Origin of the sequence: Bradyrhizobium sp. USDA 326 (genome assembly GCF_049739485.1) — a bacterium.
Taxonomy (GTDB): Bacteria; Pseudomonadota; Alphaproteobacteria; order Rhizobiales; family Xanthobacteraceae; genus Bradyrhizobium.
The window spans coordinates 7221056-7330397 of sequence record NZ_JBMGQA010000001.1; the positions used below are offsets into that span (position 1 = coordinate 7221056).

Here is a 109342-nt window from a genome sequence, read left to right on the forward strand (position 1 = left end):
ACGCCTCCGGCGCGGGCTTGAAATTCGCCGGCCAGCTCGCGCGCGAACTTGGCGAAGCCGGTTTTGTCGTCATCTCGGGCCTCGCCCGCGGCGTCGATCAGGCCGCACATCGCGCAAGCGTTGAGAACGGCACGATCGCCGTGCTCGCGGGCGGCCATGATTGCATCTATCCGCCCGAGCATGGCGACCTGCTCGCCGCAATCCTCGACCACGCGGGTGCGGCGATCTCCGAGATGCCGCTCGGCCACGAGCCGCGCGCCCGCGACTTTCCACGCCGCAACCGGCTGATCTCGGGCGCCTCGCTCGGCGTCCTCGTGGTGGAAGCCGCGCACCGCTCGGGGTCGCTGATCACCGCGCGCATGGCGGCCGAACAGGGCCGCGAGGTGTTCGCGGTGCCCGGCTCGCCGCTCGATCCGCGTGCCGCCGGCGCCAACGACCTGATCAAGCAGGGCGCAACGCTCGTCACGGAAGCCGCCGACATCGTCAACGCGGTGCAGCCGATCATGGAACGGCCCCTGATGCACCCCGCAGGCGAGCCCGACGGCGAGCCGTTCGAGAGTGATCCGCAGAGCCATGACCGCGATCAGATCATCAACCTGCTCGGCCCAGCCCCCGTGACGATCGACGATCTCGTACGAATGTCCGGCGCCTCGCCCACAATCGTGCGCACGGTGCTGCTGGAGCTCGAGCTCGCCGGCCGGCTCGAGCGCCACGGCGGCGGATTGGTGTCGCTGCTCTAGTGTGTGCCTTCGATGTCGTTGACTGGAAAGGCGTCATTCCGGGCGTGAACTGTCGAGCCGCAACGCTAGTCTAACCCTCGTTGCGCGCATCGAACCGCGTGCGCGCGGCCGCGATCTGCTCCTGATGTTCGATCGCCCACTCCCCGAGCGCCTTCACCGGCTGCTGAAGACCGCGGCCGAGATCGGTCAGCTCATAGTCCACCCGCGGCGGGATGGTCGGGAAGATCGTGCGCGTGACGAGGCCGTCGCGCTCGAGACCGCGCAGCGTCAAAGTCAGCATCCGCTGCGAGATGCCGTTGATCATGCGCTTCAGCTCGTTGAAGCGCTTCGGCCCGTCGCTGAGCATCATGATCACGAACACGCTCCATTTGTCGCCGACACGGGACAGCACGGAGGCGACACCGCGGCAGTCCGCGTGGTTGCGATCCGGCATCGGATCGGGACTCTGATGTGGCCTTGGGTTTGGCCTCGGCGGAGCAGGCAAATCGGTGTTCTCAGGTTTCAAAGATGTGCCCATGGCTCAAAAAAGTGCGTTCTTGCGGGGATTTCAACAGTCACTCATGTAGCGCCGGTTACAAACCTATACCAGGGTGACCCCAAATGAAACTTCTCCATATCGACTCCAGCGTGCTCGGCCCCCACTCCGTCAGCCGGCAGGTTTCCGCCGCGATCGTCGACCGTCTCGGGCAGGCGACGTCGTCGCTTCAAGTCGTCTATCGCGACCTGACCCAGACCCCGCTTGCCCATCTCTCCGGCTCGCATCTCGCGGCAGCGCAAGGCGCCCCCGCACCGGCGGAGCTTGCGCCCGACCTTGCCGCAAGCGCGGCGGTGCTGGAGGAGTTCCTGAGCGCCGACGTCGTGGTCATCGGTGCACCCATGTACAACTTCACGATTCCGAGCCAGCTCAAGGCCTGGATCGACCGCATCCTGGTGGTGGGGAAGACTTTTAAATATGGCGCAGCCGGGCCCGAGGGGCTCGCCGGCGGCAAACGCGTGATCGTCGCGATCTCGCGCGGCGGCTATTACGGCGCCGGCTCGCCCGCCGCAGCGCTGGAGCACCTCGAAAGCTATCTGCGCGGCGTGTTCGGCTTCATCGGCGTCCGCAATGCCGAATTCATCATCGCCGACGGCATCCAGGTCGGACCGGATCACCGCGAGAAGGCGCTCGCGGGCGCGCTTCAAGCCGCCACCAGCCTGCGGGCGGCCTGACGCCGGGCCGAGATCGGCCGCCGCCAAAATACGCGGCGGCTGATGGCTGCACGATCTGCAGAGCTGGAACCAGACCCCCTAAATGCCCAGGATCACGGCAACAAGCGAGACGAACAGGCCCATGCCGCACAACAACGCGATGGCGACGAGCTCGGATGTGTCGGAGCGCCTGGCGGGAACGGAGGATCTTTCGGTGAAGATGCGCGGTGATGAAAGCGACGAGAAAAAGCTGGCTGCTTTCGGCATGCTAGACTCCCTATAGATATAATGAGTCTGCCCGTCCCTTAAGAGGGTCTTTGCAGCTTCCGCGAAGGTTCAACACCTCGCGCAAAGGTTCAGTCAATGCACCTGGCCGGACGTCGGAACCGACCGGCGCAACCGCATAGGCTGCGCCGGCCAGTTCGATTTGCGCCTGGTTTGATCAGCCGCGATAGATCGGCGCGCCGCTCGGGGAGGCCACCGCGCCGCCGTCGACGAAGATCTCCTGCCCCTGCACATGCGCGGAATCATCGGAAGCGAGGAACAGCACCGTCTTCGCGACGTGATCCGTTTCACCGATGTGGCCGAGCGGCGTCGATAGCGCGATCCGCTTCTCGAACGCCTTCTCGGCTTCGGGTGTCGCGGTCGCGGGCCCCCAGATCGGGGTGCGGATCGCGCCGGGCGCCACGACATTGACGCGGATTCCGCGCGGCGACAGCTCCGAGGCCATGATCCGCGCCATCGCCCGCACGCCGGCCTTTGCGGCACCGTAAGCGGAGTAACCGGGAATGCCGAGCACGGAGATCACCGAGCCGTTGAGGATGATCGAGGCATTGTCGTTGAGAAAAGGCAGCGCCGACTGCACGGTGAAGAACACGCCGGTCAGATTGGTGCTGATGACCTTCTCGAAGACTTCGGGCGTCGCCGAGCCCAGCGGCGTGCCGCCGGCGATGCCGGCATTGGCAAACACGATGTCGAATTTGCCGAACTTCTCCGCGCCCTGCTTGATGGCGGCTTCGGTCGCGGCGATGTCGGTGGCGTCGGCGGCGAGCGCGAGCGCGTTCGGCCCGAGTTCCTTCGCGGCAGCCTCCAGCGTCTGCTTGTTGCGCCCGGTGATCACTACCTTGGCGCCTTCGGCCGCAAACAGTTTTGCCGTCGCAAGCCCGATGCCGCTGTTGCCGCCCGTAATCAATGCCGTCTTGTCTTTCAGTCTCACGCTCGCCTCCTTAGTTGCATGATGAAACTAGATTGCCATCTAGAGCAAGCGGTTTTATGATGCAACCACACAAGCGCGTGATCGGCGCTGACGCCGTGCGAACGCGATAGGACAGACTGCGATGGTGAAACGAACCAGCTTCGAGGGCGATTCCTGCCCGATCGCACGCTCGCTGGAGGCGCTCGGCGACTGGTGGTCGCTGCTGATCATCCGCGAGGCGCTGTTCGGCGTCCGCCGCTTCGGCGAGTTTCAGAGCAGGCTCGGCATGGCCAAGAACATCCTGGCGGCGCGCCTGCGATCGCTGGTCGACCACGGCATTCTGGCAACCGCCCCCGCCTCCGACGGCAGCGCCTATCAGGAATATCTGCTGACGCCGAAGGGCCGCGGCACCTTTCCGATCCTGGTGGCACTGCGGCAATGGAGCGAGGAGTTCGACGATCACCCCGAGGAGATCGCGACCATCCTGGTCGATCGTGCGAGAGGCCGCCCGGTGAAGAAGCTGGAAATGCGCGCCGAGGACGGGCGCCTGCTCAGTCCCGCCGACACCACGCTGAAGCCGCGGCCGGCGCGACGGCGATCGGCGTGATTGCGGCGGCGAGCTGCCACCACACCTTCCGTGCGAGCGCAGCGAACTCTGGCTAGCATCCGACCAGAATAGCCCTGCGAACCGTTTTCTGGCGATTTTCGCGTTGGCGCCGGCCGAACTCGGCCTCGTAGTTCAGATCATAAACACAGCCGACCTTCATGGCGGCGAAATCTGCACTCCGCTCGATCGCGTAATGACCGGAAGGCTCCGTCTTGAGATGGACGCGGCCGGGCTCGGACCAGGCCTGATCGACGCCGCGATAGATCACCCGATCGGTCGAGCCGACGGTCGCAAACCACAGGATCAACCCTGCGATCAATGCCACCATGATCACGAGGCTACGAACATCGTTGCGGAGCCTATCCGCACGGCTTGAGAGATTGGACGCGTTCTTCACATTGGCTTTGTCGCCGGTCGAACGCGACAGTTCACGACAATCCACCTGGTCTTGTCACGAGAGCTTGCGCTTGGTCCGTAGCCGCAGATGCTCGTCGGCCTCGAGCTTGGTCATGCCGAGGAGATAATAGAGCACGTCGAGCTTGTGGCGCTCGGCGACCTTGCGCAATGCTCCGGTCTGCTCGGCGATGAAGGCCACCGCCTCGTCCGCGCCCCCCTCCCCTGGTTCCTCATGACGCGCGCCTCCACGCGCGCCTGATGCGGCGCGCCTCCGTTTCTTTGGCTTAGTTACCAAGACCCCACCCGAATCCATGGCCCCAGCGGCGACATTACGCCCACATCGACCGCAACTCCAAGGTGGTATTTTGCAACTTTTTCGATATGAAACTTTTCCCATCGAGGCGGCTTTCAACATCCCTCCATTTGACAGCGGAGGCCTCACCACCCATGTTCGGGTCGAAACGGCCGACCCGAGTCCTTTCGTTTTCGGCCCAAGATTTTCCCGTAAGTTACTGGAACTACATGAATATCGTCATCGTGGAGTCGCCGGCGAAAGCCAAGACGATCAACAAATATCTGGGCTCGTCCTATGAGGTTCTGGCCTCGTTCGGCCATGTCCGCGACCTGCCCGCGAAGAACGGCTCCGTCGATCCCGATGCCAATTTCAAGATGATCTGGGAGGTCGATCCCAAGGCAGCCGGCCGGCTCAACGAGATCGCCAGGTCCTTGAAGGGCGCCGACCGTCTGATTCTCGCCACCGACCCTGATCGCGAGGGCGAGGCCATCTCCTGGCACGTGCTGGAGGTGCTGAAGGAAAAGCGCGCGCTGAAGGACCAGAAAATCGAGCGGGTGGTGTTCAACGCCATCACCAAGCAGGCCGTCTCGGACGCAATGAAGCATCCGCGTCAGATCGACGGCGCGCTGGTCGACGCCTATATGGCGCGCCGGGCGCTCGATTACCTGGTCGGCTTCACTCTCTCTCCCGTGCTGTGGCGCAAGCTGCCGGGCGCCCGTTCGGCCGGCCGCGTGCAGTCGGTGGCGCTGCGTCTCGTCTGCGATCGCGAGCTCGAGATCGAGAAATTCGTGCCGCGCGAATACTGGTCGCTGATCGCAACCCTGCTGACGCCGCGCGGGGATGCGTTCGAGGCCCGCCTCGTCGGCGCCGACGGCAAGAAGATCCAGCGTCTCGACATCGGCACCGGCGCGGAAGCCGAAGACTTCAAGAAGGCGCTGGAGGCAGCCAGCTACACCGTGACCGCGGTCGATGCCAAGCCCGCTCGGCGCAATCCGCAAGCGCCCTTCACCACCTCGACGCTGCAGCAGGAAGCCAGCCGCAAATACGGCTTTGCGCCGGCGCACACCATGCGCATCGCCCAGCGCCTCTATGAAGGCATCGACATCGGCGGCGAGACCACCGGACTCATTACTTATATGCGTACCGACGGCGTGCAGATCGACCCGTCCGCGATCACCCAGGCGCGCAAGGTGATCGGCGAGGATTACGGCAACGCCTACGTGCCCGATGCGCCCCGTCAATACCAGGCCAAGGCCAAGAACGCCCAGGAAGCGCACGAGGCGATCCGACCGACCGACCTCTCCCGCCGCCCCGACAGCCTGAGCCGCAGGCTGGATGCCGATCAGGCGAAGCTCTACGAGTTGATCTGGAAGCGCACGATCGCGAGCCAGATGGAATCCGCCGAGCTCGAGCGCACCACCGTCGACATCACGGCAAAGGCCGGTTCCCGCACGCTGGAGCTGCGCGCCACCGGCCAGGTCGTCAAGTTCGACGGCTTCCTCGCGCTCTATCAGGAAGGCCGCGACGACGAGGAGGACGAGGATTCCCGCCGCCTCCCCGCGATGAGCCCGAACGACGCCCTGAAGCGGCAGAGCCTGTCCGTGACCCAGCATTTCACCGAGCCGCCGCCGCGCTTCTCGGAAGCATCCCTGGTCAAGCGCATGGAAGAGCTCGGCATCGGCCGGCCCTCGACCTATGCCTCGATCCTCCAGGTCCTGAAGGACCGCGGCTACGTCAAGCTGGAGAAGAAGCGCCTGCACGGCGAGGACAAGGGCCGCGTCGTGATCGCGTTCCTCGAAAGCTTCTTCAGCCGCTACGTCGAGTACGATTTTACGGCGGGCCTGGAGGAACAGCTCGACCGCATCTCCAACAACGAGATTTCCTGGCAGCAGGTGCTGAAGGACTTCTGGCGCGACTTCATCGGCGCCGTCGATGACATCAAGGATTTGCGCGTCGCGCAGGTGCTCGACGTGCTCGACGAGATGCTTGGGCCGCACATCTATCCGCCGCGCGCCGATGGCGGCGACGTCCGCCAGTGCCCGAACTGCGGCACCGGCCGGCTGAACCTGAAGGCCGGCAAGTTCGGCGCCTTCGTCGGCTGCTCGAACTATCCGGAGTGCCGCTACACCCGTCAGCTCGCCGCCGATGGTGAGGCGACCGCCGACCGTTCGCTGGGCCAGGATCCTGATACGGGTCGCGATGTCTGGGTCAAGGCCGGCCGCTTCGGCCCCTATATCCAGCTCGGTGAGCAGAAGGATTATGAGGAAGGCGAGAAGCCCAAGCGCGCCGGCATTCCGAAGGGCACCTCGCCCGGCGATGTCGACCTCGAGCTCGCGCTGAAACTGCTGTCGCTGCCGCGCGAGATCGGCAAGCATCCGGAAAGCGGTCTTCCGATCACCGCCGGCCTCGGCCGCTTCGGACCGTTCGTGAAGCACGACAAGACCTATGCCAGCCTGGAAGCCGGCGACGAGGTGTTCGACATCGGCCTCAACCGCGCGGTGACGTTGATCGCGGAAAAGGTCGCCAAGGGCCCGAGCCGCCGCTTCGGCGCCGATCCCGGCAAGGCGCTCGGCGATCATCCGACGCTCGGCACCGTCACCGTCAAGAGCGGCCGCTACGGCGCCTATGTCACGGCCGGCGGCGTCAATGCGACGATCCCGGCCGAATTCGAGAAGGATACGATCACCTTGCCGCAGGCGATCGCGCTGATCGACGAGCGCGCGGCCAAGGGCGGCGGCAAGGCCAAGACCACCAAGTCGGCGAAGAAAGCGGCGAAGCCAGCCAAGGCCAAGAAGACTGCAGAGAAAGCTGCGGACGGTGAAGACGCTGCGCCAAAACCGAAGAAGCCGGCCGCGAAGAAAGCCGCAGCCAAGACCAAATCCGAATCCACCAGCAAGGCGCGCGCCGCCGTGCCGTCGACCGCCAAGACGTCGCCGACCAAGGCCGCCGCCACCAAGAATCCTGCAAATACTCCGGCCAAGAAGAGTGCCGGCAAGAGTTAGAGGCTAAGTGAAACGCACGAATGACCGTGGCTTTCCCGACAGGAACGCCATCGTCGCCTTCATCAAGGCAAATCCGGGAAAGGTCGGAACTCGCGAAATTGCGCGCGAGTTCGGCCTGAAGAACGCCGATCGCGCCGAGCTCAGGCGCATGCTGCGCGAGCTCGCCGACGACGGCGTCATCAAGAAGAAGCGCCACAAGGTATCGGAGCCGGACGCGCTGCCGCCGACGCTGCTTGCCGACATCACCGGCCGCGACAGCGACGGCGAATTGATTGCCTCTCCCGCCGAGTGGGACGAGGTGGAGAGCGGCGAGCCGCCGAAGATCCTCATCGAGATGCCGCGCCGAGCCAAGCCGGGCACCTCGGCCGGAATCGGCGACCGCGCGCTGCTGCGCGTCGAGCGCAGCGATGATGATGAAGGCCCCGCCTGGCGCGGCCGCATCATCAAGGTCATCGGCAAGGCCAAGAGCCGCATCCTCGGCGTGTTTCGTGAGCTTCCCGAAGGCGGCGGACGGCTCGTCCCCGTCGACAAGAAGTTCGCCGACCGCGAGCTGAATATCGCCAAGACCGATGCGCAAGGCGCACAGGACGGCGACCTCGTCAGCGTCGACATCGTCCGCTCGCGCGGCTTCGGCCTCGCCTCCGGCCGCGTGAAGGAGAAGCTCGGCTCGGTCAAGTCGGAGAAGGCGATCAGCCTGATCGCGATCTATGCTCACGACATTCCGCTGCAATTCTCGTCCGCAGCCGAGCGCGAGGCGGAAGCCGCTGAGCCGGCGAACCTGAAGGGGCGCGAGGACTGGCGCGACGTCCCGCTCGTCACCATCGACCCGCCGGACGCAAAAGACCACGACGACGCGGTCCACGCGCAGCCCGATGACGATCCCAATAACAAAGGCGGTTTCATCGTCAACGTCGCCATTGCCGACGTCAGCTTCTATGTCCGCCCGGGCACGGCGCTCGATCGCGACGCGCTCGACCGCGGCAACTCGGTCTATTTCCCCGACCGCGTCGTGCCGATGCTGCCCGAGCGCATCTCCAACAATCTCTGCTCGCTGGTACCCGGCGAGCCGCGCGGCGCGCTCGCGGTACGGATGGTGCTCGGGCCCGACGGCCGCAAGCGATCGCACAGCTTCCACCGCATCCTGATGCGCTCGGCGGCCAAGCTCGCTTACGCGCAGGCGCAGGCCGCGATCGACGGAAGGCCGGATGACACCACCGGTCCCCTGCTCGACCCGATCCTGAAACCGCTTTATGCCGCCTATGCCTGCGCCAAGCGCGCCCGCGACGAACGCGATCCGCTCAATCTCGATCTGCCCGAGCGCAAGATCCTCTTGAAGAGCGACGGCACGGTCGATCGCGTCGTCGTGCCTGAGCGGCTCGACGCGCACAAGCTGATCGAGGAGTTCATGATCCTCGCCAACGTCGCCGCGGCGGAGATGCTGGAGAAGAAGTCTCTCCCACTGATCTATCGCGTGCATGACGAACCGACGCTCGAGAAGGTCCATGCGCTGAGCGAGTTTCTGGAGACGCTCGACGTTCCCTTCACGAAATCAGGCGCGCTGCGCCCGACGCTGTTCAACCGCGTGCTGGCCCAGCTCGAAGGCCATGACTATTATCCGCTGGTCAGCGAAGTCGTGCTGCGCGCCCAGGCGCAGGCCGAATATTCCTCCGAGAATTACGGCCATTTCGGCCTGAACCTGCGCCGCTATGCGCATTTCACCTCGCCGATCCGCCGCTATGCCGACCTCGTCGTGCACCGCGCGCTGGTCCGCGCGCTCGGCCTTGGCGAAGGCGCCCTGCCCGACAGCGAGACGCCGGAGACCTTAAGCGAAGTCGCCGCCCACATCTCGCTGACCGAGCGGCGCGCGATGAAGGCCGAGCGCGAGACCGTCGACCGCCTGATCGCCCATCATCTCGCTGATCGCATCGGCGCAAGTTTCCAGGGCCGCGTCTCCGGCGTCACGCGCGCCGGCCTTTTCGTCAAGCTGAGCGAGACCGGCGCCGACGGGCTGATCCCGATCCGATCCCTCGGCACGGAATATTTCAACTATGACGAGAGCCGACACGCGCTGGTCGGCACGCGCAGCGGCACCCTTTATCAGCTCGGCGACGTCGTTGACGTCCGTCTGATAGAAGCAGCACCGATCGCGGGCGCACTGCGCTTCGAATTGCTGTCGTCGCAGGCAGATGCCGCGCCGCGCGACCGCAGGCCGTTCCGCCCGCAGCGCAAATCGTCAAAGGCCCATCCCGGACGCAGCCCAGAGAAAAAACGCAAGCCGGAGAAGCAGAAATCTGCCAAGGGCAGGAAGGCCAAAGGAAAGAACAAGAGCAAAGGCAAGGGACAGAAGGGCAAGGCATGGTGACGATGAGCACGGCCCCAAAGATCTGGACGCGCGAGAGCGGCCTCGTCGAGAAGCGCGACGTCTGGACCGCGATGAGGCGCGGCTTTCGCGGCCGCTGCCCGCGCTGCGGCAAGGGAAAGCTGTTCCGCGCCTTCCTGAAGACGGCGGACAATTGCGCGACATGCGGCCTCGACTTCACGCCGCATCGCGCCGACGATCTGCCTGCCTATCTCGTCATCGTCATCGTCGGCCACATCGTGGTGCCGGCGGTTTTGTGGATCGAGACCAATTACACCACGCCGGTCTGGATCAGCTTCGCGGCCTATCTGCCCTTCACCTTCTCCGCCTCGCTCGCGCTGCTGCAGCCGGTGAAGGGAGCTGTGGTCGGCCTGCAATGGGCTCTGCGCATGCACGGGTTTGACGAGAACCCTCCGGATGGTATTCCGCCAGTGTAGCCAATAAGCAAGAAGCGGTTTGGGTGAGGACATGACGGATATTTCGCAGGCCGAGGAGAAGGCAAAAGTTCACGAGGCGAAGGAAGCCGACCATCACCCCTATTTCCGCCCGAGGGATGCGGCGACGCTGATCCTGGTCGATCGCAGCGGCGCCACCCCGAAAGTGCTGGTCGGCAAGCGCCACGACAAGGTCGTGTTCATGCCCGGAAAATTCGTCTTCCCGGGCGGCCGCGTCGACAAGGCCGACTATCGCGTGCCATGTGCTGCGCCGATCACCGCGGAGCTGGAGGCCAATCTCGCCAAGGGCAGTCCGAAGACCCCGGCCTCGCGCGCGAAATCGCTGGCGATTGCCGCGATCCGCGAAGCCTGTGAGGAGACCGGTCTCTGCCTCGGCCGCAAGGCCGAGGGCAAGGTGACGAGGCTCGACGGCGCCTGGAAGCCGTTCGCGGATGCGGGCCTGCTGCCCGATCCCTCCGGTCTGTTCCTGATCGCGCGCGCGATCACCCCGCCCGGCCGCGTCAAGCGTTTCGACACGCGTTTCTTCACGGCCGATGCGTCCGCGATCACCCATCGCGTCGAGGGCGTGATCCATGCCGATGCGGAGCTGGTCGAGCTGGTCTGGGTCGAGCTCGGCTCAAAACCGCTCGCGGATCTGCATCCGATGACGCGCAACGTGCTCAACGAGCTCGACACCCGCCTTGCCACCGGCCCGCTCCGCCACGACGCGCCGGTGCCCTTCTTCCATTTCTACGGCGGTAAGATGCAGAAGGATGTTTTGAGCTAGGCATCATTGCGCGGCTCTCTCCTCGTCATTCCGGGCTCACGCCAAGTGGCGCGCCCCGGAATGACGTGCTGAGAGATCTGAAAAAAACAAAATAATCTTCCCGCCCTCCCCAATGGCGGAGCTCCGCCGCGTCCCTATGTCTTTCCGAGCGTCACCAAAAACGGACACCGGGCGATGGCACAACGGCAACTCAAGCTTGGCGCGTTCATGCGCCCGATCAGCATCCACACCGGCGCTTGGCGCTATCCTGGGGCCTGGCCCGACGCCAATTTCAACTTCTCGCATATCAAGACGCTGATCCGGAAGCTCGAGGCCGGCAAGTTCGACGCCTTCTTCATGGCCGATCACTTGGCCGTACTGAACATGCCCACCAACGCGCTCAAGCGCAGCCACACCGTGACCTCGTTCGAGCCGTTCACGCTGCTGTCGGCGCTTTCGGCCGTCACCGAGCGGATCGGCCTGATCGCGACGGGCTCGACCACCTTCGACGAGCCCTATCACGTCGCCCGCCGCTTCGCCTCGCTCGACCATCTCAGCGGCGGGCGCGCGGGGTGGAATATCGTCACCACCTCGAACCCGGACGCGGCGCTGAATTTCGGCCTGGACGACCACATGGAGCACGCCGAGCGCTACAAGCGCGCCCGCGAATTCTATGACGTCGTCACCGGCCTGTGGGATTCCTTCGCCGACGATGCCTTCGTGCGCGACGTCGAGAGCGGTCTCTTCTTCGATCCCGCGAAGATGCATGTGCTCGACCACCACGGCAAATATCTGAAGGTGCGCGGCCCTCTCAACATCGCACGCCCCGTGCAGGGCTGGCCGGTGATCGTGCAGGCCGGCGCGTCTGAAGACGGCAAGCAGCTCGCGGCCGAGACCGCGGAAGCCGTGTTCACCGGCGGCGGCAGTCTCGCCGATGGACAAAGGCTCTATGCCGACATCAAGGGCCGCATGGAGAAAGCCGGCCGCGCCCCCGAGCACCTCAAGATCCTCCCCGGCGCCTTCGTCGTGGTGGGCGAGAGCGTCGATGAAGCCAAGGCGAAGCGCGCTTTGCTCGACAGCCGCGTGCACTACGACAGCGCCATCGCTTCGCTGTCCGTCATCCTCGGCACCGACGCCTCCGGCTTCGATCCGGATGGCCCCCTGCCCGACATTCCCGAGACCAACGCCAGCAAGAGCGGCCGCCAGCGCATGGTCGATCTCGCCGCGCGCGAGAAGCTCACCGTGCGCCAGCTCGCCCAGCGCGTCGGCGGCTATGGCGGGCTTTCGTTCGTCGGGACGCCCAAGACCATCGCCGACCAGATGGAGGAATGGCTGGTCGGGCGCGGCTCCGACGGCTTCAACATCATGTTCCCGTTCGTCCCTGCCGGACTGGACGATTTCGTCGACAAGGTGGTCCCGGAGCTGCAGAAGCGCGGAATTTTCCGCAAAGAGTACGAAGGGGCCACTTTGAGAGAGAATCTGGGCTTGCCGCGGCCGAAAAACCGGTTCTTCGAGGCCTGATCGGCCCGATTTGAGTGGTTTTTCGGGCCTAAATCCTTGACTTCCAGCCGTTTTTGGCTAGGTTGCCGGCCAACGCGGGCCGTCTGGCCGGCTCCAGATTCCCCAATTTTCTGAGGTTCAGAACATGGCCAAAGCGGTCACCATCAAGGTCAAGCTCGTGTCCTCGGCCGACACCGGCTTCTACTACGTCGCCAAGAAGAACTCGCGCACCATGACCGACAAGCTCGTCAAGAAGAAGTACGATCCGGTCGCGCGCAAGCACGTCGAATTCCGCGAAGCCAAGATCAAGTAAGATCGCGAGACATTGAAGACTTTGACGGGGCCCTCTGGGCCCCGTTTTCATTTGCTCCGCGACATGTCCGGGACGCGCTCCAGCGTGCAACGCTGCTGCGCGAAGCCGGGACCAAGAACGCAACACGGCCGACCGCGAAGACATGGGGCCCGGCTCTCGATCCCAACAGTCAACGAACATCAACGCCGGCTTGTGTGCGAGCGGCCCGCGCAACGACGCTAGACGCATTCATGGCGGCGTACCAGGCCGTATGGAAATGTGAGCTAGTGCACAGATTTTCGCTCGGAAGTATGTCAACCTGGCTAACAGGTTTGGCGATGGGATGAGAGCAACATTCATGGAAACCGTGAAACATTGTCGTCCCCAGTCCGCTGAATGGCCTCAGCCTGATGCGATCAGCGCGGGACAAGACTGAAGCAAGACTCCTCAAGTCTCTGTCGCAAAGCTGGGTCCGCCTCGCAAACCAGCTCGATCGGTACAGATCGTTTCGTTCGATGCGTGACAATCGGCCTACACGCGCAGCTGCACGATCCATTCTGCTCCAGGAAATCCGCGAGGGGATAGGCCGGAAGCGCCCGGCGCCAGACGTCGGAGATAACCGACGTCTAGCTCGAAGATAAGTCTGCTCGGCGACGCGCTCACCACCCAGCTGCTGATGACCGTTGCATCACCAAGTATGATCGGCAGGTCGGTTCCTGCCGGTGGATAATCGTGCAACCCGGAATTGGTCCTCAGCCACACTTTCGCTCCGGGCTCAAGTGTCCAATGCGTCGTATGGCCCGCCCGTTCCATGTCTTGGTCCCTGTGGCGAAGGGCGTGCTAGCGGTTTTGCGATGAGACGACTTGATGTCCGAGAAGTCCAGGAGGGATAGGTTGGGCATCGTCCCGCTAAACCTTCTCGGGAAGACCGAGCTGGCTGGAGGCGCTGCTTCCTGCCACGCAAGTGAGCAGGTTTCTGTGGCTCGTATCCCGGCAAACGTGATCGGTCGGTCTGGGTCAACCGAAGCTCTAGACTAGACGTTCGCTCTGGGTCCGATGCTTCCATTGAGGGAAGAGCGACCAGCGTCCGCTTTTACCTGCTAGAGCAGCCCTATGCGGCTTCCCGAACCCCTTTCCCTTCGGGCCAACAGCAGACCCATCGAAGCATCGGCGGACGACGGGGCAGAGCGGAATGCTCTGCCCGTACAAATTGGCCGCTACGGGGCAAGAAAGACTTTATTCAGGTCACACCTCGTCCTTCTGCGCCAGGAGAGATTGCTTCAACCGCGCTTGGCTCTCGATACGTAACCGGCGGTCACCTCATCTTTGTGGCTGGCAAACGCAGCCAGTACTTCGGTCTTCTCGCGCTTCGGAACCTTGGCGAAGTCAAGTGTCCGTCCGAGTTCAGCTGCAACCTCATCGAATTCCGCCGGAGAGATCCGCAAGGCCCGGTGCGCCTCCTCAAGGCCGAGGGGCGTCGTTCCCGGCCTCGTGGCTTTGAACTGGAACGGCCCACCCGAAATGTCACAGACCCAAAGCGTTCGCATGAACTTGAGGCCAGGCAAGCGCTTCAGATTTTTGGTGTGCCATTCCCTCAACTGCGGATTTTTGGACTTCTGACCAACAATGGGGTTCTTTACGACAGCGTCGCTGAAGTGATCCACGACCGCTGCAATGGCGAAGACGCCGCCAAGTCGTTCATACAGGCTTTGATCCCGAGTCGTTTGCTGGGTCTGCGCATGCGCTTGATTGGTTCCAGCCAAAGCCACGGGGGCCGTCAGCGCCAATCCTGCGACCACGCTTCTTCTGCTGATGGAAATCGAACGATCCCTTGCCAAGGGTCCCTCCTTGAATTGGTTTCGTGAGGCATTGCGGCCCAGCATCATCCCTTGCAAACGGCTGTCGCGCGCGCACTACCGCCCGGCGGCCTTATCGATGATTGCCGTGCTCCCATCGGATGGATCGGAATAGAAATGGTTCCCGTAAAATTTGGAGCTGGATGTAAACACATGCGCCGGCACGTCACTCCGAAATGTCCGTCTTGGTCAAAGACTGCCTACGGCTGCGTAGATACACCGTTCGGCTCACATCCTGAACGCGGATGTCCTGGGCTTGTGAGCGATGGGCAGCCCGTGGCCAAGTGTAGACAAGGCACTACTAGCGAACGAGTGCTTCACAGCGTAAGTTCCCAAGACCGGCCCTTGAGAGGCTGGCGTAATTTTCGGGAGGACGCCAAGATGTTGTGTAACCGCGCTATAGGATTATCGTTTGCCGTCATGCTGCTCAGTACGAGCTTTAGTACTGGGTACGCGAAGCCCCTCATGATCGTCGGGCTCGATGAGAAACTGCTGTGGGACGAGAGCGGCAAGCCCATTCTCTCCGCGTCCGGCAAGGATCAGGTTCTGATTGTCGATCTCGCCTCTCCTGAAACCCCCAAGATCATCGCTGCCCTGCCGCTCAAGAACTCGGTTGTCGGACCGCCCGTGAACGTTGCGATCGATCCCAGTGGAGCGGTGGCCCTGGTCGCCGACTCCGTCGATGTCATCAAGGACGGCGACTCGCTGAAACAGGTGCTTGACAACAAGATCTACGTCGTCGACCTGCAGTCCAGTCCGCCCAAGCTGGCCGCAACGCTTACTGGCGGGAAGCAGCCTTCCGGGCTCAGCTTCAGTCCAGATGGCAGGATGGCACTGGTCGCCAATCGCGGCGATAATTCGATCAGCGTCCTCTCCGTGAATGGCACAGACGTGAAGATCACGGACACCGTTGCGATGCCGGACAGTCCGTCGCACGTAACGTTCACCCCGGATGGCAAGCGAGCCCTGGTCGCCCGCTTCCCTGCTCACAAGATCTCCATGCTGGACATCGCGGGCGATAAGGTGACGTACAACAAGATCGACCTGCCGGCCGGCCAATGGCCCTACAATGTCGCGGCAGTACCAGGCGGGAAAGTCGCCCTGACCTCGGACAACGGCAACGCAGGTGCTTCCGATGGAAGTGTGGATACCACGAGCGTCATCGATTTGGAGGCCAACCCGCCGCGCATCATCGATCGCGTGGTGGTGGGCGACGGCCCCGAGGGACTTGCAATCAGCCCCAAGGGGGACGTCGCGGTTGCCGTGATTCTTCGCGGTTCGAACATGAAGAACGCATACTTCTACGAAAAGAACGGCAGCATTTCGGTGCTCAAGATCGATGGGAAGAAAGTGAGCAAGACCGAGGACATCGAGGTCGGCGGCTTGCCCGAGGCCGCAGTGTTCACGCCTGACGGCCAGTACCTCCTCGTCGGCAACTACCTGACACAGGACTTCTCGATCCTGAAGGTCGATGGCAATAACCTTACAGACACCGGCAAGCGCTTCCAGGTGCCCGGACATCCCGCCTCGGCCAGAATGGGACCGTAAAGGTCTTGGTCCATTCCACCATCCCTCAAGGCCCGCTTCACCGCGGGCCTTCACTGTTTCGTCGGCAACAACAAGTGGCTCGGCGGCAGCTTTAAGCTGGCTAGTTTGCGATCGAGCGAGCAGCTTCACATAGTGCGCCGGGCCTAACCCACGCACGATCTCTATTGCGAAACGCAGCCGGTCCATACATGTGGGTCAAAATGCGAAGAACTCAGGTTGAGTAAATCTGGTCCGCGCTGCCGCGATGAGCAGACCTCCGACCGATGAGGCGCAACTTCGCAGATGGGTCAAAGGCGGGACTCCTGCACCGCAGCAAAGCGGCGCTTCTACTCGATGACCTCATCAGCGCGGACGAGTAGTGAAGGTGGCACAGTGAGGCCGAGCATCTTGGCGGTCTTCATGTTGATTATCAGCTCGAATTTCGTCGGTTGCTCTACCGGTAGGTCGGCAGGCTTGGTGCCTTCGAGAATCCTATCGACGAGCCTGCCTGCACGGCGGAATAGATCGGCCGTATCTGCGCCGTAGACAGACAATCCGCCATTGGCATAGACCCGAAACAAGTAGTTTGCGGGTAGACGATGTTTCGCCGCGAGTGCGATTATTCGGGGAGCCTCGACATAGGTGAGGGGATCACCGAAATCAATTATAGCATCGGCGTTTTGGGCAGAAGCCGAAGCAAAGGCGATATCGAGTTCCTCGGCGGTGGCCGCTTCAACTGTCAGCAGCTCCATGCCGCGCCTGCGCGCCAGGTTGCGTATTTCTTCCACTAGGTAGATCATTGGATTCTTTGGATTGATTAAGACCGCAATTTTCGAGGCGCCGGGAACGAGCTCGCGAAGGATTTCGAGACGTTTTCCGAAGAAGTCCTCAGGGACGTTGGTGGTTATACCCGTTATGTTGCCATCCGGTCGCGATAGACTTTGCACGAGGCCGATGCGGACGGGATCGGCCACAGCCACGAATACAATCGGAATGGTGGTAGTTGCCGATTTCAGGGCCAGGGCCGCTGGTGGTCCTGCAGCGACCAGTACATCGGGATTGAGAGTCAGCAGGTCGGCGACTGAAGCTGGTAATTGATCGGGAGGATGAGAAAAGCGGACTTCGACAATTAGTTTTCCATCCACCCAGCCGCGGTGTCGCAGCCCATCAAGGAATACACGCTCGGCTTGATTAAGAGCCCGCCCGCTCCCATCACCTACAGCAAGAAAGCCGATGCGCCGAGGCTTCCTGTGCGCCCACAGACGCTGAGGCGAAACGAGCAACGCAGCAGTAACCGCTAGGAACCTCCGCCGCTTCATTCGATCCTCATCTGATGTTGAGGACGCCTTGGCGAGGGTATCACGTCCGAATGGTCGCACTCGATGCGGGCATAGGTCGCAGGTCCGCCTTGGGTCACGATCGGCCCATCACGACCAAACACCGGGACGTCCGCTGTAAGCTCCCAAGCTGACCAAAGCGACCAGCCGCCCTTGCTACGCCGTCCGCAACACCGGCGCCGGCGGTTGCGACGGGCGGATCAGCGCGAACGCGACCTGCACGATGCCGCCGGCGAGGCCGAGCGCGACGCCGATGCGCCAGGCCATGGTGTAGGAGCCGAGCGCATCGTAGAGCACCCCTCCCCCATAGGCGCCGAGAAAGCTGCCGATCTGGTGGCTCATGAAGGCGAGGCCCTGGATCATCGCCTGCCAGCGCAGGCCGAACATCTCGGCGACCGCGCCCGCGACCAGCGGGCCGACGCCCATCCACAAAAAGCCCATGATCGCGCCGAACAGCAGCGTCGAGAACGGCGTCGCCGGCAGCGTGAAGTACCAGGCGAGCGCCAGCGAGCGCAGGATGTAGATGCCGCCGAGCAGTGCCAGCTTGTTCCAGCGCTGGCCGGCCCAGCCGAAGAACAGCGAGCCCAGCACGTTGAAGCCGCCGATCATGCCAAGCGTCTGCGCGCTGAGCATGGGATCGAGGCCGCAGATCGCCAGATACGACGGCAGGTGCGTGGTGAGGAACACGAGCTGCATGCCGCAGACGAGATAGGCGCAGGTCATCACCACGAAGGAGGCATTGCCGAATGCGGTTCTCGCCGCTGCCGCCGCCGTGGCATCGTCGATCTCGTCGGCGGCCGGCTTCGGCAGCGGGATTCTGTCGACACGGCCGGCATACCAGGCGGCGGGTATCATCAGCACCGACATGACCACGAAGCCGGCAAGCCCGATGCGCCAGCCGAAACCCTCGTTGAGCATCTGCCCGATCGGCGCCGACAAGAGCGCGCCGAGCGAGCCCGCGCCGGAGACGATGCCGAGCACGGTGGAGCGCACCGTTTCCGGCACCGCGCGCGCCGCCACCGACATCGCGATCGCCGCCGCGGTGCAGGCCAGCGACGTCCCGATCAGCACGCCCGCTCCGATCATGATGCTGATGAGCCCGTTCGCGGTTGCCATCAGCGCGAGCCCCGCAATGTACATCAGCGCGCCCGCGATCATGATCGGGCGGAAGCCGTAGCGCGCGGTAAGCGCGCCGGCGGGTGGCTGGAGAAAGCCCCAGGCGAGGTTCTGCACGGCGAGCGCCAGCGTGAAATCCGAGATCGAGATGTGGATGTCGTGCGTCAGCGGCTGCATGAAGATGCCGAGGCTCTGCCGCAGCCCCATGCTCAGCGTCAGCATGATCGAGGCGCCGATCAGGATGGGCAATGTCGGACGCAGGACCTGCAGCAGAGGCATTTTCTTCTCCCTCGTCGGCACGGCGCAAATGCCGTCGTCTGCTTTTGCCGTTGATTTTGGGTACACAGACCTGTTTACATAGGCTATGGATGTCAGGTGCTGTCAAGCGAACAGGACGCGTGCTGCCGCATGGCTCCCCCGCCCAAACAACAGACGATGAAAGAGCGGATCCTCGAGACCGCCGACAAGCTGTTCTATCTACAGGGCATTCGCGCCGTCGGCGTGGACACCATCGCGGCCGAGATTGGCATCAGTAAGCGCACGCTCTACAACCACTTCCCCTCCAAGGACGCGCTGATCGCGGCCTATCTCGAGCGCCGCTTCGTATCTCAGCGTCCCTCCGACAAGCCGCCGGCCGAGCAGATTCTTGCGACCTTCGATTCGCTGGAGCGGCGGTTTGCGGCGAAAGATTTTCGCGGCTGCCCGTTCGTCAATGCCGTCGCCGAGCTGGGACCTGCGGACCGCGCCGTGAAGAAGATCGCGATCGCCTTCAAGGAAAGCCGCCGCATCTGGTTTCGCGAGCGGCTGAACGAGCTCGGCGTTGCGGACGCGGATGCGCTGGCGACGCAGCTCGTGCTGCTGGTCGACGGCGCCATCGCCCAGGACCTCGTGCGAGACGATCCCGAGATGGCGCGCGCCGCAAAGGAAGCGGCAAAGGTGCTGCTGCGCAATGCGAGCGTGGATATGGGGGGTGCTGCGGTGATGCAGCATAAGCGCGCGCCACAATGATCACTGTCGTCCCGGACAAGCGCAGCGAGGCGGAGCGCAGAGCCGGGACCCATCACCACAGGGAGAAGTTGGGCGAAGACTCGTGGTTGCCAGCTCACGCCATAACCGCTCCCTGGGGTTATGAGTCCCTGCGCTCCCAGGGACGACAGTGAGAATGTGGCGGAAGCGTCGACACCCAACTACACGTCAGGACCATTTCGCGACGCTACCAACATGCTCCTGTTTTGCCCGACAAGTCAAATCGCGCCGCCGACAGCGCAATCCTTTTGGCCACCCGCGTAACCCATTGATCCGACTAACGCCGGCTACTGTGCATGGGGTTGTTTTCGCAACTTTGTGCGGGCGGCTCACGCCGCCTGCGACACCACGCGATTGCGGCCGTCGTGCTTGGCGCGATACAGCGCAGTGTCGGCGCGCTTGAGAACTTCGGCAACCGCCTCGCCCTTTCGCTCCAGCGTGGTGAGGCCGATCGAGATCGTGACCTCGATCCGCTTGGTGCCCTTGTGGATCGCGAACGGCTCGCCCGCGATCGAGCGGCGCAGGCGCTCGGCGACCATGCCGGCGACGTGAAGATCGGTCTCCGGCATCACGATGACGAATTCCTCGCCTCCGTAGCGGCAGGCGAGATCGATGCCGCGGATCGACTTGCGCACGCGCACCGCGAACTCGCGCAGCACGTCGTCGCCGGCGTCATGGCCGTAATTGTCGTTGATCGACTTGAAGTAGTCGATGTCGAGGATCATCAGCGCCAGCGGCTTGCCGCGGAGCGAGGCCTGCTCGGCGAGGGTCGCGAGATGGCTCTCCATGTAGCGGCGATTGTGCAGGCCGGTGAGCGCGTCGGTGATCGCCATCTCGATCGAGTTCTGCACGTTGTCGCGCAGATGATCGGTGTAGCGGCGGCGGCGGATCTGGGTGCGGGCGCGGGCCAAGAGCTCGGTCTTGTCGATCGGACGCAGCAGATAGTCGTTGACGCCGATTTCGAGGCCGCGGAGCAGCCGCGTCGAGTTCTCGGGGTCCGCGATCGCCAGGATCGGCACATGCCGCGTGCGCTCCAGCGAGCGCGCCTGGCTGCATAGCCTGAGGCCGTCGAAATTGTTGAGGTCGAGCGAGACGATCAGGAGGTCGTAATTGCCCTCGGCGGCGTGGAACAGCGCCTCCGTCGGGTTCGGCTCGACGTCGACGGTGTGCTCGGCGGCGAGGATGGTCGCCAGCCGCTCGTAGGAGGACTCGCGGTCGTCGACCAGCAGGATGCGGCCGCCCTTGCCGGTGTCGGCCACGGCACTGCGCTCGGGCGCCTGCATGCCGATCTCGAGCGAGGTGATGGCGCGCATGCGCAGCTCGTCGGTCATCATCTTCAGCCGGGTCAGCGAGCGCACGCGCGCGATCAGCACGACGTCGGAGACGGGCTTGGTGAGGAAGTCGTCGGCGCCGGCTTCCAGGCCGCGGTTGCGGTCCGCCGGGCTGTCGAGCGCGGTGACCATCACGACCGGAATGTGGTGCGTGGCGGGATCGGTCTTGAGGCGGCGGCAGACTTCAAAGCCGTCCATGTCAGGCATCATGACGTCGAGCAGGATGATGTCGCATTCGGCGCGGCGGCTGATCGCCAGCGCCTCGGTGCCGTTCGAAGCGGTCATCACGTCGAAATATTCGGCGGACAGGCGGGCTTCGAGGAGTTTGACGTTGGCAGGAACGTCATCGACAACCAGGATACGCGCGGACACTTTGAACTCACTTCCTATCCGATAAAACGCCGGACCGTCTCAATGAATTTGCCGACCGAGATCGGCTTGGACAAATAGGCCTCGCAGCCGCCCTCGCGGATGCGCTCTTCGTCGCCCTTCATCGCGAATGCCGTGACCGCGACGATGGGAATGCTGCGCAGCTCCGGATCGTCCTTGATCCAGCGCGTCACCTCGAGCCCGGAGACCTGCGGCAACTGGATATCCATCAGCACGAGGTCGGGCCGCATCTTGCGAACGAGATCGAGCGCTTCGTAACCGTTGCTGGTGCCCGAAGTCTGATAGCCATGCGCTTCCAACAGGTCGCGGAAGAGCTTCATGTTGAGCTCGTTGTCTTCCACGATCAGGACGGTCTTAGCCATCCCGCCCTCCCGATTGGCACGAAGCCGGATACATGTGACGCCTCAGGCGCCGCTTCCCGGCGCTTCGAAAACTGGATTCAAACTAGCCTCAGATTCGCTCTAGTTTCGTTAAAGCCGAGGGGCCACTTTCTGCGATGTGGTTTCCACTTGCTTGCCCCGGATCGCAAGACTCAAGGCGGAGACTCGGGCATGATGCAAAGTAGACACCGAAAGTTAACGGAAAGGCAAACCGGGCCCGTGAAAAAGCCTGTTCACAACCCCCGCGAAGTCGCTGAAATCGTTGCGATTCAAGCGCTGTCCTTCGTCGCGAGCGAGCCCGAGCGGCTGGGCCTGTTCCTGGCCGAGACAGGTGTGGGCCCGGAGACCCTCCGGAACGCCGCCTCGGACCCGAATTTCCTCCTTAACGTGCTGGATTTCGTGCTGCGCGATGACGCCACCGTGAAGGCCTTCGCGAGCGCCTCGGAGCTGCATCCGACCAACGTTGCCGCAGCGCGGCAGGTCCTCGGGGATGCGCTCGGCGACCGCTCCTGGGAGCGCGACGTGCCGTGACCGCCCCCGACCCGGCCGGGCCCCGCTGCTTCTGCCGGGATTGTCTGGCCGATCTGGACATGGGCGTACGGCGCTGTTCCGCCTGCGGATCCCCCCGCCTCGTCCGCCACCGGGCCCTTGCAGGCCTGACCATCGCCCATATCGACTGCGACGCCTTCTACGCGACGGTCGAGAAGCGCGACAATCCTGACATCGCCGACAAGCCCGTCATCATCGGCGGCGGAAAACGCGGCGTGGTGTCGGCCGCCTGCTACATCGCCCGCACCTATGGCGTGCGCTCGGCGATGCCGATGTTCAAGGCGCTCGAGGCCTGCCCGCATGCGACCGTGATCCGCCCGGACATGGCCAAATACGTCCGCGTCGGCCGCGAGGTGCGCCAAGCCATGCAGGCGCTGACGCCGCTGGTCGAGCCGCTCTCGATCGACGAAGCCTTCCTCGATCTCTCCGGCACCGAACGGGTGCACGGCATGATCCCGGCAAAGGTGCTGGCGCGCTTTGCCCGCGACGTCGAGCGCGACATCGGCATCACCGTCTCGGTCGGCCTGTCCTGCAACAAGTTTTTGGCCAAGATCGCCTCCGACCTCGACAAGCCCCGCGGCTTTGCCGCGCTCCACCAGAAGGAAGCCCGATTGATGCTGGCGGAAAAGCCGGTCGGCTTCATCTTCGGCGTAGGGCCAGCGACGCAGGAGCGCCTCGTGCAGCGCGGCTTCCGCATCATCGCCGACCTGCAGAAGGCCGACGAGATCGAGATGATGCGGCAGTTTCCGAGCGACGGCCGCCGGCTGTGGCGGCTCGCGCGCGGCATCGACGACCGCCGCGTCGAGCCTGACCGCGGCGCCAAGACCATCTCCAGCGAAACCACCTTCGAGACCGACATCCGCGACTTCGCGACCCTGGAGAAGATCCTGTGGCGGCTGTGCGAGAAGACGTCGTCGCGCCTGAAAAGCAGCGAACTCGCCGGCTCGACCGTCACGCTGAAGCTGAAGACCGCCGACTTCCGCCAGCGCACCCGCTCGCAGTCGATCGCAGCGCCGACGCAGCTTGCCGCAAAGATTTTCTCGATCTGCCGCGAGATGCTGGCCAAGGAAATCGACGGCACCGCCTTCCGCCTTATGGGCGCCGGCGTCAGCGCGCTGCGCGAGGGCTCAGCGAGCGACGACACCGACATGCTCGACCGCCGCGCCGCCCACGCCGAACGTGCGGTGGACAGCCTGCGCAAGAAGTTCGGCAGCGCCGCGGTGATCCGCGGCATCGCCTATGACGGGCCGGAGAAGGCGCAGGAGTGATGACGGGTGAACGCGATCTCGACGCGCTGCTGGGCAACATGAAGCCGGAGATCCTGGACGGCATCTTCGTGTTTTGCACGCTTGCGCCGAACGCGGGTATTCCAGCCACCATCAGCCCGACGCTGACGTTCCGCGAACGCGAAGGAACAACGCTGGTGATACTGCAGGAGGAGGCTGAACGTGCCGGACTACGCCATGAATTTCCCTCGCGCCTGATCACCCTGACAGTTCGCTCCGCGCTCGATGCGGTGGGCTTTCTGGCGGCAATCACGGCGCGTCTGGCCGAAGCCGGCATCAGCGTGAACGCCGTGTCGGCCTTCTATCACGATCACCTGTTCGTGCCGGTGGACAAGGCCGACGAGGCGATGACGGTTCTGCAGGCGATGTCCAAGGCCACGTGAGCGTGGCAGGGATTCAGTCCGCGACTGCGACCGCCTCGATCTCGATCAGCCATTCCGGCGCGGCGAGCGCGGAGACGCCGACCAGCGTGGAGGCCGGCGGCTCCATGCCTTCGAAGAAAGCCGAGCGCGCCTTGCCGATGATGGGCCGCAGCTCCGGCTTGTAGTTCACGACGAAAGTCGTGATCTTGACGATGTTGGCGTAGGTCGCCCCCGCCGCCTTGAGCGCGTGGCCGAGATTCTGCATCACCTGCGTCGTCTGTGCGGCGATATCGCCCTCGCCGACGATACGTCCCTCCTCATCCACCGACACCTGGCCGGAAATGTAGATGGTGCGCGCACCGGAAGCAGTGACGACGTGGGAATAGGCCGGGTTGTGATGCAGGCCGCTGGGGCGGAGATGGTCGAGCTTCGGCATGGAGGCGCTCCCGGAGTTTGTGGTTGGGGCAGAGCGTAGCTGGAGAGCGAGCTGAGAGCCAGCCTGTCATTGCGAGGAGCGAAGCGACGAAGCAATCCAGAATCGTTCCGCGGCAGGACTTTGGATTGCTTCGCTGCGCTTGCAATGACGACAATGGAAGAGAATCTACAGAATAACTTCAACCGTCATTCCGGGGCGGTCCGCAAGACCGAACCCGGAATCTCGAGATTCCGGGTTCTCGCTGCGCAAGCCCCGGAACGACGGCTGAAGCTCAATTACAGGGCTTGCTGTCCTTCACGTCGAACTTGCCCATCGAACCCGAAATCACAAAATCGTTGTAATCGAGCACGAGCTGGCGCGAGACGCCGTTCTCGTAGAGCTCGAACGACATCGAATAGACCGGCGTCTGCTCGCCCTCTTTCTGCTGGATGTCGCGATCGAAATAGCTGACGGTGACGGGCCAGCGCTTCAACGACTTCATGTGCTCGTCCGAGGTCGATGGATCTGCCGAGGTGGCACGGTCGGCGGGGATCGGCTGGCCGATCACGGTCAGCGTGTTGTAGACTTTCTGGCCGTCGTCGGAGCCGTCATAGACGGAGAGCTCGAGCAGCGACTTGCCTTCTTTCGCGGCGGCGATAATGCGCTGGATCTGCTCGGTCGGAAACACGACCTTGCCGTCGAGGGTGAAGCTCTTTGGCGCCGGCAGCTTCAGCTTGACGTTGATATGGTCGCCGTCGCGCTCGGCCGAGCCGTCGACCCGGCCGGCATCCGCCTCGTTCATGCGCGTCTCGATCTTGAAGCGGTAGCTCTTGCCCGCGGCGTCCTCCCAGGAATTGGAGCGGAGGTCGCTGAGCGTAATCTTGCCCTCGCCGCTGTCGAGTTCGGAGACCTGACGGAATTCCGAGGTATAGCCCTCGCAAGCGTTCCCCGTGAAATTGTAGAGGATGCGGCCGCGGGCGCTGTTGACCGAATTGGAGCGCGATTTGACGAGGCTGAGGTCATAGAGCGCCTGATGCGCGAGAAACGGACCATTGGCGGCCAGCGCCCCGCCGCCGGGGCCAAAAGCGGCCGCCGCGAGCGCCATCACACCGAGCGAAGTCCGGAAAATGTGCACCATGTCTGTTCCCTGAGGAAAGCGCAGATTTGACATTTTACTGACCGTTCCATTGCGTCGCAACTGAGGCGGCTGTACGCAAAGTTGCCCCTTCGCGTTGGTCTGCCTCAACCAAATGCGCCCCCTTCCGGTTGCTTGCATGTGACGGCACGATGGGCGAAACAGGGCCAGCCCGGCCTTCAAACGGATGCGCCGGGGCGAATGATTTTGGACAACGAGGTCGGACATGGCGGGCACGGTCGAGCAGAAACTGGCGGAACAGGGCATCAAGCTGCACGAGGCCCCCACTCCTGTCGCCAACTACGTCCCGTTCGTGCGCACCGGCAATCTGCTGTTCGTCTCCGGCCAGGTCTGCTTCGACCCCGCCGGCAAGCTGATCGCCAAGGGCAAGCTCGGCGCCGGCGTCTCCATCGAAGAGGGTGCGGCGGCCGCGCGTGGCTGCGCGGTGAACCTGCTGGCCCAGGTCAAGGCGGCGCTCGGCGATCTCGACAAGGTCGTGCGGGTGGTGCGCCTCGGCGGCTTCATCAACTCCGCGCCGGACTTCCTCGACGGGCCGAAGGTGCTCAACGGCGCCTCCGACCTGATGGTCGCCGCCTTCGGTGACAAGGGCCGCCATGCCCGAACCACCGTTGGGGTCGCCTCGTTGCCCGCCGATGCGGCGGTCGAGGTCGAAGGCGTGTTCGAGGTCGCCTGACACGAATGCGTGCTCCGGATTGGCTGACAGCCCGGCCGGTCGCCCACCGCGGCCTGCATGACATTTCGCGCGGCATCGTCGAGAACATGCCGGGCGCGGTGCAGGCTGCGATTGCAGGCAATTTCTCCATCGAGGTCGACATCCAGCTGTCGTCCGACGGCGAGGCCATGGTGCATCACGATCACGCGCTGGGCCGCCTCACCGAGGCCACCGGGGACGTCATCTCGAAGACCGCGGCGGAGCTGAGGGCGGTCAAGTTCAGGGATACCGCCGAACGGATGATGTCGCTCAGCGACCTCTGCGCCATGGTGGCCGGCCGGGTGCCGCTGGTGATCGAGGTGAAGAGCCATTTTGGCGGCGACCGCAAGCTGGTGACGCGGATGGCCGAGGTGCTGGCGTCCTATGACGGCCCGGCGGTCGGCATGTCGTTCGATCCCGACCAGGTGCTGGCGCTGCGCCAATTGCTGCCCTCCCGTCCGCGCGGCATCGTCGCGCAACGGACCTATGAGGACGAGTACTGGGCCAAGCTCACCCGGGAGCAGCGCGACAGCATGCTCTACCTGCGCCACGGCTTCCAGACCCAGCCCCACTTCGTCGCCTTCAAGGTCGACCACCTCCCGGCCCCCGCACCCTGGATCGCCCGCAACGTGTTCGGCTGCGCCCTGCTCGGCTGGACCGTCCGCACCCCGGAGCAGCGGACGCGGGTCGCCCAATATGCGGATCAGATGATCTTCGAGGGGTTTGTGCCGTAGGAGGCGCTGTCGCCGCCACACATAAACTCTCGTGTCCCGGACGCGCTGCAACACCTCGCGTTGCTGCGCAGAGCCGGCAACTGTTATGTTGATGGTGCGATTTTATAGGGTTTTCGGTCGCGCAGCATTGCGTTGAGGATGGTCAGCAGCTTCCTTGCGACAGCAATGAGGGCGAGCTTTGCTGGTTTGCCGGCCAGACGGAGCCGGTCATAGAAGATTTTGAAGTGATCGGCGCGACGAACGGCGTTGAGAGCAGCCATGTAGAGGGCGTCGCGGACGCGCTTTCGTCCGCCGCCGATCTTGCGCTTGCCACGATAAGCCCCGCTATCGACATTGAAGGGAGCCAGGCCGGCAAGAGCGGCCACCTCCTTTGGCCCGAGACGCCCAAGTTCGGGCATCTGGGTGAGGAGTTGCATGCAAGCGACGGGTCCCACGCCGGGCACCGAGCGCATCAACTGTGCATCATTGGCAAGCTCCGGTTCGGCTTTGACGAGCGCATGAATCTCAGTGTCGATTTCGGCGATCTCATCATTGAGGACCTCGATGAGGCGAGCGATGCGTTCCACCATGGCGCGGTCCTCGGCTTCGCTGCGGCGGTTCTTTTCCTGGGCCCTCATGGCAACCAGTTGGTCCCGCCGTTTTGCAAGCCTTGCCAAAGTGTTGCGAGCAGGCGTCGCGGCCTGCTCGGTGGCGGGCTTCATGGCGCGGGCAAAGGCCGCCAGCATCCGCGCATCGATCGGATCGGTCTTGGCGAGCTGGCCGCTGGCGCGGGCAAAGTCGCGGGCACGGGCCGGATTGATCCGGGCAAAGCGGATGCCGGCCCGATGCAGGGCCTCCCGAAGCTCGAGGTCATAGACCCCCGTAGCCTCGAAGACGATCAGCGCATCACATCGCCAACGCGCCACCAGCTGTGTGATGGCCTGTGGCGCGTTGGCGATGCGTTCCGCTACGCCGATGGCCTCATCGAAAATATCAAGGTGATGTTTGGAGATGTCGATCCCGACGCAACGAGAGGATATGATCACGGTGCCTGTCCCTGTGATGCGAGGTCTGTTGACGCAGCCTCGTGCAACTGTTCAGGTTGATAGATGGAACGGGCGGGAGACCGAGCCGGCTCACGGCGTCAAGCGCCAAGGACCCAACGGCTTCCCGCCCACCATCATCATGCCAGACTTCCCAGACACAGGGACCCAATCTCTCCACGAGCACGCTTCCACATAGGCCCCGGCTCAGCAGCGCACCACTACGCGCTGCGCTGCGTCCAGGGCACGAGACCTGTGTTGCTCCACCCCTTGAAGTCGCTGCTGCAATGCACGATCTTGGGCGCAATGGCATCATCCGACATTACGCTCGAAGCCGTCCCGTCCATTGGCGAAATCTCGCCCGAGGATTGGGACGCTTGCGCCAATCCCGGCGGCAAGTGCGAGGAGCATCGTGCGGGAACCTCATCCGCCCCTCCGGGCGATTCCCTTGGCCTCTCAAGACCTGCCTATAACCCGTTCGTCTCGCACGCATTTCTATCCGCCCTTGAGAAATCGGGTTCGGCGACCATCCGCACCGGCTGGGGTCCGCGGCATCTCGTGGCCAAGGTCGACGGCCGCGTCGCCGGTGTCGTGCCATGCTATTTGAAATCGCACAGCCAGGGCGAATACGTCTTCGACCGCGGCTGGGCGGACGCCTATGAGCGGGCCGGCGGACGCTACTACCCGAAGCTTCAGGTCTCGGTTCCCTTCACGCCGGCGACAGGGCCGCGGCTGCTGGTCCGGGACGGCGTCGACCGTGCGCAGATCACCAACGCCCTGGCGAGCGGACTGGTGGCGTTGTGCGGAGTCAGCAAGGCGTCCTCAGTCCACGTCACCTTCGCACGAGAGGCCGAATGGAAGCTGCTCGCCGAGCGCGGCTTCCTCCAGCGCACCGACCAGCAGTTCCACTGGCACAACGAGGGCTTTGCGGGTTTCGACGATTTCCTGGCGACGCTGAACTCCCGCCACCGCAAATCGATCAAGCGCGAGCGGCGCGACGCGCTCGCGGCCGGCATCACCATCCACTGGCTCACGGGCAAGGACATTACCGAGGATGCCTGGGACGCCTTCTTCGAGTTCTACATGGAGACCGGTTCGCGCAAATGGGGCAGGCCGTATCTGACGCGCGAGTTCTTCTCCCTGATCGGCGAGACCATGAGCGAGGACGTGCTGCTGGTGATGGCCCGCCGCAACGATCGCTGGATCGCGGGCGCTATCAACTTCATCGGCTCGGACACGCTGTTCGGCCGCAACTGGGGCGCGGTCGAGCACCATCCGTTCCTGCATTTCGAGGTCTGCTATTATCAGGCGATCGACTTCGCCATTAAACGCGGCCTCAGGCATGTCGAGGCCGGCGCGCAAGGCGAGCACAAGATCGCGCGCGGCTACCTGCCGCGCACCACCCATTCCGCCCACTTCATCGCCGATCCAGGCCTGCGCCGCGCCATTGAGGATTACCTCAGGCGCGAGCGCGCCTATGTCGCCGAGGCCGGACGGGAGCTCGCCGAACTCGGCCCATTCCGCAAAGGCGCCGACGAGGCGCCTTGACGCCTCGCCGTTGCTGGTGACAGTAAGCGCAAAATCTCGAGGAGCCCGCCGAGGAGCTATCATGACCGCCTACGACACCAACAACATCTTCGCAAAGATCCTGCGCGGTGAGCTGCCCTGCTACAAGGTCTACGAGGACGAGCACGTCTTCGCCTTCCTCGACATCATGCCGCGCGTGCCCGGTCACACGCTGGTGATCCCGAAGGCCCCTGCCCGCAACATCCTCGACATCAAGCCGGACGACTACGCCCATGTCGCCCGCGGCGCGCACAAGATCGCCGCTGCGGCGATGAAGGCGTTCGAGGCCGACGGCATCACCGTTCAGCAGTTCAACGAGCCGGCCGGCGGACAAGTGGTGTTTCACCTGCACATGCACGTGATGCCGCGTCACGACGGCGTCGCGATGCTGCCCCCGGCGAGCCGCATGGAAGACGCCAAAGTGCTGGAAGAGCACGCGGCGAAGCTGATCGCGGCGTTGAAAGCGGGCTGACGCCACACGCTCCGAGCCAACGGGTCCGCGCGGCGCGCGGCCCGATGACAGGCTCCGCAAAGCAATCTAGAATCCCTCCGCGGAGACAGTCTGGATTGCTTCGTCGCAAGAGCTCCTCGCAATGACGGGGTTGGAGCGCTGCACCCCTCACTCCGTCTCGAAATCACCCTTCTGCGGCGCGGCCAGTGGCGTGAACTCGCAGCGGTCGGGCTTGAGGTCGATCAGCGGTGTGTTGTCGAGGCAATCGAGCCCACGCACCAGGATCGCATTGCCCTCGATGCCGACCAGCTTCACGATCGACGTCCCGATCGGGTTGGGCCGAACCGGCGAGCGCAGCGAGAACGTGCCGCGGGTCTTCTCGTTGTTCTTCGGGCTTTGCAGAATGATGTCGCGGCGCGACTGGTCGAGCCAGTAGAGCACTTCGAGATTGCTGTAGAAATCGACGCCCTTGATCGCCGGCACGAACGGCTCGAAGATCTCGAGCCGGCATATCGGGCCGTCCTGACGCCCCTGCCGCGGCGTCTCCAGGCGCGACGTCCAGGGCGTGCGGATACGGCCAATGAAGACGAGACCGGCATCCTGCGTCGGCGGCAGCTCGATGGCGACCTCGCCCTCGCGTAGCTCCTGTTCGCGAACCATATTTCAGTTCCTTGCTGTTCGCCGGCGGTTTTAGCCCAACCACCACTTGCCGGCCAGCATGAAGACTTCGCCCGTGACCACGCCGGCGAAGATCGAGCGGCGGGTCAGCAGGAAGACGACGAGTCCGGCGCCGACCGCGCCATAGCGCAGCACGTCAGGCACAGTGGCAAGCGCCCCTGGCGGCTCCACCACGATCTGGGCGATGACGCCGGCCAGGATCGCGGTCGCGACCGCCCGCACCCAGACCAAGAGCTCCGAGCCCTCGTCGATGCCACCGCCGAACCACAGCCCCAGCATGCGCCAGATCTGGTTCGGAACGACGCCGGCGACGAACAGCACGGCGAGCGCGTGCCAGTCGCCGATGAGCTGCGCAAAGCTCATGCGCGCACCTCTCGCCACCAATGCACGCCATAAGCGATCGTGCCGGCCACCACACCGCTGACGAGGATGTCGAGGCCGGAGTTCATCCTGGCGGCCAGCGGATAGAGCACGATCCCGAGCGCCAGCGCGACGAGGTCGGCGACCTCGCGGCTGTTGCGCGCGGTCGAGAACAGGAAGGACAGCGGCGTCAGCAGCAAGATCGCCGCTCCAAGCGTCTGGGTCAGATTGGCGGCGAGGAAATAGCCGACGGTATTGGCGACGAGGCACACCGAAACGAGGCCACAGCCGAGCCCGTGGACGAAGGCGATGCGCCGCTCCCGCGGCACAAGCGGCAGGAAGCGATGGCACTCGACCCACAGCGTCACCGCCGTCAGATGCGCGGCGAAGACCAGCTCGCGTCGTTTCGTCGTCGGCGTTCGCATCAGCGGCAGCACCGAGACCACCATCGGAAACAGGCGAATGGCGCTGACCGTGACTGCAAGCGCCGACTGGATGATGGTCGCGCCGGAGCCGAGCGTGGTGATCAGGATGATCTGCGCGGGACCGGCCCAGACGAACAGCGTCGAGACGAGCGCCCAGAGCAGGCTGAAATGGGTGTCATGGGCGAGCGCTCCGATGCCGAGATAGGTCACGAACAGCACGATGGTGAGGATCGTCTGCGTGATCGAGCGCAGCCCCCACGCAAACGCGCGCCACGGACTTTGCCATTGAGGGGAATCGAGCGGGGGAAGCGCCACGGGAGTGTCGGTCGGGGTTACGGAATCGTGCCCGCATAACGGGCAATGGGGGCATCCGCGTCAAGGAAGCCCGCGGCGGGGCTGGCATGCGCGACACACCCACCGCCGTCATTCCGGGGCGCGCCACTTGGCGCGAACCCGGAATCCATCTCGCGACGGTCTCTGTGGCCGATGGATTCTCAGGTGCGCAATTGCGCACCATAGTTCGATGCTTCGCGTCGCCCCGGAATGACGACCAGGGCGAATGCGCTCTATCCGCTCACACCACGGTTCTTCAGCACGAAGCAGGCGCCACCCGCCTTGCGGATGCGGTTGCACAGATCATCCGCCTCGGCTCGGGTATCCGCGCCGATACGCACCTGGTAGAAGGCGCGCGTGCCGCGGCTGCGCATCACCGAGCTTAGCAGGCTAGGATCTCGCTCGCCGATCACGGCGCTCAGCTTCGTGACCGCCCTGGAATACATCGCCAGCGCCTTGTTGCGGTCGAAGCCGGCCGCGAGCTGCACCCCCCAAATCTTTGCAGCGGCAAGCTCGACATGCTGCTCGAGCTCGGCGACGAACGGATTCGGCGCGCGCTTGAGCAGCGCCATCAGATCACGGCAACTCGTCGGCGGCGAACTCGGCGGTCCCTTGCCGGTGCTGCCCGCCTTGGCCCAGGCATCGACGCTCGTGCCGGTGATGGCGAAGACGTAGTTGCGGGTCTGCTCCGGCATCGGCCCGGTGCCGGCGAGCCATTCCTGCACGCGCCGGGGACCGGCATTGTAGGCGGCCGCGGCGAGGCCGAGATTGCCGAACTGGTTGCGCAGCTCGTTCAAAAATTCGGCCGACTTCGGCAATGCCTGCACCGGGTTGAATGGATTGAGCAACCCTCGCTCACTTGCCGTCCCCGGCATGAACTGCGCGATCCCTTGTGCGTGCTCGCCATTGCGCGTCATGGGGCCCACCGCATCGGCCTGGAAGCGGCTTTCCTGCCAGATCACCCGGGCGAAGAATTCGAGCGGGAGATTGGCATCGCGCGCAGCCGCCTCCACGATCAGACAAATCGACTCCCGCGTGTCGCTCTCGCGCGCATCCGCGGGTTTCTCCGCAGGCTTCGCGGGCTCCTCGGCATTGGAAGGCACGACGGGGGCTGGCGTCTCGTCTGCGAGCACCGGCGACAGCACGAAGGCGTGGCACAAGACGGCGATGACCCGAACTATTCGCATGGCAGTGACGCTATCGGACAATTCGACCTTGACTTGGAACCCCAGCCAACTAGCACAAGCGGCAGTATCAACGCAGGTTTCGCCCGAATGGTGACAATCTTTTTTGATCTCGACGGCACGCTGACCAATCCCAAGCCGGGGATCACGCGATCCATCCAGTATGCGCTGGAGCGGCTCAACCAGCCTGTCCCCAGCGAGGACGAGCTGACCTGGTGCATCGGGCCGCCGCTGCATGCCAGCTTGAAAAAGCTCACCGGAACCGACGAACTCGCCGATCGCGCGCTGCTGCTCTATCGGGAGCGCTTCAGCGATATCGGCCTGTTCGAGAACGAAGCCTATGCCGGCATCATGGATACCCTCACGAGGCTTGCCGCGACAACTCCGCGCATGTTCGTCGCAACCAGCAAGCCTGCGGTTTATGCCACCCGCATCGTAGAACATTTCGGACTGAAACCGTATTTCGAGCGTGTGTTCGGCTCCGAGCTCGACGGCACGCGCGTCGACAAGCGCGACCTGCTCCGTTATGCGCTCGACGAGACCAAGATCGACGCGCATAACGCAATCATGATCGGCGACCGCAGCCACGACGTGGTCGGCGCCAGGACCAACGGAATGACCGCAATCGGCGTGCTCTATGGCTATGGCAGCGAGACCGAGCTGCGGGACGCCGGCGCGCATCACATCTGCGCCGCACACCACGAACTGCTCGGGCACTGCGTCGCGTAATGTAGGCCCGTGTCCGCGCGGCCGCGATCAGCTTGCCGCCGCCGCGATCTCCGTGGGCTCGACGGCATCGACCGGCAACGCGAACTGCTCGACGCGCTGGTACCGCTTCTTGTTGAGCAGCAGCCGCATCACGTCCGGCCGCGAATAGTGCCCGGCGGGATCGGCAGCGTTCTTGGCGACGCCGATGGCACCGAGGTCGATTTCGGCGATCAGCAGCCCCTCCTGGTGCGGCGCCAGCCTGTCGCCGATCTGGCTGCCGTCGGGGCCGTAGATCGCGGCAAAGCCGCCGCCGGCATGCAGCAGCGCGTGCTTATCCGGCCGGTCGCAGAGCTCGTCGATCATGGCCTGCGACACCGTCGCGCAAGGCGCGAGCACGAAGCAGGAACCCTCCACCGCATAGACGCGCGAAGCCGCATTGTTGACCTCGGCGCCGAGCGCCGGCGCGAAGGGATCGTAGAGCGAGAAGCTCGGCCAGGCCGCGACATGGACCTGCTCGTTCTGGGCGTACATCGCGTATTTCGACAGCGGCTGCAGGTGCTCCCAGCAGCACAGTGCCCCAAGGCGGCCGATGTCGGTCCTCGCATGCACGGCAAGGTCGCTGCCGTCGCCTTCGCCATAGACGGTGCGCTCGGCATGGGTCGGCCGCAGCTTGCGGCGCTTTGCGATGGTCTCGCCATCAGGGCCGATCAGCCATTGCGCGAGATAGAGGCTGCCGCCGTCGCGTTCGGACAGGCCGATCACGGCAGTGAGCTTTGCCTTGCGCACCGCCTCGCGCAGCCGGTCGGCCTGCGGGCTGTCGTAGGACAGCGAATTGTCGAAATAGCGCTGCACGAAGCCGCGGCCGATTGCCCAGGCCGGCGAGTCCATCCAGATGTGCCAGGGGTAGCCTGGAATGAAGGCCTCGGGAAAAGCGACCAGCTTGGCGCCCTTTTCCGCGGCCTCCCTGATCAGCGCGATCGACTTGTCGACCGAGGCGTCGAGGTCGAGCCAGGCCGGCGCCGCCTGTACCACCGCGACCTTATACTTCGGATGTTCGATGCCCATTCCCGCCTCCATGCCGGTTGATCGGAAGCCATGTCCGATGCAGTCTATTGGGCAAAGCCAGACGACGGGTGCTCGACCGCCGCGGAACAAAAACTCGACTGGACGCTACCGCCAGCCGGTACGGAGTTTGCCTTCGGTCAGGCTAGATCTGCGCCAACATGCGGTTTTGCTGGATGTGAAAGGGAGGCTGTCCAGATGCCAATCCAGTTCACGACGGACGGCAGCCTCGGCTATCGGCGGCTCGCCCTCTGGCAGGACATCGTCTGCGACGTCTTCGTCGGCCTCGACTGCAAGTCCGACCTCGGCAGCGCCTTTCGGGGCTCGGTCACGCAGGCATCGCTCGGCAAGGCCGCATGCTCCGAAGTCTGCTCGGACCGCCAGCACGTGTTCCGCACGCCCTCTCGCATCGCGCGCTCGGACCAGGATTTTGTTCTCATTGCCCTGGGCAATCGCGGCAGCGGCGGCGTTGTGCAGGACGGCAGGGAGACCGTAATTCATCCCGGCGAGTTCGCGCTCTATGACACCACGCGTCCGTATGAGCTGAAGTTCAACGACGCCTTCACGCAGACCATCTTCAAGGTGCCGCGCGAGATGCTGAGGCGCCGGCTCGGCGGCACCGAGACGCTGACTGCAATGTCGTTTGGCGCCGACGCGCCGCTCGAGCGGCTCGCCTATGATTTCATCTTCCGGCTTTGCCAGAGCGCGGACGGGCTGGCCCCGGACACCGCGACCGCGCTGTCGGAGCAGGCGGTCGATCTGCTCGCCATGGCTTTGAGCGAACGGCTCGGCAGGACATCGCAGCCGTCCTCGACCCACCGCTCGGCCCTGCTCTACCGGTTGAAGACGCACATCCGCGCGCATCTCTCCGATCCCGACCTCACGCTCACGGAGACCGCGGCCGCGCTCGGCATTTCGCCGCGCTACGTCAACGACCTTCTCGCCGACGAGGACACCTCGTTCCAACGCTACGTCCTTGCCGAACGCCTCGCGCGATGCCGGCGCGACCTCGCCTCGCCTGTGCTCGCTCATCGCCACATCAGCGAGATCGCGTTCGGCTGGGGCTTCAACGACCTCTCGCATTTCGGCCGGGTCTTCCGCGTGCATTTCGGAGTGTCGCCGCGCGACTTCCGGCAGAGCCAGTTGCGGCATTGAGATCCCTTTCAGTCAGCGATCCCCTGTATGACCAAGCCATCCCGAAGCAAGGCCGGTATGTGAGCGCGTGATAGGACGCGGGCCCTGCTTGCACTATCCTTTGCCACCGAACCGCAGTGATCTATCGGCGGCCAGCCAGGGAGCACATCGATGGAATACCGACGCTTGGGCCGGTCAGGCCTCATGGTGCCCGCCTTGAGTCTTGGCACCGGCACCTTCGGCGGCGTGGGCCGCCTTGCGGCTTGGGGCACGACCGACGCGACCGAAGCGCGGCGCCTTCTGGACATCTGCCTCGAAGCCGGCGTGTCGATGTTCGACACGGCGAACGTCTATTCGCTCGGCGAGTCCGAACGGGTACTCGGCGAAGCCATCAAGGGCCGCCGCGACAAGGTTCTGATCTCGACCAAGGCGACGTTTCGCTTCGGCGAGGGCCCCAACGATATCGGCTCGTCGCGTCAGCACCTGCTCAAAGCCATCGACGGCTCGCTGAGCCGGCTCGGCACCGATTACATCGACCTGTTCCAGCTCCATGGTTTCGATGCCTTCACTCCGCCCGAAGAGGTGCTTGGCACGCTCGATGTGCTCGTGCGCGCCGGCAAGATCCGCTATGTCGGCGTCTCGAATTTCTCGGGCTGGCACCTGATGAAGTCGCTTGCGGTTGCCGACAAGCACGGTTTTCCGCGCTACGTCGCCAACCAGACCTACTATTCTCTGATCGGACGCGACTACGAATGGGAGCTGATGCCGCTCGGCATCGACCAGGGGCTTGGCGCGGTGGTCTGGTCGCCGCTCGGATGGGGCCGTCTCACCGGAAAAATTCGGCGTGGCCAGCCGAAGCCGGAAGTCAGCCGGCTGCCCAAGACGGCCGAGTTCGGACCGCCCGTGCCGGACGAGCATGTCTACCGGGTCGTCGATGCCATCGACGAGACTGCGAAGGAGACGGGCAAGAGCGTCTCGCAGATCGCGCTCAACTGGCTGCTCCAGCGTCCGACCGTCTCGACGCTGATCATCGGCGCGCGCAACGAGACCCAGCTGCGCGAAAATCTCGGCGCGGTCGGCTGGTCCTTGACCAAGGACCAGGTCGCAAAGCTCGACGCCGCGAGCATGGTGACGCTGCCCTACCCCTATTGGCACCAGCGCGTGACTTTCACCGATCGCAATCCGCCGGCGGTGTAGCGGGCAGCAGTGACGTTCGGCCTCGTCGCGTTTTACTTCTTCGGAGAATCGACAGCGCGCTAGTGAGGCTGCGGAGGCTGCCCCAGCCCCATGCTTGCCGCGTCGGGAGATCTGCTTCCGCTACGGGAACTGGCGGTGTCCTAACGGGTTGCTGTCGATCCGACGATTTCCTATTGGGAGATGAATCACGGCTCCAATCCACCGCGCCTCCATCATGTCGCCCGCCCCGATTGAGCATGCCGACGGCCTGCCGCAGCCGCAGCGCAACCAGGCGGTGCTGACGATTGCGCTCGGCATCATCATGGCAGTGGTCGACAGCGCCATCGCCAACGTTGCGCTGCCGACGATCGCGGCCGACCTCGACGCAAGTCCGTCCTTCTCGATCTGGATCGTCAATGGCTATCAGCTCGCGATCACGATCTCACTGCTGCCGCTGGCTTCACTCGGCGAGATCGTCGGCTATCGCCGCGTCTATCTGGTCGGACTGGTGCTGTTCACGCTGGCCTCCGCCTTCTGCGCGCTGGCGCACACGCTGCCGCTGCTGACGCTCGCGCGCATCCTCCAGGGCTTTGGCGCGGCCGGCATCATGAGCGTCAACGCGGCGCTGGTGCGCTTCACCTATCCGCGCAGCCAGCTTGGCCGCGGCATCGGGCTCAATGCGCTCGTGGTCGCCTTCTCGGCAGCTGTCGGCCCGACGCTCGCCGCCGGCATCCTTGCCGTCGGAAGCTGGCCGTGGCTGTTCGCCATCAACGTGCCCCTCGGTGCGGTGACGCTGCTGATCGGTCTGCGCAGCCTGCCCCACACCAGACCTGCGAGCCGTTCCTTTGACTGGCAGAGCGCGGGCCTGTCCGCGATCACGTTCGGTGTCGGCATCGCCGCCGTCGACAGCGTCGGTCATGGTGAGGCCGCCATCACCTGCCTCGCGCAATTCGCCATCGCCATCGTCGCTGGCGCGCTGCTGATCTATCGCGAAACCCACATGAGCTCGCCGCTCTTGCCGGTCGATCTGTTGCGCATCCCGGTGTTCGCGCTATCGATCGCGACTTCGATCGCATCGTTCTGCGGACAGATGCTGGCCTTCGTCGCGATCCCCTTCTATCTCCAGAGCCGCTTCGGTTATTCGGCGGTCCATATGGGGCTCTTGATCACGCCCTGGCCGATCGCGGTGGCATTCGCAGCGCCCCTTGCCGGCCGCCTCGTCGAGCACTATCCGGCGGGCCTGCTCGGCGGCATCGGCCTCACGCTGTTCGCCTGCGGCCTCGCCGCGCTAGCCTTCCTGCCCGCAAGCCCGACCCCGTTCGACGTGATCTGGCGCATGGCGCTGGCCGGCGCCGGGTTCGGTCTGTTCCAGACCCCGAACAACCGCACCATGATCGCAGCCGCCCCGCGCGAGCGCGCCGGCGGCGCCAGCGGCATGTTGGGCACAGCGCGCCTGCTCGGCCAGACCACGGGGGCAGCGCTGGTGGCGCTGCTGCTCGGACGGTATCCGGTTGAGGGCACCAGGCTGGCGCTCCTCGTCGGCGTCGGATTTGCGCTCTGCGGCGCGGTGCTGAGCATGCTGCGGTTGTCTCCCGCAGGCGCGCGCGGTGCCGAGCACGTCCGCGTCCAGGACGATCAGCGCCTGCGCGGCGATTAGCGCAGTCTCACGCCCAGGCCCGCTCTGTTTTCGTGCACAACCTTTGCGTGGCTTACCTATCCCGACCTGCGCCTATTGCACTCGCGCTTCGGTTGCGCTTCATTGGCGCCGGGACAAGGGGCATTTCATGCGTTCATTTGGAATTATGGCGCTCAGCGTCATGCTGGGCGGCTGCGCGTCGGTCACGCGCGGCACGACCGAGAATATCAGCATCTCATCGACACCGTCAGGCGTGGAAGCCGTGGTCTCCGGGCTCGAAGTGCCCACCACCTGCACCACGCCTTGCGCCGTCGTCGCCAAGCGTAGCGCGGACATCACGATCACCTTCGAGAAGGAGGGCTACCAATCCCAGACGGTGCAGCTCACCAAGGAAGTGTCGGGTACCGGCGCCGCCGGGTTCGCCGGCAATCTCCTGGCCGGCGGCCTCATTGGCATGGGCGTCGATGCCGCAACGGGGGCGGCCACCGATCACAAGCCGAATCCAGTGATCGTGACGATGCAGCCGTCAGCCCCGCACGCCGCACCGCGCACTCCGAGAAAGCCGCGGCCGCCACGCGCGCCGGAGGCTGGAACGTAATGCCGCTGGTTCGGCGTCCACATAAAAAAGGCCGGCTTTGCAGCCGGCCTTTTCAATTTCATGGCGTGCGGATCACGCCTTGACCAGGGGGCCCTTGGAGGTCGGTCCCTTCGAGCCGCCGGGACCGCCCGGCTTCGACTTGCCCGGCGGACGCTTGCGGGCACCGGGCAGCTTCTCCTGCTTCGGCGTGACCGGCCCCTCGACGAACTCGAAGCCGATCTTCTCCTTGGTCTCGTCGGCCTCGTCCTTGACGAGAACAACGCGAACGTGACCACCGCCCTTCAGCTTGCCGAACAGCACCTCGTCGGCCAGCGGCTTCTTGATGTGCTCCTGGATCACGCGGGCCATCGGACGCGCGCCCATCTGCTCGTCATAGCCGTGCTGGACCAGCCAGGTCTTGGCAGGCTCAGACAGCTCGATGGTGACGTCGCGGTCGCCGAGCTGCGCCTCGAGCTGAAGCACGAACTTCTCGACCACGGTGCCGATCACCTCGACGCTGAGATGGCCGAACGAGACAATGGCATCGAGGCGGTTGCGGAATTCCGGCGCGAACTGCCGGTTGATCGCCTCGTGGTCGTCGCCTTCCCGCTTCGAGCGCGTGAAGCCGAACGCCTGCTTGGCGAGGTCCGCCGCACCGGCATTCGTGGTCATGATCAGGATCACGTTGCGGAAGTTGACCTGCTTGCCATTGTGATCGGTGAGCCGGCCGTGATCCATGATCTGGAGTAGCACGTTATAGAGGTCGGGATGCGCCTTCTCGATCTCATCGAGCAGCACCACGCAATGCGGATGCTGGTCGACGCCGTCGGTCAGCAGGCCGCCCTGGTCGAAACCGACATAGCCGGGAGGCGCGCCGATCAGGCGGGACACGGTGTGCCGCTCCATATACTCCGACATGTCGAAGCGCAGCAGCTCGACGCCGAGCGTCGCCGCGAGCTGTTTTGCCACTTCCGTCTTGCCGACGCCGGTGGGCCCTGAGAACAGGTAGCAGCCGATCGGCTTCTCCGGCTCGCGCAGGCCGGCGCGCGCCAGCTTGATCGAGGCGGCGAGCGACTCGATCGCCTTGTCCTGGCCGAACACGGTGCGCTTCAGGGTCTGCTCGAGATGCTTGAGCACCTCGGCATCGTCCTTCGACACGCTCTTCGGCGGAATCCGCGCCATCGAGGCGATCGTGGTCTCGATCTCCTTGATGCCGATGGTCTTCTTGCGCTTGTTCTCGGCAACCAGCATCTGCGCCGCGCCGGACTCGTCGATCACGTCGATCGCCTTGTCGGGCAGCTTGCGGTCGTGGATGTAGCGCGAGGAGAGCTGAACAGCGGCCTCGATCGCCTCGTTGGTGTACTTCAGCCGGTGGTAGTCCTCGAAATACGGCTTGAGGCCCTTGAGGATCGCGATCGCATCCTCGACCGTCGGCTCGTTGATGTCGATCTTCTGGAACCGCCGCACCAGCGCGCGGTCCTTCTCAAAGTGCTGGCGATATTCCTTGTAGGTGGTCGAGCCCATGCAGCGGATGGTGCCCGACGCCAGCGCCGGCTTGAGCAGGTTCGAAGCATCCATCGCCCCGCCCGACGTGGCGCCCGCACCGATGACGGTGTGGATCTCGTCGATGAACAGGATGGCGTTGGGATGCGCCTCGAGCTCCTTCAGCACCTGCTTCAGGCGCTCCTCGAAGTCGCCGCGATAGCGCGTGCCGGCAAGCAGCGTGCCCATGTCCAGCGAGAACACGGTCGCGGCCGCCAGAACCTCCGGCACCTCGCTATCGACGATGCGCTTGGCAAGGCCCTCCGCAATCGCGGTCTTGCCGACGCCGGCCTCGCCCACGAACAGCGGGTTGTTCTTCTGCCGCCGGCACAGCACCTGAATCGCGCGGTTGATCTCGGAATTGCGTCCGATCACCGGATCGATCTTGCCGTCGCGCGCCTTCTTGTTGAGGTTGACGCAATAGGTCTCGAGCGCCTCGCCCTTCTTCTTGGCGTCCTCGTTGCCCTTGGCCTCCGTCTCCTCGTCGACGCCGCGCACGGGGCGCGCCTCGGACACACCCGGGCGCTTGGCGATGCCGTGGCTGATATAGTTGACCGCGTCATAGCGCGTCATGTCCTGCTCCTGCAGGAAATACGCGGCATGACTCTCGCGCTCGGCAAAGATCGCGATCAGCACATTGGCGCCGGTCACCTCTTCACGACCGGAGGATTGCACGTGGATCACCGCGCGCTGGATCACGCGCTGGAAACCGGCGGTGGGCTTGGCGTCGTCGGCGCCATCCGTCACCAGGTTCTCGAATTCGGTTTCAAGGTAGTTGACGAGGCTCGTGCGGAGCTTGTCGAGATCGACGCTACAGGCGCGCATGACGGCGGCTGCATCGGAATCGTCGATCAGTGAGAGCAAAAGATGCTCGAGCGTTGCGTATTGGTGATGACGCTCGTTTGCGATCGCCAGCGCACGATGCAGGGATTGTTCAAGGCTTTGGGAAAAAGTCGGCATTCGCGTCCTCTATGGCCCCCACCATCATGATCGCCATCGCCCGGTCAGGCAACAACAACCTTTGTCACATATAGTTATACAAGATCGCGGCGAAAGACCGGTTCCGCGACTCGGCGGCGACACACCTGCGGTATTTTTCGATGCAAGACCCGTTCCGATTTGGGCGGGATCGGCGCCGGCGCAGAATTCCGTAGTTTTGCCGGCGGCATCGCGCGCAGCCGTCACTGCAACAATCACGCCGCGCCTTAAACGAGAGCCCGCTTCAAACGCGCCGCAAGGCGTCTTACTTCTTTTCCATCACGCATTGCAGCGGATGCTGGTGCTTGCGGGCAAAATCCATCACCTGCGTCACCTTGGTCTCGGCGATCTCGTAGGTGAACACGCCGCACTCGCCGATGCCATGATGATGGACGTGCAGCATGATCTTGGTGGCCGCCTCGACGTCCTTGTTGAAGAACTTCTCCAGCACGTGGACGACGAACTCCATCGGAGTGTAGTCGTCGTTCAGGATCAGCACGCGATAAAGGTTCGGCCGTTTGGTCTTGGGCTTGACCTTGGTGATGACCGAAGTGTTCGGACCCGAGGGGCTGCCCGAACGGTTCTCGTCATTGCTCATGCGAGGAGCGTCGGCGGCGGCTGGCGCGGACAGGTCGATACTGGAAGTCAATTGCGGCATGGCACAGGCGTTCAAATTCCCCACGGAAGCGCATGGCGGTCCCCGCGCGACTCCGCCCTTCGGAGCCTGGCGCAGGCGCGCCGCCTCGTTGGATCGCCGCTCCCGACACATCCGGCTCGAGCCGGACCGTTCGCCAGCAATATGGGCCTGCCCAAGGCTGGCCGCAAGCATACGGAGATCAGGCCGATGCGGCCGCGGCAGTCCCGATTCCCGGTCCGGGCGATCCTTGTCAGGTTAATCAATCCGGACCGATTTGACAAAAATTTCCGCTCGGCATGTTTAGAACATGTTGACCAGGAACCCGGCCATTGACCCGCCTGCGACGGTTTTTCGCGCATGGCTCCGGCTTTCTACGGTTTAATTTACCTGCCGTTCAATGGCGTGCCCCGAAATCAGGCAAAACCCGGATTTCGTGGATAGCCATGTCTCGCCTGCCCCTCCTCAGCCGCCTTGGTCGACAACTCGCCCGCTTTGCAGCGGCCGAGCAAGGCAATATCGCCATGATCTTCGCCATCGCGCTGGTCCCGGTGCTGACCTTCGTCGGCGCCGCGATCGATTATAGCCGGGCCACCCGCGCGCGGTCGTCAATGCAGGCTGCCCTGGATTCGACCGCACTGATGCTGTCCAGGGACCTGACAGCCGGTACCATCTCCCAGTCCCAGATCAGTCAGAAGGCCGCAGACTATTTCAAGGGCCTCTTCACCAATAGCGAAGCGGCCGATACGGCGGCAAAGACACGGGTTCAGCTATCGGCGACCTACACTGCGGCGACCACAAATTCGGCGGCGAAGATCCTTCTGCAAGGCTCCAGCAACATCGATTCCATGTTCATGCAAATCGTCGGCTATCCGACGCTCGGCTTCAACACCACTTCGACCGCGACCTGGGGCAACGCAAAGATGCGCGTGGCGCTCGCGCTCGACAACACGGGGTCGATGGCCCAGAACGGGAAGATGACGGCACTGAGAAATGCGGTGGCCGGAACCGGTGGCCTGATCGACCAGCTCAGCAAGCTCAGCAAGAACGATGGCGACGTCTACATTTCACTCGTTCCCTTTGCCAAGACGGTCAATGTCGGAGCAAGCAAGTACGGCCAGAGCTGGATCGACTGGACGGACTGGCTCAATCCGCCTACCGCACAGCCGGCGAACGTGCTCGGGAATTACCAGGCGAATCTTCCAATGAATTGGCATGCGGTGGGACCAGGCGCGCGATGCCCCTGGTCAAACGGCAGCGGCGGCTTTTACTGCACGAGCGGATCAGCGAACAACAGCTCGAAATACACGGTCAACGGCGTCAATGTCGTTCCCTCGAGCGGGTACATCTGCCCGAGCGTCGACGCAAATTCCCACACGATGTACAATGGCTGCTGGGAGAGCAAATCTGCGGGCAATGGAACGTTCTGCTCGGGCAGCCCAAGCTGCAACTGCCCCGTCGACGCCTACAACAACAGTGTCTCCGGTTGCAGTTGTTCCGGCAGCGGCAACAGCAAGTCGTGCACCGGCAAGCTCTACACCCACGACTGGACACAGCCCGGGCCCAACGACCTCACCCACAATCTGGACCAACCGCGAGTGAGCGCCGTCGTCGGCTTCACCAACAACAAATGGACTGCCACCAACTCGACCCCTACCGTCCAGAACAATTGGCAGCAGGCATCCACCAACCCGATCAACACATGGACGGGCTGTATCACTGATCGCACCCAACCCAACGACGCAACCGGTACGCCCCCTTCGTCCTCCAACACCGCGACGCTGTTCCCGGCCAACCAATATTTCGAGAACAGCACCGCTTATTGCAGTGACAGCTCATCGCCTCAGCTCGAGCCGATCATTCCGCTCACGTACAATTGGAGTACCCTGAAGTCGGCGGTCAACGCCATGCAGCCCACCGGCGGCACAAATCAGGCGGTCGGTCTGGCTTGGGCCTGGCAATCTCTGCTGCAGGGCGATCCCCTGAATGCGCCCGCAGAGGGTGGAACCGTCAACACCACCTACAATCGGGTGATCATCCTGTTGTCCGACGGACTCAATACCGAGGACCGCTGGCCGGCATATGGCAACGGCAGCAGTCAGACCACGACCTACGGCAACAGCACATTCCCCGGTTCGATTGACGCCCGGCAGCAACTGCTGTGCGACAACCTGCACAACGCCAAGGACTCCAACGGCGTATCGATGTACACGATCTACACGATCCAGGTGAACACCAGCGGCGACCCGAGTTCAGCCATCCTCAAATATTGCGCGAGCAGCCCGGACAAGTTCTACGAGATCAAGAGCTCGACCGAGATCGCGACTATTTTCAATACGATCGGAACCGCGCTGAGCAAGCTGCGCGTCGCGCAGTAACTCAAGTCCGCAACCCGCAAACGAAAAGCCCGGCCAATCCGGCCGGGCTTTTGATTCCAGGAGCGTGTTGAGCGGGTCAGTTCGCGGCCGGGGTGAACTTCGACACGATGGTCTCGACCGGCTTGAAAGCCTGCTTGGCGAGGTCGCTGTAGAGGCCGGCGATCTTCTGCGATTCCGCAACGAAGGTCTCGTAGGTGGAACGGGCAAAATCGGTCTGCGCTTCCATAGCCTTGTCCAGCGACTTCACGCCGGAAAGCTTCTCGACGAAGGACTTGGTGTCTTCGAACGACTTCTTCGTATAGTCGCCATAGGCGCTGGCGATCGCCTGGAGGCCGTGCTGCACCGAAGTCGCGGAGGCAACGCACTGCTCGAACTGCTCTTTCCCGTAGTTCTGAAAGTCTTCAACCTTGAACATGTCGGAATCCTTTTCCCTGGCTCGCGTCGGGAAGCCCCGGCTCCCTGACTTCGCCCAAAAATAGTGCAACGCACAAAATAGTCAAGAATCTTGTGCGTCGCACAAAATTCGACGCAAATCGCCGAAATTCCCGGGATTTCCCGCAAGGGTTTCTTAAGCTTTTGGAAACCGCAGGCCCCTACCTTGATTCCCTGGACGTGTTCACTTCCACAGGCGGCCAAAGCCGTTTGAGAACATCACCTTAGCCAGAACAGCGGCTCGGGTCCAACGTCCCCCGTGGCGAACACCAGTGGAGGGACAGCCTGAGCAGGTAATGATCCCGGGACCATTGGGCACAATTTCGCCTCACGGGCCGGTGATCAAGTCAGAAACGGGGACGGGGTTCCATGCTTCGTAAAAACTTGTCTTCCTCGCGCTTGGCGCGGGTTGGCGTTCTGGGGCTTCTTACGGTCACCATCGCAGTCATAATCACCGCCGATGCAGCGGAGGCGCGGCGCCATCGCCGCCACCATGCCCATCACCGCGTCCAGCGCGATGTGTCCGAGAGCTCCAGTCCGAAGTTCGCGTCCATCATCGTCGACGGTAATTCCGGCGCGGTGCTCCAGGCGACAAGCCCTGACGGTATCCGCCATCCGGCCTCGCTGACGAAGATCATGACGCTCTATCTGCTGTTCGAGCGCCTCGAATCCGGGAAGATGAGACTCGACACCGAGATGCCGGTGTCCCAGCACGCCGCCGATCAGGATCCGACCAAGCTGAATCTGCGTGCCGGCCAGACAATTCGGGTCGAAGACGCGATCAAGGGCCTCGTCACCCGCTCGGCCAACGACGCAGCCGTGGTGATCGCCGAAGCAATCGCCGGTAGCGAGAACGATTTCGCCCAGATGATGACGCGCAAGGCGCGCTCGCTCGGCATGTCCAGAACGGTCTACCGCAACGCCAATGGCCTTCCCAACGACGAGCAGGTCACGACCGCGCGCGACCAGGCCACGCTCGGTCGCGCCATCCAGGAGCGCTTCCCGCGCTACTATCGCTATTTCGCGACCTCGACGTTCAATTGGCGGGGACAGTCGATCCGCAACCACAACCACCTGCTCGGCAGCGTCGAGGGCGTGGACGGCATCAAGACCGGCTACACCCGCGCCTCCGGCTTCAACCTCGTCACCTCGATGCGCCGCGGCAACCGCCACCTGATCGGCGTGGTGCTGGGCGGCCGCAGCGGAGGCTCGCGCGACGCCATCATGCGCAACCTGCTCGCGGAGAATCTCGAGAAGGGTGCGACCGTGCACACGGTTGCCGCGGTCACCGAGCGTAATGGCGCTGACGCCGCCACCGATGTTGCTGCCGCCTCGGAAACTCCGCCGGCCCGTCCCGCGGCGCAGGTCCAGGCCGCCACTCCTGCTCCCGAGTCTGCCCCGTCGCGCTTTGCCGCCCGTCTCTCGACGCTGGCTGCCGCGACGGCCGCGGTGCCGCCGGCCCCGATCAAACCCGAAGCCAGCAAGCCCGAGGTTCGGCCGACGGAATCCAGGACCGAGCCCGCGCCGCTCACCAACGGTGTGATCTCGAGCCAGCCGCTCTCCATCATCCCGGGCTCGTCCGAGCCGATGAAGCCGGTTCGGGTCAAGACGGTTCAGGTCAAGGCCGGCGCCGTGAAGGTCGCCTCCGCGGCCCCGGCTCACGTCGCGCCGCCGGTCACCAACACAATCCCGCCCCGTTCCGATGTCGCGGAAACCTCCGGCGCCGTCGTCGCCCGGGCGGACCTCATCAACAGGCCCGAGGCGGTCAGCCAGCCGGAAGCACCGAAGGCCGAGATTGCCCGCACCGAACTGCCGCGGCAGCCGGCCGGCTTCGGCACCGGCAACGGCATCCTCGGGGTGCTGCCGGCGGCAACCGCCGCTGCGCCCGGCCCCGCCGGTCCCAAGCTCGCGTCCGCCGACGCGGCGCCCCAGCCGATCCAGATGAGCAGCACCACCAAGCCGGCCGTCACTCACAGCGGCTGGATTGTCCAGGTCGGCGCGCTCGAGAGCGAGAATGAAGCCCAGCAGCGGATCGACGCTGCCCGCAGCTCGGCCCGCGGCCTGCTCAGCAAGGCCGATCCGTTCACCGAGCCTGTCGTCGCCAAGGACAATCGCAAGCTCTACCGCGCCCGCTTCGCCGGCCTCGAGCGCGACCAGGCCGAAGCCGTCTGCCGCACCTTGAAGCGCGCCGAGATCTCCTGCATCACCGTCCGCAACTGATCTCTCTTTTCCGTTCCGGACCAAATGCCCGCGCCTTGCGCGGGCATTTTCGTTTTGGGGATGCGGCGATCCCGGGGCTGATCATGCCAAGGCTGTTCCGCGACAACCTCTCGTCAAGGATTTACGGTTAAAACTTTGCTCAAGGGATCGACCACGCCGACAATGGCGGGCATCGGGGCGACGGCAGACGGAGCAAGCGGAGCTCACGCGGTACGGGCGTTTGTAGCGTAGTGCCGGAGTTAGCCGTTATGCGTGCGAAGCAGAGTATCCTTGGCCTCGTTTACCCGGGCAGCGAGATACGTCGAGCCCCCCTGGTCGGGATGGAGTTTCTTCATCAGGGACTTGTGGGCCCGGCTGATGTCGTCGCGTCCCGCCCCCGGCTGCAAGCCAAGGATCTGATAGGCTTCCTCCGCCGTCATTTTGCCGCTCGCCGCCGTGCGGCGCTGCCGCCCTGCCGCATCGCCCTGCGCGTTCTGACGCCAAGCGGGAAACCGGCGGTCCAGATAGCTTTCAAGTAAGGCCACGCTCTCGGCGTCGAACGTCGGGACCATCGCCAGCAGGCTGGCGAGATCGAACTCGTCGAGATTGCGCCCGGCGTGAGGTCCCGCGACGATCTGGCCTGCAAGCTGCCCCGAATCGTGGTCGAGCCGCATGTCGAGGAATTGCGAGCGCACGCGTGAAGCCTGCCCTTGCGCCGGCGCCGCACCGCCACCGAACAGACCGCCGATATTGCCGAATCCGGCATTCGCCAGTGGCGTCCAGCCGAGCAGCCCGGCGCCGAAGATTCCGAGCGGGATCGCAACCGCCAGCTCGCCCCGCAAACCCGTGAAGGCCGCGACCGCCAGCGCCAGCACGCCGCCCCCGAGCTTGATCGTGCGCGCCAGCGCCGCCGGATTAGCGGCGCGAAACATCTGAAGCAGCAGATAAAGCGTGATAACGGCGACAGCGCCGGCAATCAGGGTCATGGCCGGAATATAGTCACCCTTGCGGCAAAATGCATCGCATCTACCGCCGCCGCGAGCCGCGCCGGCCTGACCGCTACTTCATCTGGCCGATCAGATTCGCCGCTCCGCTCGCGGTCTTCGCCAGTTTCAGCAACGCTTCGCGTCCGCCGGCTGCATAGGCCGCAGCCGCCCGCAACAGCTCGCGCAGCTGCGCCGCCGCGCCGGGATCAAACCGGCACCAGGCGCCACCGGTCAGGTGCGCGATCTGGCGGAAGGCCTGCTCGGCGACGGCGTCACGGCCTTCCTGAAACACGAACACGGGCACCTTGAGCATACCGAGCTCGCCGGCCTTGGCGCAGAGCTCGTCGATCCTTTCCTCCATGGCATCACCGACGAAGACCACGGCCCGCACGCCGGATGCGACCGCCTCGCGCCGGGCCTCGCTCAGCACCTTGCCGATCTGGGTATCGCCGCCGCGGCAATCGATCTTGCTCATCAGCGCCGCCAACTTGGCGCTGTCGGAGATCCATCCCGTGGCACGGCACTCGTTAAGGCCGCGATAGTAGACCAGCCGGATGTCGAGACTGCCGAACGCCGCGGTCTCGCGAAACATGTCGGCCTGGAGTGCGCAGGCCATGTCCCAGGTCGGCTGCCGGCTCATCGTCGCATCGAGGGCGAAGATCAGCCGCCCCTTCGCGCCCGGTGCATGCGGTGACAGAGCCCGCGCCTTGGCGACGAAGGCGGCGATGTCTTCCGAGGTGGAGGTCCCCGCTTGCGGGAGCGCGCCGTCGGCTTGCGCCGAGACGGCATCGCGACCGCGCGGTTTGATGGGTTCGCCCGACATCGCTGCTTGCACCTTGCGTGAGCAGCTAATGTGGTCAGCGCATGCGGCCCGGTCAATGCGCAAAGCCTCCGCGGGCGGCGCCGGCGGAGGCTTTGACGATCGGTGCAATCGAGTGGTGACGTGAGCTCTTGTACGTCAGCTCTTGGCGGGTGCCATCAGGGCAACCGGACCTGGCTCGAGGATCTTGGGCGGGGAGGATCGCGTATCGACCGGCGCCACGTCGCTGTCCGTCGCGCTCAGGAACTTATCGAGCATGGTCTGGATCGAGCTCTTGGCCGCATCCGGACCGGTGTCGCGCATGTCGTTATGCTGGAATTCGGTCTTCACGACCTGAATACCCGCCTTCTCGCATTCCTCGTCGGTCGGAAGCACGCCTGCATCGGTCTTGAACTGCGGATCCTGGGAGCGGAACGACAGGATCTTGAACTTGCCGGCGGTGACGAAGGGCACGCGCAGATTGTCGAGCGTGACGACCTTCTTGACCTCATCCGGATAGTGCTTGGCGAAGTACATCGTGATGTCGCCGCCCATGGAGTGGCCGACCATCGTCACCTTCTCGTAGTCAGCGTTGGGCTGAACCTTCTTCATCTCCTGCACGGCGAGATGAATGTTGGCGACGCCGCGCAGGATCTGCGGCAGCCGGCCGACATAGAGCTCGCCGGGCTTGGTCACCATCGGAGGATCGGTGGGCAGGTCATGCTGCGGGCTTAAGACCATGTAGCCGCGCGCAGCGAAGATGTTGGCGAGGAAGCCGTACTCGGTGTTCTTGACGGTATTGCCGTGATTGATCACGGCAACCGGCAGCGTGATCATGCCGGCATTGGCCTGCATTTCCTTGTCGCGGCGCACCGCGACGTAGACGGGCACCGGACGATTGTCGCGCGACGCGTCGTAGAAGGTGATGGTCTCGTGCTTGATTGCCCACTTGCTCGCCGTGAAATAGGCGATGCCGCAGAGGGCACTGACTGAAACCAGAACGGCAATTCCACGCTTCATTTTCGTCCTCAGCCTCAGGCCTAGCGGCCTGAATCCCTGTTGAAAATCGTGTTCTTCCGGGGCTCTTCGGCCCCTTGTCGCCTTTCGCTAATATATGTCACAGCAGCGTGACAGGAAGGCTAAATATTGTGAAATCGCCGCCCTTCCATTGTGCGTCGCACACGTTTTCTGTGCGCCCCATTCTCTTACCACTACGTCAGGTGCTGCTTACCATCCTACGCGACCGGTCTCGATTGGGTTCAATTTCGCGGTCAATACCGGGTAAAAAACGTAACGGAGTAAAAACGCGGCGAGCACAGCCTCGGTTCCCACAGGGACCGGCCGCTCGGATCGGCGAAAGTAGCAATTTACCGCCGCCTTAGACGCCCAGGATGTCGTGGACCTCGAGCGGCTTGTCGACCTGATTGAACCATTCGGCCCGGTTGGCGGCGCGGCGGCGACCGCGCTCGTCGAGCGGCAGCTTGAGCTGGCGGAGCAGGCTCGTCACCTCCTCCCGCGCGGTAAGATGGCCGAGATTGGGCCGCATGCCGAGCGTGGCCTCGTCGATCTCGTCGAGGGCGGTCAGGCCACGCGGGAAGAATTCGCGGTAGACGACGCGTTCGGCGAAGCCGTCGACATAGCGGAAGCCAAGCCGCAGCGACAAATCCTTCAGGCCCTCGGCGACCAGCTGCTTGTTGCGGGAGCCGAGCATGGACAGGCGATTGCGCACGACGATCCAATCGGTGGTTGCGCCGTCGAGCTGGCGGCGCTTGCGCCTGACGTCGCGCACCATCTCGGCATAGTGACTCTCGCCCGTCACCGCGTAGTTGGCGGGATCGACGGTCCCGAGCACGTCGAAATCGAGGAAGCTGTCGTTGATCGGCGTCACCAGGGTGTCGGCCATCGAATGCGCGAGCGGCATCAGATAGCTGTCAGTGCCGGGCGTATCGACGACGATGAAATCGAAGCTGCTCTCGACCGCCGAGACCGCTTCCATGAACTGCTGGAACTCGGAATTCTCGTTCTCGGCGATCTGCATGGTCTCGCCGAGCTTGATGCAGCGATGCACCGGCAGCTCGAGATCGCGCTTGGTACGGCGGGCCCAGGCGGCTCGGTTGTCGATATAGTGGGTGAAGCTCTGCTGGCGGCAGTCAAGATCGATCGTGGCGACGCGCTGGCCGGCCTTCAGGAGCGCGACGGCGATGTGCAAGGCGGTGGTCGATTTGCCGGAGCCGCCCTTCTCGTTGCCGAGCACGACCACATGCGCCGAGCCGGATTGGCCTTGGCTAGCCTGCACAAGCATGGTGATCCTCAACGCCCCTGGCGAATATCTTCGAGTTGACCGCGCCTGCGGTCAAGTGAAATGCGTGACAGGTCACGCAAATCGCGGCGTGCCCTGCGTCGCCATCAATCGCGGCGCCGTCCTTCGTCTGTGATCCTGCCTGCAATGTCGCGACGTGCTGTGCCACCTTGCGCGGGATGCTGTGCCGCATTCGGGTGCATGGCGTCCACGATCGCCACTTGTTATGGTTAGTCGGCCGGGCGCCCGCACCTGCGCCGATTCCCAATCCGTCGAGTCCTGATGTCAGCAAGCCCATTGATCGCCCGCACGGTCCCCGCCCTGCGACGCGCCGTCGACAATCTCCGCAAGCGAAAGGCCACCATCGCGCTGGTCCCGACCATGGGGGCCCTCCATGACGGTCATGTGTCGCTGGTTCGCCTCGCCAGGCGGCGCGCCAGCCGCGTCGTGGTGTCGATCTTCGTCAATCCGACTCAATTTGCCCCGACCGAGGATTTTGGCGCCTATCCGCGCACCTGGAAGGCCGACATCGCCAAGCTCGCGGCCGAGGATGTCGACATCGTCTGGCATCCGGGCGTCGAGGCCATGTATCCGGAGGGCTTTGCCACCCGCATCGTGCCGGAAGGACCGGCGCTGGCCGGCCTCGAGGACCGCTTTCGCCCGCACTTCTTCGGCGGCGTCGCCACCGTCGTCGGCAAGCTGTTCACGCAGTGCCGGCCGGATTTTGCGATATTCGGCGAAAAGGATTTTCAGCAATTGCGAGTGGTGACGCAGATGGCGCGCGACCTCGACCTCGGCGTCAAGGTCCTCGGCTCCCGCACCGTGCGCGAGCGCGACGGGCTCGCGATGTCCTCGCGCAACGTCTACCTCTCACCCGAGGAGCGGCAGACCGCCAGCGTCCTCTACCGCGCTATGAAGGAGAGCGCCGGGCGCATCCGGGCCGGCGATTCGATCGCACCGGCGATGGCGGGCGGCGCCGAGATGATCAAGGCGGCCGGCCTGGCGCTCGACTATTACGAGGTCCGCCATGCCGAGACGCTGGCGCCGGTCACCTCGCGCAAGGACGGGCCCCTGCGCATCCTGGTCGCAGCCAAGCTCGGCACCACCCGGCTGATCGATAATATCGCGGTCTAAAGCGCGACGACGCCATCGCGCTCCAGGTTATTGTTTGAGCATGATCTTTCCGGAAAACCGCTGCACACTTTTCCGGATCATGCTCATAGCAGCCCGAGATCACGCAGCTCGCGCCGCATCGGCTCCGGCATCGCCGCGATCGAGCCGGCTGCGGACTTGCCGAGATCGGCCGGCACGGAATCGTCGGTGAGATAGCGCCAGCCCTGGAACGGGCGCATCGGCCGCGGCGAGACCGGGATCACCTTCGGCTGCATCACGATCCGGCAGCGGCCGATGCCGTCCTTGTCGCGGAACGGCTCGATGCCGATGATCTTTTCGCGCGCGGCAATCTCGCCCTTGATCACCCAATAGAGAGAACCGCCGGCAAGGATTTCGGCATCACGCTTGGGCACCATGCGGGTGATGTGGATGTGACGTTGCGGCAGACCCTTTCTCTTGGCGGTCTGCATCCGTTCGGCGACCCACTCCTTCAATTCCTTGACGGAGTCGCAGCCGACGGCGAGCTTGATCAGATGGAGTGGCATGCCCAAGCTTTAGCCGCGCAGCCACGCATTGGGAACGACGATCTACTCGTTATCCGCAGCTGCCGGAGCCGCCGCCGAGGCCGGCGGCGCCAGCGGAACCGGGGCGGCAGCCGGCGCACGCGCGGCCTTCGGCGCCGGCGGTTTCTTGGGGGCGGGTGCGGCAGCCTGCGCCGAGGCTGCGGCCGGTGCGCGCGGCGCTGCGTTGGCTGCCGGCGCCGCCTGGCGCGCCGCAGTGGACGGCTCCGGACTCATGATGCTCACCGGCGGCGTCGACGAAGCGCTCGGGAACTCCGCATTGGTCGGCCTGCCCGTCGGCATCGACGGCGGCAGCCCGGCAAGCGCGGCGGTGGCCGGCATCGCCGGCGCTGTTGCGGGCGTGTTCCAGGTCGGCGCATAGCGCGCGACCAGCGTGTCGTAGAGATGGGAGCCCATGTTGGCGGCGACCTGCTGCTGGTCGGTCAGCGAGCGGAACGCGGCGCAATCGAACTGCGTGCAGCCGTCGCGCACGATCAGCACATGCGCGACAAGGCCGTAGCGATCACGCTCCAGCGACTTGCGCAGCACCTTCATCTCGAGTGTCAGGCTCTTCTCGGCCGTGGCGACGTCGCCGAGCGCGGTCAGCCGGTCGATCCTGGCGGCGGTGTAGGACACTGCGGCAGCCGCGGCATCAGGCGCGCCGAACAGCGCCTTCTCGCAGCCAGCGGCGACGGCATCGCCCGCGAGATCGTCGAGACAGGCCAGCGCCGGCAGGCTCGCAGCAACCGTAGCCTGCACGCGCGCTTCGGCCGGGGCGGCCTGCCCGTCCGCTCCATAGACGCGCACGGTGGCTGCCCCCGCGATCGCGATGGATAGCAGCGTAACGACGGTCAGCGCACCGTTGGCAACCGATCTGTCGGCCCGCTGCAGCGTGACCAGGAGGATCAATCCGAAGAATCCGGCGGCCACCAGCGTCATCCACATCGGGAAGGCCGGCGAGTGCCAGATTTGGTCGAGCGAAGTGGCCCATGCCCAGTTCATGCGCGACGTCCCCTCACGCGAGCAAAGAGCGAATGGTCAAGCGAGCACCGCGGGTCGGCAACTGCCCCGGCCCACCTTGTGAAGGTGAAGCGGGCCTTTTGACGGCGCGGGACACAAATCACTGATGGCGCCAATGCGCGGGTGCGGTCAGCCTTCAGGAGAGCGCGAGCTGGCTTTCCTTGGCGACGCGCTCGAAGGCTTCGGTCGAGCTCTTGATCCGGTACTGGCAGTCGTCGCCGTCGGTCGGCAGCAGGCGGATGACTTCGTACGAGCCGCTGGCAGCGGGACGCGCAACGTTGCTGGCCGTGAACAGGACGCGCGATCCCACGGGAAATTTGTGCTTCAACACCCTCTCCATTACTCAAACAGCGCCTGCCTCGCCCAGTGTCCCACTGCGATGGCCGGCCGGAAACCCGGGCGGTTATATAGCACGCGCCGCGCTGTTTTGGCCAGCGCCATGGCAGCATGGCAAGTGTTCGAATTTTTCAGTCATTTCAGAATGATAGCGGGACAATCGGCGGGCCGATGATACCATTGGAGCGGCTCGCTCCGCCGACATGTCGCAGGCCGGTGTCGCAGCCTCCGATCCCACCGCCCCTCGCTCATTGCCGGCCTGGGGGCCGCCAGCCGGCGCGCGGTCGGCCGGCCCCGTCAAACCTGCGGTCAGGCGTCCTCGAACTTCGCGATGACAAGCGTTTCGGCAAGCCCGTCGCGCGTCCATTCCTGGAATGCCGGCAGCGCCATCATCGTCTCCATGTAGGCTTTGGTGTCCGGCGTCACCTCGATCGCGTAGGTACGAAAGCGGTGCACGACCGGGGCATACATGGCGTCCGCCGCGCCGAAGCGGCCGAACAGGAACGGTCCCTTCGCGCCATAGCGGGCGCGGCACTCGCGCCAGATCGCCTCGATGCGCGCGATGTTGGCCTTGGCGTCCGCCGACAGCGCCACGGGGCGGACCGGTCGATGCAGGTTCATGCCGCATTCATTGCGCAACGCCATGAAGCCGGAATGCATTTCGGCGCACACCGAACGCGCATGCGCGCGGACCGCGGCATCGTCGGGCCACAGCTTCACCTCCGGGTAGCGCTCGGCGATGTATTCGATGATGGCAAGCGAATCCCACACCGTGATGTCGCCGTCGACCAGCACCGGCACCTTGCCGGCGCGACTGAAGGACAGGATCTGCTCCTTGTCCGCTGGATTGTCGGTGTAGAGCGGGATGAGCGTCTCCACGAACGGGATGTCGTTGGCGCGCAGCGCGAGCCAGGGCCGCATCGACCATGACGAGTAGTTCTTGTTGCCGATCGCGAGTTTCAGCGCAGCCATGTCATCAATCCTTCCCGAGACGCCTTGAAGCGAGCCGCTTTTAACGCCATCGCCTGCTGCCAATCAATCGTTGCTGCGCCCCGTCATGCGTGGCAATCGTTGCGATCCGCGCCAAGAGACGGACACGAGACAGACATGAGCAGGCACTGGGTCGACATTACCGCCGTCGGCTTCTTCATCATCGAATGGCTGGTCTACGCGCTGACGCTGGAACATTCGACCTATGGCCGCGACAGCCTATCGGCGCGCATGAACCGCTATCGGGAGGTCTGGGTGCGCCGGATGCTCCACCGCGAGACACGCATGGTCGACATGCAGATCATGGCCTCGCTGCAGAGCGGCACCGCCTTCTTCGCTTCCACCAGCCTGTTCGCGCTCGGCGGCGCGCTGGCGCTGCTGCACGCCACCAACGACGCCATCACGATTCTGAGCAAGCTGCCGGTTGACCTCAGCACCTCGCCCGCGATGTGGGAGCTGAAATGCGTCGGCCTCGTGCTGATCTGCGTCTACGCCTTCTTCAAATTCGCCTGGGCCTATCGCCTGTTCAACTACGTCGCGATCCTGTTCGGCGGCATGCCGCCGGCTGACCGGCGCGATACGCCGGAGGCCGAAGCTCATGTCATTCGCACCTCGCGCCTGTTCGAATCCGCCGGCCGCCATTTCAACCGCGGCCAGCGCGCCTTCTTCTTCGCGCTCGGCTATCTCGGCTGGTTCGTCAGCCTCTGGGTGCTGTTCGTGACCACAGCGGCGGTGGTGGTCGTGACCTGGCGACGGCAGTTCGCGTCCAGTGCATGGGCCGCGATGGCGCCGGAGGTGGTGAATGGTGAGGAGTTGCGGAAGCGCGGTCATTGAGACACGTGCTGCTCTGCGTCCGCATTTCAACTCGCAGACACGCCTTCGCGTTCTCGCGGCTGAATTCGCCCGAGCTTTGCTTCGTCGCTCACCCTGTCGAGCCAAGAGGGCACAGGGAAGACCGGGTGCCGACAGGCACCCGCGGTCCGCTGCGCAAAAGGTGCACGCAGAAAACCGCACAGCAGCATACAGGTGGTGCCGATCACTCGGCCTTCCCTGCGCGATGGTCGGACGGCTTATACCGTGCTCTCCCGAGAGCCGAGTTCCTTCTGGCCTCCCTCGCCCCAGCGAAATTCACCGGCGCCGCGCCGGTTGACGCAACTGCCGCATCCGCAAGAGCTTGACCGTAGCAACGACGGCCAGGACCACACGGTTTTGCCGTACGCGCGGCTCGCTTGACCCCACCGGCTCCGACGACGTTGTGCACGTTGCCATCGAAGACCGCCGGGACGAACCTGTCAGCGCCGCTCGTCCGCACGCCGTTCCGGGCTCACGGAGAGCAATCCGCCCCGCCCTTCACCTCTCGTGCACGACGCTGCCGCGTCCACCGCAAGCCCGGCTCGCGAACATGACGACCACACGATCGCCCCTCAAGGATGAGCCGGGATGGGCGACACATACGACAAATCCGAATTTCGGTAAAGCGGAATATTTCCGCTGCGGCGGCTTGACAGCCGGCGACACAGCCGGATCCCGTAGCCCGTGATCAGCGAAGCGACGTCCGGATTAATGAGTGGCTTCCCGGGAGTTAGCTCCCGAAATCCTTCGGGCTGAACGGCAAATCCAACACCTTCCATTCCCCGTACAAATTGGCCGGCAGCATCTTGTAAGGCTGGCAGTTCTGCAGCGCGCTCATTGCGGACTTGACGATAGCCACGCCCTTCACGGACGGCGGAGCTTCGAGCAGGATCGGCTCGCGGGCCAGCGTGCCGTCGGTGGCGAACACCGTGCGCAGCTTGACATGAACGTTGTCGGTCGGCGCGACCCCGGCCGGCAGCTTGGCGCAGCTCCGCAAATGGCGGCGAAGCTCGGCAATGACTTCGGGCGGCAGCTTGGCTCCGATCGAATCCTTGGCGTCGCCGCCATCGTCCTTGGGGGCTTCTTTCGGCAGCTCCGGCGGCAGTTCAGGCGGCAGGCCCAGCATGACGCCGTATTTGACGGTGACGTCCGGCTCCGGAGGCAGATAGGCCGGCGGCGGCGCGGCCTGAGGCTGCTGCATCGCCTGTGGCGGTTGGGACTGCAGCTGCTGAGGCGGCGGTTGCTGCGGCTGAGGTTGCACATTGGCCTCGCGCTGCTTCGACGTCTGTGAGGATTGCGGCTGCTTCTGCTGTGGCTCAGGCGAGGCCTGCGGTGATGGCGATGGTGCAGCGGCCTCCTGCTTGGCTGAGGGCTTCGAGGCTGTGTCTGCCTTGTCGGTGACATCCAGCTTCGGCAGCTTGAGATCGGGGAGCGGCTCCGGCGGCTTCTCCTTCTCCTCGGCCTTCTCGTCCGCTTTGGCTTCTTCCTGCTTCACCTGCTCCGGCGTGACGATGTCCACCGTCACAGTCTCGGGCGGCGCGGCATGGAACGGATGGACTTCGCTGATCAGGATGATCAGCCCCACCAGCATCAGATGCGCGATCGCCGACGCCGCAATGTCCGTCCGTATGGTCTTCCGCAGTTCCATCGACCGATCTTGAGTTGCCGCCGCGGTCCTAGCATAGTGGAAGTTCCCCTCAATCCCATTTCGGCGCGAAGCCAAAGTCGGTCAGGCGGCCTTTCGCGTTGGCGAGCGAGGCAATCCGGCCCATCTCATCCTCCGACAGCTCAAAATCGAAGATATCGATGTTTTCCGACAGGCGCTCGACGCGTGAGGTGCGCGGGATCGCAGCGACATTTTGCTGCACCAGCCAGCGCAGGCACACCTGCGCCGGCGTCTTGCGATGGGCTCGGCCGATCTCCGCGAGCGTCTGGTCGGACTTGATGCGACCCTTGGCGATCGGGCTGTAGGCGACCAGCGCGAGGCCGTGCTGGTCGCAGGCCGCCCTTACCTTCGCCTGGTCGAGGTAAGGATGGTATTCGACCTGGTTGCAGACGAGCGGCTCCGCTGACAGCGCGACCGCCTGCTCGATCAGCGCCACCGTGAAATTGGATACGCCGATGTGGCGGGTCAGTCCCATTTGCCTGGCATGCGACAGCGCGCCGAGCGTCTCCGCCAGCGGCACGTGGGGATTGGGCCAGTGCAGCAGCAACAGATCAACAGAGGGAAGTCGCAACCGGGCGAGGCTCTCCTTGACCGAGCGTTCGAGATCGTGGGGCGCGAAATGGTTGGTCCAGACCTTGGTCGTCAGGAAGACGTCGTCGCGGCGCACGCCGGAGGCGCGCAAGCCGTCGCCGACCTCGCGCTCATTGTCGTAGACCTGCGCGGTATCGATGTGACGGTAACCGAGCCGCAGCGCCTGCTGGACCACGCGCGCGGCAGGCTTTCCGCTCAGCTCCCAGGTCCCGAGCCCGATCGCCGGGATTCTTGCGCCGTTGGCCTCGACGAACAGCATGAGGAATCCTCTCTGTTGCGGCAAGAAATCTCATTATGGACCCGGCCCATGATGCTGCCAACGGATGCCGCAACGGCCGGGCCGAATATTCAGTGCAAGACTAACGAGAGGTGTGCGTCAGACCTTGGCGAGCGCCTGGAACACGGTATCCGGCGCATGTGCGATCACCGCGAGCAGCGCGCGGGCGGGCCCGCGCGGAGCGCGCTTGCCCTGCTCCCAGTTCCGGATCGTCTCGACGGGGACGCCGAGCTTGGCGGCGAACTCCATCTGGGTCAGGCAGGCGCGGCGGCGCAAATCGCGCACCGCGAGCGGGCCGGTATCACTCGGCGCGGCATTGGGCGCAGGCTGGACCGGAAATTCCTGCCCATCCCGCAATTCGACGATCCGTCCGTCCGCCTTCAGCCGCAACCGCATGCGCATTCCCCAAAGCACAGGCGATGATGCGGCAGGTCGCTTAAGTTCAGATTAAAGATGCGAGGTCTGGTGCCCCGGACGCGCCGCAGCGCGCCGGGGACACGAGAGCGCGCAGCAATCTCCCTACTTCAGCCCAAACCACAGGGTCGCAATGCCGAGGAAGGAGAAGAAGCCGACCACGTCGGTCACGGTGGTGACGAAGGTGCCGGAGGCCACCGCCGGGTCGGCCCGCACGTGATCCAGCGCCATCGGGATCAGGATGCCGCCGAGCGCGCCGGCGACGAGGTTGCAGATGATGGCGAGCCCGATGACGATGCCGAGGCCCGGGATCTTGAACCAGGCGACCGCGGCAATACCCGTGATCACGGCGAAGGCGAGGCCGTTGACGAGGCCGACCAGCGTCTCGCGCAGCACCACGCGCCAGGCGTTGGAAGAGCCGAGCTCGCGGGTGGCTAGCGCGCGCACCGCCACCGTCATGGTCTGGGTCGCGGCATTGCCGCCCTGGCTCGCCACGATCGGCGCCAGCACCGCGAGCGCCACCATCTTCTCCAGCTGCCCCTCGAACAGGCCGAGCACGGAGGACGCCAGAAAAGCGGTGGCGAGATTCACCAGCAGCCAGTTGAAGCGGCCGCGCGCAATCGTCAGGAAGGTGTCCGACAGCTCTTCGTCACTGGTGACGCCGCCGAGCGCCTTGAGGTCCTCGTCCGCCTCCTCCTCGATGACGTCGACGACGTCGTCGACGGTGATGACGCCGACCAGGCGGTCCTGGGTGTCGAGCACGGGCGCGGCGACGAGATTGTACTTGCCGAACATGCGCGCCACCTCTTCCTGGTCCTCCAGGACGGAGACGCGGCGGCGGTCTTCGTCGGTCAGCTCGGTCAGCGCCACCGGACGCCGCGTGCGCAAGAGCACGTCGAGCGGCACCGCGCCCAGCCAGTGCTGGTCCTTGTCGATGACGTAGATCTCGTAGAAGCGGTCGGGCAGGTCCGGCGTCTCGCGCATGTAGTCGATCGCCTGGCCCACGGTGAAATCCTGGGGCACGGCGATGAATTCGGTCTGCATCCGGCGGCCGGCGGAGTTCTCCGGATAGAGCAGGCTGCGCTCGAGCGCGACGCGCTCCTTGAGCGGCAGCTTTTCGAGGATCTCCTCCTGTTCGGCCTGGTCGAGGGTTTCCAGCAGTTCGACCGCATCGTCGGATTCGAGCTCGCGAACGCCCTCGGCGACCGTCTCCGGCGGCAGCTCCTCGAGGATCTCCTCGCGGACGGCCTCGTCGACCTCGTTCAGGGCCGAGAAGTCGAAGTCGCGCCCCGTCAGCTCGACCAGGCGGACGCGGTCGTCGGGCTCCAGGGCGCCGATCAGATCGCCGAGATCGGCCTCGTGCAGCTCGGCGACACAGGCACGCAGCGCAGCGCTGTCGCCAGCCTCGATCGAACGGGCAATTTCTTCGACGAATTCGTGCCTGATATCGCCGTCCTCATTGCGCATCGGCACGTGGTCGAGTACCGAATCCGAGGCGGATGGGGCAACGTCCATATGTTCATCCATGGCGCGCCTCGCCGGTTGACAGGTTGGAACCAGTGGTCTGAGCTGATGGTTCAGGCAATACCCACAAGGCAACTCCGAGCGCAATGACAAAGATGCTTCGACTGAAATGGACATCGATGACGGCGGGCGCGGCCATCGCGGCCATCATCGGCATCTCCTCGGCCGATGCCGCCGAGTGCCCGCGCAAGGATGCGCTCGGCACTTCGCGCATCCTGAGCGTTGACGCCAAGACGTATCCGCGCGTCGGCCTGAAGAGTTTCCCCGCGACGCTGCCGCTGGCAGATCACGAGGTCGTGCTGACCTTCGACGACGGCCCATTCCCGCCGACGACGTCGAAGGTGCTGGCGGCACTGGCGAACGAATGCGTGCGCGCCACCTTCTTCCTGATCGGCCAGCACGCCGCCGAGTATCCCGACATGGTCAAGCGCATCGCCCGCGAGGGCCACACCGTCGGCCATCACACGTGGTCGCATCCGTTCATGGCGCATATCCCGTTCGACAAGTCGAAGGCCGACATCGATCGCGGCATCGCTGCCGATGAGATGGCGCTGCACGGCACCTCAACGACGACACCCTCGACGCCGTTCTTCCGCTTTCCCTATTTCGAGTCGACGCCAGCACAGCTCGACCTGCTCCAGTCGCGCGGCATCGTCGTGTTCGGGGCCGATCTCTGGGCCAGCGACTGGGAGGAGATCACGCCGGAGCAGGAGTTGAAACTCGTCACCGACCGCCTGGCGGCGAGCGGCAAGGGCATCATCCTCTTCCACGACAACAAGGTACGCACGGCCGCTATGATGCCGGCCTTTCTGCGGTATCTGAGGGAGAACGGCTATCGGGTGGTCCACGTCGTACCGGCGGGCACGTCACAGAAGAGCGCCGATGCGCATTGATGCCGGAATGTCACGCCGGCGCAAAATGGGGTGATCCTGGCCCAATTAACACTCTGTTCATGCTAGCCCATGCAAGGTTGTAGCGGATATTGCACCTGAACCATTCCGGGGCGTCTCCGACCTACTAAGGCGGCAATCGCATGAGGCAGACGGGGTTCATGATCGGAAGTAGCGTTATTTCGCGGACGCGATCGTGGATCGTCCTCTGTCTGGGAATGCTCTCTATCGGCGCGCCGGCGGCCTTCGCCGCCGAATGTCCCGGCCATCCGGATGCCCTCGGCACCTCCCGCACCCTTGTGGTCGATCCGCGCGAGCATCCGCTGATCGGCACCATGCAGTACCGCGAGACGCTGCCGCTGAAGGACCATGAGGTCGTCCTGACCTTCGACGACGGCCCGCTGCCGAAATATTCCAACCAGGTGCTCCAGATCCTCGCCGACGAGTGCATCAAGGCGACCTTCTTCATCATCGGGAGCCAGGCCAAGGCCAATCCGGAAGGCGTGCGCAAGCTGGTCGCGGCGGGCCACACCGTCGGCACGCACAGCATGGACCATCCGCTGACGTTCGACCGCATGCCGATCGACAAGGCCGAGGCCGAGATCAACGGCGGAATCGCGTGGACCTCGGCCGCGATGACCGATCCGTCCCAGCTCGCCCCGTTCTTCCGCATTCCCGGCCTGATGCGCGCCGAGGGCGTCGAGAACTATCTGATCTCGCGCGGCATCCAGGTCTGGAGCGCCGATTTCCCCGCCGACGACTGGCGGCATGTCTCGTCCGACCGCGTCTACCAGCTCGCGATCCAGCGGCTGGAGGCCAAGGGCAAGGGTATCCTGCTGCTGCACGATATCCAGGCCCGCACGGTGGCGGCGCTGCCCAAGATCATCCGCGACCTCAAGGCGCGCGGCTATCGCATCGTGCATGTGGTGCCCGCGACCGCCGAGCGGCCGGCGACGCCGACCACGACGGTGGAATGGCTGCTGCATCCACCGACCGAGACGACCCCGATCGCACGCTGGCCGCGCGTGCCGAACTTCGTGTTCACGCAGACCCGAACGCTGCCGGCGCCCGCCCTCGCCGACCTCAATGCGCAGGCCGAGCATCAGCAGCTGCTTCCGCTCCGAACCATGGCGCAGGCCAATGTCGCGGCCACCCTGCCCGTGCCCGGCCGCGCGCTCTTTGCGATCCCCGAAGGCTCGGTCGAGGTGCTGCTGTCGACGACCTTGTCGCGGCGTGCCGCGACGCGGCTGGCGATGGCAGCCGAGACGTCTCGTGCGGCCAGGGACAAGGCAGCACAGGCCAAAGCAGCAAAGGGCAAGGCAGCCAGGCTGCAGGGACGGCGCACGGCGCATGCGGCGCCGGCGGCACCGGATCATGCCGAGCAGCCCAAAGGCACGACGACCACTGGCGCTGCACCCAGGGGCTCGGCATCCAGGAGTGCGACCACCCGCCCGACCCGCGTCGCCAGCCTGAAGAGGCGCGCTTAAGCCCTCACTGCCGCGTGATTGCGGCGACGCAGAGCAGCACGATGAGCGCCAGGAAAAACAGGTCCATATAGGACTTGAGCTCGCCATCGCGCCGCAGCCGCGCAACGTCGCCGACGACCTGCTTCCGCGCCGAGGCTCCGCCCGAACCGTCATTGATCGAAGCCTGAAGGCGCCTGGTCTCGGCCTCCAGCTTCTCGATCTTCTGGAAGAAGTAGAACGCACGCAGCGTCGAGGCGGCGCGCATGCCGGCATAAACCAGCACCAGGATCGCCAGGATCGCCCGGTTCGGATACTTCTCCATGAAGTTCAGGCTGAAATAGACCACCGCCATGAAGGCGAAATTCGTGAGGAAGCGGTAGACGAAGCTAAGAAAGGCCATGCTGGCTCGAACCTTTGGGGACGCGCAACTCATTCATGTTGCGAAATTTCGGGACCGGTGGACCCGGACCGGAAACGGCCGGCCTGGATGCGGCAGCGGCCCGTCTACGCCAAGTTTGTTTCAACAAAGATACTATCGCCCGCAACTTGCCGCCTTTTCGCCGAGACGCGGCCACAAGTCGGGCCGGAGCATGGCCCATCCGCCTGCCCGCGCGGCATGCCCGCGAAGGGCTCAATGGCGATTTGGCGGAAGTCGCGGTAAACTCGACCGCCGCGATATGTGGGGTCTGCCGATGCCGAAGAAGGGAATCACGGGCCACGACGACTGGGTTCTGACCGAGGCGCTCGCAACCGCGCTGGTCGCACTGGAGCAACTCGAACCAAAGCACCAGCCGAACGCGCATATGGACGACATCCGCAAGCTGCTCGCGAACGGCAAGGAGCCGGCGGCGGTGAGCCTGCACCTCGCGCAGGCCAAATGCCGCCTGTTTCCCGGGCTCGACCCGCTCGAGATCTACCGGGAATACGGCATCGGCGAGGAGTATGGTTGAGGCCGCCGGTCGACGCTAAGGCCCGCCCGCGACCGATCCCGCGATCGCCATGGCCAGCGCGCCGAGATCGATCTTGCCGTTGACGGTCAGCTCCTCCGAGCCCTTCGCCTCTCGCGCGCCCTGGACCTTCAGCGCTTGCGGCCGGTCGGCGGCCTGACGCTGCAACTCGCCAACGATCGCTTCCTTGAGTTTTTCTTCCAGCATGCGCGCCTCCTCAGGCCGCCATCGCGCGGCAGGATTGGGCGCATGAGCGGCACATCGCGACGCATTCGTCCATGCCGCCGATCCGCTCGCAATCCTCAGCGCATTCGCTGCAGATCTCGGCGCACTCACCGCAGGTATGCTTGTGATGCGGCGTGTTGATCAGCATGAAATGCGCAGCCGTCCGGCACATCTCGGCGCAGGCCATCATCAGGCGGAAGTGCTTCGGCTCGACGTGCTTGCCGCCGGTCTCGAGGCAATGGTTCATCGCCGTGCCGAGGCATGTGCGGTAGCAGCTCATGCAGAGGTCGATGCAGCGGGTCATGTCTTCGGATTGAGCCATCGGTTGTCTCCTGTTGCGCCCAGCCCGCCCCGCTCAATCAAGGCGAGGCAACGCCCTTCGTTCCCGGTTCCGGTCGATTGCGAGGCGCGCCTCCTGCGGCCCGGTCAGGCCAGTCGCGGCGGCAGGCTGTTGTGGATCGTGCAGGCGGCAATTGCGGCATGGCCGAACGCGACCGCGATCTGGTGCAGGTCGGTGACGACGTCGCCGATGCCGTAGAGCCCATCGATCGACGTGCGCTGATGGTCGTCGACCTTCAGATATCCCTCCCCGGTGTGTTCGGCGCCCAGCGCCATCGCGAGCTGCGAGCGCACCTCCGCCCCCATCGCGGGATAGATCGTGTCGAACTGCGCCGTGCGGCCCTCGGCGAAGACGGCTTCCACGAGTTCGCCCCTCCGCCGCAACCGCAGATCGGGCGCGAACAGGACGTCCACATCGGCCTCGGCCAATCGTGACGTGACCGCCTGATCGTCATCACGATCCGTTGCGAGCAGCATGACGTCTTTCGAATAGCCGCGCAGGAACAGCGCCTTGCCCGCGGCGCGAGCGAGCGGGCCGATGACGCCGATGCGGCGGCCGGTCTCTTCGAAGGCGTCGCAGACGGGGCAGTAGCGCAACAGCCCATCCGCGACCGCCGCGCGCCATTCGTCGAACGGAGGATGGGCATCGACGATCCCGCAGGCGAGGACGACGGCGGCAGCCGCATGCGCGCGGCCGTTCCAGCTCGCCAGAAAACCCTGATCGTGGCGCTGCAGGGCGGTGACCTCGGCATCCACGCGCGCGACGGCGAGTTCGTCCAGCTGGGCCGACATCCGTTCGATCAGTTCAGTGCCGGACAGGCCGTGGACGAAGCCCGGAACATTGTGGCTGCGCGGGATCAGCGCCGCCCGGCTCGCGCCCGCGTCCACGACGCAGACGCGGCGGCGGAATCGCGCGAGATAGATCGCGGCCATCAGCCCAGCCGGCCCACCCCCAATAATCAGGCAATCGAGCGGAGGCGTGCCGGTCATTTGGGGTTGGGGTCCGCAACACCGGCACCGGGATCCCCGAGGCGCCCGCTCCTTGCAAGCCGGACCGCGTTGCCCAGCGCGCGCGCCGCATTCTGCACCTCCTGCTGGAATTCGCTGTCCTCGTCGAGATCGCGATGCGAGGTGGCGTATGGCTCCATGTAGCCGACATAGCCGTCGAGCTCGGCGAAGCGCCCCGCCGAGATCAGCTGCATGTCGGTCAGCCAGTCGGACAAGGCCCGGCGCACGCCCTCGGCGCCGACCGCATCGCCGTGAACGACGACGCCGAAATGACGGCCGGCGAGATGGCGCGGATAGGGCCAGCCCTTCAGCTCCATCGCCTTGGCTTCGGTGGCGTTCTTGCCGTGGGTCGAGGTCGGATCGGGATTGCCGCCGTCGGCGCAGACCATGCGGTCCATCATCGCCTTGAGCCCGGCGGGCACGTGATACCAGTTCACCGGCGCCACGATCAGGATGCCGTGGGCGGCAACCCAGAGCGGATAGATATCGTTCATCCAGTCGCCGGTCTGGCCGAGCGAATGGTTCGGATAGCAGCTGCACGGCCAGTGGCAGAGCGGCATGGCGGTGCCGACACAGGACTTGCAGGGATGAATGGTCTTGCCGAACTCCGAGGCGAGGCGCGACAGATCGAGGATGTCGACGGCAAACCCCATCTCGATCAAGACGGGCTCGGCCAGCTTGACCAGCCGCCAGGTCTTGGACATCTCGCCGGGACAGGTGTGTTCGCTGCGCGCCGAGCCGTTGATGATCAGGATGCGCGGCGTCTCGCGCGCATCGTCGTGACGCCGCTGCGCTTCCAGGATTTTTGCGCGCGCCTCGAGCCAGTCGACGGCAAGATCATAGTCGGGGTCGGAGAAGCCTGCACCGGCCTTCCGCGTCAACGGCGCCTTGCGCGAATGGCTGTAGGCGTCCCAGGCCGCAGCGGTGATGGCATCGAGCTCACGTCGCAGCGGAGCAAAGGCGGGATCGACGAACTGACCCTTGTAACGCCGCTCGAACTCCTCGCGCGACAACTTGACGGGCGGCATCCCCTTGCGAACGTCGGCTTCCGTCATGCTGGCTCCTGGCGAGGTCGGTCATCGACCAACCCGGCGCGCAGCGCACGGTTCCCCGAGCTCTACTGGCGAGCAGCCTCCCGCGGCAGATCGAATTGCGCGATCCGCTGGTCGAGCCGCCACAGCTCGATACGGTGGACCAGCACGAGCGCGGCCGCTTCGCGTTTGGCCTGCTCGTCATCGTCGCAGACCAGATTGATGCATCCGAATACATGTCCGTCCGGATCGATCTGAAACGCGCGGTAATGCTTGATGCTTCCCATCAGGATTGTCCCCGTCTCGGAGACACGGGCGCGCTCAGCCAGTCTGTCAGGTTCGAGGTCACCTCGTTCTGCTTGGCGCGTCGCAGCAGCATCTCGCGTTCCCTGCCGGGCGGCAGGCTACGCGCGCGGTCGCGGGCGTTCTCGGCAAAGGCGGCCAGGCGCTCCTGGAGCGATTGGGTCTGTTTCCTGCGGTTACGTTTGGCGGTCATTGGGCTTTCACGTTGGATTTCGGATGGAGAAAGCTGGCCCCGGCGGGAGGTTGGGCGCCGGGACCCAAGTTGCCTGTCAGTCAAGTCGCTGCCGGTTGGGGCGGCCCAGTTCCGGAAGCGCGTTTGTAGCTTCCGCCGCAACTTGCGGTTCCAGCATTTCAATAAGTTAACGCGGTGCGATTTTGCGCGAGCGACAGGCGAACGACCGATCGATCCGCGCTGCGCCGGAACCGAAATGCTGATTCGCATGTTCAAGAACGACTTGAAGGAGGAACATCATGGCAAAAGCAGCATGGAAGCGGCCGGGCTCGCCGATCGGCCGCAAGGGACCGCGCAAGGCAAATCCCGCCTACAAGCGCCGCGCGCGCGAGCGGTGGACGCCGGCGGATGTGAGCAAGCTGAAGCAGCTGGCGAAAGGCAACACGCCGACCGGCGTGATGAGCATCAAGCTTCAGCGCCCGGTCGCGGCCATCCGCAGCAAGGCGCAACGCGAAGGCATTTCACTGAGGCCCGTGAACCGCTCGCCCTACAACCGGCGAACCAAAGCTGCCAAGCGGCGTTGATTCCCGCACCGCCGGGTGACAACCGGACGCAACGGGGACGATGGACGTGGTGCTCATTTTTCCGGTTTCTGCCCACGACACCAGCGCATCGGTACGCGCCGACATCTAACCCGTTCCCGGCGCGTGCAGCCTGACAGGCTGCACGCTGGCGGCCACATGCCTAATCCGGCGGCTGCAGGCCCGGTGACCGCAGCCATTCGCTCATCTGAGATCCCGTTTCCGCCTGACGCGCCTTGCGCAACATCTCGTCGCGCGCCGCTCCGGGCGGAAGCGAGCTGGCCTGTTCACGCAGCCGCTCCGCCTCGGCGGCCAAGCGCGCTTCCAAGGTCTCTGCATGCTTGAACCGATGTCGCACCGTCATCAGGCGTTCTCCCTGCTGCATGAGGTCGAACGCGCCGTTGCGTTCTGGCGTTGGCGGGCCCAGCCGCACAGGTTCACCGACTATCAACGTTCCGGAAGGGGAACGGTTGCGCACTTCCGTAAAAAGACCGGAGTTATGGTTTCTCGTTGTCCCGGCGCGCCTTGATCTCCGAGCGCAGCATCGCGCTATCCATGATGGCCAGACGCAGATCGTTGACGGTTTCGCCGTAATGGCCCGCAGCCTGTCTGTGCTGCTCCCGGAGGGCGCGGCTCTCTTCAATAGCACGTGTGGCGCGGGCAAACAGAGCGTCGGGCATCCGCCATCATGCACCGAAGCTCATGAGCACGCCCTTGCATAGGTTACTCAAATCGCGCCAACCGCTCAAAAAGCATCGCTGACTAACCTGGATCAAGCGTTCACAACCGTTTTGGAGGGGTCTTCAACCAGGAAGCAGCGATCGGAACGGAACTTGACCGGCAAATCCCCCGATTTCGTTGGCCGAGATGCTGCGGCAGGTGTACGGTCACCTCATCATCAGCTGAGGCTCTGCCCGTAGGCGCTGGTGGCTGAGAGACCGATGGCGCTCCCGCCTGCATGATCAGGGGAGCGCGCTCGATGGCGAAGCAGACTCACTATCCTTTGGAATCCGATCAGAGGCACGTACAGCAGGTTCGCGAGGCTATCCGCAAGGCGCGAAAAGTTTTGGAGCTTCCTCAGCCGGATACGTTTCTCGGCCGGCGAATGCACGAGCCTTTTCCAAGCGAACAAGCTGATGATGCGCAGGATGGGCAACATCGCAAGCCGGCATGATTGCGAACAGGATGGTCTCCCGCCCTGACCCCGTGTCACCGACGCAACGCGTCCGAGCGCAGGAACGCCGGCCTCACCGCGTCGCTTCGGCCGCTCGATACGGTTGCAGATAGCTCGGCGAGTACAGCGCCGCATCCTTGAGCGCATCGAGATCGGGAATGGTCAGCGTCCGCTCGCGCAATATGATCAGACCCGACGCGCGTAGCTCCTGAAGAGTCCGATTGAGGTGAACGACGGACAGTCCCGTCGCGTCGGCGAGATCCATCTGCGTCACGGGCATCACGCAGGAATTTCCGTCGACCATCCCGACGGGGCGAAGCCGCTCGAACGTCTCGCAGAACAGATGGGCCACGCGCTCCAGCGCAACGCGACGACCGAGATTGGTCGCCCATTCGCGCTGAATGGCGGCGCTGACGAGGGTCTCGCACCAGAACGCCTCCGCGAGTGAGCGATCGCTAGCCATCAGGTTCTCGAATCGCGCGCGCTTGATCTCGCTGTAGACCACCGGCGTCATCGTCGCGATAGAATGATCCATCACCGAGAGCAGGAACGCATGCGCGTCGCAGCTCTCGCCCGGGAAGATGAAATTGACGATCTGGCGACGGCCGTCCTCGAGCGTCTTGTAGCGGCAGAGCCAGCCCGACAGCACGACGCGAACGCTGTCGACTGGGTCGCCCTCGGAGATCAGGTCCTCCCCCGATCCGGCACGGTGAAGGCCTTCGAGCATGGCATTTTCGAGCGATGCTCGGGCCTCGGTAGACAATGGCCTGAGTGCGCTCAGCCGGCGAATGACCGGCTCTGCGACGCTGCGTTCGAGAGTCGACAACGGCATCAGCCAGCCACCACCGGTGTATGGAACGTGCGCTTGTCGAGGGGAATTGCGATCGTGCATTCCAACCCCGCAGGGTCGAATGTCATCGTAGTCTGCCCCTTGAATTCGAAAGCTAGCGTCCGCTCCAGAAGCTCCGTGCCAAAACCCTTGCGCGACGGCGGCTTGACCGGAGGACCGCCGCGCTCGCGCCATTCAAAGACGAGCTCGCCAGGCTCCCTGATCTCGTCGAGACGCCACGTGATCTCGACGCGCCCGCCGGGCTGGCTCAAGGCGCCGTATTTCAGTGCGTTGGTCGCAAGCTCGTGAATCGCGAGCGCAAACGTCTCCGCGGCCTTGGACTGGAAGCGCACCTTCGGCCCAGAGACCCGCATCTGGTCGCCTTCGCGCGCGTTGTAGGCCACGAACTCCTCGACCACGAGATATTCGAGATCGACGCCGCCTTCGGGATCGCGCGTCACCATCGCCTGGGTGCGAGCAAATGCGCTGAGCCGGCCGTCGAGATGGGAGGCGCATTCCTCGACGGTCGTGCTGGATTCGGCCGAACGGCGGGCGATGGAGCGCACCACGCCGAGCGTGTTGCGAACGCGGTGCTGGAGCTCGGCAAGCAGCAGGCGCTGGCGCTCCTCGGCACGGGTGATGGCGGTCACGTCAACGAAAGTGATAACGACGCCCGCGATGAAATTGTCGATGCTCCGATATGGCAGGATTCGCACGATGTAACGCGTGCCGCTGTCCGGCGCACTCAGCTCGCGTTCGACGCCGGCGAGCGTGCGCAGCACCCGACGGATGTCGTCATAGAGCTCCTCGATCGGGATGCGCGCCTTGATGTGGGCGAGGGGCCGGCCCGTATCCGTCTCGACGAGATGCAAGATCTGCGCGATGGCAGGCGTGAAGTTCATCACGCGCAGATCGTTATCGAGGAACACGGTCGCGATCTGCGTGCTCTCGAGGAAGTTCTTGAGGTCGCTTGTGGCGCGCGTCAATTCCTGGACACGGTGCGCCAGCTCGCCGTTGACGGTGGTCAGCTCCTCGTTGACCGACTGCAATTCCTCGCGCGAGGTCTCCAGTTCTTCGTTCGCCGACTGAAGCTCTTCATTGAGCGACTGGTATTCCTCGTTGGAAGATTTCAGCTCCTCGTTGGTACTCTCAAGCTCCTCGATCGTCGCCTGGAGACGTTCGCGCGTCGCACGCAACTCGCCTTCGAGACGCTCGATGTGCTCGGTGCGAACCAACACATTCGGATTGCTCTGATCGGCATCGACGACGCGAGTTGGACCGTCCTTGAACAGGACAACGAAGTTGCGCTGGCCGCCGTTACCCTCCTGAATCGGCTCCACGGTGATATCCACCAGCACGCGGTGACCGTTCTGTCCGAGCTGCACCTGCTCGGCATGGGCCGCTTCGTTCGATTCCGCGGCGCGGCCGAGCGCCGTGCGCAACTCCAGGCGGAGGTCACGATGGATCAGTTGGAGCAGGTCGAGCGTGGCGGCGCCCGCCGTCGGCTCGATGTAGCGGCCGGTCCGTCCGGAGAAATGCAGGATGTGGAAACTGTCGTCCGTAATGACATAGGCGGGCGCATAGCGCTCCGCGATGCGCTGCGCGCGGCGCTCCAGTCCGACATCGGGGCCGAACGAGCGCAAGGCCGTAACTTCGGCCGGCGCCCTGCCCGCCGCCGTCGTGATCGGAAACTCCGGCGGCAGCCGCGTTCCGGTTTCCAGCTTCTTGAAGATGCGCGCGCGGCGGTCGACAGGCACGAACAGCTTCGGGTGCCGCGTCACGTTCTCGGAATTTCCGAGGAACAGGTAGCGGTCCGGCAGCAGCGCGAAGTGGAACAGCGGGATCACCCGGTTCTGCAGTTCGGCATTGAGATAGATCAGCAGGTTGCGGCAGGAGACGAGGTCGAGCTTCGAGAACGGTGCGTCCTTGATGACATTGTGCTGCGAGAAAATGCACATCTCGCGCAGCTCCTTCACCACGCAGTAGGTGTCCCCCTCGCGCACGAACCAGCGCGCCAGGCGCTCGCTGGTCATGTCGGCTTCGATATTGCTGCGGTAGCGGCCGACGCGCGCGCTCGCGAGCGCGCGTCCGTCGATATCGGTGGCGAAGATCTGAACCTGCGGCGGGGACTCCATGCGTGCCATGTGCTCACGCAGGAGAATGCCGATAGAATAGGCCTCCTCGCCGGTGGCGCAGCCGAGCACCCAAATGCGCACCTGCTGGCCCGCGCCTTTTCCCTCGAAGATCCACGGAATGATCTGGGTTTCCAGCACCGCGAACTCGCGCTTGTCGCGGAAGAACTGAGTGACGCCGATCAAGAGGTCGTTGAAGAGATGCTGCGCTTCGTCCTTGTCGTTGCGCAGGAGATCGACATAGGCGGAGATGTCGTCGATCTGGGCCACCTGCATGCGCCGCTGCACGCGGCGCAGGAAAGTGTTCTGCTTGTATCCATTAAAATCGTTGCCGGTCTTGGCGCGAAGGATGTCGGCGACCCGCGACAGCGAGCTCGCCGCCGCGGCCAGCACCTCGTCGAATCCCTGCTTCGCGTCCAGGCGCCGCAGGTGCCGGGCATAGACCTGGATGTGCTCGGGGATCTCCTCCGGCGGCAGCACGTAGTCAGCGATCGAAGCGGGCGTGTTGCCGTCGACCAGATGCGCGGCCTCTTCCATCCCAGCGACCTTTTCCGCGATCGCGATGCCGCCGTGATCCTTCAGCGCCGCCGTGCCGAGCGTTCCGTCACCGCCGGTCCCGGCAAGGATGACGCCGATGGATCGTTCCGCGCGCTCCTCCGCCAGCGAGACCAGGAAGCTGTCGATCGTGGCGCGCTCGCCTGGCGCCTGTTCCGCCTTGCGGATCGCGAACCGGTCGCCCTGGATCGTGGTGATCATCGCCGGCGGGCACAGATAGATCGTACCGCCCTCGATCGCGTGGCCGTCCCGGACATCGGCGACGCTGCCGCCATTGGACGCCTGCACGATCCCGCGCAGCCGTTGCTCGTCGAAAGCCCCATGATGTTGAAGCGCCAGCACGATGGCCTGATCGGCCCCGACTGTCAGCGAGGCAAAGAAGCGCTCGATACTGTCCAGCGCACCAGGCGAGGCGCCCACCCCTATGATCAGCGGAGTCTTGATCCGGCGCTCTCCTTGAACCGGCTGGTCGCCGACTTCCTGCATGGCTCTGGTGGCTCTCGTTCGCGCCGGACCAATAGGCACCCGGCTCCTGCAAATAGCAGAAATCGATATTACCCCAACACATTAAACGCAAAAACGTCCCGAAGCCCCAACGTTGTTGGCGCCGGCGGTCAGGTCCATACTCGGCCAGCACGGCGGAGGGAACCCGCCATGCGAGGTCTGAGGATCTCGATCAGGCGCGCCGATCGCGCCAGTGCGGACGCCCGCCCCCGCCCGGAAAGACCGGGGCCAGTACGCCGAGCGGCAGCTTGCTGCCCTGATCAACAGCTCAGCAGGCCAGCCGCCTCTCCTAACCAGCCTCGACCTCCTGCCGAAGATACGCGACCCGCTGCGCGATCAGGACACGGTGGCGCTCCCATTCGACCAGGGTCTGCTTGAGCAGGCTGACCAGCCGCTCCGCCTGCTGCGTGTCGTGTCCGCCGGTCATCAGCTCACGCACCCGATCTTCCTGATCGCGGATGCGCTGCCGCCCCTCATCGAGGTCCTGATCGGCCTTCACCAGGAGACGTTGCTCGGCATCGAGCTGCGCGGTGCGTTCGGCAAGCGAGATGGCCATGATAGCGCTTTCAGGCCTCCCATTTGCCTACGGAAGGGTCGAGCGACTTTAGCACGACGCGTCGGATCGTGTCGGCATATTCGCGGTATTCGAGTGCCCGAGCCTCGTACATCTCCGCCACGGCTGCCCGTCCGCTGCGCCTGCCGTCGGCTGCCATGCGCTGCACCAGCTCCGCGCGCTCCTCTATGATCCGCAGCGCCACGCGCAGGGCCTCGTCGACGCGCCCTTCCTGCTCCTTGGCGAGGGCATCGGCGGTGAAACCATGGCCGACCTGGCAGCGGAAGCGCATCGGACGGGCATCCTTGACCTCGGACAGCACACCCCCGCAGGCGGGACATGTCAGTGCGACGGGCTTTCCTATCGAGGTCAGTTTGTCGCTTCCGATCCGCTCTCCGGCCGCAATCTCGACCTCGAGCCTGATCTCGGGCGGGATCGGCAGCGCGGCTCCGGCCGGCTCCCTGACGAGTTCGGACAGCACGTCGCCCATGGTTGCGCCGGGAACGCAGAGATCGACCGTCGTCGCCTCCATTGCGCGCCGCGGCATCTCGTCGGAAATTGCGTCCGAAGGGTCCTGCACCACGGCCATCCCGCCGCAGCGCTTGATGGCATTGAGGCCGGCCGCGCCGTCGGACAGCAGCCCGCTGAGAAGCACGCCGATCACGCGCGGGCCGTGATAAAGAGCCGCTGAACGAAACAACGCATCGATCGCCGGCCGAACCATGTTCTCGCGCGGGCCACGGCCCAGGAAAATGTGGTCCCCGGACAGCAGCAGGTGATTGTCAGGCGCGGCCAGATAGATCTGGCCGGGCTCGATCTTCATGCCGCTCTCGGCCTGCCGGACCGGAAGCGGGCCGGCACTGCTGACAACCGTCGAGAGAATGCCGATGCCCTGCGCCGGAATGTGCAGCACGATGAAGACGGCAGCCGGCAAGTCCGCGGGCAGACGGCCTAGAATCTGTTTCAACGGCTGCGTGGCTCCAGCCGAGCCGCCGATGACGATGACGTCGCGATTGCTCATGGAACCTGGCACCGATTGCATCGTTTGCACCAAACTGGCTTCAGGTCTTATGTTCCTATTTGCCTGAAGGGATTGCTGGAGGGATCATGTCTGGTTCGCTCGCATCGTCTCCTCAGCGCGCGCCCCTGGTAGGGCGCCGTATCCTTGTGGTCGAGGACGAATATTTTCTCGCCGACGACATCGGCGCTGCGCTGCGCACGCTCGGCGCGGAGATCGCGGGTCCCGTCGGGGACATCGAGGACGCGACGGCGATGCTGCACGGGGGCGTAGCACTTGACGGCGCCGTGCTCGACGTCAACATCCGGACGGAGATGATCTTTCCGATCGCCAGGGAGCTCAGGGCGCGCGACGTGCCCTTCGTCTTCACCACCGGGTACGAGAAGGTGAGCATCGCGCCGGAATTCCACGACGTACCGCTCTGGGAAAAGCCGATCGATATCGTGGCCATGGCGCGGACCATGGCGGGGCTCGTCGGCGACCGGCGTGCATGACGTGCAGCGCGGCACGTTCTGCCCACTTCTCGCATTGGAGAGTGACGTTCGATGATCTACACACCTGATATCGACCTCGACAAGCAGCTGCTCAGCCAGTCGCGCGAGCTGGTGCGCGAGGGCATGGCGCTGCTGCGCAGCACCGACCATCTCGTGAGCGGGCAGCGGCTGCGCGATGAGCTGGCGCAAGAGCGCCGCAAGCCGCCGCACCGGGACAGCCAGAAAGCGGGCCGCGCCCGCTCATCTGAGGGCGCGCCGGATCGATCATCAGAGCAGATGCGCGAAAGCAATCCAGGCGGTCACCGCCAGGCACAGGATAACAGCGGCGTAGGGTAGCGCGACGCGCAAGACGGCAAGCTCCCCCCGTTTAGCTCATCATCATCCAGACGATTGCCACCATCATCACGAGAAAACCCGTGACCGCAGTCGCGACAAAGGCCTGCTCGATGCGATCCATCGCCATCGCAGCCCCTTCTGTTTCAGCCCGTACAATTTGGACCGTTTCGGGGCCGCTGCGCATTAGGCTATGTGAATCGGCTTTCTCCCTTCGCCCGTTCGCAGGACGGTTCGCGCAACTCCGCGAGACTGCGACGGCGCCGCTCTACGACCGCGCGGTGCCCGGCTCCGCCATCTTGCGATGCTGCTTGGCCAGCAACTCGTTCGGCGTGACGTTGGCGACCGTCGTCTGGATCTTGTTCTTCAGCCCGGTGACGATGTCGGAGTCCCCGCGCAGCATCGCGTCGAACCCGGCCTTGGCGACATCGTAGGCGCCGTCCTTCTTCTCGGTGCCGACCTTGGTGTCCATCATGCCGGCGCGGCGGAAGAACTCGGTCTCGGTCGCGCCCGGCATCAGGCAGGTGACGGTCACGCCGCTGTCGCGCAGCTCCTCACGCAGCGCAAACGAGAAGGAATCCAGGAACGCCTTGCTCGCGTTGTAGGCGGCCTGGAAACTGCCCGGCATGAACCCGGCGATCGAGCCGGTGATCAGGATCCGGCCCGCATTGCGACGAAGCATCTCGTTGCCGACGCGGTGGATCAGATACAGCGTGCCGGTGATGTTGGTGTCGATGAGGCGTCTCACCCTGGCAAAGTCCTGGTCGAGGAAGGCCTTGCCGAGACCGATGCCGGCATTGGCCAGCAGCGCATCGATCGGCCGGTCGGCGACGGCGGCACAGAGCTTGTCGACGCCCTCGGTGGTGGAAAGATCGGCCTCGACCGGCTCCACGCTGCCGCCGACCCGGCGCAGATCGACTGCAACCCGCTCGATCTGAGGTTCGTCCGCGGCGATGACGAGGTTGAAACCTGCCTGCGCGCAGCACCTGGCGAGTTCCAGGCCGATACCGGTGGAGGCACCTGTGACGACGGCGAGTTGATTGGCGGGCATGCGCATATCCTTGGAATTGAGGTCTTGGAATTGAGGCGATGACGCTCAATCGCTGCCCTGCTCCCTCGTTCCTATTTGCGCAGTGCGAAGAATTTGCGCGCGGCGATAGCAACCATCGTTCATTCCTGGACTTAGATCGCACGTAGCTCAACCGGGAGGACGGAAGATGAAGGCGCTGGTCTGGCACGGCAAGGAGGACATCCGCTGCGACACCGTCACAGACCCGGAGATCCAGGATCCGCGCGACGCGATCATCAAGGTCACGAGCTGCGCCATCTGCGGCTCCGACCTTCATCTCTTCCACAATTTCATTCCCGGCATGCTGCCCGGCGACATCATGGGCCACGAGACCATGGGCGAAGTGGTCGAGGTCGGCTCGGGCGTCGATGGAAAGCTCAAGAAGGGCGACCGTATCGTCGTGCCCTTCACGATCATTTGCGGCGAATGCGACCAGTGCAAGCGCGGCAATTTTTCGGTGTGCGAGACCACCAACCGCAAGCGCCATCTGGCCGACAAGGTGTTCGGACACACGACGGCCGGCCTGTTCGGCTATACGCATCTGACCGGCGGCTATCCCGGCGGCCAGGCTGAATATCTCCGCGTGCCCTTTGCCGACGCCACTCACATCAAGGTGCCCGCCGGCATCCCCGACGAGCAATTGCTGTTCCTCAGCGACATCTTCCCGACGGGCTGGCAGGCCGCCGCGCAATGCGACATCGAGCCGACCGACACGGTCGCGATCTGGGGCTGTGGCCCCGTCGGCCAGATGGCGATCCGCAGCGCCATCTTGCTCGGCGCCAACCAGGTGGTCGCGATCGACTGCCTGCCCGATCGGCTCAGCATGGCGGAGGCCGGCGGCGCCACCACGATCAATTTCGAGACCGAGAGCGTGGTGGAACGGCTGAACGAGCTCACCGACGGCAGGGGCCCGGAAAAATGCATCGACTGCGTCGGCATGGAATCGCATGTGATGGCTTCCCTGCCCGACACCCTGCTCGACCGCGCCAAGCAGATGGTGATGGCGGAGAGCGACCGGCCTCACGTGCTGCGCGAGATGATCTATGTCTGCCGTCCCGGCGGCATCATCTCCGTGCCGGGCGTGTACAGCGGCCTGTCCGACATGCTGCCGATGGGCGCCTTCATGAACAAGGGCCTGACGATGCGCACCGGCCAGACTCACGTCAACCGCTGGACCGACGACCTGCTCCGCCGCATCGAAGAGGGCGAGATCGACCCGTCTTTCGTCATCACCCACACCGTCCCGCTCGAACAGGGACCGGAGATGTACCAGGTGTTCCGCGACAAGCGAGATTCCTGCGTCAAGGTCGTGCTGAAGCCCTGAAGGAGCAAATCCATGTTTCATTTCTCCAACATCGTGCGGACCAAGGGCGACCCCAAGATCATCGAAGGCGGCCCGAGCCTGAAGCAGCCGGCGGACCAGTTCGCGCGCGCGCTGGGCTGGTTCAGCATCGGCCTCGGTGTGGTCGAGCTCTTCGCGCCAAGGCGCGTCACGCGCACGCTGGGCATGGAAGGCAGCGAGACGATGGTCCGGGCCTTCGGGGTACGCGAGATTCTGGCCGGGATCATGTCGCTCTCGGTGGACAAGAACGCCGGCCTGTGGGCCCGCGTCGGCGGCGACGGCCTTGATGCCGCCGCGCTGCTTTCAGGGCTGACGTCGGACAACCCCAAGAAGGGCAACATCGCGCTCGCACTGCTGATGGTCGGCGGCATCGCCGTGCTCGACTACCGCGCCGCGCAGGACACCAAGCCGCGACGTCCGCCGCGCGACGCACGGCGCAAGCTCTATCCGAGCCGCAGCGGTTTCCCCAGGGGAATCGAGAGCGCCAGAACCGCAGCAAGGCAGATCGCAGCTCACGCTGGGCATAACGAGGTGAAGCAAGGCGATGAGCATCGCGTCCCGTGACGAGGCGGCATGGTGGGAATCCGCCGTCATCTACGAGATCGCGCTGATCTCCTTCCAGGACTCCAACGGCGACGGCAAGGGCGACCTCGCCGGACTGATGTCGCGCATCGATTACCTGAAATGGCTCGGCGTCGACGCGGTGTGGCTGACGCCGATCTACAAGAGCCCTTTCCGCGACCTCGGCTACGACATCTCCGACTATTGCTCGATCGATCCCGCTTTCGGTAGTCTCGACGAATTCGACCGCCTCATCGAGGCGCTGCACGCCGCAGGCATCCGGCTCATCCTCGACCTCGTTCCCAATCACACCGCGAACGATCACGCATGGTTCGTCGAGAGCTCGAGCTCGCGCAATAGCGCGAAAGCGGATTGGTACATCTGGGCCGATCCTGCCGAGAATGGCGGCCCGCCCAACAACTGGCTGAGCCGGTTCGGTGGCAGCGGCTGGGAATGGTGCGAGGCGCGGCGGCAATATTACTATCATTCCTTTCTCGTCGAGCAGCCCGATCTCAATTGGCGCAATCCGGACGTGAAGGCCGCGATCGCCGATGCGATGCGCTTCTGGCTCGACCGCGGCGTCGATGGCTTTCGCGTCGACGCCAGCGCGGTCCTGATCAAGGATGAACTTCTGCGCGACAACCCGCCAAATCCGCAAGCCGAGGGCAAGCCGCCGCCGCAGCGCCACACGCCCGTCTTCACCGACGATCGGCCCGAGACGATGGATTGCATCGAGTTCATTCGAGAGGTCATCGACAGCTATCCCGCCCGGATGCTGTGCGGCGAGGTTCAGGGCAAGACAGACCGCATCGGGCACTTCTACGACAACGACCGGCCGCGCCTGCACCTGCCGCTCAACTTCGCGCTGCTCGACTCGGAATGGGATGCACTGTCGCTGCAAGCGACGATCGATGCGTATTTCAACGCCATACCGGAACATGCTTGGCCGGTCTGGGTGATCGGCGGGCATGACAAGCAGCGGATCGCGAGCAAGATCGGCGCGCCGCAGATGCGCGTGCTGGCGATGCTGCTGATGACGCTGCGGGGGACACCGTTCTTGTTCATGGGCGACGAGATCGGCCGCAAGCGCGTCCCGATCCCGCCCGACCGAGTCCGCGATCCCTTCGAGAAGCTCGTACCGGGCTATGGCCTGTGCCGCGATCCCGAACGCGCGCCGATGCGATGGGACGACAGTCCCGAGGGCGGCTTCACCACGGGCCGTCCATGGCTGCCGCTGGAGCCCTCTGATAGCGCCGCCAGCATCGCCGGACAGCAGCACGACATGCATTCGATCCTGACACTGTTTCGCGCGCTGATAGCGCTGCGGCGCGAGCATCTATGCCTACGTCGGGGCGGTTACGAGCCGCTGCGGTCGCAGAACGATGTCCTTGCCTACAGACGGGTAGACGGCCGCAACGAGATCCTAGTTGCGCTCAATGTCGCGGCTGAACCACGGACATGGCACTGGCAGGGTCGCGGCCGCCTCCTGATGTCGACGCAGCTGGATCGGGCGCCCGAGCCAATGCCGGATGCTTCCATCCTGCTGCGGGGCAATGAGGGCGTGATCATCGCGCTCGAACCTCGGTGAAGGCGAAGGAACCATCGGCGCCTCGAAGAGTCTCATCAACGCTTCCGGCATCTCCCCCGCCGCCGGAAGCAATTCGGACGAAACCGCAGCCCCGGTGCTCAACGCCCCCTTCATGCGCCGGGGTAGCGGCGCGAAGCCGGAGGCAGGACATATTGGAGGCAGCTCATGGGCAAGACCAAAGGTCTTCAGCAGCGGATCGCCGGCAAGACCAAGCAGGCCGTCGGCGAGATCATCGGCGACCAGGATCTGCACGATGACGGCAAGGCGCAAGCCGAGCGCGGACGCGACGAACAGGACAAGCCGAGCGAGCTCAATCCGCTGAAGAAGCTCAAGCAGCTGACGTGAACGCCGAGCCGCGACCAGCACTTGGCAGTGGGGCGCGGCGCACCACCGGCGAACGGCGGCGTTCGCGCTGGGTCGCCGCGGCCGAACTCGGCCTGATCAGCAGCACCTTCTCGACCATCGTCAGCCAGCTCTTCGCCGCCCGCATCGGCCGCGACGCCGCGGTCGACTGGATGACGGTCGCCGCCATTCCCGCGCGCGATTGGGCGATCAGCTCCGAGCCGTCCTGGAGCGCGATCCTGACCGGCATCGCTTTTCACCAATGGGCGGATTTTTCCTGGGCGTTGTTCTTCTTCGGTGTGCTCGGGCGCTGGACCGAAGACCTGCGGCCGGTGACGATCCTGCTGCTGGCGCTGCCCTGGGCCGTGTTCTCCTCAGGCATGGAATGGTTCGTGCTTGTGCCGCTGTTTCCGTTCTGGCAACCGCTGTTCACGCTGCAACAGCCGTACTGGATCGGGCTGCTGGTCCATGGCTCCTCCGCCCTAATGTACCCCCTGTTCGCCCGCCTGCGCTGGCGGGCTGGGACTGCGCCGGGACGCGATGTGCGCTTCACCAACATGTGGAGCACCGGTGCGGTCGCTGTGGTCGCCCTGCTCGGCATCACCGCGCTGTTCGGCAGCCGCGGCTACGAGCTGCCGTGGATGGGCCGCGACAGGGATCTGGACCAGGCTTACATCCGTCACATGACCGCACACCATGCGCAGGGCATCGAGCTGGCGCAGGTGGCCGCGGCGCGCGCGCAAGATCCGCATCTGAGAAAGCTCGCGATGCTGATGGTCGCAAGCCAGGCCGGTGAGGTCAGGATCTTCGAGAATTGGTGGCTGAGCTGGTTCGACACGGAGATGCCCGATTGCAGCACCGAGGAGCGTGCGGCGATGCCGGGCTTCCTGACGGCGGCCGAGATGCGACAGGTCAAGACCGCGCCGCCGGACCAGTTCGACACGCTGTTCGTCGAGACGATGAGCAAGCATCACCGCGGCGCGGTCAGCATGGCCGATCGGATGTGGCACAGCGGCGGCGATCTGCGCCTGCGCATCATGGCGCACGCCATTCGCCACGAGCAGCAGGGCGAGATCGCGCTGATGCGCGGCACGAGCGGCGTTGCCGCCGTCGTCACCGCCTTTCGCAACATGCTCGGCGACAACGTCAATTGAGCGCGAGGAACTTTGGTTCGGCGAGCCGATTGAGGAATGTAGTTCCCTGAAATCAAGCGATCAGATGCAACGGATGGCCGGCGTTCTCCTTGCTCTTGCAACCGCTTTGGCGGGATGCCAGCGGGAAGAGCGGCAATTGCGGCTCGATCCGCCGATCGCCGACGCGCTCGACAAGATCGCGCTGATGCCGAACCGCATCAGCGGCGCGCCCCCGGATGTCTATTTTGTGCTCGGCAAGCCCTATGAGGTCAACGCCTACAATCTCAGCCAGGGCAAGCGGCTCTATGCGTGGTTCGGCTGCAAGAGCTGCCATGGCGACGGCCAGGGCGGCAGCGGGCCCGGCTTCCTCGACGGCTGGTGGCACTACGGCCCCGAGATGGTCTCGATCTTCGCCTCGATCCGGGATGGACGGCCGCACGGCATGCCGGCGTTCGGCGACAGGATGACGACGGATCAGATCTGGCAGCTCGCCGGGTATGTGCAGACCATCGGCTCCTACGAAGGCAAGACCGCCGCGCCGAGCCGCAACGACGAGAAGCAGACCCGGCCCGCCGAGAACCGCGCGCCGGCCAAACTGTTGTTCGATGAAGGCCCCTCGCCCGTACATCCGGATCAGGGACCGACACCGTGATCCGCGCCGTCCGCAAAGCCTGTTCGAGCGCAATGCTCGCGACGCCGCTGGCTGGCTGCGGGGGCAACTGGCAGTCCGCGCTCGACGTCTACGGCACCTCGGCGATCAGCCTGAAACACCTCATCATCCTGATCGTCGCGGTCTGCTCCGCGGTCTGGATGCTGGTGATGGCTGCGCTGATCGCCGCGCTGTGGCGCGGCCGCGATGCGCGGCCGGCGCCTGCCGAACCGGGCCGCGAGCGGCGATTGACCATGGCCGTCATTGGCGCCGTCGTCGCCACCGTTCTCATCATCAGCACCTTCACCATCATGAGCTTCATCGCGACCCGCGCACTCACCGTCGCGGGGCAGGACGATCTGACGATCCGGGTGCGCGGCCTGCAATGGTGGTGGGGTCTCGAATATGTCGGCCCCGATCCTTCAAGCCGGTTCGAGACCGCCAACGAGATCCACATTCCCGTCGGCCGCAATGTCCGGCTCAAGCTCGAAGGCGTCGACGTGATCCATTCCGTTTGGGTCCCGAGCCTCGCCGGCAAGCAGGATCTCGTTCCCGGCCGCCCGAACGAGCTCACCATCCGCGCCGAGCACGCCGGCGTCTATCGCGGTCAATGCGCCGAGTTCTGCGGCATGCAGCACGCCCATATGGCGCTGCTGGTCATCGCCGAAACGCAAGACGATTTCGATCAATGGGCGGCTGCACAAAGGCAGGCGGCGGCGCGACCGCCCGACGAGGAAACCGCCGCCGGATTGCAAACTTTCCTGGCGAAGCCCTGCGCGGCCTGCCACACCATTCGCGGCACAGCGGCGGCCGGCACCACCGGGCCCGATCTCACCCATGTCGGCAGCCGCCGCACCATCGCCGCCGGCCTGTTCGAGACCACACGCGGCTCGCTCGCGGCCTGGATCGCCGATCCCCAGACCATCAAGCCCGGCAACAACATGCCGATGGTGCCGCTGACGCCCGACGAGCTGCGCGCGGTATCGGCCTATCTGGCGAGCCTGAAATGAACCGTCCTGCTACAACGACCGGTATGCGCGACATCGATATCGAGCGCACGAAACTGACCGGCGCGCTGGCGGAGACGTGGACGACACCATCCGGCTTCTGGGGCGCGCTCGCCACCGTGGACCACAAGATCATCGGCCGTCGTTACATTTTCACCGCCTTCGTCTTCCTCGCCCTCGGCGGCGTGCTGGCCGCCCTGATGCGCATTCAGCTCGCGCAGCCCGAGGCGCGCCTGCTCGGTCCCGATCGCTACAACCAGATCTTCACGATGCACGGCGCGAACATGATGTTCCTGTTCGCCGTGCCCGTGATGGAGGCGGTGGCGGTCTATCTCGTGCCGCTGATGGTCGGCACCCGCAACATTGCCTTCCCACGCCTGAACGCCTTCTCCTATTGGATCTATCTCGCCGGCGGCATGCTGCTCTGGACCGCGTTCGCGCTCGACATGGGGCCCGACGTCGGCTGGTTTGCCTATGTGCCGCTGTCGGGCCCGCAATACGGCGCCGGCAAGCGTGCCGACATCTGGGCGCAGATGATCACCTTCACCGAACTTTCCGCGCTCGCCGTCGCGGTCGAGCTGGTCGTCACCATATTCAAGCAGCGCGCGCCTGGCATGACGCTCGACCGCATCCCGGTATTCGTCTGGGCCATGCTGGTGACGTCGTTCCTCGTGATCATGGCGATGCCGGCGATCATGATCGCGAGTACCAGCCTGATCCTCGACCGCCTCGTTGGCACGCATTTCTACAATCCGGCCGAGGGCGGTGACGTGCTGCTCTGGCAGCACCTGTTCTGGTTCTTCGGCCACCCCGAAGTCTACATCATCTTTCTGCCCGCCGCGGGCATGGTCTCGACCATGATCGAGCCGTTCGCGAGACGGCCGGCCTTCGGCTATCTCGGCCTCGTGATGGCGCTGATCGCGACCGGCATCCTCTCTTTCGGCTTGTGGGTGCACCACATGTTCGTGGCGGGGCTGCCGCGGCTCGGCGACAGCTTCTTCACAGCCTCCAGCATGGCGATCGCGATCCCCGCCGGGATCCAGATCTTCTGCTGGATCGCGACGCTGTGGGACGGCAGGCCGGTGTTCAAGACCCCGCTCCTCTTCATCATCGGTTTCATCGTGACCTTCGTCATCGGCGGACTGACCGGCGTGATGGTCGCTTCCGTACCGTTCGACACCCAGGTGCACGACACCTATTTCGTCGTCGCGCATTTTCACTACGTGCTGATCGGCGGCGCCGTGTTTCCGTTGCTTGGTACCATCCACTACTGGTTTCCCAAGCTGACCGGGCGCATGATGAGCGAAACGCTCGGACGGTGGTCGTTCTGGCTGATCTTCATTGGCTTCAACGCGACGTTCTTTCCCATGCACATCCTCGGGCTCGAGGGCATGCCGCGCCGCATCTACACCTATCAGCCCGATCTGCCCTGGCACGGACTTAACCTGTTCATCAGCCTCAGTGCAGTGATTCTCATAGCCGGCTTCCTGCTGTTCTTCGTCAATGTCATCCGGAGTGCGCGCTCCGGCGAGGTTGCGCCGGACAATCCCTGGGATGCGCCGACCCTGGAATGGGCGACGACATCCCCTCCCCCGAGCTACAATTTCGCGATGATCCCGGTCGTCGGCAGCCTGCACCCGTTGTGGAGCGAGCGTGATACTCTCCCTGTCGCCGACGGCCTGCGCACCGATCGCCGCGAGCTGATCGTGACCACGCTGGCAACGGCCGAACCGCAGGCGCGCGACGCCTCGCCGCAGAATTCGATCTGGCCGCTGTGGGCGGCGATTGCGACCACGATCATGCTGATCTGGTCGATCTTCTCGCCATGGGCCGTGGTCTGGGGCTCCATCCCGGTCGCGGTCGCGCTGATCGGCTGGTTCTGGCCCAAGGGTACGCCGGAGGACGAGTCATGAGAGAGAGGATCGTGCTCGATCTCGGCAAATTGCCGCTGCACGGTTTGGGGACCGCGAGCGTCACCTGGTGGGGCACACTCGCCTTCATGCTCATCGAAGGCACCGGCTTCGCGCTCGCCATCGCCGTCTATCTCTACCTGATGAGCATGGCGACGGCCTGGCCGATCAATACGCAGGCGCCCGATCTGCTCCCGGGCACGCTCGTGACGTTGATCCTGCTGGCCAGTCTCGTCCCCAACGTCCTGCTCTCGCGCTGGGCGGAGCAGCAGGACCTGGGCAAGGTCCGGATCGGGATTGTGATCATGTCGCTCCTCGGCACCGTCCCGCTGATCGTGCGCATTTTCGAATTCCCCGCCCTCAAGGTGAGCTGGGACAGCAACGCCTACGGTTCAGTGGTGTGGACCCTGCTCGGCCTCCACACCATCCACATCATCACCGATCTCGTCGATACACTGGTGCTGGCGGCCCTGATGTTCACGCGCCACGGCCATAGCCCGAGGAGGTTCGGCGACGTCCAGGACAACGCCATGTATTGGAACTTTGTCGTCGCGACCTGGCTTCCGATCTATGGCTGCATCTATTGGCTGGCACGGCTATGAGCGCATCGAAGCTCTTCACCCATCTCTCGATCTGGGCAGGCCTCTGGTTCGCGCCGCTGGTCTGGGCTGCGAACATGCAGCTCGGGCAGGTCCTGCCGTATGCCGATTGCCGCTCGCAGCTCCATTTGTCCGCCGCCACCTCGTTCATCGGTGCGGCGTTCACGATAGCGTCGAGCTTCGCATCATGGCTGTCTTCGCGCCGGGTGATCGGCGGCAGCGGCGAGCACCGGAGCAATGCCGATTTCGGCGGCACCGTGAGCGCGCTCTCCGCGACCCTCTTCACTTTCGCCCTGCTGATGCAGGGCGTCGCTGCAATGGTGTTGACCGGATGCGAAAAATAGCCTTCGCCGCGATAGCCTGGTCGATGCCGCACTCGGTCTATGCCCATGGTTCGCCGCCCGGGGCTGCGGCTCCGAGCTGGACGACCGATCCGTGGATTGTCGCGCCGCTGATGCTTTTCGGCCTCATGTACGGCATCGGCAGGCTGTTGCTGGCGCGCAAAGGCCGCAAACGCATCGCGCAGGATATCGTCTGCGGCGCGGGCTGGCTGACGCTGGCAGGCGCGCTGGTGTCCCCGCTGCATTGGCTCGGGGAGCGCCTCCTCTCGTTCCACATGATCGAGCATGAGATTCTGATGGCCATAGCGGCACCGCTGCTCGTGATCGCAAGGCCGGTCGGACCGTTGCTATGGTCGTTGCCGCGACACGCACGGCTCGCGATCGGCTGGGCGATGCGACATCCGCTCACCACGCGGCTCTGGACCCTGCTGAGCGCCGGCCGCAACGCTACACTGCTGCATGGGATCGCGATCTGGGCCTGGCACGCGCCGGCGCTGTTCGATGCCGCGCTGGAGAATATCGTCCTGCACCGGGTGCAGCATCTGAGTTTCTTCCTGACCGCGATCCTGTTCTGGTGGTCGGTGTTCCGGCGCAGCCAAACCGGCAGTGCTGCCTGGCATGTCTTCGTCACCATGCTGCACACGAGCATCCTCGGCGCGCTGATGGCGCTGGCGCCGCATCTCCTCTACCGGCAGCAAGCCGACGCCGCGGCGGCCTGGGGCCTGACGCCGCTCGAGGACCAGCAACTGGCTGGCATCATCATGTGGGTCCCCGCGGGGACGATTTATGCCGGCGCTGCGCTCGCGCTGATCGCGCTCTGGATCCGAGGCGCCGGGCAAGACAGGGAGCGTGCCGATGCGCTTCACGCGCTCTAGCTGGTCAGCCATCGCATTGGGGACAGCAAGCCTCCTCATCGCTGCGGCGGTCGCGACGGGCTTCGCGCGCAATGAGCGCCGGCAGAATGAAAGCATCGCCCGCACCATGACGGGGGGTGATCCGAGCCGCGCGCCGGCGCTGATCCGCCGCTATGGTTGCGCGGGATGCCACACCATCCCAGGCATTCCCGGCAGCGACGGCCAGGTCGGTGCTTCGCTGTCCGATCTCAGGACGCGCGTCTACATCGCCGGCGTTGCGACCAACGCGCCGGACAATCTGGTCCAATGGATCGTGACGCCACAGGCCTTCTCGCCCCGCACCGCAATGCCCGCCACCGGCATCACCGAAGCCGAGGCGCGCGATGTCGCTGCCTACCTTTACGCGCAATGAGACGTTCTCATGGATTGGGGGTCGGCCGCGACGGCAATGATTTCACGAAGGCGGCGATCGCTAGGCGATCGCTCTCAGGCAGCATTGCAAGATTGGTGACCACATCGGCCATCGACGAGCCGACCCGGCCATGGTTCGGCGTGATCCCGGTCCTCAGCATGTCCGCCAGTTGCGCCTCCGACCAATCGCCGAGGCGCGCGGCCGTGATGTTGGGATAGAAGCCGGTGCCCACGGGGTCCTGCCCGCCGGCATAGCGCGTGCTCGATTTGATGCCACCAAACATGTTGCGGGAGGAATGGCACTCGGCGCAATGCGCCAGCGCCTCGCTCAGATAGCGGCCGCGATTCCATTTTTCGTCGTGAGCCGGATCCGGCGCGATCGGGCCCGGCTCGAAATACAACGCTTTCCAGAACCCGACGAAGCGGCGAATGCCGAATAGCGGATTGAGCTGATGGTCCGGCGGACGCCCCTTCACCGCGGGCAGCGTACGCAGATAGGCCATCAAATCCCGCACGTCCTCAGGACGCATATGCGTGAAGCTCGCATAGGGAAAGACCGGATAATAATGGCTTCCATCCGGAGACACGCCGCGCAGCAGTGCATTGGCGAGGTCCTTGGCGGTCCAGTTCCCGATGCCGTCGATCCGGTCCGTCGAAATGTTGGGCGCACGAAAGCTCCCGTAGGGGGACGCAAGAGCGAGTCCGCCACCAAGACGCAAACGGTCGGACTGGCCCGGCGAGGCATGGCAGGAGGCGCAATCGCCAGCCGCGAACACGAGCTTGCCATGCTCGACGTCGCCGCCCGTATCGGACACGGCATCCGCTGCGGCCGAGCCGAAGCGCTCCGGCGCGGTGATGAACCATACCCCCGCCGCAGCGGCTGCGCTCGCGACGAGGACTGCCGACACCAGCCAGAAGCGCCTGCGCATCCGCTTATCCATTTCCTCCATGGGACTGTCCATCCGGTAACGGACGCAAACCGCGGCTGTTCCTGCCCGACAGACGCCACTGCGCTCGGATCAGCCCAACCGAAAGGAACATCGAGCAAGGCGGCTCGTCGAGCCACTCGGCTCGCCGGATCGGCCGACGCACCGGAGCGAACCTATCAAACGTTAATGCTTTCTGCCGTCATTCTCGCTCAAACTGGACGCGGGCGGCGGCTATCGGAGATCACATGCAGGCAGGATTCGCTTTCTCGAAACTCGCCGATCGCCTGACGAGCCTCGTCGAACTGAGCACCGACGATCTCGACCTGCTTGCCGACATGCCGAGCAGCATTGCGCATTTCGGCGCGCATCAGACGATCTTGCGGCACGGTGACGAGGCAACGCAATGCTGCCTGCTGCTCCATGGATATCTGTCCTGGCAGAATCACGAAAGCGCAGATGGCCAGATCACCGCGATCTGCGTCCCGGGCGACATCGCGAACCTGCACACCCTCTATCGCCCGCGCATCGACGGCAATCTGATCGCGCTCGGCCCCGCCATCGTCGCCCTCGTGCCGCACCGCTTCTTTAGCGAAGTCGCGGAGCGTTCGCCGGCGATGTCGCATGCCATGCTGTTGATGCTGCTTGCCGATCACGCGATCCAGCGCAACTGGACGGTGAACCTCGGCAGCCGGGATGCATTGACCCGCGTGGCCCATCTGCTCTGCGAGATTACCGCGCGGCTGCAGATCGTGGGGCTCGCCAGGGATTTCAGATTGTCCTCGCCCTTCACCCAGTCCGACCTTGCCGCGGCCTGTAGCATCTCCCCGGTCCATGCCAACCGCACCATCCAGGAGCTGCGCCGCTGCAATCTGTTGCAATGGCAAGGCAAGACCTTGACGATCACGGACTGGCCGGGGCCTGGTCCGGCTCGCTGGCTTCGACCCGGCCTATCTGAGCGTTCGATCCGGTGCGGACGATGTGCGGCCGCCATACGCGAGATCGGTCACGGCGGACGTCGCCCTCGCCTGAATTGCTTCGAGGGGCGCCAGCGCGTTACGCGCCTCTGCGATTGCGGATCAAATTCCGCTTCCTACTCCCGCCAGAACTCGGCCAGCTCTTCCGCTGTCACCAGGTCGACCTGACCGTGAAACCGGGTGCGGTACATCGTCATGAGTGCATCGTGCCCGACGTCGGACGAGCTGCACAGCCCGTCTTCGACGATGACGACTCTGAAGCCGAGATCGACGGCGCTCAGGACGGTCGAGAGCACGCAGACGTCCGTCTCTGCGCCCGATATCACGACGGTGGCGACCTTCTTTTCGACCAGCAGGCTCGCAAGACCGGGATTGCTGAACGCGGAATAGGCCGGCTTGTCGATGACGGCAGCAGGCGGAACGAAGCGGTTCAAGGCCGGCACGAGATCGAGGGCAGATGGCGGCAGATGCCTGCGGGTCGCCTGGTGCCAGCGTCGAAAATAGCTCTGCCACTGTCCGGGACGATCCTCTGGATCCCGCGGGGCGATGAAGCGCGTGAAGATCGTTCTCTCCGGATGGCGCGAGACCACTGAAACGATCGTCGGCAGGACACGCTCCATCCAGGGCGTCGCCCAGAGGCCGCCCGGCGCGAAAATGTTCTGCATGTCGATGCACAGGTGAACGGCGTCCCTGATGTCGGCAACATCCGACGAGCTGTCCCTCATCGTCGTTCACCCCTGGTCATGTCGTCCTCATTCAGCATTCACGAGGCCGAAATCGGAGCCTCTCCGCCGTCGGCGATCTCGGGAGGGACGTCCTTGAATAGGCGTACCGGGACGGATTTGGCGGCGGGGACCTTGCTGCCTTCCGCGTAGTGCCAGAGCGGAATGAGCACGTTGCACTCCGGGTAGTAGGCCGCAATGCTCCTGCGCGGAATGCCGTAGGGAACGACCTGGAGCTCGCTCAAGCTGCGCGCGACGCCGTCGCCCGCCTCCGTCACCAGCGTAACGGTATCTCCCGATTTCAGCCCGTCGTCTTCCATGTCGGCGGGATTCATGAACACGACATAGCGGCTGCCCTTGATACCGCGAAAACGATCGTCTTCCGTGTAGATCGTGGTGTTGAACTGTCCGTCGGCGCGCATCGTCATCAGCTCATAGACGCCGTCGCTCTCGCGCGGCGGCGCGAAGGCCGACCTTGGAACGGTGAAGTTCGCCTTCCCGCTCGGGGTCTTCCACTTCCGCTCGCGGGCCGCGAGTGGCCGCGGAAAGCCGCCCGGCTCGAACATGCGCGCGTTAAAATCCTCGAACTGGTCGGGATAGGTACGCTCGATAGCATCGCGAATCCGCGAATAATCGGCAGTCCAGGCGTCCCAATCGACCTTGGGATTGGGCTTCAATGTCGCCTTTGCGAGCGCGGCAACGATCGCCGGTTCGGACAGGAGATGTTCGGCCACCGGATTGCGCTGGCCCTGCGAGCCGTGAATGCAGGCGGTGGAATCCTCCATCGACACCGCCTGCGGACCGCTTGCCTGCCGATCGATCTCGATCCGGCCGAGACACGGCAGCAGATAGGTGACTTCCCCCGGCACAAGGTGAGTCCGGTTGAGCTTGGTCGCGACCTGCACGGACAGCCGCAGATCCGACCATGCGGGCTCCATCAACGTGCGCTCGGGAACGGCGCGCAGGAAGTTTCCGCCGAGGCTGACGAAGCCGCGTACCTCGCCTTTCAGGATGCCCTCGCAGGAGTCGACGGTGGACAGCCCGTCCCACCGCGGCGGCTCGAAACCGTAGAGCTCGGCAAGCTTGTCGAGCGGCACGAGCTTGGTCTTCTCGGAAATACCGACCGTGCGCTGGCCCTGGACATTGGAGTGGCCGCGGATCGGCGAGATCCCCGCGCCAGGCTTGCCGATATTGCCGCGCAGCAGCAGCAGGTTGACGATCATCTTGGTCGTCTCGACCCCGTGCTTGTGCTGGGTGATGCCCATGCCGTAATTGGCGATCACGGCGTTGGCGGTCATGTAGGTGTTCGCGGCCTCGCGCAATGCCATCCGCGAGAGCCCCGAGGCCCGCTCGATCTCGTCCCAGTCCTGCGCGCGGCAAAACGCGGCGAACTCCTCGAAGCCGGACGTGTGCTGATCGATGAACGCGACATCGACGACGCGCGAACTTCCATCGGCGCGAGCGAGGTCGTCCGCCTCGATTACCCATTTGCAGATTCCCGTGATGGCGGCGGCGTCACCGCCGACCCGCACCTGATAATATTGCGAGCTGATGCGCGTGCCGCCCGCGATCATCTGAACGGGATTTTGCGGATTGACGAAGCGCTCGAGGCCGCGCTCTCGGAGCGGATTGAAGGTCACGATCGGGACACCGCGTTGCGCCGCCTCCTGAAGCGGATGCAGCATGCGCGGCGCGTTCGTGGTGGTGTTGTGTCCGAAGAAGAAGATGCAATCGGTGGTCTCGAAATCCTGCAGCAGCACCGTGCCGACAGGAACTCCGATCACCTCCGGCAGTGCCACCGACGTGCTCTCGTGGCACATGTTCGAGCTATCGGGGAAATTGTTGGTGCCGTACATGCGGCCGAACAATTGATACATGTAGCTCGCTTCGAGCGAGGCGCGGCCTGACGTGTACATGACGACGGAGCGCGGATCGAGCCGGTTCAGCTCTGTGCCGATGTGCCGGAAGGCTTCGTCCCAGTCGACCGGCAGGTATTTGTCGCTGGCCCTGTCGTAACGCATCGGCGTCGTCAGGCGCCCCTGCTCCTCCAGCTGATGATCGGACCAGGTTCGCAGCTCGGCGAGCGTATGTTGCGCAAAGAACTCAGGCGTCACGGTCTTGCGTGTCACCTCCCAGGCGGTCGCCTTGGCGCCGTTCTCGCAGAACTCGAACGGGCGCGGCTTCGCCGGCTTGGCCCAGGAGCAGCTCACGCACATGAATCCGTCGGGCTTGTTCTGCTTGAGCAGGATTTCGCTGCCGAGGATCGCAATCTCCTCCTGCGTGAGAATATGAGCGACGGCGTTGAGCGAGCCCCATCCGCCGGCCGGAGCATCATAGTTCTCGACCTTCGCCTTCTGCCGCATGACGTTTCCTTCGATTGCAGGCCCCGCACCCAGAACCCGAGATGCCTTCGCAAGTTCCTGAGCGCTCGGAACCTTTGCGCCGGCTCGCGCGTCATGACGGGACGCAGGACGAGCATCCATGCACGGCTCTCAATTTGGCGCACGCAATCACGCATCGACGCCCGCGGCCGCGGTCAATATGCCAAGGCTGACCTCGAGCGGCGCGCGTGATACGCGCGTCGTGGCTGAGGAATGTCCCGTGGCACTCGTCTACGACGCAACGACAGCCGCCGTTCTGATGGCCACCCCGGCCGATCTGCCCGACCTCGCCCGGGGTTTTAGTCTCACCGAAGGGATCATTCGCGACATCGGCGAGATCGAGGAACTCACGGTCGTGCCCGGTCCCGACGGCATTGAACTGCGTCTCTGGCTGCGACCGGGCGCGGGGCGCCGGCTGAAGGAGCGACGGCGGCAGCTCGTCGGGCCGACGGGGTGCGGGCTGTGCGGCATCGACAGCTTGCGCGAAGCGGGCCGGATCGCGCAAGCCGTCGAGCACGGCACGTGTCTCACCTCCGAACAGATCGGCACGGCGATTGCGGCCCTCACCGGGTCTCAAGTCCTCAATCACTGGACTCGCGCCACCCATGCCGCGGGTTTCTTCGAGCCGGACGGAGGGACCATGCTGGTCCGCGAGGACGTGGGTCGCCACAACGCGCTCGACAAGCTTGCGGGCGCTCTCGCCCTGGAGGGGAGATCCGGATGCAAGGGCGCCGTCATCCTCACCAGCCGGATATCGGTCGAGATGGTGCAGAAAACGGCGGCGATCGGTTCCGGCATCGTCGTTGGCATGTCAGCGCCGACGGCACTTGCAGTCCGGACAGCCGAAGCCAGCGGCATCACGCTTGTCGGCATCGCACGGGGAAACGAGTTCGAGATATTCAGCCATCCGACGAGGGTCGGGATGCCCGCGGCGGAAATGGATCGCGCCCACAAGCCTGGACCGTAGCGCCGGGTTGGCCTTGACCTCTGCGCTGCTCGGCAGAGATCCGACCTTTCAATGCTGGCGCCGGCGCCATCATCGGTGTGCTCGCAGGCAGCATACGTGGATAGCTCGCCGCCAAGAGGCGCACCAATCTCGCCCCTTGCGGTGTTCAGCGCGTAGACCCAACCCTTCCCGGGCTCACCCGCCTCAGCGCCAGGCTTTCTCGTTCTTCTGTTCGTAGTCCTTGAAGGCCTTCTCGAGCCCACCGAGGACTTCGGCGGACGTCTCGAACATCGCCTTCAACTGCGGTTCGTCGACCTTCTCGATGTCCTCGCGCAGATGGTTCCGAATGTCCGCAAGCGTCTTCTGCATCTTCTGCGTATGGTGCCGGGGATCGCGATTTGCCGCACTTGCCATGGCCTGTCTCCTCGCTCCTATATGCCTCCGCCGGACACAGGAGCTCCGGCGGGACGCCGAGTTAACGGACCGTCACGAGCGTCGTTCCAATTACGAAATCCGATAACGGGAACATGAAGTACAAGGATTTGCTCACGGGATTCATCAGGCTGCACATTCTGCACCACGCCGCGGAACATGAAATCTATGGCCAGTGGATGATCGAAGAGCTGGCCCGCCACGGCTACGAGCTCAGCCCCGGGACGCTCTATCCGCTGCTTCATGGCATGGAGCGGAAAGGCTATCTGCGGTCGCGCAAAGAGCATCCCGGACGAACGGCACGCACCCTCTATCGGGCGACGCCGCTCGGCAAGCGCGGACTCGCATTGGCCAAGTCGCGGGTCCTCGAGTTCACCGGCGAGGCCCTCGAGAAGTAGCGATCATGCATATGTGATCAGCCCGGCGAAGCCTTCGTCCATGTGGTCTTGATGATGGCGGTGGAACGAGGTCGGTCCGGGGCCGTCGGCGGCGAAATCGACCTCGGCCGTGGAGTATTTCGGCATGCTGATCGTGTCCTGGATCACCCCGGCGGTCGGCTTGTTCCTACCTTCGTGATCTCGAACGAGTGGCGATGCAGGGGCATGGAATGCTCCTCGCCGCTGTTGTTGTTCAGCACCAGACGGTACCGCTTGCCCCTGACGACGGTGAAGACCGTGTGCAGCCGGGAAGGTTCTCGGATGGCTGCAGCTGCGCTGGTGATGCCCCCTTCAGCACAATGGCATCCTGAGTGGCGGGCGATGTAATGATCGTGTCCGGGCCGGCGTCGGTTGCTGCAGCCAAGATCTCGGCAACACTGCCGAACAAGTTACGACTGATCGCTATCGTCATTATCGACATCGAAATCGCCGATTGTTGCGGTGCCAAAATTCTCATTGAACACGAAATTGTCGCTTCCTCCTGCGCCGAATATCGTTTGTCTTGCAGCTCTTCAACGATGTCGATCGTGATGCTCTCGAGTGCGCCTTCCGACCACGGCGGCGTTTTGACCTTCCCATTGCGCACCAAGAGCACGCACGATCCGATCGCTTCTGCCACACGGCCATGCTGGTTCAATAGCGCCATCCCGGCGAGCTCGCATGATCTAGAACCGCTGAGACAATCGCCTTTTATCGAAATTCGATGACCGCTAGAACGACTGGAACGATGCGGGAAGGACAAGTCATGAGCGACGACGCGATCGAGGACAACAAGAGCGCCACCTCGCCTGCCGAAGTGCTCCTGATCTTCCTCAAATTGGGGCTGACCTGTTTCGGCGGTCCGATCGCGCATATCGGCTACTTCCGCGATGAGTTCGTCGTGCGGCGGAAGTGGATCGACGAGCACGCCTACGCCGATCTGGTCGGGCTGTGCCAGTTCCTGCCGGGCCCGGCCAGCAGCCAGGTCGGCTTCTCGATTGGATTGATGCGGGCAGGCTACCTGGGCGCGCTCGCAGCCTGGACCGGATTCACCCTGCCCTCAGCCGTGATCCTCGTCCTGTTTGCCTACGGCGCCAGTGCACTGAGCGGGTCGGTTGGCGCCGGCCTGCTCCACGGGCTCAAGCTGACCGCCGTCGCCATCGTGGCACAGGCGGTCTGGGGCATGGCGCGCAACCTCTGTCCCGACCGGGAGCGTGCGTCGATTGCGGTGATTGCGGCATTGATCATACTCTTCAGCACCGCTTCGATCGCCCAGATCGGCGCAATCGTTCTCGGCGGGCTCGCCGGCCTGTGGCTGTGCCGCAGCGAGGTGCCGGCAACGACCGGACACGTTGAAATCCGGGTGTCGCGGACCGTGGGCCTGATCACGCTCGGGATGTTCTTTCTCCTGTTGGCTGGGCTGCCCGCGCTGCGAGGCCTGACGGGATCCACGGGCGTCGCACTGTTCGATGCGTTCTATCGCTCCGGCGCGCTTGTCTTCGGCGGTGGTCACGTCGTGCTACCGCTGCTGCGCGAGGCCTTCGTCGCCCCCGGCTGGTTGAGCGACGACGCCTTCCTCGCCGGCTACGGCGCTGCGCAGGCGGTGCCGGGCCCGCTCTTCACCTTCGCGGCCTATCTCGGCACGGTGGTCTCTCCTGAGCCGCACGGGCTCGCCGGCGCGGCGCTCGGCCTCATCGGCATCTTCCTGCCTGGAATTCTGATCCTGCTCGGCGCCCTCCCGTTCTGGGACACGTTCCGGAAAGGCGCCGGTGCCCAGGCCATGATGCGGGGCGTCAACGCCGCCGTGGTCGGCGTGCTCGGCGCTGCGCTGTACGATCCGCTATGGACGACGACCGTGCATTCGCCACGCGACTTCGGCATCGCTCTTGTCGGCTTCGTCCTGCTGATCGCCTGGCGCGCCCCTCCGCTCATCGTCGTCGCCTTCAGCGCTGCCGCGGGCATGACGATGACGCTTGTTTGAGTTCATGCGTGGCTACGCCAGTGCTCTCTCACGAGCGAGCCAAGGTTTCCCCGGCGAGGAATTGGCCTACTGAAAACATGACCAAGCCAAAGGGACCAGCGCTCGAGACGCGCAAGATCGGAAGCGAAGGATGCCGCCGCAAGGTACGTTCGCGGTCTGGAGCAACAGGATGGGAGGAGAAGCCACGAAATCTTTTTTCGGAACAGAGGCTTATCGCCCTTGGTGCGCTCGGAGGGACTCGAACCCCCACGATTTTACTCACTGCCACCTCAAGGCAGCGCGTCTACCAGTTCCGCCACGAGCGCTTTGGGGATACCGGTCTGAGGCTTGAGGGCCGACCGGATCAACGGCGCCGATCTAACAAATCCATCAGAGGGGTACAAGCCTGCAAAGGCCCTGAATTCCACAAGCTTTGCAGGAAAGTTCCAGCCCTCTGCCCGAAATCGGCCCGTGCTGGTCTCCAGGGCCGCTACCGCCTGCCCTACCGGGTCCCCGGCGTGCGCGGCAGCATCTGCTTGACCTCGACCGCGATGCGGTTGCGGTCGACCAGCACGACGCCGGAGGCGACGGGCAGATTGTTGGCCAGGACCTTGACCTCGTCGGCCTCGGTAGCATCCAGCTCGATGATGGCGCCGCGGGAGAGACGCAATACTTGATGGATCGGCATGGTGGTGGTCCCAAGGACGACCATGAGATCCACGGTGACTTTATCGAGAGTGGGCACTGTCAGGACCGCCGCGACATGGGACTCTTCATTTGCGCCTGCGATCATCACCACGTTATGGTTAGCCAATGGTTAATTCGCCTGAAAACCCCCGCCAGAACCGGCGTCAAGAGCTCGATCTGACGTCGTTTTCCGCCGCAGGCGGCGAGCCCGTCGAATGGCTTATCTCGGATGCTCCGGTCCCCTATCCGCATGCGATGGCCGCCATGGAGGCCCGGGTCGCCGCAATTGCGGCGGGCGAGGCCCCGGAATTGGTCTGGCTGCTCGAACACCCCCCGCTCTACACCTCGGGCACCTCGGGCAAGCAATCCGACCTGCTCGATGCGCGATTCCCGACTTTCGCGACCGGGCGCGGCGGGCAGCTCACCTATCACGGGCCGGGCCAGCGGGTGGCCTATGTCATGCTGGACCTCAAGCGCCGCCGGCCGGACGTTCGGGCCTATGTCGCGAGCCTGGAGGAACTGATTCTGCGCACGCTGGCCGCCTTCAATATTCGCGGCGAGCGGCGTGAAGACCGGGTTGGCGTCTGGGTCAGGCGGCCCGACAAGGGAGCGGACCACGAGGACAAGATCGCAGCGATCGGCGTCCGCCTGAAGCGCTGGGTGTCGTTCCACGGCATCGCCATCAATGTCGAGCCGGAGCTGTCGCATTTCGCCGGCATTGTGCCCTGCGGCGTCGCCGATCCCCGCTACGGCGTCACCTCGCTGGTCGATCTCGGGCAGCTCGTGACCATGGCCGACGTCGACATCGCGCTCCGGCAGGCGTTCGAGGAGTTGTTCGGATCGACCCGCGCACTGGTGCCGGAAGTGGTCGCCTAGGCGCTTTCCTGTCCGCCGTGCGCGGCTCTCGTTCTCTGTGGCCGGGGAATCAGCTAGCTTTATCGCGGTGCCGCCCACGCCTCCCCCCCTCCGCCGGGAAAGCAGATTTCATGCCGGGCGAATTGATCATCGGACCGACTGTTCGAGCGCTGGGCATAAGGAGGGATTGCGATCATGCTCGCAATGGGAGGTTCTCACGATGAAATTGTCTGCGCCGATCTATCATCTCAAGCGCAAGGCAAAGCGCCTGTCCCGCGAGGACGGCATTCCACTCCACGACGCGCTTGACCGCATCGCCACCACGGAAGGGTTCTCCGCCTGGAGCCTGCTCGCGGCGAAAGCCGCGGCGGAGACGCCGGCCGGCAAGCTGTTTCCTCAATTCCGGCCGGGTGAGCTGGTGCTGCTCGGTTCGCGGCCCGGTCATGGCAAGACGCTCATGAGTCTCGAACTTGCGGTGGAGGCCATGAGGAAAGGCAGCCGCGCCGCGTTCTTCTCGCTCGAATACACCGAGAGAGATGTTCTGGACCGCTTGCGGGCGATCGGCGTGGATCCCGCGCAATTCGACGGATTGTTCGAGGTCGATTGCTCCGATGCGATCAGCGCCGATTACGTCGTCAAGCAGATGGCCGCCGCTCCGCGCGGCACATTCGTCGTGATCGACTATCTGCAACTGCTGGACCAGCGGCGGGAAAATCCCGACCTGACCGTTCAGGTGCGCGCGCTGAGATCGTTCGCACGTGACAAGGGGCTGATCGTCGTCTTCATCTCCCAGATCGATCGATCCTATGATGCCGCAGTCAAGCCCTGTCCCGATCTCAGCGATGTCCGCTTGCCGAACCCGCTGGACCTGAAGCTGTTCGACAAGACGTGCTTCATCAACAATTCCGAAGTCCAGTTCCGCGCAGCGAGCTGACGATCCCTCGCAACCGGTCGCGGGTGAGATTGCTCACCCGCGATCAGGCATCAGGCCGCCTGCAGTGAAACCTCGAGCTTGCCGGCGATGTAGCGCCGCTCCTGGGTCAGGCCGCCAAAGCCGTAGGCGTCGCCCTTGACCTCGTCGACATGCAGGTAGGTCTCGGGATGCAGCGGACCCAGGACCTCGGCCATGCGCTTGAACATTGCAGCGAGATAAGCCGCCTTCTCGTCCTTGGTGTTGGTGCCCTCGCTGACGTGGACGTCGATCCAATAACTTGCGAGCTTCTGCTCGGCGAGCGACTTGCCGCCGGCGAACCAGTCGTGGGCATCCACGGACTTCACGATGATGGCGGTGACCCTGGGATCCTTGTGCAGAATCTTTGCGGTGAGCTCTGACACGGCATTGGCGATGTCGGCCTTCAGCGACGGCGACTGGCGAGACGTGGCGTAGGACACGGTGATCAGGGGCATGGTGGTTCTCCTCAAGATGCGGCGCAGGGTCTTGCGCGGCGTTGTTGAGAAGCTAGACCCGGAAGCATGATTTTGGTACCTTATCGAGACTTATATCAGTGATAATAATCCATAATGAACGCAACACTCGACATCGCCACGGTCCGGGCCTTCCTGCTGGTTGCCGACCTCCAGAGCTTTACCCGCGCGGCCGAAGCACTCGGCACGACGCAGGCGGCTGTCAGCCTCAAGCTGCAACGGCTGGAGACGTTGCTGGGGAAACGCCTCGTCGAACGCTCGCCGCGCGCGGTTCGGCTCACTGCCGATGGTGCTGATTTCCTCGATCGCGCCCACGCGCTCATGGAAGCGCATGACCGTGCGTTCGAGGCTTCCGCCGCGCAATCGCTCTCGCTCGGCATCTCCGACCATGCCGCGGGCCCCGAACTGGTGCCGCTGCTCGAACGGCTGCACGCGATGTCCGCGAATCTCACGCTCGCCGTCACGATCGGCTTCTCGCGCGAGATGCAGGATGCCTATGACGCGGGCGAGCTGGACGCCGTGATCGTCCGGCAGGAGGGCAGCCGCCGTGGCGGCGAGAAGCTGGCAGATGACGAGTTCGGCTGGTTCGCGTCGCAGCGCTTCATGGTCCGAAAGGGCGAAGCACTGCCGCTCGCAACGCTCGCCCCGCCTTGTGGCGTCCGCGCCATCGCCGTGCGCGCGCTCGACAAGGCCCGCATCCCCTGGCGCGAGCGTTTCGTCGGCGGCGGTGTCACGGCCGTGGTCGCGGCGGCGCTTGCCGGACTTGCAATCGCGCCGCTGGCGCGGCGGATCGCACCTCCGGGCTTGGTCGATATCGGGCCGGCGCACAAGCTGCCGAGGCTCGGCAGCTCGAAGGTGGTGCTGCATTCGAAAGTCAGCGATCCCGCCAAGCTCGCGGCACTGCGCGCTGTGGCCGCGACGTTCCGGAGCCGGGCGACGAGTTAGCGGCCCGTCCGAGGAGCCTGATCGCCCGGCGGCCACCGTATATGGTGCGGATATTGCCTAAAAATGTCCCACAGACTGGGAACAAATCCGCCATGTGCGGCGTTTGTCCCCGTCGAGGCGGGGTCCGGAATGACCGAAAAGTTCAGTCAACAGAGAGACTTGTTCGAGAGCGAGCGCAGTTTCCGGCTGTTGGTTGAGGGAGTCGCCGACTACGCGCTCTACATGCTTGATCCCAAGGGGATCATCACCAGCTGGAACATCGGCGGCGAACGCATCAAGGGCTATTCGCCCGAGGAGATCCTCGGCCAGCATTTTTCCCGCTTCTACACCGAGACCGATCGCGCCAATGGCAGGCCCGCGCGGGCGCTCGGCATTGCCCGGGAGAAGGGCCGATACGAGGAAGAAGGATGGCGCGTCCGAAAGGACGGCACGTTCTTCTGGGCCAGCGTGGTAATCGACCCGATCTACGAGAACGGCGCGCTGATCGGCTTCGCCAAGATCACGCGCGACGTCACGGAGCGCCGCAATGCCCAGCTCAAGCTCGAGGCAATGCAGAAGCAGCTCGCCGAGTCGCAGAAATTCGACGCACTCGGACAGCTCACCGGCGGGGTTGCGCACGACTTCAACAATCTTCTGATGATCATCAGCGGCAGCCTTCACATCCTGAAGAGGAGCGCCACCGACGACCCCAAGCTCGAGCGCGCCATGTCCGCGATCGAGACCGCGACCAAACGCGGCGCCGCGCTGACAAACCAGCTCCTCACGTTCGCGCGACGGCAGAGCGTGAACCCGCAGGCGATCGATTTCGCCGAACGCATCGCGGCCATCCGCGAGGTGCTCGACGCCGGCGTGGGCAGTTCCGTGCGTCTCGCCTTCGACATTCGCTCCGACACATGGCCGATCAAGGCCGACGTCTCCGAGCTCGAGACCGCGCTGCTCAACCTCGTCATCAATGCCCGGGACGCGATGCCGGACGGAGGCACGGTGACGATCGGAGCGCGCAATGTCGTGCTGAACGAGCCACCCCTCGCCGGCGATTTCGTCGCAATCGACGTCACGGATACCGGGCTCGGAATACCCTCCGACGTTCTCGACAAGGTCTTTGAGCCGTTCTTCACGACCAAGCCGATCGGAAAAGGCACGGGTCTCGGCCTTTCGCAGGTGCACGGCTTCGCCCATCAGGCCGGCGGCACGGTAAGGGTCGCAAGCGAGCTCGGAAAGGGCACGACATTCACCATCATCCTGCCGCGCGGGACAGATGCGCCGTCGCGCGAGACATCGGGGACGCCGTTCCGTGGCAGCGGCACGGTGCTGCTGGTCGAGGACAATCCCGACGTTGCTCTGGTCAGCATCGGTCTTCTGGAGCAGCTCGGCTATCAAGTACGCCGGGTCGCCGATGCCGAAGCGGCATTGCGCGAGATCGAAAGCAACGGCGTCGACTTCGTGTTCTCGGACATCGTCATGCCCGGCAAGATGGATGGGCTCAGCCTCGCCCATCGCCTCCGCCAGATCCGCCCCGGTCTGCCGATCCTGCTTGCCACCGGCTACAGCGAGGTAGCCGCCGGCGTTCGCGGCGATTTCCCGATCCTGCGCAAGCCCTATGAGATCCACGAGCTGAGCGAGGCGATCGCCAAGCTGCCGCGATGAGGGTTCGCTTCGAGAGCTTGAGGCACCTAAGCCTCCTCTCCCTCATGGCCGGGCTTGTCCCTTCTGCCCGGGCCTGACCACTTCTTGTGAGCGTTTACGCCGTCGGCAACACCGAGAACGCCTCTCCTGGCCGGCGCAGATTCAGCTCATCCACGCTCGCGGTTTCACTCGTGACACTGTCGACGCGCGAGGACGGCGGGCCGTGGCGGCACAGCGCGACCATGTCGGCAACGTGCTTCGGCGCGCCGGCGAACAGCGCTTCCACGCTGCCGTCGCGACGGTTGCGGACCCAGCCTTCGAGGCCGCTCGTCGTCGCCTGATACTCGACCCAAGCCCGATAGCCGACGCCCTGCACGCGTCCGCGGATCATGACCTGGAGAATTGCCCGGCTCATTTTGTGAGTCCGAGGACATCGGCGCTGCGCGCCCTGGCCTCGCTCTCGCGCATGACACGGGCCATCAGCTCCGACGATGCCAGGCTCTTGAGACTTTTCGGCGCCGTGCCCTCGCGCAAGGCTTTCTGCGTCTCGTAGACGGCCTGCGTCGCGGCGGCGATCGGTGCATGACCCTGCAGCGCGATGCGTACGCGCCGGCTTGCAAGGTAATCGAGCGCGTTCAATTCCTCCTGCGCGCCGCCGAGCACGATCGGCAGGCGCGTGGCGGATGCGATGGCCTCGAGTTCGGCGCGCGACGTGATGCCGGTGAAGAACAACGCATCGACCCCGGTCTCTTCGTAGGCCTTGGCGCGGCGAACCGCATCCTCGATCGAGGTGATCGCGGCAGCGCCCGTGCGGCCCATGATCACCAGCGACGGATCGCTGCGGCCGGCAAGCGCCGCTTTCATCTTGCCGACGCCTTCTTCGAGCGAGATCAGCTGCGTCTTGGTTTCGCCAAAGGCAGCCGGCAGCAGCGTGTCCTCGATGGTGAGGCCGGCCGCGCCCGCCATCTCAAGCTCCTGGACCGTGCGGCGCACGTTCAGCGCATTGCCGTAGCCATGATCGGCGTCGACCAGAACGGGGAGCGTTGCGGCTCGGGACATCCGCCGCATCTGCTCGGCAAGCTCGGTGAGCGTGATCAGCGTGATATCGGGGTCGCCGAGCACGGCGAGCGAAGCCACTGATCCCCCGAACATGCCGACCGGAAACCCGAGGTCCTCGGCAATACGGATCGAGATGGCGTCGTAGACCGAGCCCGGATGGACACAAGTCCCGCCCGACAGGATGGAGCGAAGTTTCTCGCGGCGGGAACGAAAGGCCATGGTTGCCTCACTCTCAATTCCTCGCCCTTCGAGACGCCGCGCAAGCGCGGCGCCTCAGGGTGAGGGTCGACTATTGTGCTCCAGAGCGCTTACGCAAACTCCAGGATCAGCGCGTCCACCGCCAGCGTCGCGCCCGCGCTGGCGTGGATTTTCTTCACCGTGCCGTCCTGCTCTGCGCGCAGCACGTTCTGCATCTTCATGGCTTCGACCACCGCGAGCGTCTCGCCAGCCTTGACCTCCTGCCCCTCGGTCACCGCGATCGAGACCACGAGGCCGGGCATCGGGCAGAGCAGCTTCTTGCCGGTGTCGGAGGCCGTCGTCACCGGCATCAGCCGCGCCGAAGTCGCCTCGGCTTCGGTCCAGACATAGACCGGCACCTCGACGCCCTGATGCGCGAGGCGGATGCCGTTGGCAATCGGGCGCGCCTGCACCGCGACGAAGTGGCCGTCGATGGTGCCCTGCCAGACCGGATCGCCCGGCTTCCACGGCGACTGCAACAGATGCGCACTGCCGGCCTTGCCGTCGGAATCGATGAAACGGATCGCGATCGCCTCGCCCTCGCGTCCGACCTCGAGCAGGATCTCCTCGCGATCGAGCCAGACCGCGCGACGCCGCTCGCGCTGCACGACGCGTCCACCCATCTGGCCGGAGATCTGCCGCTTGCGCTCGCCCAGCACGTGATCGATGGCGGCGCCGACCGCTGCGATCCGCCGCGCCACCTCGCCTTCGGGCACGCGCACCGCAAAGCCCTTGGGAAATTCCTCGGCGATGAAGCCGGTCGAGAGCCGTCCCTCGCGCCAGCGCGGATGGTGCATCAGCGCGGACAGGAACGGGATGTTGTGCCTGATGCCGTCGACGTAGAACGAGTCCAGCGCGGTGGCCTGCGCCTCGATCGCGGCCGCGCGCGACGGCGCATGCGTGACGAGCTTGGCGATCATCGGATCGTAGTGGATGGAAATCTCGCCCCCCTCCTGCACGCCGGTGTCGTTGCGGATGGTGATGCCGTCCTTGCTGGCTTCCGCCGGCGGGCGATACTTCACGAGCCGCCCGATCGAGGGCAGGAAGTTGCGGAACGGATCTTCGGCGTAGAGGCGGGATTCCACCGCCCAGCCGGTCAGCGTGACGTCCTTCTGCGCGATGGCGAGCTTCTCGCCGCTCGCGACACGGATCATCTGCTCGACCAGATCGACGCCCGTGACGAGCTCGGTGACCGGATGCTCGACCTGGAGGCGCGTGTTCATCTCCAGGAAGTAAAAGCTCTTGTCCTGCCCTGCGACGAACTCGACCGTGCCGGCGGAATCGTAATTCACGGCCTTGGCCAGCGCCACGGCCTGCTCGCCCATCTTGCGGCGGGTGGCTTCGTCCAGCAGCGGCGACGGCGCCTCCTCGATGACCTTCTGGTTGCGGCGCTGGATCGAGCATTCGCGCTCGCCGAGATAGATCACGTTGCCGTGCTTGTCGCCCAGCACCTGGATCTCGATGTGGCGGGGATCGACGATGAACTTTTCGATGAAGACGCGGTCATCGCCGAACGAGGCCTTTGCTTCCGCTTTTGCCAGCCCAAATCCCTCCTCGACCTCCTGGGTCGAGTGGGCGATCCGCATGCCCTTGCCGCCACCACCGGCGGAGGCCTTGATCATCACGGGATAGCCGATCGCGTCGGCGATCCTGACCGCATGCTTGGCGTCTTCGATCACGCCGAGAAAGCCCGGCACGGTCGAAACGTCGGCCTTGGCCGCCGCCTTCTTGGATTCGATCTTGTCGCCCATCGCCGCGATCGCGCCGGGGTTGGGGCCGATGAAGACGATGCCGGCCGCCTCCAGCGCACGCGGAAACGCCTCGCGCTCGGACAAAAAGCCGTAGCCGGGATGCACGGCTTGCGCGCCCGTCTTGCGGCAGGCCTCGACGATCTTCTCGATCACCAGGTAGCTCTCGGCCGCCGCGGGCGGCCCGATCAGCACCGCCTCGTCGGCCATCTCGACATGGAGGGCATCGCGGTCGGCCTCGGAATAGACCGCGACCGTCTGAATTCCCATCTTGCGGGCGGTCTTGATGACCCGGCAGGCGATTTCGCCGCGATTGGCGATCAGAATCCGTTTGAACATGCTTTTCTTGAGTCTCGACCTTGGGCGGGACCCGTCTCCTGGCCGTTGGAGCCTATGGGGACGGGCCGTGTGGCTCCCGTGGTACATCAAAATGGGCCGGAGGCAACGGTCTAAATCCGGGGCCTCTGGCGTACCAGCACAAGACCGAAATGGGCCCGGCGAGCCCTAGGGACTCCGTGCCGCTTCCCGGGGCTTCCCGGCCTTGGCCACGTCCCGGACCAGGCCGTGAATGAAGCCGAGTTTGGCGACCACCGCGGGCGACAGGATGAAGGGATAGAGGTCGCGCAGGCCCATGGCGCGGTTGACGCTGTTCATGGCGAAGGTGAAGGGCAGCCATGCGTTGACCAGCGCCTCGATATCCCTTGCCTCGTAAGGGTTGAAGCGGATGCGCGCCGTCAGTTCCCCATCACGGTCGACCCTGGGGCGCACCTCCATGCCGAACTCGGCGGCCATCTCCAGCGTGTCGACGATGTGGAGGTAGTGCGCCCAGGTCTCGGCAAAGTCTTCCCAGGGATGCGTCGTGGCGTAGGCCGAGACATAGCTCTGCTGCCAGTGCGGCGGCGGGCCTTCGGCATAGTGCCGCTGCAAGGCCTGACCGTAATCAACGGAATCGTCGCCGAACACGGCGCGACATTGGTTCAGCTTGCCGCCGTCCCGCACCAGCACATCCCAAAAGTAGTGCCCGACCTCGTGGCGGAAATGCCCGAGCGGCGTCCGGTAGGGCTCGCCCATCTCGAGCCTGCGCCGCTCGCGCTCGATGTCGTCCGCCTCCTTGAGCGCAATCGTGATCAGGCCGCTGTCGTGGCCAGTCATGACCTTCTCTCCGCTGTTCGGATCGTCGGCTAGGAAATTGAAGATCAGCCCATGCCCGGGATTGTCCTGCCGGGTCTGGAGCGGCAGCCTCCAGCGGATCAGGGAATAGAATAGACGGTGCTTGGCCACCTCCAGCTCACGCCATCCAGCAAGCTGCGCCGGATCGGAAAGGTTCGGTACTGTCCCATTGTGGCGGCAGGCGCGGCAATATCCGGTGGTATCGCCCGTATCTGTCAGCCAGTTGCAGGCGTCGTACTCGGCATTGCGGCACAGCATCCGGCTTTCGCCATTGTCGGCCAATGTCCTCCAGGCTTCTCCGTCGGGCTCGATCGCCGACATTGTCTCCTTCTCCGGCAGGAAGGCGACACGATGGCCGCAACGTTCGCAGGCACGATTCTCGAAATAGAGAACGTTGCCGCAGGCCTGACAGACGAAGAGCTTCAAGATTTAGCCTCTTTGGAAAGGGATTTTTATGAGAGGATTGGCACCTCGCGAAGACGCCTCGATCAGCCGATCGTTCCAGTTTCCGGAACAAATTGCCAGGCCAGACGTTGCCACCGCGTCGTTCTTCGCGTGCAGGCACGCGCTCCTATTTTCCGATACTTTGCCCTCTAAACAATGGCCATCACGTTCCGTCTGTGTGAATATCGGTCCGGCACGTGCGCACCCGCATCACAACGGCCGATGCCTTGAACGATCCCTTGCCCGAGACCATCGCCGCCGAAAGGCTGCGCCAGCACCTCGAAGCCGTCGCGCGCGAGCGCGATAACGCCTATCGCGCGCTCCAGGAACGCGAGGCCGAGCTGGCGCGCATCCAGCGTATCGGCAAGGTCGGCGGCGTCGAGGTCGATTTCCGCGAAGGCTTCAAGAACCGTCGCTCGCCCGAATATCTGATCATCCACGGCCTGCCGCCGGAAGCTGCCGAGGAGTCGCACGAGGATTGGGTCAATCGCATCCATCCCGACGACCGCGAGGCGTCCGTCAAGCATTTCTTCGAGGCGCTCGCCGGAACGAGCGAAGACTACAGCGCCGAATACCGCATCATCCGCCCCAGCGACGGCGAGACCCGCTGGATTCGGGTCGTCGCCAAGATCGAGCGCGACAAGGACGGCCGCGCCATCCGCCTGGTCGGCGCCCATATCGACATCACCGACCAGGCGCTGGCGCGCGAGACGCTGCGCGAGAGCGAGGAGCGCTTTAGGCTGATCGCCGACAGCGCGCCGGTGCCGATCTGGGTCACCAAGCTCGATCGCAAGCGGTCCTTCGCCAACCAGGCCTATGTCGATTTCGTCGGCCTTCCCTACGATCAGGCCATCGACTTCGACTGGCGCAAGGTGCTGCATCCCGACGACCTGCCGCACGTGCTCCAGCAATCCGTCCAGGGTGAAGCATCCCTCAAACCCTTCGTGCTGGAAGCGCGTTACAGGAACGCAAGCGGCGAATGGCGGTGGCTTCGATCGGAATCGCAGCCGCGCTGGGACCCGACAGGCAAGCATATCGGCTTCATCGGCGTCGCCCACGACATCACCGTCGCCAAGCAGGCCGAGATCGAGCTCAGGCAGCTCAACGAGACGCTGGAGCAGCGCATTGCCGAGCGCACCGCCGAGCTCGAATCCAACGAGGCACGGCTGCGCGCGATCCTGGAGACCAGCAATCAGTATCAGGGCCTGGTCAATCTCAGCGGCGAGCTGCTTTACGCCAACAAGACCGCGCTGGATGGCATCAAGGCGTGCTCGTCGGATGTGATCGGAAAGCCGCTCTGGGACACGCCCTGGTTCACCGGCACGGACGGCATGAGTGTCGCCGTGCGAGAAGCCTTCGACAAGGTGCTCAAAGGCGAAGCGGTGCGGCTGGAGATGCGCCTGCGCCTTCCCATTGGCGAGCGCGATTTCGATTTCGGCATGCGGCCCGTGCTCGACCGCCACGGCAACATCACCGGCGCGGTGCCCGAGGCGGTCGACGTCACCGAGCGCCGCCGCGGCGAGGAAGCGCTGCGGCAATCGCAGAAGATGGAGGCGATCGGCCAGCTCACCGGCGGCGTCGCGCACGACTTCAACAATCTCCTCACCATCATCCGCTCCGCCACCGACTTCCTGCGCCGCCGCGAGCTGCCGGAGGAACGCCGCCGCCGCTATGTCGACGCCATCTCCGAGACGGTCGAGCGCGCCTCCAAGCTGACCGCGCAGCTTCTGGCGTTCGCGCGCCGGCAGCCGCTGAAGCCGCAGATCTTCAACGTCGGCAGCCAGGTCGAAGGCGTGGCGCAGCTGGTCCGGCCGCTGGCCGGCGGCCGCATCGAGATCGCCGTGGAGGTTCAGGATCCCGATTGCTTCACCGTGGCCGACATCGCCCAGTTCGAGACCGCGCTGATCAACCTCGCCATCAACGCCCGCGATGCGATGAATGGCGAAGGCCACCTCACCATCGCCGTGCGCAAGGTCCATGGTATCCCTCAGCTGCGCGCGCAATCGGCGCGCAGCGGCGACTTCGTCGCCATCTCCGTCACCGACACCGGAAGCGGCATCGCGCCGGAACATCTCGAACAGATCTTCGAGCCGTTCTTCACCACAAAGGAGGTCGGCAAGGGCACCGGCCTTGGCCTCAGCCAGGCCTTCGGCTTCGCAAAACAGTCCGAGGGCGACATCGCGGTGACGAGCACGCAAGGCAAAGGCGCAACCTTCACCATCTATCTGCCGCAGGCCCAAAGTCCCGCGACGGACAAGGAAGCCGCGGCACTGACCCATGAGGTCACGGCGACCGGACGCGGCTATCGCGTGCTCGTGGTCGAGGACGACGACGAAGTCGGTCGCTTCTCCACCGAACTCCTGGAGGATCTCGGCTATGTCGTCCGCCGCGTCGCCAACGCCAACGCGGCACTGGCGATTCTCGGCGAGAACGAATTTGCCGTCGACCTCGTGTTCTCCGACGTCATCATGCCCGGAATGAACGGTGTCGAGCTTGCCGGCATCATCCGCGAGCGCTATCCGGGCCTGCCCGTGGTGCTCACCAGCGGCTACAGCAACGTGCTCGCCGAAAGCGCCCATCGCGGCTTCGAACTGATCCAGAAGCCCTACTCTGTGGAGTCGCTGTCGCGCATATTACGCAAGGCGATCACGGAGAAACTGTCGGTGGCGCGGTGATTGCCTGTCCCCGTCCTCCGGATAACCGCGGCTGCTTGTCCGGAACGACAGCGGTGTGTTCGGCGGACCGCCGTTCGCAGATAGAACGTTCACAGCTCAAGCCGTACCGTCGGTGCCGGCCGGACAAATTTGAGCCTCGATCGAGAGATGCATGTCGAGCCAAGACCTTGATCAGGCGAGGCGCGCCGGCCGCGCGCTGGACGCTGCCAATTTCTTCCTCGCCGACGTCCGCGACGGGCTCGGCCCTTATCTCGCGGTCTATCTTCTCACCGAGCAGCATTGGAACGAAGCTCGCATCGGCCTTGTGATGTCGATCGCGACGATCGCCGGCATCGTCGCACAGACGCCGGCCGGCGCGCTGCTTGACGGCACGCGGGCGAAGCGGCTGGTGATGGTGGCCGCTGCGATTCTGGTGACCCTCGCCTCGCTCTCACTGCCGTGGTTCCCCAACCTCCTGCCGGTGATAATCTCGCAAGGCATCGCGCAAGCCGCCGCCGTGGTCTTTCCACCCGCGATCGC

At 64.5% G+C, this 109342-nt stretch carries 114 protein-coding genes, 1 tRNA gene and 1 pseudogene (2 of these 116 cut by a window edge); 56 read left to right on the top strand and 60 right to left on the bottom strand.

Annotated features, from left to right (window positions below; translation table 11 throughout):
- Positions 1-740 carry the 3' portion of a DNA-processing protein DprA gene (dprA, locus tag ABIG06_RS34155; RefSeq protein ID WP_370140190.1) on the top strand. 403 nt of this gene lie to the left of the window's left edge, so only the last 740 of its 1143 coding nucleotides appear in the window; its start codon lies off the left edge, out of view; the stop codon is at positions 738-740.
- A 70-nt stretch (positions 741-810) separates the two neighbouring features.
- Here the strand turns inward: dprA and ABIG06_RS34160 are convergent, their stop codons facing one another.
- Entirely contained in the window at positions 811-1257 is a 447-nt protein-coding gene (locus ABIG06_RS34160) for a winged helix-turn-helix transcriptional regulator (RefSeq protein ID WP_124157932.1), read from the bottom strand.
- Positions 1258-1340: 83 nt separating this feature from the next.
- Between ABIG06_RS34160 and ABIG06_RS34165 the strand changes: the two genes are divergently transcribed.
- Positions 1341-1949, top strand: a complete 609-nt coding sequence (locus ABIG06_RS34165) for an FMN-dependent NADH-azoreductase (protein ID WP_370140191.1) — start codon at positions 1341-1343, stop codon at positions 1947-1949.
- A 78-nt stretch (positions 1950-2027) separates the two neighbouring features.
- Here the strand turns inward: ABIG06_RS34165 and ABIG06_RS34170 are convergent, their stop codons facing one another.
- Positions 2028-2195 (bottom strand): hypothetical protein, encoded by a 168-nt coding sequence (locus tag ABIG06_RS34170; RefSeq protein WP_199751259.1) that lies wholly within the window; start codon positions 2193-2195, stop codon positions 2028-2030.
- A 175-nt stretch (positions 2196-2370) separates the two neighbouring features.
- On the bottom strand, positions 2371-3144 hold the full coding sequence (locus ABIG06_RS34175) for an SDR family oxidoreductase (RefSeq protein ID WP_370140192.1): 774 nt from the start codon (positions 3142-3144) through the stop codon (positions 2371-2373).
- Positions 3145-3265: 121 nt separating this feature from the next.
- On the opposite strand from ABIG06_RS34175, the gene ABIG06_RS34180 reads away from it, so the two are divergent.
- The gene (locus tag ABIG06_RS34180) at positions 3266-3730 is read left to right on the top strand and encodes a winged helix-turn-helix transcriptional regulator (RefSeq protein ID WP_124157929.1); all 465 of its coding nucleotides are present in this window, start codon (positions 3266-3268) and stop codon (positions 3728-3730) included.
- A gap of 52 nt (positions 3731-3782) precedes the next feature.
- On the opposite strand, the gene ABIG06_RS34185 is transcribed toward ABIG06_RS34180, so the two are convergent.
- Together ABIG06_RS34185 and ABIG06_RS34190 are read right to left on the bottom strand one after the other, a co-directional pair.
- Positions 3783-4058, bottom strand: coding sequence for a hypothetical protein (locus tag ABIG06_RS34185; protein WP_370140193.1), 276 nt, complete (start codon positions 4056-4058; stop codon positions 3783-3785).
- Between the two features lie 123 nt (positions 4059-4181).
- The gene (locus tag ABIG06_RS34190) at positions 4182-4325 is read right to left on the bottom strand and encodes a hypothetical protein (protein ID WP_245454377.1); all 144 of its coding nucleotides are present in this window, start codon (positions 4323-4325) and stop codon (positions 4182-4184) included.
- Positions 4326-4648: 323 nt separating this feature from the next.
- On the opposite strand from ABIG06_RS34190, the gene topA reads away from it, so the two are divergent.
- The 6 genes from topA to rpmG all read left to right on the top strand — a co-directional run bounded on the left by topA (position 4649) and on the right by rpmG (position 12795).
- A complete protein-coding gene (topA, locus tag ABIG06_RS34195; protein WP_370140194.1) occupies positions 4649-7423 on the top strand; it encodes a type I DNA topoisomerase in 2775 nt (924 codons plus the stop codon).
- A gap of 7 nt (positions 7424-7430) precedes the next feature.
- Positions 7431-9785, top strand: a complete 2355-nt coding sequence (gene rnr / locus ABIG06_RS34200; protein WP_370140195.1) for a ribonuclease R — start codon at positions 7431-7433, stop codon at positions 9783-9785.
- A complete protein-coding gene (locus tag ABIG06_RS34205) occupies positions 9779-10219 on the top strand; it encodes a DUF983 domain-containing protein (RefSeq protein WP_370140196.1) in 441 nt (146 codons plus the stop codon). Before rnr ends, ABIG06_RS34205 begins: the two co-directional genes overlap by 7 nt.
- Before the next feature lie 31 nt (positions 10220-10250).
- Complete coding sequence (locus ABIG06_RS34210; RefSeq protein ID WP_370140197.1) at positions 10251-11003, top strand: NUDIX hydrolase; 753 nt, start codon at positions 10251-10253, stop codon at positions 11001-11003.
- 174 nt (positions 11004-11177) lie between these two features.
- Positions 11178-12503 (top strand): LLM class flavin-dependent oxidoreductase, encoded by a 1326-nt coding sequence (locus tag ABIG06_RS34215; RefSeq protein WP_370140198.1) that lies wholly within the window; start codon positions 11178-11180, stop codon positions 12501-12503.
- 124 nt (positions 12504-12627) lie between these two features.
- Entirely contained in the window at positions 12628-12795 is a 168-nt protein-coding gene (gene rpmG, locus ABIG06_RS34220; RefSeq protein WP_007603295.1) for a 50S ribosomal protein L33, read from the top strand.
- 1259 nt (positions 12796-14054) lie between these two features.
- Here rpmG and ABIG06_RS34225 read toward each other — a convergent pair.
- The gene (locus ABIG06_RS34225; RefSeq protein WP_245454376.1) at positions 14055-14612 is read right to left on the bottom strand and encodes a group I truncated hemoglobin; all 558 of its coding nucleotides are present in this window, start codon (positions 14610-14612) and stop codon (positions 14055-14057) included.
- Positions 14613-15095: 483 nt separating this feature from the next.
- Between ABIG06_RS34225 and ABIG06_RS34230 the strand changes: the two genes are divergently transcribed.
- Positions 15096-16178, top strand: coding sequence for a beta-propeller fold lactonase family protein (locus ABIG06_RS34230; RefSeq protein WP_124157922.1), 1083 nt, complete (start codon positions 15096-15098; stop codon positions 16176-16178).
- Positions 16179-16504: 326 nt separating this feature from the next.
- Here ABIG06_RS34230 and ABIG06_RS34235 read toward each other — a convergent pair whose 3' ends face one another.
- Both ABIG06_RS34235 and ABIG06_RS34240 read right to left on the bottom strand, forming a co-directional pair.
- The gene (locus ABIG06_RS34235) at positions 16505-17476 is read right to left on the bottom strand and encodes an ABC transporter substrate-binding protein (RefSeq protein ID WP_124157921.1); all 972 of its coding nucleotides are present in this window, start codon (positions 17474-17476) and stop codon (positions 16505-16507) included.
- A 174-nt stretch (positions 17477-17650) separates the two neighbouring features.
- Positions 17651-18889 carry an MFS transporter gene (locus tag ABIG06_RS34240; protein ID WP_124157920.1) on the bottom strand — a complete coding sequence of 413 codons (1239 nt, stop codon included), beginning with the start codon at positions 18887-18889 and terminating at the stop codon, positions 17651-17653.
- 129 nt (positions 18890-19018) lie between these two features.
- On the opposite strand from ABIG06_RS34240, the gene ABIG06_RS34245 reads away from it, so the two are divergent.
- Positions 19019-19618: a TetR/AcrR family transcriptional regulator gene (locus ABIG06_RS34245; protein WP_370140199.1), complete on the top strand. Its 600-nt coding sequence runs from the start codon at positions 19019-19021 to the stop codon at positions 19616-19618.
- A gap of 347 nt (positions 19619-19965) precedes the next feature.
- Here the strand turns inward: ABIG06_RS34245 and ABIG06_RS34250 are convergent, their stop codons facing one another.
- A complete protein-coding gene (locus tag ABIG06_RS34250; RefSeq protein ID WP_424578541.1) occupies positions 19966-21339 on the bottom strand; it encodes a PleD family two-component system response regulator in 1374 nt (457 codons plus the stop codon).
- A 14-nt stretch (positions 21340-21353) separates the two neighbouring features.
- A complete protein-coding gene (locus ABIG06_RS34255; protein WP_124157917.1) occupies positions 21354-21719 on the bottom strand; it encodes a response regulator in 366 nt (121 codons plus the stop codon).
- Between the two features lie 237 nt (positions 21720-21956).
- Between ABIG06_RS34255 and ABIG06_RS34260 the strand changes: the two genes are divergently transcribed.
- From ABIG06_RS34260 to ABIG06_RS34270, 3 genes are read left to right on the top strand one after another with little or no spacing between them, the layout of a single operon-like run.
- Positions 21957-22268: a DUF3572 domain-containing protein gene (locus tag ABIG06_RS34260; RefSeq protein ID WP_028177874.1), complete on the top strand. Its 312-nt coding sequence runs from the start codon at positions 21957-21959 to the stop codon at positions 22266-22268.
- A complete protein-coding gene (locus ABIG06_RS34265; protein ID WP_370140201.1) occupies positions 22265-23554 on the top strand; it encodes a DNA polymerase IV in 1290 nt (429 codons plus the stop codon). The genes ABIG06_RS34260 and ABIG06_RS34265 overlap by 4 nt, the downstream gene beginning before the upstream one ends.
- The gene (locus ABIG06_RS34270) at positions 23554-23955 is read left to right on the top strand and encodes an ACT domain-containing protein (RefSeq protein WP_370140202.1); all 402 of its coding nucleotides are present in this window, start codon (positions 23554-23556) and stop codon (positions 23953-23955) included. Before ABIG06_RS34265 ends, ABIG06_RS34270 begins: the two co-directional genes overlap by 1 nt.
- Before the next feature lie 13 nt (positions 23956-23968).
- Here ABIG06_RS34270 and ABIG06_RS34275 read toward each other — a convergent pair whose 3' ends face one another.
- Positions 23969-24370, bottom strand: a complete 402-nt coding sequence (locus ABIG06_RS34275) for a RidA family protein (RefSeq protein WP_014494674.1) — start codon at positions 24368-24370, stop codon at positions 23969-23971.
- Between the two features lie 271 nt (positions 24371-24641).
- Positions 24642-25487, bottom strand: coding sequence for a cell envelope integrity EipB family protein (locus tag ABIG06_RS34280; protein WP_370140203.1), 846 nt, complete (start codon positions 25485-25487; stop codon positions 24642-24644).
- A 223-nt stretch (positions 25488-25710) separates the two neighbouring features.
- On the opposite strand from ABIG06_RS34280, the gene ABIG06_RS34285 reads away from it, so the two are divergent.
- Positions 25711-26178, top strand: a complete 468-nt coding sequence (locus ABIG06_RS34285; protein ID WP_008130072.1) for a RidA family protein — start codon at positions 25711-25713, stop codon at positions 26176-26178.
- A 5-nt stretch (positions 26179-26183) separates the two neighbouring features.
- Positions 26184-26930: a glycerophosphodiester phosphodiesterase gene (locus ABIG06_RS34290; RefSeq protein WP_370140204.1), complete on the top strand. Its 747-nt coding sequence runs from the start codon at positions 26184-26186 to the stop codon at positions 26928-26930.
- A gap of 83 nt (positions 26931-27013) precedes the next feature.
- Here ABIG06_RS34290 and ABIG06_RS34295 read toward each other — a convergent pair whose 3' ends face one another.
- The gene (locus ABIG06_RS34295) at positions 27014-27955 is read right to left on the bottom strand and encodes an IS110 family transposase (RefSeq protein WP_370134307.1); all 942 of its coding nucleotides are present in this window, start codon (positions 27953-27955) and stop codon (positions 27014-27016) included.
- Between the two features lie 303 nt (positions 27956-28258).
- On the opposite strand from ABIG06_RS34295, the gene ABIG06_RS34300 reads away from it, so the two are divergent.
- Both ABIG06_RS34300 and ABIG06_RS34305 read left to right on the top strand, forming a co-directional pair.
- Complete coding sequence (locus ABIG06_RS34300; protein ID WP_124157912.1) at positions 28259-29500, top strand: GNAT family N-acetyltransferase; 1242 nt, start codon at positions 28259-28261, stop codon at positions 29498-29500.
- A 61-nt stretch (positions 29501-29561) separates the two neighbouring features.
- A complete protein-coding gene (locus ABIG06_RS34305) occupies positions 29562-29990 on the top strand; it encodes an HIT family protein (RefSeq protein WP_124157911.1) in 429 nt (142 codons plus the stop codon).
- Positions 29991-30137: 147 nt separating this feature from the next.
- Here the strand turns inward: ABIG06_RS34305 and tsaA are convergent, their stop codons facing one another.
- The 4 genes from tsaA to ABIG06_RS34325 form a co-directional block, all read right to left on the bottom strand.
- Complete coding sequence (gene tsaA / locus ABIG06_RS34310) at positions 30138-30629, bottom strand: tRNA (N6-threonylcarbamoyladenosine(37)-N6)-methyltransferase TrmO (protein ID WP_124157910.1); 492 nt, start codon at positions 30627-30629, stop codon at positions 30138-30140.
- Between the two features lie 30 nt (positions 30630-30659).
- Complete coding sequence (locus ABIG06_RS34315; protein WP_061877280.1) at positions 30660-31010, bottom strand: AzlD domain-containing protein; 351 nt, start codon at positions 31008-31010, stop codon at positions 30660-30662.
- The gene (locus ABIG06_RS34320) at positions 31007-31747 is read right to left on the bottom strand and encodes an AzlC family ABC transporter permease (protein WP_124157908.1); all 741 of its coding nucleotides are present in this window, start codon (positions 31745-31747) and stop codon (positions 31007-31009) included. Before ABIG06_RS34320 ends, ABIG06_RS34315 begins: the two co-directional genes overlap by 4 nt.
- Before the next feature lie 251 nt (positions 31748-31998).
- Entirely contained in the window at positions 31999-32952 is a 954-nt protein-coding gene (locus ABIG06_RS34325; RefSeq protein WP_370140205.1) for a transglycosylase SLT domain-containing protein, read from the bottom strand.
- An 87-nt stretch (positions 32953-33039) separates the two neighbouring features.
- Here ABIG06_RS34325 and ABIG06_RS34330 point away from each other — a divergent pair, with 87 nt between their 5' ends.
- Positions 33040-33678: an HAD family hydrolase gene (locus tag ABIG06_RS34330; RefSeq protein WP_424578542.1), complete on the top strand. Its 639-nt coding sequence runs from the start codon at positions 33040-33042 to the stop codon at positions 33676-33678.
- Positions 33679-33705: 27 nt separating this feature from the next.
- Here ABIG06_RS34330 and ABIG06_RS34335 read toward each other — a convergent pair whose 3' ends face one another.
- The gene (locus ABIG06_RS34335) at positions 33706-34722 is read right to left on the bottom strand and encodes a carbon-nitrogen hydrolase family protein (protein ID WP_370140207.1); all 1017 of its coding nucleotides are present in this window, start codon (positions 34720-34722) and stop codon (positions 33706-33708) included.
- A 195-nt stretch (positions 34723-34917) separates the two neighbouring features.
- Here ABIG06_RS34335 and ABIG06_RS34340 point away from each other — a divergent pair, with 195 nt between their 5' ends.
- The 4 genes from ABIG06_RS34340 (at position 34918) to ABIG06_RS34355 (ending at position 39263) form a co-directional block, all read left to right on the top strand.
- Entirely contained in the window at positions 34918-35874 is a 957-nt protein-coding gene (locus tag ABIG06_RS34340) for a helix-turn-helix domain-containing protein (protein ID WP_370140208.1), read from the top strand.
- A gap of 150 nt (positions 35875-36024) precedes the next feature.
- Positions 36025-37050, top strand: a complete 1026-nt coding sequence (locus ABIG06_RS34345) for an aldo/keto reductase (RefSeq protein WP_370140209.1) — start codon at positions 36025-36027, stop codon at positions 37048-37050.
- Positions 37051-37264: 214 nt separating this feature from the next.
- On the top strand, positions 37265-38686 hold the full coding sequence (locus tag ABIG06_RS34350) for an MFS transporter (RefSeq protein WP_124157902.1): 1422 nt from the start codon (positions 37265-37267) through the stop codon (positions 38684-38686).
- Between the two features lie 127 nt (positions 38687-38813).
- Positions 38814-39263, top strand: coding sequence for a PEGA domain-containing protein (locus ABIG06_RS34355; protein ID WP_124157901.1), 450 nt, complete (start codon positions 38814-38816; stop codon positions 39261-39263).
- A gap of 72 nt (positions 39264-39335) precedes the next feature.
- On the opposite strand, the gene clpA is transcribed toward ABIG06_RS34355, so the two are convergent.
- Both clpA and clpS read right to left on the bottom strand, forming a co-directional pair.
- Complete coding sequence (gene clpA / locus ABIG06_RS34360) at positions 39336-41744, bottom strand: ATP-dependent Clp protease ATP-binding subunit ClpA (protein ID WP_124157900.1); 2409 nt, start codon at positions 41742-41744, stop codon at positions 39336-39338.
- A gap of 283 nt (positions 41745-42027) precedes the next feature.
- Positions 42028-42360 (bottom strand): ATP-dependent Clp protease adapter ClpS, encoded by a 333-nt coding sequence (clpS, locus tag ABIG06_RS34365; protein ID WP_028135886.1) that lies wholly within the window; start codon positions 42358-42360, stop codon positions 42028-42030.
- Between the two features lie 368 nt (positions 42361-42728).
- Here clpS and ABIG06_RS34370 point away from each other — a divergent pair, with 368 nt between their 5' ends.
- Positions 42729-44774 (top strand): TadE/TadG family type IV pilus assembly protein, encoded by a 2046-nt coding sequence (locus ABIG06_RS34370; protein WP_370140210.1) that lies wholly within the window; start codon positions 42729-42731, stop codon positions 44772-44774.
- A 76-nt stretch (positions 44775-44850) separates the two neighbouring features.
- On the opposite strand, the gene ABIG06_RS34375 is transcribed toward ABIG06_RS34370, so the two are convergent.
- Positions 44851-45189, bottom strand: a complete 339-nt coding sequence (locus ABIG06_RS34375; RefSeq protein WP_124157897.1) for a phasin family protein — start codon at positions 45187-45189, stop codon at positions 44851-44853.
- Between the two features lie 386 nt (positions 45190-45575).
- Between ABIG06_RS34375 and ABIG06_RS34380 the strand changes: the two genes are divergently transcribed.
- Positions 45576-47426: a serine hydrolase gene (locus ABIG06_RS34380; protein WP_370140211.1), complete on the top strand. Its 1851-nt coding sequence runs from the start codon at positions 45576-45578 to the stop codon at positions 47424-47426.
- A 239-nt stretch (positions 47427-47665) separates the two neighbouring features.
- Here the strand turns inward: ABIG06_RS34380 and ABIG06_RS34385 are convergent, their stop codons facing one another.
- From ABIG06_RS34385 to ABIG06_RS34400, 4 genes are all read right to left on the bottom strand, one after another.
- The gene (locus tag ABIG06_RS34385; protein WP_370140212.1) at positions 47666-48391 is read right to left on the bottom strand and encodes a DnaJ domain-containing protein; all 726 of its coding nucleotides are present in this window, start codon (positions 48389-48391) and stop codon (positions 47666-47668) included.
- A gap of 73 nt (positions 48392-48464) precedes the next feature.
- A complete protein-coding gene (locus ABIG06_RS34390) occupies positions 48465-49214 on the bottom strand; it encodes a VWA domain-containing protein (RefSeq protein WP_370140213.1) in 750 nt (249 codons plus the stop codon).
- A 135-nt stretch (positions 49215-49349) separates the two neighbouring features.
- On the bottom strand, positions 49350-50210 hold the full coding sequence (locus ABIG06_RS34395) for an alpha/beta fold hydrolase (RefSeq protein WP_124157893.1): 861 nt from the start codon (positions 50208-50210) through the stop codon (positions 49350-49352).
- A gap of 358 nt (positions 50211-50568) precedes the next feature.
- Positions 50569-51492 (bottom strand): division plane positioning ATPase MipZ, encoded by a 924-nt coding sequence (locus tag ABIG06_RS34400; protein WP_370140214.1) that lies wholly within the window; start codon positions 51490-51492, stop codon positions 50569-50571.
- 279 nt (positions 51493-51771) lie between these two features.
- On the opposite strand from ABIG06_RS34400, the gene panC reads away from it, so the two are divergent.
- Entirely contained in the window at positions 51772-52623 is an 852-nt protein-coding gene (gene panC, locus ABIG06_RS34405; RefSeq protein WP_124157890.1) for a pantoate--beta-alanine ligase, read from the top strand.
- 83 nt (positions 52624-52706) lie between these two features.
- Here panC and ABIG06_RS34410 read toward each other — a convergent pair whose 3' ends face one another.
- The 4 genes from ABIG06_RS34410 to ABIG06_RS34425 all read right to left on the bottom strand — a co-directional run bounded on the left by ABIG06_RS34410 (position 52707) and on the right by ABIG06_RS34425 (position 55490).
- Positions 52707-53147, bottom strand: a complete 441-nt coding sequence (locus ABIG06_RS34410) for a DUF1489 family protein (RefSeq protein ID WP_124157889.1) — start codon at positions 53145-53147, stop codon at positions 52707-52709.
- A 42-nt stretch (positions 53148-53189) separates the two neighbouring features.
- Complete coding sequence (locus ABIG06_RS34415) at positions 53190-54164, bottom strand: hypothetical protein (RefSeq protein WP_124157888.1); 975 nt, start codon at positions 54162-54164, stop codon at positions 53190-53192.
- A 154-nt stretch (positions 54165-54318) separates the two neighbouring features.
- Positions 54319-54522 (bottom strand): hypothetical protein, encoded by a 204-nt coding sequence (locus tag ABIG06_RS34420; RefSeq protein WP_085966667.1) that lies wholly within the window; start codon positions 54520-54522, stop codon positions 54319-54321.
- A gap of 305 nt (positions 54523-54827) precedes the next feature.
- Positions 54828-55490, bottom strand: a complete 663-nt coding sequence (locus tag ABIG06_RS34425) for a glutathione S-transferase family protein (RefSeq protein ID WP_370140215.1) — start codon at positions 55488-55490, stop codon at positions 54828-54830.
- Between the two features lie 135 nt (positions 55491-55625).
- Here ABIG06_RS34425 and ABIG06_RS34430 point away from each other — a divergent pair, with 135 nt between their 5' ends.
- Complete coding sequence (locus ABIG06_RS34430; RefSeq protein ID WP_124157886.1) at positions 55626-56342, top strand: DUF599 domain-containing protein; 717 nt, start codon at positions 55626-55628, stop codon at positions 56340-56342.
- Positions 56343-57090: 748 nt separating this feature from the next.
- On the opposite strand, the gene ABIG06_RS34435 is transcribed toward ABIG06_RS34430, so the two are convergent.
- The 4 genes from ABIG06_RS34435 to mgtE all read right to left on the bottom strand — a co-directional run bounded on the left by ABIG06_RS34435 (position 57091) and on the right by mgtE (position 60835).
- Positions 57091-58008 carry a hypothetical protein gene (locus ABIG06_RS34435; RefSeq protein ID WP_124157884.1) on the bottom strand — a complete coding sequence of 306 codons (918 nt, stop codon included), beginning with the start codon at positions 58006-58008 and terminating at the stop codon, positions 57091-57093.
- A gap of 49 nt (positions 58009-58057) precedes the next feature.
- Complete coding sequence (locus ABIG06_RS34440) at positions 58058-58876, bottom strand: aldo/keto reductase (protein ID WP_124157883.1); 819 nt, start codon at positions 58874-58876, stop codon at positions 58058-58060.
- Positions 58877-58993: 117 nt separating this feature from the next.
- On the bottom strand, positions 58994-59296 hold the full coding sequence (locus ABIG06_RS34445) for a helix-turn-helix domain-containing protein (protein WP_124157882.1): 303 nt from the start codon (positions 59294-59296) through the stop codon (positions 58994-58996).
- Positions 59297-59413: 117 nt separating this feature from the next.
- A complete protein-coding gene (gene mgtE / locus ABIG06_RS34450) occupies positions 59414-60835 on the bottom strand; it encodes a magnesium transporter (RefSeq protein ID WP_370140216.1) in 1422 nt (473 codons plus the stop codon).
- A gap of 116 nt (positions 60836-60951) precedes the next feature.
- On the opposite strand from mgtE, the gene ABIG06_RS34455 reads away from it, so the two are divergent.
- Positions 60952-61725: a polysaccharide deacetylase family protein gene (locus ABIG06_RS34455; RefSeq protein ID WP_370140977.1), complete on the top strand. Its 774-nt coding sequence runs from the start codon at positions 60952-60954 to the stop codon at positions 61723-61725.
- Positions 61726-61883: 158 nt separating this feature from the next.
- Positions 61884-63209, top strand: a complete 1326-nt coding sequence (locus ABIG06_RS34460) for a polysaccharide deacetylase family protein (RefSeq protein ID WP_370140217.1) — start codon at positions 61884-61886, stop codon at positions 63207-63209.
- A 4-nt stretch (positions 63210-63213) separates the two neighbouring features.
- Here ABIG06_RS34460 and ABIG06_RS34465 read toward each other — a convergent pair whose 3' ends face one another.
- On the bottom strand, positions 63214-63588 hold the full coding sequence (locus ABIG06_RS34465; protein ID WP_370140218.1) for a hypothetical protein: 375 nt from the start codon (positions 63586-63588) through the stop codon (positions 63214-63216).
- A 292-nt stretch (positions 63589-63880) separates the two neighbouring features.
- Between ABIG06_RS34465 and ABIG06_RS34470 the strand changes: the two genes are divergently transcribed.
- On the top strand, positions 63881-64138 hold the full coding sequence (locus ABIG06_RS34470) for a hypothetical protein (protein WP_245454374.1): 258 nt from the start codon (positions 63881-63883) through the stop codon (positions 64136-64138).
- Positions 64139-64153: 15 nt separating this feature from the next.
- Here ABIG06_RS34470 and ABIG06_RS34475 read toward each other — a convergent pair whose 3' ends face one another.
- The 6 genes from ABIG06_RS34475 to ABIG06_RS34500 form a co-directional block, all read right to left on the bottom strand.
- A complete protein-coding gene (locus tag ABIG06_RS34475) occupies positions 64154-64342 on the bottom strand; it encodes a hypothetical protein (protein WP_370140219.1) in 189 nt (62 codons plus the stop codon).
- Positions 64343-64352: 10 nt separating this feature from the next.
- Complete coding sequence (locus ABIG06_RS34480) at positions 64353-64682, bottom strand: four-helix bundle copper-binding protein (RefSeq protein WP_124157876.1); 330 nt, start codon at positions 64680-64682, stop codon at positions 64353-64355.
- Positions 64683-64786: 104 nt separating this feature from the next.
- Complete coding sequence (locus ABIG06_RS34485; RefSeq protein ID WP_370140220.1) at positions 64787-65689, bottom strand: NAD(P)/FAD-dependent oxidoreductase; 903 nt, start codon at positions 65687-65689, stop codon at positions 64787-64789.
- Positions 65686-66762, bottom strand: a complete 1077-nt coding sequence (locus ABIG06_RS34490; RefSeq protein WP_370140221.1) for a flavodoxin family protein — start codon at positions 66760-66762, stop codon at positions 65686-65688. The genes ABIG06_RS34485 and ABIG06_RS34490 overlap by 4 nt, the downstream gene beginning before the upstream one ends.
- Positions 66763-66824: 62 nt before the next feature.
- Positions 66825-67025: a hypothetical protein gene (locus tag ABIG06_RS34495; RefSeq protein WP_124157873.1), complete on the bottom strand. Its 201-nt coding sequence runs from the start codon at positions 67023-67025 to the stop codon at positions 66825-66827.
- Positions 67025-67234: a hypothetical protein gene (locus tag ABIG06_RS34500; RefSeq protein ID WP_370140222.1), complete on the bottom strand. Its 210-nt coding sequence runs from the start codon at positions 67232-67234 to the stop codon at positions 67025-67027. Before ABIG06_RS34500 ends, ABIG06_RS34495 begins: the two co-directional genes overlap by 1 nt.
- Before the next feature lie 278 nt (positions 67235-67512).
- Here ABIG06_RS34500 and ABIG06_RS34505 point away from each other — a divergent pair, with 278 nt between their 5' ends.
- A complete protein-coding gene (locus tag ABIG06_RS34505) occupies positions 67513-67797 on the top strand; it encodes a hypothetical protein (RefSeq protein ID WP_124157871.1) in 285 nt (94 codons plus the stop codon).
- Between the two features lie 160 nt (positions 67798-67957).
- Here the strand turns inward: ABIG06_RS34505 and ABIG06_RS34510 are convergent, their stop codons facing one another.
- The gene (locus ABIG06_RS34510; RefSeq protein WP_124157870.1) at positions 67958-68158 is read right to left on the bottom strand and encodes a hypothetical protein; all 201 of its coding nucleotides are present in this window, start codon (positions 68156-68158) and stop codon (positions 67958-67960) included.
- Positions 68159-68291: 133 nt separating this feature from the next.
- On the bottom strand, positions 68292-68474 hold the full coding sequence (locus ABIG06_RS34515; protein WP_124157869.1) for a hypothetical protein: 183 nt from the start codon (positions 68472-68474) through the stop codon (positions 68292-68294).
- 299 nt (positions 68475-68773) lie between these two features.
- Here ABIG06_RS34515 and ABIG06_RS34520 point away from each other — a divergent pair, with 299 nt between their 5' ends.
- Complete coding sequence (locus tag ABIG06_RS34520) at positions 68774-68968, top strand: hypothetical protein (RefSeq protein WP_370140224.1); 195 nt, start codon at positions 68774-68776, stop codon at positions 68966-68968.
- A 73-nt stretch (positions 68969-69041) separates the two neighbouring features.
- On the opposite strand, the gene ABIG06_RS34525 is transcribed toward ABIG06_RS34520, so the two are convergent.
- From ABIG06_RS34525 to ABIG06_RS34540, 4 genes are all read right to left on the bottom strand, one after another.
- Positions 69042-69800 carry a Crp/Fnr family transcriptional regulator gene (locus ABIG06_RS34525; RefSeq protein ID WP_370140225.1) on the bottom strand — a complete coding sequence of 253 codons (759 nt, stop codon included), beginning with the start codon at positions 69798-69800 and terminating at the stop codon, positions 69042-69044.
- A complete protein-coding gene (locus ABIG06_RS34530; RefSeq protein ID WP_424578543.1) occupies positions 69800-72970 on the bottom strand; it encodes a CheR family methyltransferase in 3171 nt (1056 codons plus the stop codon). The genes ABIG06_RS34525 and ABIG06_RS34530 overlap by 1 nt, the downstream gene beginning before the upstream one ends.
- Before the next feature lie 307 nt (positions 72971-73277).
- Complete coding sequence (locus tag ABIG06_RS34535) at positions 73278-73544, bottom strand: hypothetical protein (RefSeq protein WP_124157866.1); 267 nt, start codon at positions 73542-73544, stop codon at positions 73278-73280.
- 10 nt (positions 73545-73554) lie between these two features.
- Positions 73555-74562 carry a chemotaxis protein CheB gene (locus tag ABIG06_RS34540; protein ID WP_124157865.1) on the bottom strand — a complete coding sequence of 336 codons (1008 nt, stop codon included), beginning with the start codon at positions 74560-74562 and terminating at the stop codon, positions 73555-73557.
- Positions 74563-74648: 86 nt separating this feature from the next.
- Between ABIG06_RS34540 and ABIG06_RS34545 the strand changes: the two genes are divergently transcribed.
- Together ABIG06_RS34545 and ABIG06_RS34550 are read left to right on the top strand one after the other, a co-directional pair.
- The gene (locus tag ABIG06_RS34545; protein ID WP_370140227.1) at positions 74649-75053 is read left to right on the top strand and encodes a response regulator; all 405 of its coding nucleotides are present in this window, start codon (positions 74649-74651) and stop codon (positions 75051-75053) included.
- A gap of 51 nt (positions 75054-75104) precedes the next feature.
- Positions 75105-75389, top strand: coding sequence for a hypothetical protein (locus ABIG06_RS34550; protein WP_370140228.1), 285 nt, complete (start codon positions 75105-75107; stop codon positions 75387-75389).
- A gap of 265 nt (positions 75390-75654) precedes the next feature.
- On the opposite strand, the gene ABIG06_RS34555 is transcribed toward ABIG06_RS34550, so the two are convergent.
- Positions 75655-76437 carry an SDR family NAD(P)-dependent oxidoreductase gene (locus ABIG06_RS34555; protein ID WP_370140229.1) on the bottom strand — a complete coding sequence of 261 codons (783 nt, stop codon included), beginning with the start codon at positions 76435-76437 and terminating at the stop codon, positions 75655-75657.
- A 166-nt stretch (positions 76438-76603) separates the two neighbouring features.
- Between ABIG06_RS34555 and ABIG06_RS34560 the strand changes: the two genes are divergently transcribed.
- The 12 genes from ABIG06_RS34560 to ABIG06_RS34615 all read left to right on the top strand — a co-directional run bounded on the left by ABIG06_RS34560 (position 76604) and on the right by ABIG06_RS34615 (position 87193).
- Complete coding sequence (locus ABIG06_RS34560; protein ID WP_124157861.1) at positions 76604-77779, top strand: zinc-dependent alcohol dehydrogenase; 1176 nt, start codon at positions 76604-76606, stop codon at positions 77777-77779.
- Between the two features lie 12 nt (positions 77780-77791).
- Positions 77792-78361, top strand: coding sequence for a hypothetical protein (locus tag ABIG06_RS34565; protein WP_370140230.1), 570 nt, complete (start codon positions 77792-77794; stop codon positions 78359-78361).
- Positions 78342-79946 (top strand): alpha-amylase family glycosyl hydrolase, encoded by a 1605-nt coding sequence (locus ABIG06_RS34570; RefSeq protein ID WP_370140231.1) that lies wholly within the window; start codon positions 78342-78344, stop codon positions 79944-79946. Before ABIG06_RS34565 ends, ABIG06_RS34570 begins: the two co-directional genes overlap by 20 nt.
- Before the next feature lie 165 nt (positions 79947-80111).
- Complete coding sequence (locus ABIG06_RS34575) at positions 80112-80291, top strand: hypothetical protein (RefSeq protein WP_027575113.1); 180 nt, start codon at positions 80112-80114, stop codon at positions 80289-80291.
- Entirely contained in the window at positions 80288-81442 is a 1155-nt protein-coding gene (locus ABIG06_RS34580) for a DUF305 domain-containing protein (RefSeq protein WP_370140232.1), read from the top strand. The genes ABIG06_RS34575 and ABIG06_RS34580 overlap by 4 nt, the downstream gene beginning before the upstream one ends.
- A 73-nt stretch (positions 81443-81515) precedes the next feature.
- Entirely contained in the window at positions 81516-82073 is a 558-nt protein-coding gene (locus ABIG06_RS34585; protein ID WP_370140233.1) for a c-type cytochrome, read from the top strand.
- Between the two features lie 32 nt (positions 82074-82105).
- Positions 82106-83080, top strand: coding sequence for a cytochrome c oxidase subunit II (gene coxB / locus ABIG06_RS34590; protein ID WP_370140978.1), 975 nt, complete (start codon positions 82106-82108; stop codon positions 83078-83080).
- Positions 83081-83103: 23 nt separating this feature from the next.
- Positions 83104-84990 carry a cytochrome c oxidase subunit I gene (gene ctaD, locus ABIG06_RS34595; RefSeq protein WP_370140979.1) on the top strand — a complete coding sequence of 629 codons (1887 nt, stop codon included), beginning with the start codon at positions 83104-83106 and terminating at the stop codon, positions 84988-84990.
- Positions 84987-85589 (top strand): cytochrome c oxidase subunit 3, encoded by a 603-nt coding sequence (locus ABIG06_RS34600; protein ID WP_124157855.1) that lies wholly within the window; start codon positions 84987-84989, stop codon positions 85587-85589. Before ctaD ends, ABIG06_RS34600 begins: the two co-directional genes overlap by 4 nt.
- Positions 85586-85930, top strand: a complete 345-nt coding sequence (locus tag ABIG06_RS34605; RefSeq protein ID WP_370140234.1) for a hypothetical protein — start codon at positions 85586-85588, stop codon at positions 85928-85930. Before ABIG06_RS34600 ends, ABIG06_RS34605 begins: the two co-directional genes overlap by 4 nt.
- Positions 85918-86802 carry a cytochrome c oxidase assembly protein gene (locus tag ABIG06_RS34610; protein ID WP_124157853.1) on the top strand — a complete coding sequence of 295 codons (885 nt, stop codon included), beginning with the start codon at positions 85918-85920 and terminating at the stop codon, positions 86800-86802. Before ABIG06_RS34605 ends, ABIG06_RS34610 begins: the two co-directional genes overlap by 13 nt.
- Positions 86783-87193 (top strand): c-type cytochrome, encoded by a 411-nt coding sequence (locus ABIG06_RS34615; RefSeq protein WP_124157852.1) that lies wholly within the window; start codon positions 86783-86785, stop codon positions 87191-87193. The genes ABIG06_RS34610 and ABIG06_RS34615 overlap by 20 nt, the downstream gene beginning before the upstream one ends.
- 7 nt (positions 87194-87200) lie before the next feature.
- On the opposite strand, the gene ABIG06_RS34620 is transcribed toward ABIG06_RS34615, so the two are convergent.
- Positions 87201-88133, bottom strand: coding sequence for a c-type cytochrome (locus ABIG06_RS34620; RefSeq protein ID WP_124158330.1), 933 nt, complete (start codon positions 88131-88133; stop codon positions 87201-87203).
- 233 nt (positions 88134-88366) lie between these two features.
- Between ABIG06_RS34620 and ABIG06_RS34625 the strand changes: the two genes are divergently transcribed.
- Positions 88367-89263 carry a Crp/Fnr family transcriptional regulator gene (locus tag ABIG06_RS34625; RefSeq protein WP_424578544.1) on the top strand — a complete coding sequence of 299 codons (897 nt, stop codon included), beginning with the start codon at positions 88367-88369 and terminating at the stop codon, positions 89261-89263.
- Here the strand turns inward: ABIG06_RS34625 and ABIG06_RS34630 are convergent.
- Together ABIG06_RS34630 and ABIG06_RS34635 are read right to left on the bottom strand one after the other, a co-directional pair.
- Positions 89212-89820 carry a cysteine hydrolase family protein gene (locus tag ABIG06_RS34630; RefSeq protein WP_370140235.1) on the bottom strand — a complete coding sequence of 203 codons (609 nt, stop codon included), beginning with the start codon at positions 89818-89820 and terminating at the stop codon, positions 89212-89214. The genes ABIG06_RS34625 and ABIG06_RS34630 overlap by 52 nt on opposite strands.
- Positions 89821-89858: 38 nt before the next feature.
- A complete protein-coding gene (locus ABIG06_RS34635) occupies positions 89859-92180 on the bottom strand; it encodes an FdhF/YdeP family oxidoreductase (protein ID WP_370140236.1) in 2322 nt (773 codons plus the stop codon).
- Between the two features lie 178 nt (positions 92181-92358).
- Between ABIG06_RS34635 and fdhD the strand changes: the two genes are divergently transcribed.
- Positions 92359-93165: a formate dehydrogenase accessory sulfurtransferase FdhD gene (gene fdhD, locus ABIG06_RS34640; protein WP_370140237.1), complete on the top strand. Its 807-nt coding sequence runs from the start codon at positions 92359-92361 to the stop codon at positions 93163-93165.
- A gap of 183 nt (positions 93166-93348) precedes the next feature.
- Here the strand turns inward: fdhD and ABIG06_RS34645 are convergent, their stop codons facing one another.
- Entirely contained in the window at positions 93349-93558 is a 210-nt protein-coding gene (locus ABIG06_RS34645; RefSeq protein ID WP_370140238.1) for a hypothetical protein, read from the bottom strand.
- A 113-nt stretch (positions 93559-93671) separates the two neighbouring features.
- Between ABIG06_RS34645 and ABIG06_RS34650 the strand changes: the two genes are divergently transcribed.
- Positions 93672-93974, top strand: a complete 303-nt coding sequence (locus tag ABIG06_RS34650) for a PadR family transcriptional regulator (RefSeq protein WP_370140239.1) — start codon at positions 93672-93674, stop codon at positions 93972-93974.
- Between the two features lie 3 nt (positions 93975-93977).
- Here the strand turns inward: ABIG06_RS34650 and ABIG06_RS34655 are convergent.
- Positions 93978-94213 (bottom strand): annotated as a pseudogene (locus ABIG06_RS34655) (multicopper oxidase domain-containing protein).
- Entirely contained in the window at positions 94207-94659 is a 453-nt protein-coding gene (locus tag ABIG06_RS34660) for a hypothetical protein (RefSeq protein ID WP_370140240.1), read from the bottom strand. The pseudogene ABIG06_RS34655 and the gene ABIG06_RS34660 overlap by 7 nt, the downstream one beginning before the upstream one ends.
- A 99-nt stretch (positions 94660-94758) precedes the next feature.
- On the opposite strand from ABIG06_RS34660, the gene chrA reads away from it, so the two are divergent.
- The gene (gene chrA / locus ABIG06_RS34665) at positions 94759-95973 is read left to right on the top strand and encodes a chromate efflux transporter (RefSeq protein WP_370140241.1); all 1215 of its coding nucleotides are present in this window, start codon (positions 94759-94761) and stop codon (positions 95971-95973) included.
- Positions 95974-96193: 220 nt separating this feature from the next.
- On the opposite strand, the gene ABIG06_RS34670 is transcribed toward chrA, so the two are convergent.
- Together ABIG06_RS34670 and ABIG06_RS34675 are read right to left on the bottom strand one after the other, a co-directional pair.
- Positions 96194-96278 (bottom strand) — tRNA-Leu (locus tag ABIG06_RS34670).
- A 176-nt stretch (positions 96279-96454) separates the two neighbouring features.
- Positions 96455-96697, bottom strand: coding sequence for a FliM/FliN family flagellar motor switch protein (locus ABIG06_RS34675; RefSeq protein ID WP_011088012.1), 243 nt, complete (start codon positions 96695-96697; stop codon positions 96455-96457).
- 68 nt (positions 96698-96765) lie between these two features.
- On the opposite strand from ABIG06_RS34675, the gene lipB reads away from it, so the two are divergent.
- Both lipB and ABIG06_RS34685 read left to right on the top strand, forming a co-directional pair.
- Positions 96766-97515 (top strand): lipoyl(octanoyl) transferase LipB, encoded by a 750-nt coding sequence (gene lipB / locus ABIG06_RS34680; RefSeq protein ID WP_370140242.1) that lies wholly within the window; start codon positions 96766-96768, stop codon positions 97513-97515.
- Between the two features lie 199 nt (positions 97516-97714).
- Complete coding sequence (locus tag ABIG06_RS34685; protein WP_370140243.1) at positions 97715-98428, top strand: DNA helicase; 714 nt, start codon at positions 97715-97717, stop codon at positions 98426-98428.
- 50 nt (positions 98429-98478) lie between these two features.
- Here ABIG06_RS34685 and ABIG06_RS34690 read toward each other — a convergent pair whose 3' ends face one another.
- The gene (locus ABIG06_RS34690; RefSeq protein WP_124157770.1) at positions 98479-98901 is read right to left on the bottom strand and encodes a tautomerase family protein; all 423 of its coding nucleotides are present in this window, start codon (positions 98899-98901) and stop codon (positions 98479-98481) included.
- Positions 98902-99015: 114 nt separating this feature from the next.
- Between ABIG06_RS34690 and ABIG06_RS34695 the strand changes: the two genes are divergently transcribed.
- Entirely contained in the window at positions 99016-99864 is an 849-nt protein-coding gene (locus ABIG06_RS34695) for a LysR family transcriptional regulator (RefSeq protein ID WP_124157769.1), read from the top strand.
- A gap of 129 nt (positions 99865-99993) precedes the next feature.
- A complete protein-coding gene (locus ABIG06_RS34700; protein ID WP_124157768.1) occupies positions 99994-101511 on the top strand; it encodes a PAS domain-containing sensor histidine kinase in 1518 nt (505 codons plus the stop codon).
- Between the two features lie 94 nt (positions 101512-101605).
- On the opposite strand, the gene ABIG06_RS34705 is transcribed toward ABIG06_RS34700, so the two are convergent.
- The 4 genes from ABIG06_RS34705 to ABIG06_RS34720 form a co-directional block, all read right to left on the bottom strand.
- Complete coding sequence (locus ABIG06_RS34705; protein WP_124157767.1) at positions 101606-101905, bottom strand: acylphosphatase; 300 nt, start codon at positions 101903-101905, stop codon at positions 101606-101608.
- Positions 101902-102768: an isocitrate lyase/PEP mutase family protein gene (locus ABIG06_RS34710; RefSeq protein ID WP_370140244.1), complete on the bottom strand. Its 867-nt coding sequence runs from the start codon at positions 102766-102768 to the stop codon at positions 101902-101904. The genes ABIG06_RS34705 and ABIG06_RS34710 overlap by 4 nt, the downstream gene beginning before the upstream one ends.
- An 89-nt stretch (positions 102769-102857) precedes the next feature.
- A complete protein-coding gene (locus ABIG06_RS34715; protein ID WP_370140245.1) occupies positions 102858-104873 on the bottom strand; it encodes an acetyl-CoA carboxylase biotin carboxylase subunit in 2016 nt (671 codons plus the stop codon).
- A gap of 165 nt (positions 104874-105038) precedes the next feature.
- Entirely contained in the window at positions 105039-106130 is a 1092-nt protein-coding gene (locus ABIG06_RS34720) for a zinc-binding metallopeptidase family protein (protein WP_370140246.1), read from the bottom strand.
- A 215-nt stretch (positions 106131-106345) separates the two neighbouring features.
- On the opposite strand from ABIG06_RS34720, the gene ABIG06_RS34725 reads away from it, so the two are divergent.
- Both ABIG06_RS34725 and ABIG06_RS34730 read left to right on the top strand, forming a co-directional pair.
- Positions 106346-108823, top strand: a complete 2478-nt coding sequence (locus tag ABIG06_RS34725) for a PAS domain-containing hybrid sensor histidine kinase/response regulator (protein WP_370140247.1) — start codon at positions 106346-106348, stop codon at positions 108821-108823.
- A gap of 151 nt (positions 108824-108974) precedes the next feature.
- Positions 108975-109342 carry the 5' portion of an MFS transporter gene (locus ABIG06_RS34730; RefSeq protein ID WP_124157762.1) on the top strand. It continues 916 nt past the right edge of the window, so the window shows 368 of its 1284 coding nt (coding positions 1-368); its start codon is at positions 108975-108977; its stop codon lies off the right edge, out of view.

Excerpts from the sequence above, each read along its gene's own strand:
- ABIG06_RS34160 (WP_124157932.1), bottom strand. The coding sequence starts at position 1,257 with ATGGGCACATCTTTGAAACCTGAGAACACCGATTTGCCTGCTCCGCCG.
- ABIG06_RS34165 (WP_370140191.1), top strand. The coding sequence starts at position 1,341 with ATGAAACTTCTCCATATCGACTCCAGCGTGCTCGGCCCCCACTCCGTC.
- ABIG06_RS34170 (WP_199751259.1), bottom strand. The coding sequence starts at position 2,195 with ATGCCGAAAGCAGCCAGCTTTTTCTCGTCGCTTTCATCACCGCGCATC.
- ABIG06_RS34180 (WP_124157929.1), top strand. The coding sequence starts at position 3,266 with ATGGTGAAACGAACCAGCTTCGAGGGCGATTCCTGCCCGATCGCACGC.
- ABIG06_RS34185 (WP_370140193.1), bottom strand. The coding sequence starts at position 4,058 with ATGGTGGCATTGATCGCAGGGTTGATCCTGTGGTTTGCGACCGTCGGC.
- topA (WP_370140194.1), top strand. The coding sequence starts at position 4,649 with ATGAATATCGTCATCGTGGAGTCGCCGGCGAAAGCCAAGACGATCAAC.
- ABIG06_RS34205 (WP_370140196.1), top strand. The coding sequence starts at position 9,779 with ATGGTGACGATGAGCACGGCCCCAAAGATCTGGACGCGCGAGAGCGGC.
- ABIG06_RS34210 (WP_370140197.1), top strand. The coding sequence starts at position 10,251 with ATGACGGATATTTCGCAGGCCGAGGAGAAGGCAAAAGTTCACGAGGCG.
- ABIG06_RS34215 (WP_370140198.1), top strand. The coding sequence starts at position 11,178 with ATGGCACAACGGCAACTCAAGCTTGGCGCGTTCATGCGCCCGATCAGC.
- rpmG (WP_007603295.1), top strand. The coding sequence starts at position 12,628 with ATGGCCAAAGCGGTCACCATCAAGGTCAAGCTCGTGTCCTCGGCCGAC.
- ABIG06_RS34230 (WP_124157922.1), top strand. The coding sequence starts at position 15,096 with ATGATCGTCGGGCTCGATGAGAAACTGCTGTGGGACGAGAGCGGCAAG.
- ABIG06_RS34235 (WP_124157921.1), bottom strand. The coding sequence starts at position 17,476 with ATGAAGCGGCGGAGGTTCCTAGCGGTTACTGCTGCGTTGCTCGTTTCG.
- ABIG06_RS34240 (WP_124157920.1), bottom strand. The coding sequence starts at position 18,889 with ATGCCTCTGCTGCAGGTCCTGCGTCCGACATTGCCCATCCTGATCGGC.
- ABIG06_RS34245 (WP_370140199.1), top strand. The coding sequence starts at position 19,019 with ATGGCTCCCCCGCCCAAACAACAGACGATGAAAGAGCGGATCCTCGAG.
- ABIG06_RS34255 (WP_124157917.1), bottom strand. The coding sequence starts at position 21,719 with ATGGCTAAGACCGTCCTGATCGTGGAAGACAACGAGCTCAACATGAAG.
- ABIG06_RS34270 (WP_370140202.1), top strand. The coding sequence starts at position 23,554 with ATGACGGGTGAACGCGATCTCGACGCGCTGCTGGGCAACATGAAGCCG.
- ABIG06_RS34275 (WP_014494674.1), bottom strand. The coding sequence starts at position 24,370 with ATGCCGAAGCTCGACCATCTCCGCCCCAGCGGCCTGCATCACAACCCG.
- ABIG06_RS34280 (WP_370140203.1), bottom strand. The coding sequence starts at position 25,487 with ATGGTGCACATTTTCCGGACTTCGCTCGGTGTGATGGCGCTCGCGGCG.
- ABIG06_RS34285 (WP_008130072.1), top strand. The coding sequence starts at position 25,711 with ATGGCGGGCACGGTCGAGCAGAAACTGGCGGAACAGGGCATCAAGCTG.
- ABIG06_RS34290 (WP_370140204.1), top strand. The coding sequence starts at position 26,184 with ATGCGTGCTCCGGATTGGCTGACAGCCCGGCCGGTCGCCCACCGCGGC.
- ABIG06_RS34300 (WP_124157912.1), top strand. The coding sequence starts at position 28,259 with ATGGCATCATCCGACATTACGCTCGAAGCCGTCCCGTCCATTGGCGAA.
- ABIG06_RS34305 (WP_124157911.1), top strand. The coding sequence starts at position 29,562 with ATGACCGCCTACGACACCAACAACATCTTCGCAAAGATCCTGCGCGGT.
- tsaA (WP_124157910.1), bottom strand. The coding sequence starts at position 30,629 with ATGGTTCGCGAACAGGAGCTACGCGAGGGCGAGGTCGCCATCGAGCTG.
- ABIG06_RS34315 (WP_061877280.1), bottom strand. The coding sequence starts at position 31,010 with ATGAGCTTTGCGCAGCTCATCGGCGACTGGCACGCGCTCGCCGTGCTG.
- ABIG06_RS34325 (WP_370140205.1), bottom strand. The coding sequence starts at position 32,952 with ATGCGAATAGTTCGGGTCATCGCCGTCTTGTGCCACGCCTTCGTGCTG.
- ABIG06_RS34330 (WP_424578542.1), top strand. The coding sequence starts at position 33,040 with ATGGTGACAATCTTTTTTGATCTCGACGGCACGCTGACCAATCCCAAG.
- ABIG06_RS34335 (WP_370140207.1), bottom strand. The coding sequence starts at position 34,722 with ATGGGCATCGAACATCCGAAGTATAAGGTCGCGGTGGTACAGGCGGCG.
- ABIG06_RS34340 (WP_370140208.1), top strand. The coding sequence starts at position 34,918 with ATGCCAATCCAGTTCACGACGGACGGCAGCCTCGGCTATCGGCGGCTC.
- ABIG06_RS34345 (WP_370140209.1), top strand. The coding sequence starts at position 36,025 with ATGGAATACCGACGCTTGGGCCGGTCAGGCCTCATGGTGCCCGCCTTG.
- ABIG06_RS34350 (WP_124157902.1), top strand. The coding sequence starts at position 37,265 with ATGTCGCCCGCCCCGATTGAGCATGCCGACGGCCTGCCGCAGCCGCAG.
- ABIG06_RS34355 (WP_124157901.1), top strand. The coding sequence starts at position 38,814 with ATGCGTTCATTTGGAATTATGGCGCTCAGCGTCATGCTGGGCGGCTGC.
- clpA (WP_124157900.1), bottom strand. The coding sequence starts at position 41,744 with ATGCCGACTTTTTCCCAAAGCCTTGAACAATCCCTGCATCGTGCGCTG.
- clpS (WP_028135886.1), bottom strand. The coding sequence starts at position 42,360 with ATGAGCAATGACGAGAACCGTTCGGGCAGCCCCTCGGGTCCGAACACT.
- ABIG06_RS34375 (WP_124157897.1), bottom strand. The coding sequence starts at position 45,189 with ATGTTCAAGGTTGAAGACTTTCAGAACTACGGGAAAGAGCAGTTCGAG.
- ABIG06_RS34380 (WP_370140211.1), top strand. The coding sequence starts at position 45,576 with ATGCTTCGTAAAAACTTGTCTTCCTCGCGCTTGGCGCGGGTTGGCGTT.
- ABIG06_RS34385 (WP_370140212.1), bottom strand. The coding sequence starts at position 48,391 with ATGACCCTGATTGCCGGCGCTGTCGCCGTTATCACGCTTTATCTGCTG.
- ABIG06_RS34390 (WP_370140213.1), bottom strand. The coding sequence starts at position 49,214 with ATGTCGGGCGAACCCATCAAACCGCGCGGTCGCGATGCCGTCTCGGCG.
- ABIG06_RS34395 (WP_124157893.1), bottom strand. The coding sequence starts at position 50,210 with ATGAAGCGTGGAATTGCCGTTCTGGTTTCAGTCAGTGCCCTCTGCGGC.
- ABIG06_RS34400 (WP_370140214.1), bottom strand. The coding sequence starts at position 51,492 with ATGCTTGTGCAGGCTAGCCAAGGCCAATCCGGCTCGGCGCATGTGGTC.
- panC (WP_124157890.1), top strand. The coding sequence starts at position 51,772 with ATGTCAGCAAGCCCATTGATCGCCCGCACGGTCCCCGCCCTGCGACGC.
- ABIG06_RS34410 (WP_124157889.1), bottom strand. The coding sequence starts at position 53,147 with ATGCCACTCCATCTGATCAAGCTCGCCGTCGGCTGCGACTCCGTCAAG.
- ABIG06_RS34415 (WP_124157888.1), bottom strand. The coding sequence starts at position 54,164 with ATGAACTGGGCATGGGCCACTTCGCTCGACCAAATCTGGCACTCGCCG.
- ABIG06_RS34420 (WP_085966667.1), bottom strand. The coding sequence starts at position 54,522 with ATGGAGAGGGTGTTGAAGCACAAATTTCCCGTGGGATCGCGCGTCCTG.
- ABIG06_RS34425 (WP_370140215.1), bottom strand. The coding sequence starts at position 55,490 with ATGGCTGCGCTGAAACTCGCGATCGGCAACAAGAACTACTCGTCATGG.
- ABIG06_RS34430 (WP_124157886.1), top strand. The coding sequence starts at position 55,626 with ATGAGCAGGCACTGGGTCGACATTACCGCCGTCGGCTTCTTCATCATC.
- ABIG06_RS34435 (WP_124157884.1), bottom strand. The coding sequence starts at position 58,008 with ATGGAACTGCGGAAGACCATACGGACGGACATTGCGGCGTCGGCGATC.
- ABIG06_RS34440 (WP_124157883.1), bottom strand. The coding sequence starts at position 58,876 with ATGCTGTTCGTCGAGGCCAACGGCGCAAGAATCCCGGCGATCGGGCTC.
- ABIG06_RS34445 (WP_124157882.1), bottom strand. The coding sequence starts at position 59,296 with ATGCGCATGCGGTTGCGGCTGAAGGCGGACGGACGGATCGTCGAATTG.
- mgtE (WP_370140216.1), bottom strand. The coding sequence starts at position 60,835 with ATGGATGAACATATGGACGTTGCCCCATCCGCCTCGGATTCGGTACTC.
- ABIG06_RS34455 (WP_370140977.1), top strand. The coding sequence starts at position 60,952 with ATGACGGCGGGCGCGGCCATCGCGGCCATCATCGGCATCTCCTCGGCC.
- ABIG06_RS34460 (WP_370140217.1), top strand. The coding sequence starts at position 61,884 with ATGATCGGAAGTAGCGTTATTTCGCGGACGCGATCGTGGATCGTCCTC.
- ABIG06_RS34465 (WP_370140218.1), bottom strand. The coding sequence starts at position 63,588 with ATGGCCTTTCTTAGCTTCGTCTACCGCTTCCTCACGAATTTCGCCTTC.
- ABIG06_RS34470 (WP_245454374.1), top strand. The coding sequence starts at position 63,881 with ATGCCGAAGAAGGGAATCACGGGCCACGACGACTGGGTTCTGACCGAG.
- ABIG06_RS34475 (WP_370140219.1), bottom strand. The coding sequence starts at position 64,342 with ATGCTGGAAGAAAAACTCAAGGAAGCGATCGTTGGCGAGTTGCAGCGT.
- ABIG06_RS34480 (WP_124157876.1), bottom strand. The coding sequence starts at position 64,682 with ATGGCTCAATCCGAAGACATGACCCGCTGCATCGACCTCTGCATGAGC.
- ABIG06_RS34485 (WP_370140220.1), bottom strand. The coding sequence starts at position 65,689 with ATGACCGGCACGCCTCCGCTCGATTGCCTGATTATTGGGGGTGGGCCG.
- ABIG06_RS34490 (WP_370140221.1), bottom strand. The coding sequence starts at position 66,762 with ATGACGGAAGCCGACGTTCGCAAGGGGATGCCGCCCGTCAAGTTGTCG.
- ABIG06_RS34495 (WP_124157873.1), bottom strand. The coding sequence starts at position 67,025 with ATGGGAAGCATCAAGCATTACCGCGCGTTTCAGATCGATCCGGACGGA.
- ABIG06_RS34500 (WP_370140222.1), bottom strand. The coding sequence starts at position 67,234 with ATGACCGCCAAACGTAACCGCAGGAAACAGACCCAATCGCTCCAGGAG.
- ABIG06_RS34505 (WP_124157871.1), top strand. The coding sequence starts at position 67,513 with ATGGCAAAAGCAGCATGGAAGCGGCCGGGCTCGCCGATCGGCCGCAAG.
- ABIG06_RS34510 (WP_124157870.1), bottom strand. The coding sequence starts at position 68,158 with ATGACGGTGCGACATCGGTTCAAGCATGCAGAGACCTTGGAAGCGCGC.
- ABIG06_RS34515 (WP_124157869.1), bottom strand. The coding sequence starts at position 68,474 with ATGCCCGACGCTCTGTTTGCCCGCGCCACACGTGCTATTGAAGAGAGC.
- ABIG06_RS34520 (WP_370140224.1), top strand. The coding sequence starts at position 68,774 with ATGGCGAAGCAGACTCACTATCCTTTGGAATCCGATCAGAGGCACGTA.
- ABIG06_RS34525 (WP_370140225.1), bottom strand. The coding sequence starts at position 69,800 with ATGCCGTTGTCGACTCTCGAACGCAGCGTCGCAGAGCCGGTCATTCGC.
- ABIG06_RS34530 (WP_424578543.1), bottom strand. The coding sequence starts at position 72,970 with ATGCAGGAAGTCGGCGACCAGCCGGTTCAAGGAGAGCGCCGGATCAAG.
- ABIG06_RS34535 (WP_124157866.1), bottom strand. The coding sequence starts at position 73,544 with ATGGCCATCTCGCTTGCCGAACGCACCGCGCAGCTCGATGCCGAGCAA.
- ABIG06_RS34540 (WP_124157865.1), bottom strand. The coding sequence starts at position 74,562 with ATGAGCAATCGCGACGTCATCGTCATCGGCGGCTCGGCTGGAGCCACG.
- ABIG06_RS34545 (WP_370140227.1), top strand. The coding sequence starts at position 74,649 with ATGTCTGGTTCGCTCGCATCGTCTCCTCAGCGCGCGCCCCTGGTAGGG.
- ABIG06_RS34550 (WP_370140228.1), top strand. The coding sequence starts at position 75,105 with ATGATCTACACACCTGATATCGACCTCGACAAGCAGCTGCTCAGCCAG.
- ABIG06_RS34555 (WP_370140229.1), bottom strand. The coding sequence starts at position 76,437 with ATGCCCGCCAATCAACTCGCCGTCGTCACAGGTGCCTCCACCGGTATC.
- ABIG06_RS34560 (WP_124157861.1), top strand. The coding sequence starts at position 76,604 with ATGAAGGCGCTGGTCTGGCACGGCAAGGAGGACATCCGCTGCGACACC.
- ABIG06_RS34565 (WP_370140230.1), top strand. The coding sequence starts at position 77,792 with ATGTTTCATTTCTCCAACATCGTGCGGACCAAGGGCGACCCCAAGATC.
- ABIG06_RS34570 (WP_370140231.1), top strand. The coding sequence starts at position 78,342 with ATGAGCATCGCGTCCCGTGACGAGGCGGCATGGTGGGAATCCGCCGTC.
- ABIG06_RS34575 (WP_027575113.1), top strand. The coding sequence starts at position 80,112 with ATGGGCAAGACCAAAGGTCTTCAGCAGCGGATCGCCGGCAAGACCAAG.
- ABIG06_RS34585 (WP_370140233.1), top strand. The coding sequence starts at position 81,516 with ATGGCCGGCGTTCTCCTTGCTCTTGCAACCGCTTTGGCGGGATGCCAG.
- coxB (WP_370140978.1), top strand. The coding sequence starts at position 82,106 with ATGCTCGCGACGCCGCTGGCTGGCTGCGGGGGCAACTGGCAGTCCGCG.
- ctaD (WP_370140979.1), top strand. The coding sequence starts at position 83,104 with ATGCGCGACATCGATATCGAGCGCACGAAACTGACCGGCGCGCTGGCG.
- ABIG06_RS34600 (WP_124157855.1), top strand. The coding sequence starts at position 84,987 with ATGAGAGAGAGGATCGTGCTCGATCTCGGCAAATTGCCGCTGCACGGT.
- ABIG06_RS34605 (WP_370140234.1), top strand. The coding sequence starts at position 85,586 with ATGAGCGCATCGAAGCTCTTCACCCATCTCTCGATCTGGGCAGGCCTC.
- ABIG06_RS34610 (WP_124157853.1), top strand. The coding sequence starts at position 85,918 with ATGCGAAAAATAGCCTTCGCCGCGATAGCCTGGTCGATGCCGCACTCG.
- ABIG06_RS34615 (WP_124157852.1), top strand. The coding sequence starts at position 86,783 with ATGCGCTTCACGCGCTCTAGCTGGTCAGCCATCGCATTGGGGACAGCA.
- ABIG06_RS34620 (WP_124158330.1), bottom strand. The coding sequence starts at position 88,133 with ATGGATAAGCGGATGCGCAGGCGCTTCTGGCTGGTGTCGGCAGTCCTC.
- ABIG06_RS34625 (WP_424578544.1), top strand. The coding sequence starts at position 88,367 with ATGCAGGCAGGATTCGCTTTCTCGAAACTCGCCGATCGCCTGACGAGC.
- ABIG06_RS34630 (WP_370140235.1), bottom strand. The coding sequence starts at position 89,820 with ATGAGGGACAGCTCGTCGGATGTTGCCGACATCAGGGACGCCGTTCAC.
- ABIG06_RS34635 (WP_370140236.1), bottom strand. The coding sequence starts at position 92,180 with ATGCGGCAGAAGGCGAAGGTCGAGAACTATGATGCTCCGGCCGGCGGA.
- fdhD (WP_370140237.1), top strand. The coding sequence starts at position 92,359 with ATGCCAAGGCTGACCTCGAGCGGCGCGCGTGATACGCGCGTCGTGGCT.
- ABIG06_RS34645 (WP_370140238.1), bottom strand. The coding sequence starts at position 93,558 with ATGGCAAGTGCGGCAAATCGCGATCCCCGGCACCATACGCAGAAGATG.
- ABIG06_RS34650 (WP_370140239.1), top strand. The coding sequence starts at position 93,672 with ATGAAGTACAAGGATTTGCTCACGGGATTCATCAGGCTGCACATTCTG.
- ABIG06_RS34660 (WP_370140240.1), bottom strand. The coding sequence starts at position 94,659 with ATGGCGCTATTGAACCAGCATGGCCGTGTGGCAGAAGCGATCGGATCG.
- chrA (WP_370140241.1), top strand. The coding sequence starts at position 94,759 with ATGAGCGACGACGCGATCGAGGACAACAAGAGCGCCACCTCGCCTGCC.
- lipB (WP_370140242.1), top strand. The coding sequence starts at position 96,766 with ATGGTTAATTCGCCTGAAAACCCCCGCCAGAACCGGCGTCAAGAGCTC.
- ABIG06_RS34685 (WP_370140243.1), top strand. The coding sequence starts at position 97,715 with ATGAAATTGTCTGCGCCGATCTATCATCTCAAGCGCAAGGCAAAGCGC.
- ABIG06_RS34690 (WP_124157770.1), bottom strand. The coding sequence starts at position 98,901 with ATGCCCCTGATCACCGTGTCCTACGCCACGTCTCGCCAGTCGCCGTCG.
- ABIG06_RS34695 (WP_124157769.1), top strand. The coding sequence starts at position 99,016 with ATGAACGCAACACTCGACATCGCCACGGTCCGGGCCTTCCTGCTGGTT.
- ABIG06_RS34700 (WP_124157768.1), top strand. The coding sequence starts at position 99,994 with ATGACCGAAAAGTTCAGTCAACAGAGAGACTTGTTCGAGAGCGAGCGC.
- ABIG06_RS34705 (WP_124157767.1), bottom strand. The coding sequence starts at position 101,905 with ATGAGCCGGGCAATTCTCCAGGTCATGATCCGCGGACGCGTGCAGGGC.
- ABIG06_RS34710 (WP_370140244.1), bottom strand. The coding sequence starts at position 102,768 with ATGGCCTTTCGTTCCCGCCGCGAGAAACTTCGCTCCATCCTGTCGGGC.
- ABIG06_RS34715 (WP_370140245.1), bottom strand. The coding sequence starts at position 104,873 with ATGTTCAAACGGATTCTGATCGCCAATCGCGGCGAAATCGCCTGCCGG.